Source organism: Mycolicibacterium pallens (assembly GCF_019456675.1).
In the GTDB taxonomy this organism is placed as follows: domain Bacteria; phylum Actinomycetota; class Actinomycetes; order Mycobacteriales; family Mycobacteriaceae; genus Mycobacterium; species Mycobacterium crocinum.
This window is the reverse complement of the sequence record NZ_CP080333.1, coordinates 1,709,958-1,822,191: the sequence shown is the minus strand read 5'-3', so window position 1 is coordinate 1,822,191 and position 112,234 is coordinate 1,709,958. Positions and strand designations below refer to the sequence as shown.

Annotated in this window: 118 protein-coding genes, 1 tRNA gene, 1 other RNA gene and 1 pseudogene (2 of these 121 only partly in view); 66 read left to right on the top strand and 55 right to left on the bottom strand. The window is 65.0% G+C overall.

Going from position 1 to position 112,234, the window contains the following annotated elements:
- Window positions 1–606, top strand: the 3' portion of a protein-coding gene (locus K0O64_RS08965; protein ID WP_096310839.1) for a TetR/AcrR family transcriptional regulator. It extends 18 nt beyond the left edge of the window; the window shows 606 of its 624 coding nt (coding positions 19–624); its start codon lies off the left edge, out of view; its stop codon occupies window positions 604–606.
- Between the two features lie 3 nt (window positions 607–609).
- Here the strand turns inward: K0O64_RS08965 and K0O64_RS08960 are convergent, their stop codons facing one another.
- Genes K0O64_RS08960 through K0O64_RS08945 form a run of 4 tightly spaced genes read right to left on the bottom strand, consistent with a single transcriptional unit; the run spans window position 610 to window position 2,564 of the window.
- On the bottom strand, window positions 610–1,062 hold the full coding sequence (locus K0O64_RS08960) for a nuclear transport factor 2 family protein (protein ID WP_096310837.1): 453 nt from the start codon (window positions 1,060–1,062) through the stop codon (window positions 610–612).
- A gap of 11 nt (window positions 1,063–1,073) precedes the next feature.
- Window positions 1,074–1,823 (bottom strand): M15 family metallopeptidase, encoded by a 750-nt coding sequence (locus tag K0O64_RS08955; protein WP_096310835.1) that lies wholly within the window; start codon window positions 1,821–1,823, stop codon window positions 1,074–1,076.
- The gene (locus K0O64_RS08950; protein WP_071946692.1) at window positions 1,775–2,167 is read right to left on the bottom strand and encodes a DUF4267 domain-containing protein; all 393 of its coding nucleotides are present in this window, start codon (window positions 2,165–2,167) and stop codon (window positions 1,775–1,777) included. The genes K0O64_RS08955 and K0O64_RS08950 overlap by 49 nt, the downstream gene beginning before the upstream one ends.
- Before the next feature lie 7 nt (window positions 2,168–2,174).
- Window positions 2,175–2,564 (bottom strand): hypothetical protein, encoded by a 390-nt coding sequence (locus K0O64_RS08945; RefSeq protein ID WP_096310833.1) that lies wholly within the window; start codon window positions 2,562–2,564, stop codon window positions 2,175–2,177.
- Window positions 2,565–2,663: 99 nt separating this feature from the next.
- On the opposite strand from K0O64_RS08945, the gene K0O64_RS08940 reads away from it, so the two are divergent.
- Complete coding sequence (locus K0O64_RS08940; protein WP_096310831.1) at window positions 2,664–3,026, top strand: DUF732 domain-containing protein; 363 nt, start codon at window positions 2,664–2,666, stop codon at window positions 3,024–3,026.
- A gap of 16 nt (window positions 3,027–3,042) precedes the next feature.
- Window positions 3,043–3,525 (top strand): CAP domain-containing protein, encoded by a 483-nt coding sequence (locus K0O64_RS08935; protein ID WP_164520039.1) that lies wholly within the window; start codon window positions 3,043–3,045, stop codon window positions 3,523–3,525.
- Between the two features lie 6 nt (window positions 3,526–3,531).
- Here the strand turns inward: K0O64_RS08935 and K0O64_RS08930 are convergent, their stop codons facing one another.
- Complete coding sequence (locus K0O64_RS08930) at window positions 3,532–4,179, bottom strand: S1 family peptidase (protein ID WP_096310827.1); 648 nt, start codon at window positions 4,177–4,179, stop codon at window positions 3,532–3,534.
- Window positions 4,180–4,242: 63 nt separating this feature from the next.
- On the opposite strand from K0O64_RS08930, the gene K0O64_RS08925 reads away from it, so the two are divergent.
- On the top strand, window positions 4,243–5,751 hold the full coding sequence (locus K0O64_RS08925) for a flavin-containing monooxygenase (RefSeq protein WP_096310825.1): 1,509 nt from the start codon (window positions 4,243–4,245) through the stop codon (window positions 5,749–5,751).
- A 268-nt stretch (window positions 5,752–6,019) separates the two neighbouring features.
- Here the strand turns inward: K0O64_RS08925 and K0O64_RS08920 are convergent, their stop codons facing one another.
- On the bottom strand, window positions 6,020–7,012 hold the full coding sequence (locus K0O64_RS08920; RefSeq protein ID WP_096310823.1) for a zinc-binding alcohol dehydrogenase family protein: 993 nt from the start codon (window positions 7,010–7,012) through the stop codon (window positions 6,020–6,022).
- 66 nt (window positions 7,013–7,078) lie between these two features.
- On the opposite strand from K0O64_RS08920, the gene K0O64_RS08915 reads away from it, so the two are divergent.
- From K0O64_RS08915 to K0O64_RS08900, 4 genes are read left to right on the top strand one after another with little or no spacing between them, the layout of a single operon-like run.
- On the top strand, window positions 7,079–7,843 hold the full coding sequence (locus K0O64_RS08915) for a FadR/GntR family transcriptional regulator (protein ID WP_096310821.1): 765 nt from the start codon (window positions 7,079–7,081) through the stop codon (window positions 7,841–7,843).
- Window positions 7,844–7,873: 30 nt separating this feature from the next.
- Entirely contained in the window at window positions 7,874–9,469 is a 1,596-nt protein-coding gene (locus K0O64_RS08910; RefSeq protein ID WP_220046286.1) for a class I adenylate-forming enzyme family protein, read from the top strand.
- On the top strand, window positions 9,466–10,239 hold the full coding sequence (locus tag K0O64_RS08905) for a class II aldolase/adducin family protein (RefSeq protein WP_220046285.1): 774 nt from the start codon (window positions 9,466–9,468) through the stop codon (window positions 10,237–10,239). Before K0O64_RS08910 ends, K0O64_RS08905 begins: the two co-directional genes overlap by 4 nt.
- A 14-nt stretch (window positions 10,240–10,253) precedes the next feature.
- On the top strand, window positions 10,254–11,522 hold the full coding sequence (locus K0O64_RS08900; RefSeq protein WP_096310815.1) for an amidohydrolase family protein: 1,269 nt from the start codon (window positions 10,254–10,256) through the stop codon (window positions 11,520–11,522).
- Here K0O64_RS08900 and K0O64_RS08895 read toward each other — a convergent pair whose 3' ends face one another.
- Window positions 11,523–12,470: a D-2-hydroxyacid dehydrogenase family protein gene (locus tag K0O64_RS08895; protein ID WP_096310813.1), complete on the bottom strand. Its 948-nt coding sequence runs from the start codon at window positions 12,468–12,470 to the stop codon at window positions 11,523–11,525.
- A 40-nt stretch (window positions 12,471–12,510) separates the two neighbouring features.
- Between K0O64_RS08895 and K0O64_RS08890 the strand changes: the two genes are divergently transcribed.
- The 3 genes from K0O64_RS08890 to K0O64_RS08880 all read left to right on the top strand — a co-directional run bounded on the left by K0O64_RS08890 (window position 12,511) and on the right by K0O64_RS08880 (window position 15,262).
- Window positions 12,511–13,293, top strand: coding sequence for an LppU/SCO3897 family protein (locus K0O64_RS08890; protein ID WP_096310811.1), 783 nt, complete (start codon window positions 12,511–12,513; stop codon window positions 13,291–13,293).
- Between the two features lie 84 nt (window positions 13,294–13,377).
- Window positions 13,378–13,800, top strand: coding sequence for a nitroreductase family deazaflavin-dependent oxidoreductase (locus K0O64_RS08885; RefSeq protein WP_071946713.1), 423 nt, complete (start codon window positions 13,378–13,380; stop codon window positions 13,798–13,800).
- A 16-nt stretch (window positions 13,801–13,816) separates the two neighbouring features.
- Window positions 13,817–15,262 carry an FAD-binding protein gene (locus tag K0O64_RS08880; protein WP_096310809.1) on the top strand — a complete coding sequence of 482 codons (1,446 nt, stop codon included), beginning with the start codon at window positions 13,817–13,819 and terminating at the stop codon, window positions 15,260–15,262.
- A gap of 1 nt (window position 15,263) precedes the next feature.
- Here the strand turns inward: K0O64_RS08880 and K0O64_RS08875 are convergent, their stop codons facing one another.
- A complete protein-coding gene (locus K0O64_RS08875; RefSeq protein ID WP_096310807.1) occupies window positions 15,264–17,786 on the bottom strand; it encodes a cellulase family glycosylhydrolase in 2,523 nt (840 codons plus the stop codon).
- Between the two features lie 79 nt (window positions 17,787–17,865).
- Complete coding sequence (locus K0O64_RS30160; protein ID WP_256385477.1) at window positions 17,866–17,991, bottom strand: hypothetical protein; 126 nt, start codon at window positions 17,989–17,991, stop codon at window positions 17,866–17,868.
- Window positions 17,992–18,210: 219 nt separating this feature from the next.
- Between K0O64_RS30160 and K0O64_RS08870 the strand changes: the two genes are divergently transcribed.
- Both K0O64_RS08870 and ctaD read left to right on the top strand, forming a co-directional pair.
- Window positions 18,211–18,609: a VOC family protein gene (locus K0O64_RS08870; protein ID WP_096310805.1), complete on the top strand. Its 399-nt coding sequence runs from the start codon at window positions 18,211–18,213 to the stop codon at window positions 18,607–18,609.
- A gap of 157 nt (window positions 18,610–18,766) precedes the next feature.
- Window positions 18,767–20,512 carry an aa3-type cytochrome oxidase subunit I gene (gene ctaD / locus K0O64_RS08865; protein ID WP_096310803.1) on the top strand — a complete coding sequence of 582 codons (1,746 nt, stop codon included), beginning with the start codon at window positions 18,767–18,769 and terminating at the stop codon, window positions 20,510–20,512.
- A gap of 21 nt (window positions 20,513–20,533) precedes the next feature.
- Here the strand turns inward: ctaD and K0O64_RS08860 are convergent, their stop codons facing one another.
- From K0O64_RS08860 to K0O64_RS08845, 4 genes are read right to left on the bottom strand one after another with little or no spacing between them, the layout of a single operon-like run.
- A complete protein-coding gene (locus K0O64_RS08860; RefSeq protein WP_096310801.1) occupies window positions 20,534–21,043 on the bottom strand; it encodes a pyridoxamine 5'-phosphate oxidase family protein in 510 nt (169 codons plus the stop codon).
- A 26-nt stretch (window positions 21,044–21,069) separates the two neighbouring features.
- The gene (locus tag K0O64_RS08855) at window positions 21,070–21,336 is read right to left on the bottom strand and encodes an SHOCT domain-containing protein (protein ID WP_096310799.1); all 267 of its coding nucleotides are present in this window, start codon (window positions 21,334–21,336) and stop codon (window positions 21,070–21,072) included.
- 50 nt (window positions 21,337–21,386) lie between these two features.
- On the bottom strand, window positions 21,387–22,904 hold the full coding sequence (locus K0O64_RS08850) for a multicopper oxidase family protein (RefSeq protein ID WP_096310797.1): 1,518 nt from the start codon (window positions 22,902–22,904) through the stop codon (window positions 21,387–21,389).
- Window positions 22,905–22,911: 7 nt separating this feature from the next.
- Window positions 22,912–23,697 carry a DUF305 domain-containing protein gene (locus tag K0O64_RS08845; RefSeq protein ID WP_096310795.1) on the bottom strand — a complete coding sequence of 262 codons (786 nt, stop codon included), beginning with the start codon at window positions 23,695–23,697 and terminating at the stop codon, window positions 22,912–22,914.
- A 236-nt stretch (window positions 23,698–23,933) separates the two neighbouring features.
- On the opposite strand from K0O64_RS08845, the gene K0O64_RS30295 reads away from it, so the two are divergent.
- The gene (locus K0O64_RS30295; protein WP_096310793.1) at window positions 23,934–24,200 is read left to right on the top strand and encodes a heavy-metal-associated domain-containing protein; all 267 of its coding nucleotides are present in this window, start codon (window positions 23,934–23,936) and stop codon (window positions 24,198–24,200) included.
- Between the two features lie 21 nt (window positions 24,201–24,221).
- On the opposite strand, the gene ripB is transcribed toward K0O64_RS30295, so the two are convergent.
- From ripB to K0O64_RS08815, 5 genes are all read right to left on the bottom strand, one after another.
- Window positions 24,222–24,917, bottom strand: coding sequence for an NlpC/P60 family peptidoglycan endopeptidase RipB (gene ripB, locus K0O64_RS08835; RefSeq protein ID WP_096310791.1), 696 nt, complete (start codon window positions 24,915–24,917; stop codon window positions 24,222–24,224).
- A gap of 254 nt (window positions 24,918–25,171) precedes the next feature.
- On the bottom strand, window positions 25,172–25,561 hold the full coding sequence (locus tag K0O64_RS08830) for a BlaI/MecI/CopY family transcriptional regulator (RefSeq protein ID WP_096310789.1): 390 nt from the start codon (window positions 25,559–25,561) through the stop codon (window positions 25,172–25,174).
- Window positions 25,562–25,595: 34 nt separating this feature from the next.
- Entirely contained in the window at window positions 25,596–26,267 is a 672-nt protein-coding gene (locus K0O64_RS08825) for a M56 family metallopeptidase (RefSeq protein ID WP_225933731.1), read from the bottom strand.
- Between the two features lie 486 nt (window positions 26,268–26,753).
- The gene (locus K0O64_RS08820) at window positions 26,754–27,620 is read right to left on the bottom strand and encodes a polysaccharide deacetylase family protein (protein ID WP_096310785.1); all 867 of its coding nucleotides are present in this window, start codon (window positions 27,618–27,620) and stop codon (window positions 26,754–26,756) included.
- 194 nt (window positions 27,621–27,814) lie between these two features.
- The gene (locus tag K0O64_RS08815; protein ID WP_096310783.1) at window positions 27,815–30,175 is read right to left on the bottom strand and encodes a heavy metal translocating P-type ATPase; all 2,361 of its coding nucleotides are present in this window, start codon (window positions 30,173–30,175) and stop codon (window positions 27,815–27,817) included.
- Window positions 30,176–30,466: 291 nt separating this feature from the next.
- Here K0O64_RS08815 and K0O64_RS08810 point away from each other — a divergent pair, with 291 nt between their 5' ends.
- Entirely contained in the window at window positions 30,467–30,880 is a 414-nt protein-coding gene (locus K0O64_RS08810) for a hypothetical protein (RefSeq protein ID WP_225933667.1), read from the top strand.
- Window positions 30,881–30,910: 30 nt separating this feature from the next.
- Here K0O64_RS08810 and K0O64_RS08805 read toward each other — a convergent pair whose 3' ends face one another.
- Window positions 30,911–31,630, bottom strand: a complete 720-nt coding sequence (locus K0O64_RS08805; RefSeq protein ID WP_096310779.1) for a hypothetical protein — start codon at window positions 31,628–31,630, stop codon at window positions 30,911–30,913.
- A 227-nt stretch (window positions 31,631–31,857) separates the two neighbouring features.
- Here K0O64_RS08805 and K0O64_RS08800 point away from each other — a divergent pair, with 227 nt between their 5' ends.
- Entirely contained in the window at window positions 31,858–32,250 is a 393-nt protein-coding gene (locus K0O64_RS08800; RefSeq protein ID WP_225933666.1) for an ArsR/SmtB family transcription factor, read from the top strand.
- Window positions 32,247–32,675, top strand: a complete 429-nt coding sequence (locus K0O64_RS08795) for an arsenate reductase ArsC (protein WP_096310775.1) — start codon at window positions 32,247–32,249, stop codon at window positions 32,673–32,675. The genes K0O64_RS08800 and K0O64_RS08795 overlap by 4 nt, the downstream gene beginning before the upstream one ends.
- Here K0O64_RS08795 and K0O64_RS08790 read toward each other — a convergent pair.
- Entirely contained in the window at window positions 32,672–33,031 is a 360-nt protein-coding gene (locus tag K0O64_RS08790; RefSeq protein WP_096312758.1) for an Rv2640c family ArsR-like transcriptional regulator, read from the bottom strand. The two genes, K0O64_RS08795 and K0O64_RS08790, sit on opposite strands and share 4 nt — an antisense overlap.
- Window positions 33,032–33,133: 102 nt before the next feature.
- Here K0O64_RS08790 and K0O64_RS08785 point away from each other — a divergent pair, with 102 nt between their 5' ends.
- Complete coding sequence (locus K0O64_RS08785; RefSeq protein ID WP_096310773.1) at window positions 33,134–33,568, top strand: ArsI/CadI family heavy metal resistance metalloenzyme; 435 nt, start codon at window positions 33,134–33,136, stop codon at window positions 33,566–33,568.
- Between the two features lie 139 nt (window positions 33,569–33,707).
- The gene (gene arsB, locus K0O64_RS08780) at window positions 33,708–34,796 is read left to right on the top strand and encodes an ACR3 family arsenite efflux transporter (RefSeq protein ID WP_096312757.1); all 1,089 of its coding nucleotides are present in this window, start codon (window positions 33,708–33,710) and stop codon (window positions 34,794–34,796) included.
- Window positions 34,797–34,946: 150 nt separating this feature from the next.
- Here the strand turns inward: arsB and K0O64_RS08775 are convergent, their stop codons facing one another.
- Window positions 34,947–35,204, bottom strand: a complete 258-nt coding sequence (locus K0O64_RS08775; RefSeq protein ID WP_096310771.1) for a DUF3297 family protein — start codon at window positions 35,202–35,204, stop codon at window positions 34,947–34,949.
- A 662-nt stretch (window positions 35,205–35,866) separates the two neighbouring features.
- On the opposite strand from K0O64_RS08775, the gene K0O64_RS08770 reads away from it, so the two are divergent.
- The 6 genes from K0O64_RS08770 (at window position 35,867) to K0O64_RS08745 (ending at window position 42,532) form a co-directional block, all read left to right on the top strand.
- Window positions 35,867–36,178 carry a hypothetical protein gene (locus tag K0O64_RS08770; RefSeq protein ID WP_225509169.1) on the top strand — a complete coding sequence of 104 codons (312 nt, stop codon included), beginning with the start codon at window positions 35,867–35,869 and terminating at the stop codon, window positions 36,176–36,178.
- Between the two features lie 319 nt (window positions 36,179–36,497).
- A complete protein-coding gene (locus K0O64_RS08765) occupies window positions 36,498–37,121 on the top strand; it encodes a TetR/AcrR family transcriptional regulator (protein ID WP_225509170.1) in 624 nt (207 codons plus the stop codon).
- A 58-nt stretch (window positions 37,122–37,179) separates the two neighbouring features.
- Window positions 37,180–37,623, top strand: a complete 444-nt coding sequence (locus K0O64_RS08760; protein WP_036345885.1) for a PaaI family thioesterase — start codon at window positions 37,180–37,182, stop codon at window positions 37,621–37,623.
- Window positions 37,623–38,537, top strand: a complete 915-nt coding sequence (locus K0O64_RS08755) for an alpha/beta fold hydrolase (protein WP_047329672.1) — start codon at window positions 37,623–37,625, stop codon at window positions 38,535–38,537. Before K0O64_RS08760 ends, K0O64_RS08755 begins: the two co-directional genes overlap by 1 nt.
- Before the next feature lie 355 nt (window positions 38,538–38,892).
- Window positions 38,893–39,315, top strand: coding sequence for a DUF6188 family protein (locus tag K0O64_RS08750; RefSeq protein ID WP_036339711.1), 423 nt, complete (start codon window positions 38,893–38,895; stop codon window positions 39,313–39,315).
- 121 nt (window positions 39,316–39,436) lie between these two features.
- Window positions 39,437–42,532 carry an MMPL/RND family transporter gene (locus K0O64_RS08745; protein ID WP_225509172.1) on the top strand — a complete coding sequence of 1,032 codons (3,096 nt, stop codon included), beginning with the start codon at window positions 39,437–39,439 and terminating at the stop codon, window positions 42,530–42,532.
- A 20-nt stretch (window positions 42,533–42,552) separates the two neighbouring features.
- Here the strand turns inward: K0O64_RS08745 and K0O64_RS08740 are convergent, their stop codons facing one another.
- The gene (locus K0O64_RS08740) at window positions 42,553–43,578 is read right to left on the bottom strand and encodes an AraC family transcriptional regulator (RefSeq protein ID WP_158423529.1); all 1,026 of its coding nucleotides are present in this window, start codon (window positions 43,576–43,578) and stop codon (window positions 42,553–42,555) included.
- A gap of 93 nt (window positions 43,579–43,671) precedes the next feature.
- Here K0O64_RS08740 and K0O64_RS08735 point away from each other — a divergent pair, with 93 nt between their 5' ends.
- Complete coding sequence (locus K0O64_RS08735; protein WP_047329670.1) at window positions 43,672–44,994, top strand: cytochrome P450; 1,323 nt, start codon at window positions 43,672–43,674, stop codon at window positions 44,992–44,994.
- A 127-nt stretch (window positions 44,995–45,121) separates the two neighbouring features.
- Here K0O64_RS08735 and K0O64_RS08730 read toward each other — a convergent pair whose 3' ends face one another.
- Complete coding sequence (locus tag K0O64_RS08730) at window positions 45,122–46,279, bottom strand: MCE family protein (protein ID WP_230986017.1); 1,158 nt, start codon at window positions 46,277–46,279, stop codon at window positions 45,122–45,124.
- 326 nt (window positions 46,280–46,605) lie between these two features.
- Window positions 46,606–47,253, bottom strand: a complete 648-nt coding sequence (locus tag K0O64_RS08725) for a TetR/AcrR family transcriptional regulator (protein WP_036339721.1) — start codon at window positions 47,251–47,253, stop codon at window positions 46,606–46,608.
- Window positions 47,254–47,507: 254 nt separating this feature from the next.
- Here K0O64_RS08725 and K0O64_RS08720 point away from each other — a divergent pair, with 254 nt between their 5' ends.
- From K0O64_RS08720 to K0O64_RS08710, 4 genes are all read left to right on the top strand, one after another.
- Window positions 47,508–48,029, top strand: coding sequence for a PaaI family thioesterase (locus K0O64_RS08720; RefSeq protein ID WP_047333248.1), 522 nt, complete (start codon window positions 47,508–47,510; stop codon window positions 48,027–48,029).
- A gap of 16 nt (window positions 48,030–48,045) precedes the next feature.
- On the top strand, window positions 48,046–48,453 hold the full coding sequence (locus K0O64_RS29855) for a TetR/AcrR family transcriptional regulator (RefSeq protein ID WP_225933665.1): 408 nt from the start codon (window positions 48,046–48,048) through the stop codon (window positions 48,451–48,453).
- On the top strand, window positions 48,389–48,673 hold the full coding sequence (locus tag K0O64_RS29850; protein WP_225509175.1) for a hypothetical protein: 285 nt from the start codon (window positions 48,389–48,391) through the stop codon (window positions 48,671–48,673). Before K0O64_RS29855 ends, K0O64_RS29850 begins: the two co-directional genes overlap by 65 nt.
- A 165-nt stretch (window positions 48,674–48,838) precedes the next feature.
- Window positions 48,839–49,381, top strand: coding sequence for an HD domain-containing protein (locus K0O64_RS08710; protein ID WP_036339723.1), 543 nt, complete (start codon window positions 48,839–48,841; stop codon window positions 49,379–49,381).
- 16 nt (window positions 49,382–49,397) lie between these two features.
- On the opposite strand, the gene K0O64_RS08705 is transcribed toward K0O64_RS08710, so the two are convergent.
- On the bottom strand, window positions 49,398–49,868 hold the full coding sequence (locus K0O64_RS08705) for an NUDIX hydrolase (protein ID WP_036339726.1): 471 nt from the start codon (window positions 49,866–49,868) through the stop codon (window positions 49,398–49,400).
- 20 nt (window positions 49,869–49,888) lie between these two features.
- Window positions 49,889–50,608, bottom strand: a complete 720-nt coding sequence (locus tag K0O64_RS08700; RefSeq protein ID WP_047329669.1) for a helix-turn-helix domain-containing protein — start codon at window positions 50,606–50,608, stop codon at window positions 49,889–49,891.
- A gap of 243 nt (window positions 50,609–50,851) precedes the next feature.
- Here K0O64_RS08700 and K0O64_RS08695 point away from each other — a divergent pair, with 243 nt between their 5' ends.
- From K0O64_RS08695 to K0O64_RS08675, 5 genes are all read left to right on the top strand, one after another.
- The gene (locus tag K0O64_RS08695) at window positions 50,852–51,235 is read left to right on the top strand and encodes a hypothetical protein (RefSeq protein WP_036339731.1); all 384 of its coding nucleotides are present in this window, start codon (window positions 50,852–50,854) and stop codon (window positions 51,233–51,235) included.
- 12 nt (window positions 51,236–51,247) lie between these two features.
- On the top strand, window positions 51,248–52,774 hold the full coding sequence (locus tag K0O64_RS08690) for an FtsK/SpoIIIE domain-containing protein (protein WP_225933664.1): 1,527 nt from the start codon (window positions 51,248–51,250) through the stop codon (window positions 52,772–52,774).
- Between the two features lie 80 nt (window positions 52,775–52,854).
- Complete coding sequence (locus K0O64_RS08685) at window positions 52,855–54,252, top strand: replication initiator (RefSeq protein ID WP_168214926.1); 1,398 nt, start codon at window positions 52,855–52,857, stop codon at window positions 54,250–54,252.
- Window positions 54,253–54,334: 82 nt separating this feature from the next.
- On the top strand, window positions 54,335–54,595 hold the full coding sequence (locus K0O64_RS30290) for an excisionase family DNA-binding protein (protein WP_081844992.1): 261 nt from the start codon (window positions 54,335–54,337) through the stop codon (window positions 54,593–54,595).
- The gene (locus K0O64_RS08675; protein ID WP_036345900.1) at window positions 54,595–55,860 is read left to right on the top strand and encodes a tyrosine-type recombinase/integrase; all 1,266 of its coding nucleotides are present in this window, start codon (window positions 54,595–54,597) and stop codon (window positions 55,858–55,860) included. Before K0O64_RS30290 ends, K0O64_RS08675 begins: the two co-directional genes overlap by 1 nt.
- Window positions 55,861–55,988: 128 nt before the next feature.
- On the opposite strand, the gene K0O64_RS08670 is transcribed toward K0O64_RS08675, so the two are convergent.
- The 7 genes from K0O64_RS08670 to pgm all read right to left on the bottom strand — a co-directional run bounded on the left by K0O64_RS08670 (window position 55,989) and on the right by pgm (window position 62,083).
- On the bottom strand, window positions 55,989–56,459 hold the full coding sequence (locus K0O64_RS08670) for a hypothetical protein (protein ID WP_125477408.1): 471 nt from the start codon (window positions 56,457–56,459) through the stop codon (window positions 55,989–55,991).
- A complete protein-coding gene (locus tag K0O64_RS30285) occupies window positions 56,363–56,749 on the bottom strand; it encodes an ATP-binding protein (protein ID WP_036339737.1) in 387 nt (128 codons plus the stop codon). Before K0O64_RS30285 ends, K0O64_RS08670 begins: the two co-directional genes overlap by 97 nt.
- A complete protein-coding gene (locus K0O64_RS08660) occupies window positions 56,733–57,284 on the bottom strand; it encodes an ABC-three component system middle component 2 (RefSeq protein ID WP_051659897.1) in 552 nt (183 codons plus the stop codon). Before K0O64_RS08660 ends, K0O64_RS30285 begins: the two co-directional genes overlap by 17 nt.
- The gene (locus K0O64_RS08655; protein ID WP_051659898.1) at window positions 57,277–58,275 is read right to left on the bottom strand and encodes an ABC-three component system protein; all 999 of its coding nucleotides are present in this window, start codon (window positions 58,273–58,275) and stop codon (window positions 57,277–57,279) included. Before K0O64_RS08655 ends, K0O64_RS08660 begins: the two co-directional genes overlap by 8 nt.
- 497 nt (window positions 58,276–58,772) lie before the next feature.
- A tRNA-Ala gene (locus tag K0O64_RS08650) sits at window positions 58,773–58,848 on the bottom strand.
- A gap of 52 nt (window positions 58,849–58,900) precedes the next feature.
- Window positions 58,901–60,163 carry an MFS transporter gene (locus tag K0O64_RS08645; protein ID WP_071946745.1) on the bottom strand — a complete coding sequence of 421 codons (1,263 nt, stop codon included), beginning with the start codon at window positions 60,161–60,163 and terminating at the stop codon, window positions 58,901–58,903.
- A 285-nt stretch (window positions 60,164–60,448) separates the two neighbouring features.
- The gene (gene pgm / locus K0O64_RS08640) at window positions 60,449–62,083 is read right to left on the bottom strand and encodes a phosphoglucomutase (alpha-D-glucose-1,6-bisphosphate-dependent) (protein WP_071946747.1); all 1,635 of its coding nucleotides are present in this window, start codon (window positions 62,081–62,083) and stop codon (window positions 60,449–60,451) included.
- Window positions 62,084–62,151: 68 nt separating this feature from the next.
- On the opposite strand from pgm, the gene crcB (K0O64_RS08635) reads away from it, so the two are divergent.
- The 3 genes from crcB (K0O64_RS08635) to K0O64_RS08625 are packed head-to-tail and all read left to right on the top strand — an operon-like array spanning window position 62,152 to window position 63,970.
- Complete coding sequence (gene crcB, locus K0O64_RS08635; protein ID WP_096310765.1) at window positions 62,152–62,550, top strand: fluoride efflux transporter CrcB; 399 nt, start codon at window positions 62,152–62,154, stop codon at window positions 62,548–62,550.
- Complete coding sequence (gene crcB, locus K0O64_RS08630) at window positions 62,547–62,912, top strand: fluoride efflux transporter CrcB (protein WP_071946751.1); 366 nt, start codon at window positions 62,547–62,549, stop codon at window positions 62,910–62,912. The genes crcB (K0O64_RS08635) and crcB (K0O64_RS08630) overlap by 4 nt, the downstream gene beginning before the upstream one ends.
- Window positions 62,909–63,970: a putative PII-like signaling protein gene (locus K0O64_RS08625; protein ID WP_083542686.1), complete on the top strand. Its 1,062-nt coding sequence runs from the start codon at window positions 62,909–62,911 to the stop codon at window positions 63,968–63,970. The genes crcB (K0O64_RS08630) and K0O64_RS08625 overlap by 4 nt, the downstream gene beginning before the upstream one ends.
- Window positions 63,971–63,974: 4 nt before the next feature.
- On the opposite strand, the gene K0O64_RS08620 is transcribed toward K0O64_RS08625, so the two are convergent.
- The 3 genes from K0O64_RS08620 to K0O64_RS08610 are packed head-to-tail and all read right to left on the bottom strand — an operon-like array spanning window position 63,975 to window position 65,617.
- A complete protein-coding gene (locus tag K0O64_RS08620) occupies window positions 63,975–64,307 on the bottom strand; it encodes a cupin domain-containing protein (RefSeq protein WP_071949998.1) in 333 nt (110 codons plus the stop codon).
- Between the two features lie 11 nt (window positions 64,308–64,318).
- Window positions 64,319–64,750 (bottom strand): hypothetical protein, encoded by a 432-nt coding sequence (locus K0O64_RS08615; protein ID WP_071946754.1) that lies wholly within the window; start codon window positions 64,748–64,750, stop codon window positions 64,319–64,321.
- 9 nt (window positions 64,751–64,759) lie between these two features.
- Complete coding sequence (locus tag K0O64_RS08610) at window positions 64,760–65,617, bottom strand: LLM class F420-dependent oxidoreductase (RefSeq protein WP_096312756.1); 858 nt, start codon at window positions 65,615–65,617, stop codon at window positions 64,760–64,762.
- Window positions 65,618–65,651: 34 nt separating this feature from the next.
- Between K0O64_RS08610 and K0O64_RS08605 the strand changes: the two genes are divergently transcribed.
- Window positions 65,652–65,843: a hypothetical protein gene (locus K0O64_RS08605; protein ID WP_071946756.1), complete on the top strand. Its 192-nt coding sequence runs from the start codon at window positions 65,652–65,654 to the stop codon at window positions 65,841–65,843.
- A 7-nt stretch (window positions 65,844–65,850) separates the two neighbouring features.
- On the opposite strand, the gene K0O64_RS08600 is transcribed toward K0O64_RS08605, so the two are convergent.
- Window positions 65,851–66,198, bottom strand: coding sequence for a hypothetical protein (locus tag K0O64_RS08600; RefSeq protein ID WP_071946758.1), 348 nt, complete (start codon window positions 66,196–66,198; stop codon window positions 65,851–65,853).
- A gap of 48 nt (window positions 66,199–66,246) precedes the next feature.
- On the opposite strand from K0O64_RS08600, the pseudogene K0O64_RS08595 reads away from it, so the two are divergent.
- The 12 genes and pseudogenes from K0O64_RS08595 to K0O64_RS08540 all read left to right on the top strand — a co-directional run bounded on the left by K0O64_RS08595 (window position 66,247) and on the right by K0O64_RS08540 (window position 79,538).
- A pseudogene (locus tag K0O64_RS08595) lies at window positions 66,247–66,758 on the top strand (hypothetical protein).
- Between the two features lie 120 nt (window positions 66,759–66,878).
- Window positions 66,879–68,090 (top strand): PP2C family protein-serine/threonine phosphatase, encoded by a 1,212-nt coding sequence (locus K0O64_RS08590; RefSeq protein WP_071946764.1) that lies wholly within the window; start codon window positions 66,879–66,881, stop codon window positions 68,088–68,090.
- On the top strand, window positions 68,087–69,676 hold the full coding sequence (locus tag K0O64_RS08585; protein ID WP_071946766.1) for a sensor histidine kinase: 1,590 nt from the start codon (window positions 68,087–68,089) through the stop codon (window positions 69,674–69,676). The genes K0O64_RS08590 and K0O64_RS08585 overlap by 4 nt, the downstream gene beginning before the upstream one ends.
- Window positions 69,673–70,125 carry a response regulator gene (locus K0O64_RS08580; RefSeq protein WP_071946768.1) on the top strand — a complete coding sequence of 151 codons (453 nt, stop codon included), beginning with the start codon at window positions 69,673–69,675 and terminating at the stop codon, window positions 70,123–70,125. The genes K0O64_RS08585 and K0O64_RS08580 overlap by 4 nt, the downstream gene beginning before the upstream one ends.
- Before the next feature lie 174 nt (window positions 70,126–70,299).
- On the top strand, window positions 70,300–71,094 hold the full coding sequence (locus tag K0O64_RS08575) for an MlaE family ABC transporter permease (RefSeq protein WP_071946770.1): 795 nt from the start codon (window positions 70,300–70,302) through the stop codon (window positions 71,092–71,094).
- Window positions 71,095–71,104: 10 nt separating this feature from the next.
- Window positions 71,105–71,959, top strand: coding sequence for an ABC transporter permease (locus K0O64_RS08570; protein ID WP_071946772.1), 855 nt, complete (start codon window positions 71,105–71,107; stop codon window positions 71,957–71,959).
- Between the two features lies 1 nt (window position 71,960).
- Window positions 71,961–73,349, top strand: a complete 1,389-nt coding sequence (locus K0O64_RS08565; protein WP_071946774.1) for an MCE family protein — start codon at window positions 71,961–71,963, stop codon at window positions 73,347–73,349.
- On the top strand, window positions 73,346–74,374 hold the full coding sequence (locus K0O64_RS08560; RefSeq protein WP_071946776.1) for an MCE family protein: 1,029 nt from the start codon (window positions 73,346–73,348) through the stop codon (window positions 74,372–74,374). Before K0O64_RS08565 ends, K0O64_RS08560 begins: the two co-directional genes overlap by 4 nt.
- On the top strand, window positions 74,371–75,669 hold the full coding sequence (locus K0O64_RS08555; protein ID WP_071949999.1) for an MCE family protein: 1,299 nt from the start codon (window positions 74,371–74,373) through the stop codon (window positions 75,667–75,669). Before K0O64_RS08560 ends, K0O64_RS08555 begins: the two co-directional genes overlap by 4 nt.
- A complete protein-coding gene (locus K0O64_RS08550) occupies window positions 75,666–76,949 on the top strand; it encodes an MCE family protein (RefSeq protein ID WP_071946778.1) in 1,284 nt (427 codons plus the stop codon). Before K0O64_RS08555 ends, K0O64_RS08550 begins: the two co-directional genes overlap by 4 nt.
- Complete coding sequence (locus K0O64_RS08545) at window positions 76,946–78,085, top strand: virulence factor Mce family protein (RefSeq protein ID WP_071946780.1); 1,140 nt, start codon at window positions 76,946–76,948, stop codon at window positions 78,083–78,085. Before K0O64_RS08550 ends, K0O64_RS08545 begins: the two co-directional genes overlap by 4 nt.
- Before the next feature lies 1 nt (window position 78,086).
- Window positions 78,087–79,538 carry an MCE family protein gene (locus tag K0O64_RS08540; RefSeq protein ID WP_071946782.1) on the top strand — a complete coding sequence of 484 codons (1,452 nt, stop codon included), beginning with the start codon at window positions 78,087–78,089 and terminating at the stop codon, window positions 79,536–79,538.
- An 11-nt stretch (window positions 79,539–79,549) separates the two neighbouring features.
- Here the strand turns inward: K0O64_RS08540 and K0O64_RS08535 are convergent, their stop codons facing one another.
- Window positions 79,550–80,362 (bottom strand): CE1 family esterase, encoded by an 813-nt coding sequence (locus K0O64_RS08535; protein ID WP_071946784.1) that lies wholly within the window; start codon window positions 80,360–80,362, stop codon window positions 79,550–79,552.
- A 78-nt stretch (window positions 80,363–80,440) separates the two neighbouring features.
- Entirely contained in the window at window positions 80,441–80,917 is a 477-nt protein-coding gene (locus K0O64_RS08530) for a hypothetical protein (protein WP_071946786.1), read from the bottom strand.
- A gap of 67 nt (window positions 80,918–80,984) precedes the next feature.
- On the opposite strand from K0O64_RS08530, the gene K0O64_RS08525 reads away from it, so the two are divergent.
- Entirely contained in the window at window positions 80,985–82,481 is a 1,497-nt protein-coding gene (locus tag K0O64_RS08525) for a glycoside hydrolase family 183 protein (RefSeq protein WP_225933662.1), read from the top strand.
- Window positions 82,482–82,528: 47 nt separating this feature from the next.
- Window positions 82,529–83,347 carry an ANTAR domain-containing response regulator gene (locus K0O64_RS08520; RefSeq protein ID WP_071946790.1) on the top strand — a complete coding sequence of 273 codons (819 nt, stop codon included), beginning with the start codon at window positions 82,529–82,531 and terminating at the stop codon, window positions 83,345–83,347.
- Here the strand turns inward: K0O64_RS08520 and K0O64_RS08515 are convergent.
- The gene (locus K0O64_RS08515) at window positions 83,344–84,954 is read right to left on the bottom strand and encodes a B12-binding domain-containing radical SAM protein (RefSeq protein WP_225933661.1); all 1,611 of its coding nucleotides are present in this window, start codon (window positions 84,952–84,954) and stop codon (window positions 83,344–83,346) included. The two genes, K0O64_RS08520 and K0O64_RS08515, sit on opposite strands and share 4 nt — an antisense overlap.
- Before the next feature lie 155 nt (window positions 84,955–85,109).
- Here K0O64_RS08515 and K0O64_RS08510 point away from each other — a divergent pair, with 155 nt between their 5' ends.
- Entirely contained in the window at window positions 85,110–85,379 is a 270-nt protein-coding gene (locus K0O64_RS08510) for a hypothetical protein (protein ID WP_071946794.1), read from the top strand.
- A 5-nt stretch (window positions 85,380–85,384) separates the two neighbouring features.
- Here the strand turns inward: K0O64_RS08510 and K0O64_RS08505 are convergent, their stop codons facing one another.
- A complete protein-coding gene (locus K0O64_RS08505; protein ID WP_071950000.1) occupies window positions 85,385–86,230 on the bottom strand; it encodes a cutinase family protein in 846 nt (281 codons plus the stop codon).
- 210 nt (window positions 86,231–86,440) lie between these two features.
- Window positions 86,441–87,052, bottom strand: a complete 612-nt coding sequence (locus K0O64_RS08500) for a TetR/AcrR family transcriptional regulator (protein ID WP_071946796.1) — start codon at window positions 87,050–87,052, stop codon at window positions 86,441–86,443.
- Between the two features lie 93 nt (window positions 87,053–87,145).
- On the opposite strand from K0O64_RS08500, the gene K0O64_RS08495 reads away from it, so the two are divergent.
- The gene (locus tag K0O64_RS08495) at window positions 87,146–87,844 is read left to right on the top strand and encodes a hypothetical protein (protein ID WP_071946798.1); all 699 of its coding nucleotides are present in this window, start codon (window positions 87,146–87,148) and stop codon (window positions 87,842–87,844) included.
- A gap of 4 nt (window positions 87,845–87,848) precedes the next feature.
- Window positions 87,849–89,795 (top strand): YhgE/Pip domain-containing protein, encoded by a 1,947-nt coding sequence (locus K0O64_RS08490; RefSeq protein ID WP_071946800.1) that lies wholly within the window; start codon window positions 87,849–87,851, stop codon window positions 89,793–89,795.
- A gap of 42 nt (window positions 89,796–89,837) precedes the next feature.
- On the opposite strand, the gene ssrA is transcribed toward K0O64_RS08490, so the two are convergent.
- Window positions 89,838–90,205, bottom strand: a transfer-messenger RNA (tmRNA) gene (ssrA, locus tag K0O64_RS08485).
- A gap of 194 nt (window positions 90,206–90,399) precedes the next feature.
- On the opposite strand from ssrA, the gene K0O64_RS08480 reads away from it, so the two are divergent.
- From K0O64_RS08480 to K0O64_RS08465, 4 genes are all read left to right on the top strand, one after another.
- Window positions 90,400–90,990 (top strand): TetR family transcriptional regulator, encoded by a 591-nt coding sequence (locus K0O64_RS08480; protein ID WP_071946802.1) that lies wholly within the window; start codon window positions 90,400–90,402, stop codon window positions 90,988–90,990.
- A gap of 7 nt (window positions 90,991–90,997) precedes the next feature.
- A complete protein-coding gene (locus tag K0O64_RS08475; protein WP_220046284.1) occupies window positions 90,998–92,080 on the top strand; it encodes a DUF1214 domain-containing protein in 1,083 nt (360 codons plus the stop codon).
- Window positions 92,077–93,258: a sulfotransferase family protein gene (locus tag K0O64_RS08470; protein WP_071946806.1), complete on the top strand. Its 1,182-nt coding sequence runs from the start codon at window positions 92,077–92,079 to the stop codon at window positions 93,256–93,258. The genes K0O64_RS08475 and K0O64_RS08470 overlap by 4 nt, the downstream gene beginning before the upstream one ends.
- Window positions 93,259–93,440: 182 nt before the next feature.
- Window positions 93,441–94,637, top strand: a complete 1,197-nt coding sequence (locus K0O64_RS08465; protein WP_083542689.1) for a PE-PPE domain-containing protein — start codon at window positions 93,441–93,443, stop codon at window positions 94,635–94,637.
- Here K0O64_RS08465 and K0O64_RS08460 read toward each other — a convergent pair.
- Genes K0O64_RS08460 through prfB form a run of 7 tightly spaced genes read right to left on the bottom strand, consistent with a single transcriptional unit; the run spans window position 94,634 to window position 100,119 of the window.
- Window positions 94,634–95,479: an EamA family transporter gene (locus K0O64_RS08460; RefSeq protein ID WP_425574830.1), complete on the bottom strand. Its 846-nt coding sequence runs from the start codon at window positions 95,477–95,479 to the stop codon at window positions 94,634–94,636. The two genes, K0O64_RS08465 and K0O64_RS08460, sit on opposite strands and share 4 nt — an antisense overlap.
- Complete coding sequence (gene smpB / locus K0O64_RS08455; protein WP_071946812.1) at window positions 95,476–95,964, bottom strand: SsrA-binding protein SmpB; 489 nt, start codon at window positions 95,962–95,964, stop codon at window positions 95,476–95,478. Before smpB ends, K0O64_RS08460 begins: the two co-directional genes overlap by 4 nt.
- Window positions 95,965–95,966: 2 nt before the next feature.
- Window positions 95,967–96,860 carry a permease-like cell division protein FtsX gene (gene ftsX / locus K0O64_RS08450; RefSeq protein ID WP_047329636.1) on the bottom strand — a complete coding sequence of 298 codons (894 nt, stop codon included), beginning with the start codon at window positions 96,858–96,860 and terminating at the stop codon, window positions 95,967–95,969.
- A complete protein-coding gene (ftsE, locus tag K0O64_RS08445) occupies window positions 96,861–97,550 on the bottom strand; it encodes a cell division ATP-binding protein FtsE (protein WP_071946816.1) in 690 nt (229 codons plus the stop codon).
- A gap of 40 nt (window positions 97,551–97,590) precedes the next feature.
- The gene (locus K0O64_RS08440) at window positions 97,591–98,055 is read right to left on the bottom strand and encodes an Rv3103c family proline-rich protein (RefSeq protein ID WP_220046283.1); all 465 of its coding nucleotides are present in this window, start codon (window positions 98,053–98,055) and stop codon (window positions 97,591–97,593) included.
- On the bottom strand, window positions 98,052–99,023 hold the full coding sequence (locus K0O64_RS08435) for a mechanosensitive ion channel family protein (protein ID WP_071946822.1): 972 nt from the start codon (window positions 99,021–99,023) through the stop codon (window positions 98,052–98,054). The genes K0O64_RS08440 and K0O64_RS08435 overlap by 4 nt, the downstream gene beginning before the upstream one ends.
- A complete protein-coding gene (gene prfB / locus K0O64_RS08430) occupies window positions 99,010–100,119 on the bottom strand; it encodes a peptide chain release factor 2 (protein WP_071946824.1) in 1,110 nt (369 codons plus the stop codon). Before prfB ends, K0O64_RS08435 begins: the two co-directional genes overlap by 14 nt.
- 197 nt (window positions 100,120–100,316) lie before the next feature.
- Here prfB and K0O64_RS08425 point away from each other — a divergent pair, with 197 nt between their 5' ends.
- Window positions 100,317–101,690, top strand: coding sequence for an FAD-dependent oxidoreductase (locus tag K0O64_RS08425; RefSeq protein ID WP_096310743.1), 1,374 nt, complete (start codon window positions 100,317–100,319; stop codon window positions 101,688–101,690).
- On the opposite strand, the gene K0O64_RS08420 is transcribed toward K0O64_RS08425, so the two are convergent.
- Window positions 101,687–102,871 carry an MFS transporter gene (locus K0O64_RS08420; protein WP_096310741.1) on the bottom strand — a complete coding sequence of 395 codons (1,185 nt, stop codon included), beginning with the start codon at window positions 102,869–102,871 and terminating at the stop codon, window positions 101,687–101,689. The two genes, K0O64_RS08425 and K0O64_RS08420, sit on opposite strands and share 4 nt — an antisense overlap.
- A 91-nt stretch (window positions 102,872–102,962) precedes the next feature.
- On the opposite strand from K0O64_RS08420, the gene K0O64_RS08415 reads away from it, so the two are divergent.
- Window positions 102,963–103,511 (top strand): TetR/AcrR family transcriptional regulator, encoded by a 549-nt coding sequence (locus K0O64_RS08415; protein WP_071946830.1) that lies wholly within the window; start codon window positions 102,963–102,965, stop codon window positions 103,509–103,511.
- On the opposite strand, the gene K0O64_RS08410 is transcribed toward K0O64_RS08415, so the two are convergent.
- Window positions 103,508–103,831, bottom strand: coding sequence for a hypothetical protein (locus K0O64_RS08410; RefSeq protein ID WP_071950001.1), 324 nt, complete (start codon window positions 103,829–103,831; stop codon window positions 103,508–103,510). The genes K0O64_RS08415 and K0O64_RS08410 overlap by 4 nt on opposite strands.
- A 23-nt stretch (window positions 103,832–103,854) precedes the next feature.
- Between K0O64_RS08410 and hisN the strand changes: the two genes are divergently transcribed.
- Window positions 103,855–104,649 carry a histidinol-phosphatase gene (gene hisN / locus K0O64_RS08405; RefSeq protein ID WP_096310737.1) on the top strand — a complete coding sequence of 265 codons (795 nt, stop codon included), beginning with the start codon at window positions 103,855–103,857 and terminating at the stop codon, window positions 104,647–104,649.
- Here the strand turns inward: hisN and K0O64_RS08400 are convergent.
- Window positions 104,646–105,884 (bottom strand): cytochrome P450, encoded by a 1,239-nt coding sequence (locus K0O64_RS08400; protein ID WP_096310735.1) that lies wholly within the window; start codon window positions 105,882–105,884, stop codon window positions 104,646–104,648. The genes hisN and K0O64_RS08400 overlap by 4 nt on opposite strands.
- A 215-nt stretch (window positions 105,885–106,099) precedes the next feature.
- Between K0O64_RS08400 and K0O64_RS08395 the strand changes: the two genes are divergently transcribed.
- Both K0O64_RS08395 and K0O64_RS08390 read left to right on the top strand, forming a co-directional pair.
- Window positions 106,100–107,482: an acyl-CoA dehydrogenase family protein gene (locus tag K0O64_RS08395; protein ID WP_071946836.1), complete on the top strand. Its 1,383-nt coding sequence runs from the start codon at window positions 106,100–106,102 to the stop codon at window positions 107,480–107,482.
- Window positions 107,483–107,514: 32 nt separating this feature from the next.
- The gene (locus K0O64_RS08390; RefSeq protein WP_071946838.1) at window positions 107,515–108,729 is read left to right on the top strand and encodes an acyl-CoA dehydrogenase family protein; all 1,215 of its coding nucleotides are present in this window, start codon (window positions 107,515–107,517) and stop codon (window positions 108,727–108,729) included.
- On the opposite strand, the gene K0O64_RS08385 is transcribed toward K0O64_RS08390, so the two are convergent.
- Window positions 108,730–109,581, bottom strand: coding sequence for an oxidoreductase (locus K0O64_RS08385; protein ID WP_096310733.1), 852 nt, complete (start codon window positions 109,579–109,581; stop codon window positions 108,730–108,732).
- A gap of 214 nt (window positions 109,582–109,795) precedes the next feature.
- Between K0O64_RS08385 and K0O64_RS08380 the strand changes: the two genes are divergently transcribed.
- Window positions 109,796–110,128, top strand: coding sequence for a MarR family winged helix-turn-helix transcriptional regulator (locus tag K0O64_RS08380; protein ID WP_225933660.1), 333 nt, complete (start codon window positions 109,796–109,798; stop codon window positions 110,126–110,128).
- Window positions 110,129–110,134: 6 nt separating this feature from the next.
- On the opposite strand, the gene K0O64_RS08375 is transcribed toward K0O64_RS08380, so the two are convergent.
- Window positions 110,135–112,234: the 3' portion of a molybdopterin-dependent oxidoreductase gene (locus K0O64_RS08375; RefSeq protein ID WP_225933659.1), read on the bottom strand. 183 nt of this gene lie beyond the right edge of the window; the window shows 2,100 of its 2,283 coding nt (coding positions 184–2,283); its start codon lies beyond the right edge, outside the window — the gene reads right to left on this strand; its stop codon occupies window positions 110,135–110,137.

Below are 112,234 nucleotides of genomic sequence, written 5' to 3'. Positions count from 1 at the left end.
CCGCGGCGGGCGCCTGTTCAGGCCCGCAGCCGGCAGACCGTTGCCCGAATCCTGGACGCCGCCGCGGCCATCGCCGACGAGCAGGGCGTTGACGCCGTCACCACCCGCGCGATCGCCGACCGCGCCGGAGTGTCGTATCCCTCGCTGTACCGGTTCTTCGCCGACCGCGACGCCATTCTCGACGAGCTGATGGAGCGGCACTGCTCCGAGATCGACGCCCGATGTGTGGCCGCCGAGCAGACCTGGGAGATCACCTCAATCGCCGAGCTCCTCAACAACGAGCTCGATCTGCACGTCGACTACTACCGCAAGCACCCCGGGGCAGCCGGGCTATGGATGGGTGGGCGAGGCTCCCTCACCGTCATCAAGCACGTGCATGCCCGGATGCAGACCCTCGCCGACCGGCAGCACAACATCTTGGTGACCGCGGGCCTACTGCCCGCTGACACCGACCCACGGGCCATGCTGGTGGCCGTCGAGATGGCTGACCGCATGCTGGAACTGTCCTACCGGGACAACGACGATTTCGACGAAGCGATCCTGGATATCGGCCGGGCGGCGCTGCTCGCATTCGGCGAATCGCTAGCAGCCGGTCTGCACGCCTGAGGCCTAGGACACGGACGACGGCGGTGCCATCGTCGAATTCGGTGCGCCCCAGTCGGTCGAGACGAATCGGTGGGCGATCAACCACGACTCGTCGACCGGGGTGAAGACATCGCGGTAGCGGCCGTAGTGATCCAGCCCGATCTCGGTGAAGACCGTGAAGTACGACGACACCTGTGCGCGTTGCGGAGTCACCTCGGTGAACCGGATGTTGGTCAGGGTGTGCCGGACGATCCGCTTGACCCGAGGGTGCGCTTCAGCAGGCGGTGCCGCGACTCCGCCGAGGAAGTCAGCGATGTCGCCGCGGCCGGTCACCGTCGCGGTCCCGCGTACCTCGAGGGTGCCTTCGGGACAAAAAGATTGGGTGAGGTCCTCGATACGCCCCGCGTCGCCGGACCAGTTGTACAGGGCGAGGGTGTCCCGAATACGTTCGCGAGCAACGAGTTCCCATATCTGCACGGCGTTTCCTCTCAGCGGCGTTCGAAATGCTGGTAGTCGGTCGGGTTATGCCAGTTGCCACCCCAGGTCCACCCGCGGTCGGTGAAGGTCCGCACCGCCACGTCGCCGGTGTGCAACATCCCCGGGTCGGTGCGACGGCGATCCAGATACTGTGCCGCGGTTGTCGGCTCGAGATCGCCGGAGCGATCTATGTACGGATTGAGTAGTGGGTTGACGTCGATCGCGCGCCCGTACGCGTGCAGCGACCAGTCGGTACTGCCGGGCAACGGGCGGCAGTTGAAGGCGGAGGTGTTGTTGTCCTCCATCGACAATTCGTCGGCGGCCCCGGGGTAGTGGTCGACAGTTTGCATCTTCGCGATCGGATAGGCGTGCCGGCGTAGGTCGGCGAAGATCGCGACGACGTCGGCCACGAGTTGCTCGTGGACGACGAGCGCCCCGCGATGGGTCTGCCCGTCGAGTCCGAGGTAGTCCACCTCGACCCGGCGCAGCTGTTCTGGAGCGACCGGACACCCGGGATGCCAGCTGGCGCCGAGATCGGTTGCGGTCACCGGTGCGACGATCGCCGCCGGCTGGATGGTGGTGGTCACCGACGACGACGTGACAGGCGACCGCTCAGGCGCGGGACTGCATTGCACGAGAACCGCGGCGGCAACCGCGACCAAGACGACTCGCCGGTTTGTCTCCCCGGGTCGCTTCGCTCCTGCCCGCCGGATTAGGCCGCGACCTCCGGTGCCGGCTTGCGACGCCGGGTGGCTCCCCATAACCCGACGCCGATGCCCACGACCGCGCCGCCGAGTCCGATGATCTGCTGTCCACGGGTCAGCTCGCTGTGCACGCTGCTTCCGCCGAGGAGATCGGCGGCATCGGCGCCACCCGACGCCAGGAACCAGCCCCGGGTGTTGCGGCCGCGCAAGCCCGCCGACAGCAGAAGTCCACCGATCAGCGCGTCGCGGTAGCCCATCGACCGCAGCAACAACCGCGCGGACGGGCCCGGGTCATTGGGCTCACCCCACAGCTTGTTGGCGCCCATCGGGTCAGCCAGAAAGTGCACGCCGGAAGCCAGCCGGATACTGCCCGCGACGACCGCGGCCTTGTCGATCGACATGGGGTTCCTAAAGGGTCGCGTTGCTCGGGCCGAGGAGCTGGCAGTCCGGCGCCACGTTCTGCCCGAGCCAGACCGGGCAACCGCGGCCGGTCGCGATATAGGTGACGCCGGGCTGGTACGGCACCGTGATCGTGGCGGGATCCGCCCCGCTTCCCTGCGCACAATGCGTGACCCCGTCGGCACCCAGCAGACACGCGACCGCCTTGTACGGCCCCCCTGCCGGACCACATCCCGCCAACTCAGCGGTGGCGCTGACCCCACCGGGACCGACCACGGGCGGCGAAAGGGTGTATGTGCACGGCGGCAGCGGTCCGGCATTCGCGATCGGAGCGGCGACCGCCATGCCGCCAAGGGCCACTGCGAACGCTGTCATGACCACGTACGTCGGCCGAATCATGGCCGAATCCTAGATCATCTAGGCGATTCGTCGACGCGGATTGCCAGGATCGTGAGCGGTTCCGACCTGCGTCGATCAACTATGGTACACACTATGCCCATGCCTACCGCCGCACCCCGCCTGTTGATCACCGCCGGCCTGGCCGCCGTGGGCGCTGTCGGCATCCTGGGCGGCGCCCAGCCTGCCCACGCCGACACCATCGGCTACCTGATCAACGTCACCGTCCGGCCCGGCTACAACTTCCCCAATGCCGATGCCGCCCTGGCCTACGGCAACGGCGTCTGCGACCAGATCAACTCCGGCGTCAGCTACGGCCAACTAGTCCGCACCATCAAAGCCGACTTCAACACCGACGACGAATTCCAAGCGTCGTATCTGATCAGCCAGTCCGCCCAGGAACTGTGCCCGGCCGCCATCTGGCAGCTGCGCCAATCCGCCGCCGGCTACGTCCCGTCCGCCTAGCCAAGGAACGACGTTGATGCACAGAGCTATTCACGCCACCATGGCCGTGGGCGCGGCAACCGTCGTGGCCATCGCCGTCGCACCGGCCGCCCACGCCGACAACACCCGCCTCAACAACGGCGTCGTCGCCAACGTCTACACCGTGCAACACCAAGCCGGCTGCACCACCGACATCAAAAAGAACCCCGCACTCACCCAGGCCGCCGAATGGCACGCCAACGACGTCCTCAACAACCGAGCCCTCGACGGCGACCTCGGATCCGACGGATCCACGCCCCAGACCCGCGCTGCCGCAGCCGGTTTCACGGGCACTGTCGCCCAGACCGTCGCCATCAACCCCGCACTGGCCATCAACAACCTCGACGTCATCAACCAGTGGTACTACGACCCCACCGCGTTCGCGATCATGTCCAACTGCGCCAACACCGCCATCGGTGTCTGGTCAGTCAACAGCCTCGACCGCTCCGTCCTCGTCGCCGTATATGGCCAACCCGCCTGACCTGAATCAGGGCAGGATCCGCAACCCCCACTGCGCCAGCAAGGGCTGCACGAGGGTGAAGTACGTCGTGTAGTCGTCGCCGTCGGGTGAGGACATCAAGATGCCGACCGCGCTGACGGTGCCGTCGGGGTTCTTGACGAAACCCGGACTGCCGCTGTCCCCTTCGAGGCTGTAGACGCTGGCCTCGACGACGTCACCCTCGACGCCCTTGATCTCGCCGCACGTCTCCCCCGTGACGGCGCCAACTTTGCAGAACGGCATCCCGGCGTGAAGTTGGCTGGCGCCCAGCACATCCCGCACCTGATAGCGGCCGCCCACGTCACTGTTGGGTGTGCCGGCATCGGGGTCAAGCCGGATGATGGCGGCGTCTCGTTTGTCGCCGTTCACCTCGCTGGCGCTGATCGTCCCGAGGAGCGTGTCGTCGCTGCCGTATGTCCAATCCGACCCGTCGTGCGCATCACAGTGTCCGCTGGTGAGCATGTAGTAATTGCCGTCGTTGCCCTGTGCGGCGAAACCGGCTGTGCATCGGCCGCTTTCGTCGTCGACCTCCATGCCTGGCGTCGGCGGCGCCTCGGCGACGGCGGGGCTTGCCAGTCCGACCGCGGCGACGAGAGCCGCACTCGCCAGGCGCGAAACCCACCAGCCACGCCCCATGTCAGCCTCCCGTCGGGGTGAATCGAGGCGATCGTACGACAGGACCGTGGAAGACTTCGCCCAATGACGGCGAACGTCGCGGTGATCGGCGCCGGCCCGGCAGGGCTGGTGGTGTCGCGATGGCTGCTGTCGCAGGGATTCGAACCGTCGATCTTCGAGCAGGGCCCGACGCTGGGCGGTCAGTGGACCGCGCAGCCCGGGCGAAGTGGTGTGTGGCCGGGCATGCACACCAACACCAGCCGCATCCTGACGGCGTTCAGTGACCTGCCCATCGACGGCGATCTCGTGTTCCCCTCGGGCGCCGCCATTCTCGACTATCTACACCGCTACGCCCGCCTGTTCGCGTTGGACTCCCGCATCCGATTCGGGGTGCGCGTCGACGCAGTTGCGCGCGACGGGTACCGCTGGGCGGTCAGCCACGGCGGCGAGGTCGAGCACTTCGAGAAGGTCGTCGTCGCCACCGGCCGGTTCCATTCCCCGTTCATTCCAACGGTGCCGGGTCTCGACACGTTCGCCGGTTCGGCGGGCGCAATCTCGTCGTATCACTACCCCGGCCCGTCGGCCTACCGCGGCAAACGAGTTCTGGTCGCGGGGTGCGCGGTGAGCGCCCTCGAGATCGCGGCCGACCTTGCCGCCCACGGCGCACAACACGTCGTGGTCACACAGCGCCGGCAGCGATACGTGCTGCCGAAGTTCGCGGCGGGCGTGCCGTCGGATCACCGGATGTTCACCCGGTACGGGGCGTTGGCCGACGAGGTACTGCCCGTCGCGGAGATCGACCGGCAGCTCAAAGAGATCGTCGTCGAGTCCGCCGGCAGCCCCGAGCAGTACGGCGCCCCGCGTCCGGCCGACTCGCTCTTTGCCGCGGGCGTGACGCTCAACCAGAACTACCTGCCCGCCGTCGCGGAAGGATCGGTCACCGTCCGACCCTGGCTGCAGTCGGTCGACGGGACGGCAGTGACATTCGGTGACGGGCACACCGAGGCCTTCGATGGCATCGTGTTCGGGACGGGTTTCACGTTGAGCCTGCCGTTCCTCGACGACCACCTCAGGGCGACTTTGAACCTCGACGCCGGCGGCTTCGACACCGACCGGCACACCTTCCACCCCGACCTTTCGGGGTTGGCCTTCATGGGGATGTGGGACCAGTCGGGCGGCTACTTCGTGCCCCTGGAATTGCAGGCCCGCTGGATCGCCTACACGTGGGGTGGCGTCATCGCGGCACCCAGCGACGCCGAGCAGCGCGCGGCCGTCGCGGCATGTCACGAACGAGGGCCACGCAAGACGCGAATGAACTTGGCAGCCATCACTTTTGCCCGCGCCGCGGGGGTGGAGCCACAACGGGAGAACTGGCCGGATTTGCGGCGCGCGTTGCTGTTCGGTCCGCTTGCGCCGAGCTGCTTTCGACTGGACGGCCCCGACGCGCTGCCGAACGCGGCCGCGCGGTTCGCCCGGGAGGCGGCGGCCTTCGGCGCGATCACCGATAACGATCTGACGGACCGAGAGCGCAGCTACTGGTCGAGCGTCGAGCAAGCACGCGCCAGCCACCACAGCGCGGTTTCCGGGAAGTAACGGTCAAGCAGCGTTATCGCTAACGGACGCCTCAGCACCCTGCGGCCAGAGCCGCTGGCCAGGGAGAAAATAAAGGCGTTCTGGCAAATATTCTTAGCGACGTATTACCGCTAGGAGCTTGCCACCTTATTTTTCGCCCTTACGTTGAATCTCATGTTGATCGACGTTCGCTGGCTTCAGTTCCTGCTGAAGCGCCCCGCGCACAAGTAAGTCCGCCACCGGCGGCGAGAGCCGACCTGCCCATGGGTATGGTCGGCCGCCCCGGACGTCATCGGCGGACGACGACCTTGCCGACCATGCGGCCAGATTCGACCGCTTTGTGAGCCTCTCGCAGACCGTCGGCGCTGAAGTTATCGATCGTGTTCGTGACGGTGCTACGGATGATTCCGTCGTCGACGAGCTTCGCGGTCGCCGCGAGCAGCTCCTGCTGGCCCGGCAGCCCGAACAGTGGCTTGGTGAACATGAACTCCCAATGCCAGGCGATGCTCTTGGTCTTCAGCGGCATCAAATCCAGGTCCTTCGGGTCGTCGATCGCGGCGACGTGGCCGAACGGCTTGAGGATCTCGGCGAAGTCCTCGACGTTGCCCGCCGAGTGTGGCGAGAACACCCAGTCGACGCCGTCGGGGGCGGCCGCCAAGGCCTCGGTGCGCAGATTGTGGTGGTTGATCACCACGTCCGCGCCCAGATCGGTGGCCCACTGCGCAGACTCTGCCCGGCTCGCCGTGCCGATCACCCGCACGCCGGTCAGCGCCTTCGCGAGCTGGATCATCACCGACCCGACGCCGCCGGCCGCGCCCATGATCAGCAGGTCGCCTTTCGATTCCCGAGTCAGTTCGAAGCGGTCGAATAACGACTCCCAGGCGGTGATCGTCGTCAACGGCAGAGCCGCCGCGTCAGCGAAGGACAAGGACCGAGGCTTGCGGGACACGATCCGTTCATCGACGGCATGGAATTGGGCGTTGGTCCCGGGCCGGGAGATGTCGCCGGCGTACCAGACCTCGTCACCCACGGACAGCGTGCTGACGTCGGGCCCGACGGCCGTGACAACGCCCGCCGCGTCGAATCCGAGGATCACCGGCGTGGTCGTCGGTTCGAGAGTCGCGCGACGTTTGATGTCGACCGGGTTGACCGAGACCGCCGCGACCTCGACGAGCACATCGCGCGGACGCAGTTCGGGGATCTCGATCTGGACGTCCTGCAGTGCCTGCGGATCGTCGATCGGCAGTCCCGCAAAGGATCCGACCGCTGCCATCGTCGCCATCGCTGCTCTCCTCATCTAAGGCCGCATCCCTTGTACGATGCACACACTTCCCAGCAGAGAAAACAAGTGTCAGAACCCACGATTCAATTCCGCCGCCTCGCCGAGCAGGTTGCCGATCAACTGCGCCGGCGAATTCTGTTGGGCGAACTGGCCGACGGCAGCATCCTTCCGAAAGAGGACGAGCTGCTGCAGGAGTTCCCGGTGAGCAAGCCGTCGCTGCGTGAAGCCATGCGCATCCTGGAGGCCGAAGGGCTGCTGCGGGTGCGCCGCGGCAAGCTCGGCGGCGCGGTGGTGCGCCGGCCCAACGCCGCGAACGTCGCCTACACGATCGGCTTGGTCCTGGGGTCGCAGGACGTGAGCTTGGCCGACGTGGGCGGCGCCTTGAGGCAGATGGAGCCGGCGTGCGCGGCCCTGTGCGCCGAGCGGGCCGATCGGAATGACGCCGTCGTTCCTGCCCTGCGCGAACTGCATGCCGAGGCCGTCGACGCCGCCGACGACTTCCAGCGGGCGATCTCGGCGAGCCGGCGCTACCACGAAGCGCTGGTCGCGTTGTGCGGCAACCAGACCATGATCATGCTCGCCGGGGCGTTGGAGACACTGTGGTCGGCACACGAACAGAGCTGGTCGACGCGGGTCAGCGACGAGGGCGTCGTCCCCGTCACCGAGCGGCTGGCCGTCCTGGAGGACCACCGTCGGGTGATCGACGCCATCGAGGCCGGCGATGCGCGCCTGGCCCACGACCTCGCCGCCGCGCACCTGATCACCGCACAGCACTACCCCGGTTCGGCCGGAAACGTCGACCCCACCATGGTCCGGCAGCGAGATCATTGACGCCGGTCCTCATTTTCATATGATTTGGTGATGGCTGTCGACGCTGCCGTCACGACCAGCGCCGAAGCGGCGCACTACCGGGCTGCCGGCTGGTGGACCGACACGACTCTGTCCGACTGCGTCGGCCGCAACGCCTCCGCCACGCCAGACAAAACCGCCTACGTCGACTTCCACCTGGACCCACCCGACCGGGCACTCACCTGGTCGGAGTTCGACAACGCCGCCACCAACCTGGCGGTGCGGCTGCAACTATTGGGCGTACGCCCGGGCGACCGGGTGGCTGTCTGGCACGGCGACAGCATTGCCATTCACGTCTTGCTGGTGGCGATCGAGCGCTGTGGTGCGGTGAGCGTCGGGCTCGGAGCGCGCGCCGGTGTGCGGGAGGCCGCACAGATCCTGCGGACCGCCCAACCCTCGCTTCTGGTCAGCGACGAGGATCGCTCCCCTCAGGCCGCTCAAGCGGCAGCCGAGGCTGCGGTGCCGGCAGTGGTCCTCGGCGCCGGCGATCTCGCCATCGACACAGCGCCGGGCTCGATGTCCGGACTGTCACCGGTGGGCCCCGACGACCCGTTTTTGATCAACTCGACATCGGGAACCACGGGCCTGCCGAAATGCGTTGTGCATACCCAGAATCGATGGCATTACTTTCACCAGAAGGCCGTCGCCAACGGTGAACTGACCGCCGACGACGTCTTCCTGCCGGTGATCCCCACCCCGTTCGGCTTCGGGATCTGGACCTCGCACACCACCCCGATCTACCTCGGGGCGACGACCGTACGCATCGAACGGTTCGACGCCGCCGCGACATGCGCCGCCATCGAACGCCACCGCGCGACGGTGTTGTGCTGCGTGAGTACGCAATTGATGATGATCCTGGCCAACGACGCCTCGCACGAGCGCGACCTGTCCAGCTTGCGCGTGGTGTTCACCGGCGGCGAGCCGCTGCCGTACACGCAGGCCGCGCGGTTCGAGGAGCTGACCGGGGTCACGATCCTGCAGTTCTACGGGTCCAACGAGACCGGCATGCTCAGCGCCACCACGGTCAAAGACTCGCTGCACCACCGGCTGCGGACCGCCGGGCGCATCGTTCCCGAGATGCAGGTCCGGCTGTTCGACGGCGACGACGACGTCACGGAATCCGGTCGCGGACAGCCGGTTTGCCGCGGACCGGCGCTCAGCCTGGGGTATCTCGGCGGCACCGATCACGACAAGCTGTACACCAAGGACGGCTGGATGCGGATGGGTGACATCTGCGACCTGGACGACGAAGGCTATCTGGTGCTGGCGGGACGAACCTCGGACTTCATCCTGCGCGGCGGCAAGAACATCAGCGCCGTCGCGGTCGAGGAGGTCGTGGCAAGTCACCCCGCCATCGCTGTCGCCGCCGCGGTGGCCATGCCCGATCCCCTGTTCGGTGAGCGGGTGTGCGTGTTCGCCGAACTCAAGAATCCCGGCGACACCCTGGAACTGCCCGACCTGGTCGAGCACCTTCTGCGGCAGGGGGTCTCCAAGGAGCTGCTGCCCGAACGGCTCGAGGTGCTCGACGAGCTGCCGCGGTCCTCTGGGGGCAAGATCGCCAAAGGCCAACTCCGGGAAACCATCCACTCGATACTGGAGCGATCATGAGCACATCGGAAGTGCGCCGGGGCGGCCTGGGAGTATGGGCCCCGTCGAAGACGCCGCCCATCGGCGTCGACCTCACCGACGAGCAGAAGATGGCGATCGCGTTCCGCCACCTCGCCGAGATCGGTTTCGCCGAAAACATGGCCGGCCACATCACGTGGCAGCCCGAGGGGCAGACCGACATGTACGTCAACCCGTGGGGTCTGTGGTGGCAGGAGCTGACCGCCTCGGACATCTGCGTGGTCGACGAAGACGCGCATGTGGTTCGCGGCCGCTGGGATGTCACGCCGGCCATCCACATCCACACCGAAATACACCGGCACCGCCCCGATGCCAGAGTGGTGATCCACAACCATCGCTACTACGTCAGCCTCATCGCGGCGCTGGGAATGCTCCCCGAGCTCGTCCACCAGACCGGGGCGTTGTTCCTCGACGACATGTATCTGGTCGAGAAATACGATGGCGAGATCGACACTCCCTGGCGCGCAGCCGAATTGGCCGGCCAGATCGGCTCGGCCAATCTGGTGATCCTGGCCAACCACGGCGTCATCGCGACCGGACACGATTTGGCTGCCGCGGTGTACCGGGCGGTGTCCATCGAGCGGGTGTGCCGGCTGGCCTACGACGTGCTGGTCAGCGGGCGCACGCCGTCGAAGATGAACCACGGCGACCTGGTCGGCATGCAGGCCTCGTTGATCGAACGCGCCGCCGACGTGTACTGGGCGGGCGCGGCGCGCATGACCATCAAGGCCGACCGCGGCGTACTGGACTGAAAGGGGCTCCTGCCATGGCTTCCATCGACGAGCTGCAGTCGAACCTGAACTTCACCACCGCCAAGACCGGCGCCGACCGAACCGTGACGTTCCTGCCGGAACCCGAACGCGCCGAACGCTTTTACACGGTCATCTCGGTCGACGATCACATCGTCGAGCCGCCGGACACCTTCGAGGGGCGGGTGCCGAGCAAGTTCGCCGACCGCGCACCGCGGGTGGTCGACACCGCGGACGGTGGGCAGACCTGGATGTACGACGGGCAGTCGCTGCCCAACGTCGGGTTCAACGCCGTCGTCGGGCGGCCGGTGTCGGAGTACGGCTTTGAGCCGGCCCGGTTCGACGAAATGCGCCGTGGCGCCTGGGATATCCACGCCCGGGTCAAGGACATGGACGTCAACGGCGTCTACGCGTCGCTGAACTTCCCGTCGTTCCTGCCCGGATTCGCTGGTCAGCGGCTGCAGCAGGTGACCCCCGACCGGGACCTGGCGATGGCGTCGGTGCGGGCCTGGAACGACTGGCACATCGAGGCGTGGGCCGGGGCGTATCCCGACCGGATCATCCCCTGCCAACTTCCCTGGCTGCTCGATCCCGAGGTCGGGGCGAGGATGATCTACGAGAACGCCGAACGCGGATTTCACGCGGTCACCTTCAGCGAGAACCCCGCGCTGCTGGGCTTGCCCACCATCCACTCCGGCTACTGGGAACCGATGATGGCGGCCTGCGCGGACACCGGCACCGTGGTCAATCTGCACATCGGTTCATCGGGGACCTCGCCGTCGACGACCGATGACGCCCCGCCCGACGTCGCCGGTGTGCTGTTCTTCGCCTACGCGATCAGCGCGGCCGTCGACTGGCTGTACTCCGGCGTGTGCACCCGTTACCCGGATCTGCGAATCTGCTTGTCCGAGGGCGGAATCGGCTGGGTGGCGGGGCTGCTGGACCGCCTCGACCACATGTTGAGCTACCACGAGATGTACGGCACATGGAAAGCGCTCGGCGAGACGCTGACACCGGCCGAGGTGTTCACCCGCAACTTCCGGTTCTGCGCGGTCGAAGACCAGTCGTCGTTCATCCAGTACGACCGGATCGGCGCGGACAACATACTGCTCGAGGCCGACTACCCGCACTGCGACTCGACGTGGCCGCACACGCAGCGCACCATCCGCGAGCAGATCAGCGGACTCCCCGACGACATCATCCGCAAGGTCACGTGGGAGAACGCCTCACGGCTCTACCAGCATCCGGTACCGGCGGCGGTCCAGCAGGATCCGAACGCCTTCTGATCAGCGGCGGTCGAGCCACTCTGCGATAGCGGCGACCGCATCGCGGAAGAAGATGCGGTACGGACGGTCGGCGACGTAGCCGATGTGCGGGGTGGCGATCACGTTGTCGAGGGTGCGCAGCGGGTGCGCCGGCGGCAGCGGTTCGGTGTCGAACACGTCGAGCGCGGCCTTGATCGTCGTGGACTGCAGGGCCTGAACCAATGCCGCCTCGTCGACGATCGGACCGCGAGAGGTGTTGACCAGCAACGCTGTTGGCTTCATCAGCGCCAACTCGGCCGCGCCGACCAGACCGGTGGAACGCTCACTGAGCTTCATGTGAATGGTCAGCACGTCGGATCGGCTGAACAGCTCGTCTTTGCCGACGTACGCTGCGCCGGCCTCGGCCGCCGCCTCCGGTGTCAGGTTTTGACTCCAGGCGATCACCTCCATGCCGAATGCCTCGCCGATGCGCGCCACCCGGGCACCGATGCGGCCCAGCCCAAGCACGCCGAGCACCCGACCGGACAGTTCTCGGCCCACCGACGTCTGCCAGCCGCCGTCGCGCACCGAACGTGCCTCAGCGACGAGATTGCGGGCGCCGGCGAGGATCAGGGCCCACGTCAGTTCGACCGTCGACGCCACCGTTCCCCCGGTGGTCCCTACGTGGATGCCGTGCTCCTCGGCGGCGGCCATGTCGATGGAGGCGTTGAACGGCCCGGTGGAGGCGATCATCTTCAGATTCGGCAGACGCTCGATGATGCTGCGCGGCAACGGGGTTCGCTCCCGCATCACGAACACGACATCGAAGGGCGTCAGGCGGGCGACGAGTTCGTCGGGGTCGGACACATGGTCGTTGAAAACAGTGACGGCGGCGCGGCCGGACACCGCCGACCAGTCGGCCATCTCCAACGCCACATTCTGGTAGTCGTCGAGGATCGCCACCTTGGTGCGGCCGGTGTCACTGGTCATGCCCGCAGGCTAATCGGATCGGCGCTAGAGTCAACGATCAGTGACCCTGTTCAGCTACTCGGCCTCCACTGCGTTGCTTGCCGACGGCAGGCCATTTCTGCTTATCGGCGAGGTGATGGGAGCGCTGCTGTTTCCCGCGGTCGGGGTGCTGCTGCTGGTCCTCGGTCTACGGGACCGGGCGAAGGCCCGCCGCGCGCAACCGCCTTACCCCGTCGGCTACCCACCACCGGGCTACCCGCCTTACCCACCGGTGCCGCCGGCGCCGCGGCCGACCGCAGGGCGCGGCTTGATCACGGCGGGCACGATCCTCATCGCCATCGGTCTCGTCGGCGCAGTCGTGCGGGTGGCAGACTCGGCCGGGGAGCGTAAAGCAGCCGAATCATTCTCTCCCCCAGTGAAAATCGGGCAATGCATCACCGGTGAGGCCCTGGGCTCGGGAGCGATCGGCACCAATGACATCACCAGTTGCACCGACCCGCAGGGCGTTTTCGAAGTCGTCAGCGCCGGCGTTCAGGATGCGAAGTGCCCGGACGGTAAGCGGGAGGACACCAGTTTCGCGCGCTGGACCAACGACGCGTACGCCGTCTGCTTCGTGCCCAACCTCTTGAGCGGCCACTGCTACGCGGCAATCCACGGCACGCCGACGCCCGGCCACCCCAACCAGGGCAACACCCTCGAACCCGTCGACTGCACCGACGCCTCCGCCAACTTCACGGTGGTCAAGCGCGTCGAGACTGCCGACTTCGGCCTGTGCCCTCCTGGCACGAAACAACTGATGTGGACAATGCCGCCGCGCACCTATTGCACCGGCCCACCGTCGTGATCCGGCGCGATTTCCGGGACAGCGCCCCGGTTAGCGCGCCGAAGTCGCGGGAATAGTCCAAACACGAGAGGAGTTGAGCGGTCCATGACTGAGCATGCGGAACTGAGCCCCACCGATTGGGTGCGTGAGCAGACCGAGCAGATTTTGAAGCAAGGCACCACCGACGGCGTCCACATCATGGACCGCCCGGTCGTGCTGTTCACCACCACCGGCGCCAAGTCCGGCAAGAAGCGCTACGTGCCGCTGATGCGCGTCGAGGAGAACGGTAAGTACGCGATGGTCGCCTCCAAGGGCGGCGACCCAGCGCACCCGTCGTGGTACTTCAACGTCAAGGCCAATCCCACGGTGACCGCGCAGGATGGCGAGAAGGTGGTCACCCTGACGGCTCGCGAGGTTTCCGGCGAGGAGCGCGAGCACTGGTGGAAGCTGGCTGTCGAGGCCTACCCGCCGTACGCGGAATACCAGACCAAGACCGACCGGTTGATCCCGGTTTTCGTGCTCGAGTAGCACTACCATCCTGCCCATGTCGGGGCAGATATCCCGTCAGGTGTTCGTTCGCCGAGCACTGGGCGGGCTGGCGGGTGCGGTGCTGCTGAGTTCGTGCCGTCAGGCGACGCCCCATGCGGTGTCCAGTCCGGGGCCGCCCGACTGGACTGCGCTGGGCGGCCGGCTCGACGGTGCCCTGATCCTGCCGTCCGACGCGCAGTATGGTCCGTCCAAGGGCATCTTCAATGCGCGCTTCAACGGCAGCACACCCGCCGCCGTCTTGTCCGCGGCGTCGGTGACCGATGTGCAGAAGGCACTGGCGTTCGCCTCGGAGAACCACATCGGCGTCAGCGTGCGCAGCGGCGGGCACTCCTACATCGGCGCGTCGTCACTCGACGCCACGTTGGTGATCGATCTGCGCCGGCTTCCCGGCGGCGTCGACGTCGGCAACGACCAGGTGACGCTGTCCCCCGCGACCGACCTGGACTCCATTCAGACCCAGCTGGCTTCCCGCGGGCGGTCGATTCCCTCGGGCAGCTGCCCGACGGTCGGTGTTGCGGGGCTGGCGCTGGGTGGCGGGCTGGGCTCGGACGCGCGGCTACACGGACTGACCTGTGATGCGCTGGTGTCGGCCGCGCTGGTGTTGCCCACCGGTGAGATGGTGACGGCCTCCGCCGACGACCATCCCGACGTGTTCTGGGCTCTGCGCGGTGGCGGCGGTGGAAACCTCGGCGTGGTGACGTCGTTGACGTTTCGCACCTTTCCGGTCAGCGACCGCGATGTGGTGACCCTGACGTTCCCGATGGAGATGGCCGCCGCGGTGATCGCCGGGTGGCAGGATTGGCAGAGCGCAGCCGACCGGAACGTCTGGGGCATGGTGAATCTCACGGTCGGCGACGGGCCCGGACGCTGCACGGTCATCCTGGCGACTCCGTCGGGCAGCGGCCCCGCCGTCGCCGGTGACATGCTCTCCACAGCAGGGCTATCGGCATTATCGACCCGAACCCGCACGCTGAACCGGATCGACTTCGTGCACTACTTCGAAGGTGGGGACGACGCCCGGGCGCCGCGGGCGTTTGTCGCAGGCTCGGACATTGTCGGCGAAATGACCTCGGCTGCAGCCGAATCCATTGTCACCGCGATGTCGGCCTGGCCGGCGGGCGCCGGGTCGGCGACGGCGGTGATCGAGTCCCTGTCCGGCGCGGTCAGTGATGTCGATCCGGCAGACAGCGCCTTCCCGTGGCGACGGCAAGCGGCGTCCGTTCAGTGGTACACCGAGTCCACCGCCGATGCGGCAGCCGGTTGGCTCACCGCGGCGCACCACGCGCTGGGGCCGGCGTCGGTGGGCGGCTACATCAACTACCCTGAAGCCGGCCAGCCTCTTGCGCGGTACCTCGGGCCGAACCTGCAGCAGTTCAACGCCATCCGCCAGAAGTACGATCCGGCGACGGTGATGCGATCCGGCATCGGCACCGGCGGTTAGATCACGGGACGGGAGTAACCACGACGGTGATGGCGGTCGCATTCGAGTCGGAGGCGATGACCAGTTGGGCGGCGTTGGCGGCCGAAACAACGTGGCCGCCGGTCACAGTCACCGCGTAGCCGTTCGGGAACTCCACCTGCGGAACGGAAATCGTGGTCAGCGCGCCGTCGGCGAAGGTTCCCGAGCCATCGACCTTCGCGGTGGAGTAACCGAAGGTAAAGATCCCGTTGGTGAACGACCACTTCTTCGGCGTGCCCGAGACCAGCTGCGGGTAGGGCGAGGCCAACGTCAGCAGGTTGCCGATGTTGACGTTGTCGCCCGTGGGGTCCTTCGCCGGGTCCCAGACCAGAGCCTCGACATCGGGCGAACCGGTGATGTCACCGACTCCGGTGTACGCCCAGTCGGCCCAACTCATGAAGTACCGGTCGCCGGACTGCATCTCCTTGGTGAGCGTATCGATGTCATTGGTGGCACCGAACTCGTTCATCATCGCCGGGACATTGTGCCGCTTCGAGTAGTTCGCCGCTTGAACCGCGAGCGTGTTGGCGATCTTGGTGCACAGCGCACCACCGATCGGGCCGCAGTAATTGTGGAATGCCAGAACGTAGTTCGGGTCGGTGACCTTCCCGAGCAACGCTATCGGGATACCGAGCAGGGTGGGCACTTCGGTGACTGCGGGGTTGGGCGGTTCCAGGTAGAGCGGCGTGGTCCCGTCGACCGATCGGATGGCGGCGGCGACCTGGTTGTACATCGGGGTCAGCTGTTGGGTCGCGAAGAACGAGCCGCCGAATAACGCGACCGGGTAGTTAGAGCCGGGAAACGGTTCGTTCATGATGTCATAGCCGATGACCGCGGAATTGCCGCTGAAGTAGCTTGCGACGTTTTGCCACGTCAGCGCGTAATTGTCCAGCAGGCCAAGACCATTCGGCGCATCGGCGTTGCCCCAGAACGCATCCCACGCATGTGCCAGAGCGCCGTTGACGTAATAATTTCCCGGGAAGCCAGAGTTCTTGTTCGGCCGGCCGCCACCATCGGAGGCCCACGCGGGTGCGCCCTCACCGTAGAAGGTGCCGCTGTAGAGGTCCTGGTGCATGTCGATGACGGTGTAGATGCCGTGGTCGGCCAACATCTGCACGGTGGCCTTGATCGAGTCGAGGTAGGCGGTGCGGATCACGCCCGGTTGCGGCTCCACCGCCGCCCAGATCACGCCCAGCCGCACCACATTGAAGCCATTGTCCTGGAGGAATTGCGCGTCCGCTTCGTCGAAACCAGTCGCGGACGGCTCATACGGCGCAAGCTTGTACACCTCGTTGACGCCGTGCAGGATGACGGTCTGCCCGGCGCTGTTGGTGATCCAGGTGCCGATCTGCGACAGCGGCGGCACCGATCCGCTGGGAGTCTGTGCCGCGACGGTTGCGCCGGAATTGCCAACGGCGCCATGGCTTCCGAGCCAGCCGGCAGTCCCGCCGGCACCGCCGAGTGCCGGCAGTTGCGTCGACGTGCCGCCGACACCGCTCTTGCCGGCATTGCCACCGTCACCGCCGCTGCCCAAGAACGCCGCGCCGTTGCCGCCCCGACCACCGCGGCCGCCGTCGATTCCCTCGCCGCCGTTGCCGCCCCGACCACCGACGCCGAAGATCAGGCCGGTTCCGTCCCCGCCCGCACCACCGACTCCCCCGGCCGCGCCGACGACAGCGACACCGGCGTTGCCACCGTCACCGCCGATACCCATGAGCCGCCCGCCGGCTCCGCCCGCACCACCGTCGGCGCCGGCACCCCCGCTGCCGCCGGCTCCACCGTTGCCCAACGCTCCGGCTCGACCGCCCGCGCCACCGTCAACGCCGTCATCGGTGCTGTTCCACCCGGCACCGCCGTCGCCGAGGAGCCACCCGGCTGCGCCACCGTTGTGGTTGGCTGCGGTGCCGTCAGCGCCGTTGCCGATCACATACGACCCGGCCGCCGTATTGATGAAGTCGTCGACCTGACGGCCGAGTTCGCTTGCGATCCAGGCCTGAACGACGACGTGAAGCGGGGTGTACACCAGCTGCTGGAATACCGCGGTCAGGTTCGGTGGCGCAGCGATCTGCGCCACGGCAGACGAAGTACTCGTCGTGACGGAGGCGGCCGGTGCCGGGGCGCCGAGCCGAGCGGTGGAGGCGGTTGCGGACCTGCTTCCGACATAGGACGTTTCCAACGCGCCGACCACGGTCGACAGCGCCAACTCGGTCACGCTGACCGGTCCGCTGGGGGCAGCGGCCGCACGGGCGGTCGGCTTGGCCGACACCACTGAAGCCACTTTCTGCGCCGACGTCGTCCGCTTGGGTGGCGGATTGGTGGTTGCCCTGGTTGCTCGCGCCGCAGTCGGGCCCGCAGCGTGGCCGCGCGCAGAGGAGGCCGACGGGTGCCCGCCGCCGGAGTCGTCTGAATCTGCCCATGCCACCGCATTCGCCGAGGCCAGAGCCGCACCGATACCCAGCGCGATAGCCAGGCCACCGACCCGACCGATATGAGCGGACGCGTTCATGCATCTGTGTATACGGGACCCGGGTAAGCGCTGAAGTCAATTTGCCGCACATCGGCGCGCCGTGCCGCGGGCGTGCGCTTCAGTCGGCTGCGGCCAGCAGCCGTCGGGCGAAATCGGGCGGGTCGATGAACGGTGACATATGCGCCCAGTCATCGACGATCTGTAGCCCGGAGCCCGGCAGGTCGGCCGCCAGCATCGACATCACCCCGGCGCACCTCCCGGACCGCCCGGCCGTCGTCCGCGATCTCCGTTGCGGTGAACCACCGCGCGATGGTGGCTTCGACGTCGAGCTCCGCACCCGAGCGCAAAGGGTCTGCGGCAGAGCGGAATTCAGGAACCGGAGTGTCACGCGTGCACACCAGGCGCGCCGACATCGTGCCACAATCACCGTTGCCCCACAGCCGGATCCGATGGACGATGACTCATGCTCGGACACCTGGGAATCAACGTTGCCGACTTGGCGGCGGCGAAGATCTACTACGACGCGCTGATGCCGCTCGTGGGCTTCGAGCCCTTCCTCGATGATCATGACCAGTTCGCGTTCCGCCCCGCGGGCGGCAAGCGCGGCACATACCTCTTCTTCTACCCGGCAGGTGATCCCACCCCGTACTCGCGCGAAGGCGCCGGACTTCAGCACCTGGCCTTTATGGTCACGTCACGCTCGGCTGTCCACGACGTCCACCGCCTGGTGCAACAACTCGGCGGAGAGGTAGTGCACGAACCACAGATTTTTCCGCAGTATCCGCCGCCCTACTTCGCGACGTTCTGGCTCGACCCGTTCGGCGTGATGCTGGAAGCGGTCTGTCACTACGACCGTGACTGAGCCTGCGAACTCGGTCAGGAAGGGACGACGGCGTCGGATCGCGGGTGGGTCGTCCATGTAATCGGTGACTTTGGTCCCTGGTCGGTCGTCGAATCACAGCGCAAGGTCAGACAGTGGCGGGAAACGACAGGAACACCGACAGCGATTGGAGACCTGCGTGACAGCTGAAGCGCCAGCACGGGGACATTTGAAGGCCAGCCGTCCGTTCCCGGCCCGCACGGGTCCCAAGGGCAATCTGATCTACAAGCTCGTCACGACCACCGATCACAAGCTGATCGGCATCATGTACTGCGTCGCCTGCTTCATCTTCTTCTTCATGGGCGGCCTGATGGCGTTGTTCATCCGCGCCGAGCTGGCTTTTCCTGGTTTGCAGTTCCTGTCGAACGAGCAGTACAACCAGCTGTTCACCATGCACGGCACCGCGATGCTGCTGTTCTATGCGACGCCGATCGTGTTCGGGTTCGCCAACCTGGTGCTGCCGCTGCAGATCGGCGCCCCCGACGTGGCCTTCCCCCGGCTGAACGCCCTGTCGTTCTGGCTCTTCGTGTTCGGAGCCCTGATCGCCCTCAGCGGCTTCATCACCCCAGGGGGTGCGGCCGACTTCGGTTGGACCGCCTACACCCCGCTCTCGGACGCCATGCACACCCCGGGCGCCGGTGGTGACCTGTGGATCCTCGGCCTGGCTGTCGGTGGTCTGGGCACCATCCTCGGCGCGGTCAACATGATCACCACCGTGGTCTGCATGCGTGCCCCCGGCATGACGATGTTCCGGATGCCCATCTTCACCTGGAACATCTTCGTCACGTCGATCCTGGTGCTGCTCATCTTCCCGCTGCTGACCGCCGCATTGTTCGGCCTGGCGGCCGACCGCCGTCTGGGCGCGCACATCTATGACCCCGCCAACGGTGGCCTCACCTTGTTTCAGCATCTGTTCTGGTACTTCGGTCACCCCGAGGTGTATGTCATCGCGCTGCCGTTCTTCGGCATCGTCTCGGAGATCTTCCCGGTGTTCTCCCGTAAACCGATCTTCGGCTACACCACGCTGATCTACGCCACCATGGCGATCGCCGCCCTGTCGATGTCGGTGTGGGCCCATCACATGTTCGTGACCGGAGCCGTTCTGTTGCCGTTCTTCAGCTTCATGACCTTCTTGATCGCGGTGCCCACCGGCATCAAGTTCTTCAACTGGATCGGCACCATGTGGAAGGGCCGGATGACCTTCGAGACGCCGATGCTGTTCTCGTTGGGCTTCCTGGTGACGTTCCTGCTCGGTGGTTTGTCCGGTGTGCTGCTGGCCAGCCCGCCGCTGGACTTCCACGTCAGCGATACGTATTTCGTGGTGGCGCACTTCCACTACGTGCTGTTCGGCACGATCGTGTTTGCCACCTACGCCGGCATCTACTTCTGGTTCCCCAAGATGACCGGACGATTGCTCGACGAGAAGCTGGGCAAGCTGCATTTCTGGCTGACGTTCATCGGCTTCCACTCCACCTTCCTGGTGCAGCACTGGCTCGGTAACGCAGGCATGCCGCGCCGCTACGCCGACTACCTGCCCACCGACGGGTTCACCACTTTGAACATCATCTCCACGTTGGGTTCGTTCATCCTCGGTGTCTCGGTGCTGCCGTTTGTGTGGAACGTCTTCAAGTCCTGGCGCTACGGCGAGGTCGTCACGGTCGACGATCCGTGGGGCTACGGCAACTCGCTGGAGTGGGCCACCTCGTGCCCGCCGCCGCGGCACAACTTCACCGAGCTGCCCCGGATCCGTTCGGAGCGACCGGCATTCGAGCTGCACTACCCGCATATGGTCGAGCGGATGCGGGCCGAGTCCCACGTCGGTCGTGCGCACGGCCCCGCCGACGGGGACGTGACGCGCCTGGACAACGAGATCGTCCGCACCTGAGCGGACCCCTGGTCGTTAACGTCATTGTCCCCTGATGACGGTTGATGCACCGGCTCCCATGTTGTTGCGCACCCGCCACGCCGACGTACCGATCATGTAAGTGTGGATCACCGGGTCGAGCTCAATTCTCAGGAACGCTATTCGACTGTCTCCGCGAGCATGGAGACTGCGATAGCTGTTCACAATGTGCCGGCCCAGCCAAAATTGAGAGAAGACGCGAGTCGCGTCGTGATCCGTCCAGTCGATCACTTCAGCGCGGCCGGTCAGCTGAATGGTGCCAGGAGGGACCCACCACAGCAACCGCCGAGGTGTGGGTATGACGAGCGAGACTCGTGGATTTGCAACGATATTGCGCGCCTTCTGCAGATGGCGGCGGGTCATCACATAAATCGCGCTGCCGGAGCCTGATACACCGTAGGTGATGCCGGCGGACGCTGGCCGGCCGGCGGGGTCACTGGTGGCGAGTACTGCGAAGTGCTGTCGTCGCATCGCGCGCAACACTGTTGCGTAGGTCAGGTGTGTCTTCGGCACGGGCGAAATCCCATCCCCGGCCGCCGTCAGCGAGAGCCGCCACGTAGGACGGCCAGGCGTTGTTGGTACTCGGCTTCGTCGATGTCACCACGGGCGAAGCGGGTCGCCAACAGCTGCTCGGGTGACTCGGTATAGCGCGGGGGCTGAAGGACGGAACTCGCCTGAGCATTACCCGTATTGGAGCGTACTAGCGCGATGATCGCGACGATGACGAGGATCCAAAACAGCACCATTCCGATTGCCATGCCCGTGTATCCCCATCCGCTCATGTCGTGGTCGGACCAGAACATCATGGGACCTTCTCCTTTCCTCTCGTTGTGCTAGCCGGTGCGGCTGAGCGGGGTCAGCCCGTGTAGTCGAGGGTGGTCATCATGCCGGCTTCCATGTGGTAACCGTTGTGGCAGTGCAGCATCCAGGTTCCTGGATTGTCGGCGACCAACCTGACCGCCACCGCCTGCTGCGGTTTGACGATGAGGGTGTCCTTGCGAGCGCCGAGGCTGCCGTCGGGCCGGACGACCTGAAACGTATGGCCGTGCAGGTGCATCGGATGCCACATCGTGGTTGCGTTGGTGAAGGTCAAGGTGGCGTGCTGACCCTGACGGATGGTCAGCGGGACGGTGTGGTCGTAGGGGTGGCCGTTGATCATCCAGTCGTACTGCATCATCGTGCCCGACAGGCGAGCCTGGAGGTCGAGGTCGCTGTCGGTTGGGAGCTGCACTTGCGGTGTGGCGGTGAAGGTGTCCACGGTTCCGATCCGGCCGCTGAGCTCAGGAGGCCGGAAGGCGGCGTCAGGCGCGCTGCCGGCTCCCGTGGTGAGCAGCGCGCGGGCGACGGCGTTCTTGCCTTCCGCAGCGGCGACGAGAGGGAACACACCGGCCGCGGCGGTCACGACGATGTCGTAGCGCTCCCCCATGCCCAGCAGAAGGGCATCGACATCGGTGGGCACCACCGGGAACCCGTCGGTGTGGGTCACGGTCATGCGGTGCCCGGCCAAAGCGACCCGGAATGCGGTGTCGGCGGCGGCGTTGATGAGACGAATTCTGATGCGCTGTCCGGGCTTTGCGTCGAAGCTTGTCGGTGCAGATGGGATGCGGCCGTTGATGATGTAGTACGGATAGCTGACGTCGCCGCTGTCGCCGCCGAGCAGGTCACTCGGCCCCGCCCCGCCCACGCCGGGAATCGCGGGCATCTGGCCCATGCCGGGCATCCCGGGCATGGACCCACCGCCGGTACTCATCGAGCGCAGTCCCCTGTAGATCTCGTCGGGGCTGGTTCCCACTCCGGAGGTCCAGTCGTCGAGCATCACGATCCACTCGGCGTCATAGCGGCCGGGGTCGGCTGGGTCATCGATGATGACCGGCACATACAAGCCGTAGTCGGTGTCCATGCCGGCATGCGGGTGGGCCCAGTACGTTCCCGGATATGGTGAGCTGAACCGGTATTCGAAGCTGGAACCATGCGCGATGTCGCGACTGGCCGGCGCGGCACCGTCCATGTCGTTGCGCAAGGCGATGCCGTGCCAGTGCACCGACGTCGGGTGGCCGAGTCCGTTGTCGACGGTGACCGCTATCTCGTCCCCGACATTGGCCCGAATCAGCGGCCCGGGAATCTGGCTGTTGTAGGCCAAAGTTCGCGCCTTGGTCCCGCCGAGGTCAATGTCGGCGGGACCGGGCGCCAAGCGGGCCGAGACCGTTTTGCCGGTGTGCGGACGGGCCGCCTCGGCCGCGGCGATCGCGTCAGCCGCAGTCGTACCGCCCGGTGCACGAGGCGCGGTGGAACGGCCACACGCCACCAATGCCGCACCACCGAGGAGACCGGCCGCGAGAAAACCGCGCCGCGTCAGGGGTGCGGAGTGCGTCATGGCCTTCCTAGAGGGTGCTCAGGATCTGGTTCATGGTGTCGATCTCCTTCTGCTGGCTGGTCGCGATCGACTTGGCCAGGGCAACGGCGTCGGCGAACTGACCGTTCTTGATCTCGTTCTGCGCCATGGTGATTGCGCCCTGGTGATGCTTGATCATCTGAGTGAGGTACAACTTGCTGGCCTCCACACCCTGGGCGCTTTGCAGAGCCTGCATATCGGCCGGCGACATCATTCCGTCCATACCGGGCATATCACCCATTCCGGGCATACCTGGCATCATCGAACCGCTGGGCATCGGCATGGTCGCGGTGGTGGTGGGTGATGCCGTAGCAGTGTCGGAGCCGTGCATGCCGCCATGATCGGACGGCGCGTTGCCGGGTGTGCCATTCATGCCGGGCATATCGTCCATATCCGGCATGCCGCTCATTCCCGGCATGCCGTTCATCCCCGGCATGCCCCACTGCTTCAACCAACCTTGCATCTGGTCGATCTCCGGGCCCTGTGCGGCCTTGATCTGCTTGGCGAGGTCGACCACCCGGGGGTCGATGCCCTGCTTGGCAAAGATCATGTCGCTCATCTGAATAGCCTGCTGATGATGAGGGATCATCATCCGGGCGAACATCATGTCGGCCTGGTTATGCGCGGCTGCCGGAGCCGCCGATGTGCTCTGAGCCGGAGACGCCGCCGTCGACGACGACGATGCATCCTTGGTCGCCGAGTTACTACACGCACCGATGGCGGCCACCGCGGCGAACGCGGCCACGCCGGTCACCACAATCCTCGTCTTACTCACAACACATCCCTTTCATCGATCCAGCATTTCGATCCGCTTCCGAGCCTTCCGGGGTTCGGTAGGGGTGACCTAGTGGTTCTGTGAAGATTCGATAAAGAAGTTCTGCTTCGCGGCGGTGCTGCACAAGCCGTCCCCGGGTCTTCGATTCGGCGCATCGTCGAGTCGGCTGATCAGGCCGACGACCACGCACCTTTACTAATACCCCCAGGGGGTATATATTTGGCGCAGGAGGAATCATGAGTGTTGTCATTCGAGTGGGCGGAATGTCGTGCGGCCACTGCGCCAATGCCATTCGCCAGGCGGTCACGCCGCTGGCCGGAGTAGAGCGAGTCGATGTCGACGTGGCGTCCGGCATCGTGACAGCGCACGGCGACTGCGACGCCGCCAGTATTTCCGCGGCTATTACGCGCGCCGGGTACACCCCCGAGGGTGAAGTCGAACCCGCCCCTCGACCGTCGTTGCCGATGGCGGACTCGCCAAAAGGCCATTGCTGCTGCGGGTGAGCTGTTCCGACTCGGCGCGAATCACCCTTCGATGACCCGGGTCACGTACGGCGTCATCCCAGCCGTTCGGACCGGTGACACTTTGACCGGCACCCCTGTCTGCTGAGCTTCGAGCATCTGGCCGCCACCCAGGTAGATCGCCTCGTGCTGACTGCCCCCGGGCCCCCAGAACAGCAGGTCTCCCCGTTTCGCCTGCGAAGGCGGCACTTTGCGCCCCGCGTTGTACTGATCGCCCGACCATCGTGGCAGCAGTACGCCAACACCGGCGTAGGCATATCTGGTAAGGCCGGAACAATCGAAACCAACTGTGCCCGAGCCGGAATCGATTCCATTGCTCGGGCCGGTGAGGCTCCCGCCGCCCCACGAGTAGGGAACACCAATTTGACTGCCGGCACGGCGGATGACGTACTCAATTGCCTGACTGCCAGAGACGCGGTTCAGTCCGTCACGAGTCACCTCAGCCCCAGTGCCTCCCAACCCCAAGCTATGAAGAAACGAACGGCCGAGGTCCATTGTTGTCTGGGCGGCCTGGGCGGTGGCCCGCAGGGACGCGTTCGCGATAGCCAGGGGGTCGCCCGGCGCTCCGGCACTGGTGACTCTGGGAAGCGACGGGTCCCAGGCGTCGCTTCCGGGATCCGCCGCTGCCGGCGAGGTGACCTGCAGAATGATCGCCGCCAAGAGCAGACATGCCAGGCCGCCCAGCCGCCGAGAGAACATCACGGATCACCGTCCTTGCCGTCCTGCCCGCGTCAACGCATCGGCGTTGTTGATGTCGGCCGGGCTTCGCGAAAAACGTGCTGCCAAAATTGCGTTCCTACGTAGTACGTACTTACTACGTAGGAATGAACCGTAACAGCGACCGCCAGTCGTTCACACTTGTCCGCCGTATCACTTGGATAACGATCGGCAAGCACGGCGCGTCGACCCAGCCATTGCGGGGCGTGCCGAACGTGACGAATCTCGGCGGCCAGCTACGCCTTTTTCGCGCTACCGGTCCGTCGTGCCAGGCGCCGCAACACGGCCCGCAGTCCTTCGGATTCGTCGGGATCCATCTGCTCGACGAAATGGGCGAGCACCAGTTCCGGTCGCCCACCACCATCAAGTGCCTCACGCATCAGACTCGCGGTGTGTTCTTCGCGGGTCATCACGGCCCAGTAGCGATATGCCCGGCCGTCTTTCTCACGCTCAAGCCACCCCTTGGTGTGCAGGTTGTCCATCGTGGACATCACTGTCGTGTAAGCGATCCGGCGTTCCCCGGCGAGCTCGTCAAAGATCTCACGCACCGTGACGGTGTATGGGTCGTGATCCCAAATCTTCGCCATGACAGCGGCTTCCAGCTCACCGAATCCTCGAACCTTCATGCATATCCTTCACTTATTGATCGGAGGTGCGTACTCACGGTGCGCACGAAGCCAGGCCTGCACCGAGCGCCAATGCCACCGATACGATCACCGTCGCTGCGAGCAAAGCAGTGCCAGGCACCACCGATCGGGATCCATGCGACGTTCCGGAGAAAGATGTCGCCGACAGCCGCTCCAGCCGCAATTGTGCGCTTCCCGACGCGATTCCAAGCGAAACTGCGGGTGCGGGGGCGTATCGGAGAGTCTGGATCGCACGCCGGAGCGGACGATGACCGTGGATCCGCGCAGCGTGAGCGTCGGCGTCCAGTTCGATGAGCATGCGCACCAGGGCCGGCGACTGCCGCGTCAGAGGCAGCCAAGCAATACCTGCCGACAACGCCTGTGCCACAGCAATAAACCAATGATGACGCCGTTGCAGGTGGGCATCCTCGTGTGACCTGATGGCCCTCACAGCAGCCTGGTCGAGGCAGTCGCGAAGGCCGCGACTCATCACCACCAACGGTGGGCTGCCGGTCAAGCTATAGGCGTGGGGCTCAGAAGTCGGAAGCCACAGAACCCTGCCTGCTTGCGGTGCGGTCCCCGTCAAGAGCCAGGCCAACTCGGTGTGGCGGGCGTGTACCCGGCGACGATGTCGTGTCACGCCGGCAATCTGCCAACCGCCTCCGATTATGGCGATAACGACGGCGGCACCACTGAGCAGTCCCATGAGGACGCCGACCCACCACGGCATTTCGACACCCAAGGCTAGCCAACAACCATGTATCAGCCCTGAGACTGCAGGAAGTGCGATCGCGATGACTGTCAGAGACACCAAATTTGCCCAGGTAATCAGCAAAACTCCGGCGTCGACACCCCGACGCATTCCGAGGCGTAACAGGGGCGGAGACAAGAGCCCGATGAGGAGACCACCGGCAGTCCACACGACGACGCTTGTCACGGCACTCACCGTGCGGTCATTCCCAGGGTGCGGGCCGTGGTGGCACCGCAGCGATGCGGTTCTCGCATTGACACCCGCCAATGGTACCCGGGAAGCCATGGCCGCCCATGGAAGTCACCGTGTCGCGAAGTGTGTCACCTACTGAGCTTCACCGTAGCCAACTCGATTCGAGCCGAGCTGAGAACGACATTCGTCTCTGCTCTCGATGACCCACGAGCGCATCCCGACTCCGGCGGCTAACGGAACTGAGGTGGGCTACTGCGCTGGCGGACCACCGGCGCTCTGATTCGGAATGTCCGTGATGGGCAGGTTAGGTGCCGGCCTCGGCGACGGAGTGCCCGGTAGCGAGGGGATCCGACTAGCGGGAATGTCAACCAACGCGTTGACCGGTGGACCGTTGACGCGGCCCCCATAACTACTGCCCGGCGGCCGTGGACCAAGCAGGTGGCTCACAGTCACCAAGTGGTAGCCGTTGGCGAGCAGCACCGGAATGAACTGGTACACCACGTCGACGGTGCTGGAGTACGTGTCGTGGAGAAGCACCACCGAGCCAGGTTTGATCTGGGTCTTGAGCATGTAGACCGTGGCCGCGGTGTTCGAATCGTTGATCCAGTCGAACGGAATGACGTCCCAGAGAATCTCAGCCAGGCCCTGCCGGGCGGCGGCCGAGCGCACGGCCTCAGACGACAGCCCACCCGCGGGCCGGTACAGCTGCGGTGCGTGTCCGGTCGCGGCAGCAATCGCCTCGCTGCCCTTGCTGAGCTGGGAGGCGATGTCCATCAACGGAATCGTGCTCATGTTCGGGTGTTCCCAGGTGTGATTGCCGATCTCCATCCCGGCATCGGCAATCCGCCGGGCGGCGGCGGGGTCGGCGGCCACCTTGTTGCCGATCAAGAAGAAGGTCGCTTTGGCGTTGTAGGACGTCAACACCCGAAGTAGCCGATCAGTGAAGGGGGTAGGGCCATCATCGAATGTCAGCGCCACGCACTTGACCCGCTCACAGTCAACATGATCAGGGTCGGTGGCCTGCCGATGACGGGCAGCGAAGACCATAGTGGTGGCGACGATGACCACCACAGCCGCCAGAGCGGCCGCCTGCCACCACAGCCGCATCGCCCCCATACGCATGGGCACAACACCTCCAGTCCGTGTCGGCCGAAGCCGAGCCTGCGCTGCTCGGCCCCGACGGTATCGCCCATTGCTACGCGCCCTCCACCGCTGCCGCCAACACTACTGCTCAACTACGTACGTACAGCTGACGTATACAAATGCCGAAGGTCGACAGGGTAAGCACACCCAGCCGTCAACCCGCAGGATTAGACCGGCTTCTCCGACGGTGCGGGCAGCTTGAGGCGTTTGAGCATCAACGCGTTGACCGCGACGATGAAACTCGACCCTGACATCGACAAGGCCGCGATCTCCGGGCGCAGCACAAAACCGAACGCTGGTTCGAAGACACCCGCGGCGATCGGCAACGCAATTACGTTGTATCCCACCGCCCATCCGAGATTTTGGCGCATCTTACGCAGGGTGGCCCGACCGATCCGCAATGCGATCGGGACGTCAAGGGGGTCGGAGCGCATCAACACCAAGTCGGCCGTCTCGATCGCGACGTCGGTACCCGCTCCGATTGCCACACCGAGGTCAGCTTGCGCCAAAGCGGGAGCATCGTTGACACCGTCGCCGACCATGGCGGTTTTCCTGCCCTGGCCCTGTAGGTCAGCGATCTTGCCGGCCTTGTCCCCCGGCAGGACTTCGGCGATCACCGTGTCGATACCGATCTGCTCGGCGATCCTGGCAGCGGTGGCCACGTTGTCTCCGCTGAGCATGACCACCTGGACTCCCAAGTCATGCAGTTCCCGGACTGCCTCCGCTGAAGTTTCCCGGGCGGCATCAGCAAGCGTAATCACGCCGGCACCACGTCCGTCCACGGCCACCAGCACCGCGGTGCGCCCGGTGGAGGCGAGCTCGTCACGGCGAGCCATCAGATCTGACGGAAAGTCGACTCCCTCCTCGACCATCAGCTTGCGGTTGCCGACAGCAACGCGACGGCCGGCCACCGTGGCAATGGCTCCGTGACCGGGGACGTTGCGGAATTCAGTCAGCGATGCCGCAGCGACTCCGCGATCGCGGGCGTAGCGAACGATCGCGGCGGCCAGGGGATGTTCGGACTGTGTCTCGACTGCAGAGACCAATCCCAGCAACTCGTTCTCGCTGACATCGGCGGCGGCGACGAAGTCGGTGACCTCGGGCTCCCCTTTGGTCAGTGTTCCGGTCTTGTCCATCACGACGGTTTGGATGCGCGCCGAGGTCTCAAGGGCAGTGGCATTCTTGAAAAGCACTCCCCGCTGTGCGCCGAGTCCGGTTCCCACCATGATCGCGGTGGGAGTGGCCAGACCAAGCGCGTCCGGGCAGGTGATGACCACCACGGTGATGGCGAATAGCAGTGCTGTTTGAACACCGGCGCCCACCGCCCACCACACCAAGAACGTAAGGGTGCCACCAATGAGCGCAACGAGCACCAACCAGAACGCGGCCCGGTCAGCAAGGCGTTGGCCGGGCGCCTTCGAATTCTGAGCTTCCTGCACCATGGCCACGATCTGGGCCAACACCGTGTCCGAGCCCACCTTGGTGGCCCGCACACGCAGGGTTCCGGTGGTGTTGATCGAGGCACCAATCACGTTGTCGCCGGGCACTTTCGAGACAGGCAGACTCTCACCGGTGACCATCGACTCGTCAACCTCCGATCTGCCCTCTTCCACCGTGCCATCGACGGGGATCTTGGCACCGGGCCGGATCAGGAGCAGGTCACCGGCCGCAACCTCGGCGGTGGGCACCTCAACCAGCTCGCCGTTTCGGACCACGACGGCCATCGGCGGCGCTAGCTCCATAAGCGCGCGGATCGCCTCGTTGGCGCCGCCGCGTGCGCGCATCTCGAACCAATGCCCTAGGAGCACAAAGGTTGTCAACATCGCAGCGGCTTCGTAGAACACCTCCCCGCCACCGGTGAGGGTCACCGCGACGCTGTAGAGCCAGCCCGCGCCCACAGCGACCGCGACCAAAACCATCATGTCCAGCGTTCGCGCGCGCAACGCTCGCCACGCCCCGTCAAAGAAGATCCATGCCGAATAGAACACCACCGGCAGACTCAGCAGGAGGGTGAAGACGTCGTCGCGCATTCCGAACGGCGCGGGCACCATGAAGCCGAACATGTCGCGGCCCATCGGGGACCACAGCATGATGGGGACCGACAACGCCAGGGCGACCAGAAATCGGTTGCGCATGTCACGCACCATGGCCTCCATCGACATGCCGGCGTGGCCACAGTGACCCATCACGTCGTGTGGGGCGCGTTGCATAGCGGAGCCATGGGTGTGACCATCCTGAGCATCGCGGGCTGTGTGCGCTGAGCTCCCCGCGCTGGGTTCTGCCATCGGCTCGCAGATGTGGTCGGGCACCGAGCGACCAGCACAGTGAAAGCCGCAGTCGCGGATCCACTTCGATAGCTCAGCGACCGACGTGCTGTCTGGGTCAAAGACCACGGTCGCCGTTTGGTTGACGGCGTTGGCTTGCACCGCCGACACCCCCGGTCGACGCAACAATGTCGATTCAACAATCGATGTCGAAGTGGCCCAATGCAGCCCGTGGACATCGAGAACCGTTGTGGTGGTGGTCATCGGATCCCTCTCCGCTACGCCGCCTCGGCGCCAGCGCTGGTTGCCCATGCGGTCACCTCCGGCCGCTCCCAGCCGCACAGTTTCATCCACACCGCACCCTGAATTTTCCTCGTGCCGGTATGGCCCGGGTATGCCTTCGATAAAGATCTGACGAAGAAGAGACGATGCTGAACCACCCGAGGGGCAGGGCAGCTCAGCGCGTATCGTCCCCACAGAGCGAACGGAACGGCGGGCGGGAAGACCATGCGACGTATCGACGGTGATCACAGTGGGCACCGGAGGCGACTCGTCGTGACGGCCGTCCTCGTTCTGGTGGGCGCGGCGATCGTCGCCATCGCCATTTCCTCAGGCGCACTGCGGCTATGGAGATCGAGCGAGACCCGCCCCACTGCCGAGCAGTCAGCCCAGGATCGCTGTCAAACCGACGTCCTCAAGCGATTGGTGTCCGCCTCCACCGCGCACCTTTCCGACGTACGCACCGAAGCGAGCAGCCTTGACGTCGACGGTCGAGACCAGTTCCCCCTGACCCTCGACGAGCCTCTCAAAGGCATTGACACAGCACGTATCACCGTGTTGAACGTCTCCGGTGTGGTGAATGCGCCCACGGAAGTCGGCTCTACACTGCAGGACCACTTCGACTGCCGGGCCTACTTCGTCGATGGCTCACTAGTGCACACGCTGGTGCTCTTCGAGCACGAGCACTGACCGTCGCCGCTCTCCTAGCTTGGTGCGAACTCAGTCGTCGTGATGATGTTGGTGGCCATCGGCATTCGGCTGATCACCGCCGGTCTTGAGGTTCATGTCCGTCACCGGGCGTCCCGACTCGACCGGCACCGGTGCTGTCGAGGGTTGTGTCGCGGCCGGAACCACAGGGTCCGCGTGGTGAGAATGCCCGTCCATCTGCGTGCTGTGAATCGGCTCCTGTTCCGCTTCGGTCGCGGAGCCATGGTGATGGTGGTGGCCCTGGAGCCCGGACGCCAGGCCCACCGTAACCGCGCCGACCATCACGGTGTTGGCGCCCAGCAACACCAAAGCCCGCCCATACCCTGGGACCTCGTCCGTTCGGTAGCGTCGAGTCAACGCCCACCCTGCACCCATGACTACGTAGCACTGAAGCAACAGCACGCAAATGCCGGCCGCTTCCACGGCCTCGGGCTGACCGGCGTTGGGGCCAAACGGTGCGCCCGCGGTTCGCGACAACACCCACAGAGCGGCCGAACCGGCGTTGCCGAGGATGCCGGCGACGAGCACCACCATCGTCGGCCGTGACCATGCGATGAATCCCCAAACCAACTGGAACACAGCGATGGATGCGAAGAACAACCCCGACGGCAGCCAGTCCTTCCAGTGCATCGGCGTTACCGCGAAGTGGATGACCGCTGCACCGATCGACGCCGTCGCGGCGCACCGGGCGGCTAGCCGGCTATCGGTCTTGACTGCGTACTGGGCTGGCACACATCGACACTGACATCGAACGCCTGCCCGGACGAGCAGTAATTCATAACGTTCGAGTGCCAGCTCGGCCACAGAGCTGATATCCGTCCGACTCGATCTTGGCGCGACAATCTGCGCACGCCCCACAAATAGGTGTTGCAGCGCAGGGCCAACTCGATACAGCTTTCGCGGCAACGTGAACCTCATCGCCGTTTGACGGCTGTTTTGATAACCATCAATATAGACGGGTGTCCGCCGCGCCGTCACCCCCAGTAGAACCCTGCTGCCCTCCGCTGGCCCGTCAACCGCTGGACTCCGACTGGGCAGGCGAATTGGCGCCGATGTTCAAGGCACTGGGGGATCCGGTGCGCCTGCGCATGCTGAGCCTGATTGCCAGCCACGAGGGTGGCCAGTGCTGCGTGTGCGAGATCTCCCCGTTCTTCGAGCTGTCCCAGCCGACCATCTCTCATCACCTCAAGACGCTGCGCGAAGCGGGATTGCTCGACTGCGAGCGACGCGGCACCTGGGTGTACTACTGGGCGATACCAGCAGCCATCGCAAGGCTGTCGGCGGTCCTGACGCTCGACCTCCCCCATTCCCCCATCACAGCCGATACCGCGCTGGAGAGGACCTGTCGATGACCACCAAACCGTCCGTGTTGTTCGTCTGCGTGCACAACGCCGGACGCTCCCAGATGGCCGCGGGGTTTTTGTCCGCCCTGGCGGGCGACTCCATCGAAGTCCGCTCGGCCGGCAGCGCCCCCGGTAGCGCGGTCAATCCCGCCGCCGTCGAGGCCATGGCCGAAGTCGGGATCGACATCTCGCATCAGACCCCGAAAATCCTGACCACCGACGCGGTCGAAGCCTCCGATGTGGTGATCACCATGGGATGCGGGGATACCTGTCCCTTTTTCCCGGGGAAGAGTTATCGGGATTGGGTCCTCGAAGATCCCGCAGGCAAGGGCGTGGACGCCGTGCGACCGATCCGCGACCAGATCAGGACACGAATCGAAGAACTCATTGCCGAGTTGCTGCCGCGCACCGCAGATACCGAAACTCGGCTCTAAGAACAACAATTCGGATCGAGAACGGCGACCAAAGCCGCCACCGCATCGCGGTGCGCACGGTGATAGACGTTCATGCCGCGACGTGTCGACTCCACCAACCCGGCATTGCGCAGCTGCGTGAGATGGTGGCTGACGGTCGACTCCCCGATCCCGATCGCCGCGGCCAGGTCCCGACTGTTCTCCTCTCCATCGGCCGAGCCGAACAGCAGGGACATGATCTTGACCCGCGCCGGATCGGCCAGCGCCTTGAGTCGCAACGCCACATGCAACGCGTCGTCGTCACTCATCACCCCAGCCACCACCGGCGCACAACACACCGGCGCAGACATATCGATCGACGGCAACGCCTTGGGCACAAATCCATGATGCCACATTGCTTGACATATATCGAAAAGGTGGCATGCTGGCCCGTGTCCCATAAGTTCGACATATGTCGCATAGGTTTCGGGAGGCGCCCCATGTCCCGTATTCAACTGGCCCTCAACGTCGATGACATCGACGCGGCCATCACCTTCTACTCCAAGCTGTTCAACACCGAACCGGCCAAGGTCAAGCCGGGCTACGCAAACTTCGCGATCGCCGAACCGCCGCTAAAGCTGGTCCTGCTGGAAAATCCGGGCCAGGGCGGCAGCCTCAACCACCTCGGCGTCGAGGTCGAATCCAGCGACCGTGTCCACGCCGAGATCTCACGCCTAACCAACGAAGGCATGTTCACCGAGGAAGAGATCGGCACCACCTGCTGCTTCGCCACCCAAGACAAGGTGTGGGTGACGGGCCCCGGCGGCGAGCGCTGGGAGGTCTACACCAAGCTCGCCGACTCGGACACGTTCTTCGGTTCCGCACCTGAGGCCGAGGAGAACCGCTGCTGCGGCGCCGACGTGTCAGCACCGTGAGATTCGCGCTCGACGCACAGACCGGCGGCTTGCCCCTTGATTCGATGACTGTCAATATCGACAGGCGTCGAAGCGCACCACTGACGGGAGTCTCAGCGTGACCGAAGCGACCACATCGTCTGGCGCCGAGACGCCTGTGATGACGAAGCTGTCCACCCTCAACCGGCTGCTCCCGGTGTGGATCGGCGCAGCCATGGTCTTGGGACTGATCCTGGGGCGACTCGTTCCCGGCCTGGGAAGCGCAATCAGCGCGGTGCAGATCGATGGGATCTCGCTCCCCATCGCCATCGGACTGCTGGTCATGATGTACCCGGTGCTGGCCAAGGTGCGCTACGACCGACTGGGCACCGTCACCCATGACCGCAGAATGCTGCTCGCTGCGCTATTCCTGGTGTGGGTAGTCGGCCCGGCGCTGATGTTCACCCTGGCCTGGGTGTTCCTGCCAGATTTGCCCGAGTACCGGACCGGCATCATCATCGTCGGCCTGGCTCCGTGCATCGCCATGGTGATCATTTGGAACGATCTCGCGTTCGGTGACCGAGAGGCCGCCGCTGTCCTGGTCGCGATCAACTCGGTGATCCAGGTGCTGATCTTCGCCGGGCTGGGCTGGTTCTATCTGTCGGTCCTGCCGGGTTGGTTGGGCATGAACCAGACCTCGCTGAACATCTCCGTGTGGCAGATCGCCAAGTCGGTGCTGATCTTTCTCGGCATCCCCTTGGTGGCCGGCTACGCGACCCGCCGCTACGGCGAAAAAGCAAGGGGCCGTGAGTGGTACGAATCCACGTTCCTGCCGCGCGTCGGCCCCTGGGCCTTGTACGGGCTGCTGTTCACCATCGTGATCCTCTTCGCACTCCAGGGCGACCAGATCACATCTCGCCCACTGGACGTGGTGCGTATCGCGCTGCCACTGCTCGCGTATTTCGCCGTCATGTGGACCGGCGGCTACCTCGTCGGGTTCGCGTTGAAGCTGGGATACCCGCGCACCACCACCCTGGCGTTCACCTCCGCGGGCAACAACTTCGAACTCGCCATCGCCGTGGCGATCGCGACCTTCGGCGCGACATCCGGCCAGGCGCTGGCCGGCGTAGTGGGCCCGCTCATCGAGGTTCCCGTTCTCGTCGGCCTGGTCTACGTATCGCTTGCGCTGTATCGCCGCTTCCCCGAGCAGCGCACCAGGACGGCACACAGCGGAGTTCCTACGGAGACGAACACCGATCCGCTCCCTTAGTGTTCGCGTGCGCGCTGATCCGATGATCGTGAATATCGCGCAGTCTCAAGGCGCCTCGCGTGGCGGGTCTGCTCGACAGTGAGCGACGCGGCTCTGGGGCTTCTACCGAGTGCGCCGAACAGTTCGTCCGGCAACCCCAAGGGGTGTCCCCTAGTCCGCTGAGCGGAAATACGGTTCGACCGTGCCGCTGAGCTTGACGACCATCGGATTTCCGCGGCGATCCTTCGCGGTCGGGACTTCGACACGCACCCAACCCTCAGCCACGTTGTATTCGTGGACATTGGTCTTCTCGGCGCCGTTGAAGCGGATACCCACGTCGCGCAGGAGCACCTCTTCGTTGTAGAACGGGCTCCGCGGATCGATGGAGAGCTGATTCGGTGGAACGTCTGTGGTCTCGTCCTCGGACATGATGGCTTTCGTTAGGAGGCTTGCGCTGGACTCGTGGGATCGATTCTCAAGAAATCTACGCGCCGCCCACGCGTAGATCGTGGCGGGCCCCACACAGCAAAAACCCGAGACCGTGTGGTCTCGGGTTTTCCGCTGTGGAGCTAAGGGGACTCGAACCCCTGACCCCCACACTGCCAGGAGCGGGCAGAGTCCGTGACCAGGCACGATAGGTCGCAAGTTGTCGTGTAGGGGACGTCGTTGAGGCAGCAACTGTCGTCAGCGTTGTCGTCAAAACTGTCGTCACTCGCCTCGTAAAAGCGGTGCCACTAACGGGCCGCTCCCCATGCGGCCGTCCTGTCGCTGCGATCGGTTGTGTCAAGGGTGGCGAAGCCACGACGAAGTCGCGCCGAAGGCGCTCTTTACTCGGCCGATCAGCGGGCCAGACACTTCGGAAATGGAGGGTGGCAGCCGACCAGCTGCGCGTCGCGACCGCCGCCGGGGTCTCGTGACAACAGGCGTCTCGGCGTCGGTGGGCAAAGGTCGGCTTACGGGGCGATTGCCGCTTCAGACCGCTGCTTATGGGCCCAGAAAAACGCTGGGTGAGCTCTTAGGCTCGATTGATGGCTTCCTCACCGCTTCCTTCCGGTGCTCGTAGCGGCCGTCCAGCCCGGTGGCGACGTTGGATGCTCGAGGGGCTGTACAGTTTCGACCGCCGCGCAATCGCAGACTGGACAAGCCTGATGTCCAGCAACCTCCAGCGCCCTCAAGGCGCGGCGCCGACCGCGACCACCCGCTACATCGTGGACCTCATTCATTACACGACCGATCTCCGATATGCAGCACGGGTGCTGGCGGCACACGGTCATCCAGCCGGCCGCGCCTCGCTGGCCGATGCCGCGCTTGACTTCAATTCAGCATTAGATGGGCTTTGCGCCGCCCGCGACAAACTGCTGAAAGTTGTTTCCGCTGAACAGGTTACCGACACCGACGGCTAGGCGAGGTCGCATCTAAGCGGCCCGTGTTACGTAGGACCACGCGACCCCCGGGAAGCGGCGGTGGCACGTTTTCGCAGTTCAGCAGCAGTTGTAATGGTTTCAGGGCAGCTCGTGACATTGACGGACGCGCACGCCGTTCGGCATCGCGCAAGCCGTTTGGCCCCAAAGTGGTCCCAGCAGAGAACGGTGCCGCGAACAACCACGCTCGTGGTCAGGCGGGGCCCCTCTCAGGGGCCCAGGAGTGCCTTTATCTGAGACAGATTAGAAACTCTGTTGCATAGTTGATCGCGTAGTGCTGAGTCGTGTGCATACTGATCACGTGGCGACAAAGTCATTGCGCTGGGGCGCGTCCGCTGCGGCGGATGGGAGATCAGGGCGCGACCGATTGCTCGACGCCGCTGAGCGCTGCCTTGAGGTGCAGGGTCTCGCAGGCACCACTATGGAGGACATCGCCAGAAATGCCGGTGTGTCACGGGCGACGGTTTACCGGTACTTCGCGAGTCGCGAGGCCGTGATCTCTGGGGTCATCATTCGCGCCACCGAAGAATACCTACGCCGGATGGAACCGCGGTTGTCCGGCCATAGTGACTTAGGTTCTGCGATCGTTGATTTCATCGATCACACTGTGATTGCGGCCCGCCGAAGGCCCATCATCGGCGTCCTATTCGGCAGCGATCGTGAACTCGCGGGTGTGGGCCTTGCCGAGGGAACATCGACCATGCTTTTCGAACTCGTCACCGAGTTTCTTCGGCCTCTCTTCGCGACGCACTGGAACCAGTTGGCGCCCGGGGTCTCCGTTGATGACGCCGCGGAATGGATACTTCGCACCGTGCTGAGTCTGCTCACCGTTCGTGGCCCAAGGGATCGAAGCAGAGACGGACTGCGCACCTATCTGCAACGTCTTCTTCTACCCGCAATCGTCTCTGGCCAAGACGCAACGTGATGTAACAAGTCAGGCGTAGTGTCTCAAACACCAGCCCCCACACCGAGGAGAGGTGAACATGTCCGCGAACTTCGCCGCATTCGACGCGCAGGTCGCCAACCAGTTAAAAGGGGCGGCGTTGACGGCCGGCGGCCTGGCTGGCTACTTAGGATTTCGTCATACCGATTTCTTAGCGGGACGCCTCGTCGTCGAGATGGACGCCCGGGACGACTTAAAGACGCCCTTCGGCTCGTTGCACGGTGGCTGTCTGTCGGCGCTCGTTGACCACTGTCTCGGCGTCGTGTTCTATCCCGTCATTCCTGCCGGATCCTGGGTTGCGACCACCGAATTCAAGCTGAACCTACTCCGACCGGTGTCCAGCGGCACGTGCGTCGCGGTAGCCGAGATCATCTCGCTCGGGAAGAGCAGCGGTGTCGCGAGAATCGATATTACCAACGACGGGCGGGCTGTGTGCGCTGCCCAGGGCACTGTGACTGTTGTGGGCCAGAAGGCGGCCTCGTGATGTCCCCCGGGCTCGGCAGGCGGCGCAGGGTAAGACCTGTCCTCCAGCGAGTGCCCACCACCGACGGAGTCTCCTTGGCGGTCGACCTGTATCCGTGCGCGAAGCCGCGGGCAGCCGTATTGCTGCTACACGGAGGAGGCCAAAGCCGTCATGCGTGGGATGCGACAGCGCAGCGCTTACACGCACGCGGCTACCTCGCGGCGGCCTACGATGCGCGCGGACACGGGGATAGTGACTGGGACCCGGATGGCCGCTATGACCTTGATCGACTCGGCGGCGACCTGCTCGCGGTGCGTTCGCACGCGGCAGGTGGGCACCCTGTTGTGGCCATTGGAGCTTCCCTCGGCGGTCTGACGATCCTGGGCACTCACCTACTCGCATCACCTGACCTGTGGGACGCCGTGGTGCTGGTGGACATCACTCCACGCATGGAGATGCAGGGCGCACGGCGCGTCGTCGCATTCATGGCGGCGCACCCCGACGGTTTCGCCGATCTTGAGTCTGCCGCCGAGGTTATCGCCGCGTACAACCCACACAGATCGAAGCCAAGCAGCCTCGACGGACTACGGAAGGTCTTGCAGCAGCGCGCCGACGACCGTTGGGTATGGCGGTGGGATCCGGCCTTTGTGGCGTCGAATTTTGGCTTCCTGCAAGGTAATCCAGATGAGGGCGCAGCGGAGTTCGACCGGATGAGCATGGTGTTGATCGACGGCGCACGGCAGGTATCTGCTCCTACGCTTCTTGTGCGGGGGCTGTTGTCGGACGTGGTGTCGGAGGAGACAGTGAACGACTTCGTCGACCTCGTGCCGCACGCGCGCACGGTGGACGTGACCGACGCTGGTCACATGATCGCTGGAGACGACAACGACGCGTTCTCCGAAGCCGTCATCGATTTCCTCGACGAGGTTGTCTAAATCGAGCTAGAGGGAGAGCTTGTCCCGGGCACGTTCAAGCTCGGCCGGGTCGTGGCATGCAGTCACCAGGACACGCGACGCCCAGGGGCGCGTGCTGATGTAAGCGACGGTCGGCCAGGTCACGAGAATGCCGAACGCCAATAGCGCGGTCGCTGCGGGATCCGACAAGGAACGCACCCCTTGACGAATGGTCCCCAACGACTCGTTTGCTCGAAGTTGCCCGCCGTGCCCGTCGCAGCAAAATGCACAGCACCACCGCCGCACCCACGAGCTGCAAAATAGGACCTTCTGGTATCGCTCCGATACTAGCAGTACCATAAATACAACACATCGGAGTGTTGAACAGGAGACCGACATGCATACGCAGTGGATCGAACAGCGCACCGTCCAGCGAGTTTCGTTGCGAGAAGGCCTGGTTCTGAGTCTCGACGACTACAACGAACTCGTCATCGCGCGGCCCATGAGGCTGACCTTGCCGGCGATCGGGTCGCATCCGTCCGAAGAAGTGCTTATCGATCCCGCCCGGGTGTCGGCTCAGGAGCGTCCACTACTCGATTTGGCCGGCGCAGTGTGCACACGGGCCTGGTGCGATGACGAGGGGGCGCTGCATTTGGGCTTCTCCCGCGGGCATTGCATCGATGTCGATCCCGACAGCCACGAGACGGCGTGGGAGCTGTACGGCAAACGGCATGGCTACATGGCTTGCCTCCCGCATGGACGTGTGCGCGTCGTTCGCCATGACCTGGTCGATGACGAAACTGACGGTGCTGCAAATTGATTCGATGATTCGGAGCCGGGTTGCCGAGATAGCCGCCGTTTGCCCGGGGGTCGCGCGGGCAAATAGGAAACCGTTAGTATCGGTGCTATACCGATAGTTCCACTCTTGAGGGGGCGTGACGGTGGCTGATGATGTCCACGGTGTCGGGACCGTTTCTCGACGCGTCCGTCTTGCCGACCCCGCAGCGTCGCCGGAATACAGTGCGCGGCTGGCCAGGCTTGCCGCCTTCACGGTTCACCACAAGGCGCTCGTGATCGGTGGGTGGCTCGCCATTGCAGTGGTGCTAGCGCTGTTGTTCCCACAGCTCGAAACCGTTGTGCGGCGACAGTCGGTCGACCTCATTCCCCGGGACGTGCCGTCATTTCAGACTGTTGACCGCATGAGCGCTGCGTTCGGCGAGCAAGGGTCGAAGACGATGCTGTTCGTCGCCATGGAAAGCCCCGCTGGGCTGACGCAGCAGGCGCGGGATCGATACTCGAGGCTCGTCGAGCGCCTTCGAGCCGATCACGCCCACGTGCTGCTGGTGCAGGACTTGCTGGCCGATCCCGTGATGAAGGCACAAGCCGTCAGCGCAGACGGCAAAGCGTGGTTCCTACCGGTGGGGGTGGCCGGGACTCTGGGTGATCCCACTGCAGCGGAATCGGTGCAGGCAGTCCGCGCCACCGCCCAACGCGCCTTCGACGGGTCGGACATCACCGTCCGCGTGACCGGTCCCCCGGCAACCTTCAGTGACCAAATCGCTTCTGCCGAACACGATTTGCTGTTCATCTCGATCGCAACGGCCGGGTTGATCGCGTTGATCCTGCTGATGGTCTACCGGTCGTTGTTTACCGCGTTATTGCCCTTGCTAGTCATCGGGCTGAGTCTGGCCGTCGGCCGTGGTGTCTTGTCCGCATTCGGGCAGCTGGGCATGCCGGTTTCGCAGTTCACCGTGGCATTCATGACCGCGATCCTTCTCGGCGCAGGAACCGATTACACAGTCTTTTTGATCAGCCGGTACCACGAACAGCGGCGCGCCGGTACCCCTGCCGATCTCGCTGTCATTCACGCGACGGCCAGCATCGGACGAGTGATCTTCGCGTCGGCAGCTACTGTCGCCCTGGCTTTTCTGGCCATGGTCTTCGCCACGCTGAGCGTGTTCGCCGGATTGGGACCAGCGTGCGCGGTTGCCGTACTTGTGGGCTTCCTGGCTACGGTGACACTGTTGCCGCCAGTGTTGGCGTTGGCGGCCCGACGCGGTATCGGTGAACCCAAGCCCGACCGCACCCGCCGGTACTGGAACAGCGTCGCTGTGGCGGTCGTGCGTCACCCTCGGCCGTTGCTCGTTGCTAGCTTGATGATCCTCCTGGCTCTTTCCGGTGCAGCTGCCACGATGAAGATCAGCTACGACGACCGAAAAGGACAACCTCCCACCACGGCTAGCAATGAGGGCTACCAGCTCCTCGACCGACACTTTCGCAAAGACGTCGTCATCACCGAGTTCCTAGTGGTCGAAAACCCCGTCGACATGCGCACCGGGAAAGGGCTGGCCGACCTCGACGAAATGGCATCGCGCATCTCCCAGATCCCCGGCGTGGTCAAGATATCCGGAGTCACCCGTCCGGCAGGCACCCGCCTTGACCAAGCGCAATTATCGTGGCAGAACAGGCAAATCGGCGACAAGATGGCCGGTGCCGTCGCCGATGGCAATTCCCGCCGCGATGACCTCGCCAAGCTCACCGATGGAGCCAACCAACTGGCCAACGGACTCGCGCAGCTCGACACATCTGTACGGACCGCACTGAAACCATTAGGCCCAGTGCTCACCCAAGCACAGTCCGCCGGCCAGGACTTCCAACGGTTTGCCCCACTTCTGCACCAACTCTCAGCGACCAGCCCCAGTATCGACAACGCAATACAAGCCGGCCCAGGCATCCGCCCGCTGGCCGAACGCACACAAGGCGCCATCGACACCCTGAACCCGCTCGTCGACCTGCTCAATGGGTCACCCTGGTGCGTCACAACTCCCCAATGCGCTCAAATCCGCGACCAGGTCCAGATCCTGGTTGCTCTGAGAAACAACGGATTCTTCTCCCAGGTCGCCGCGCTGGGTGACCGCTACGACCCCGCCACCAACGCCACCGTAACCGGCACCATCGCCGACGTTCAGACTGCCGTCAATGCCATGAACAAGGCATTCGGCGCGCTGGGAAAGCCCGCCGATCTCGCGGCCAACATCACCCGGCTACAAGACGGCATCAGCCAGCTCGCCTCCGGTTCCCGCGCGCTGGCCGATGGGGTAAAGACGCTGGCGGACAGCAATATTGAGATGCTATCCGGTATGAGCCAAATCGCCACCCAGCTTCAGAACTCGTCTCGCGCGTCCGCGGGTTCGGATGCCGCGTCCGGCTTCTACCTGCCCGCAGACGCCTTTGCGAACCGCCAATTCGCCGACGTCGCAAAGCAGTTCCTGTCACCCGATGGGAAAACGGCGCGATTCGCAGTGGAGACCAGCAACGATCCCTACAGCGTCGAAGCGATGGACCTTGCCCGCCAGATGACCCAAGTCGCCGATGGAGCCAGGCCGAACACCTCGCTGGCGAACGCCACGATCTCTGTCGCCGGCTTCCCCGCGGTCAATTCTGATATCCAGCGTCTGCTCTCGTCCGACTTCATCCAACTTGCCATCGCCACCCTGGTCATCGTTGGACTCATCCTGGTGGTGCTACTGCGCGCGCTCGTGGCACCGCTGTATCTCCTTGGCACCGTGGTGCTGAACTACCTCGCCTCACTCGGCATCGGAGTCATCGTTTTCCAATGGATACTCGGTCATGAAATCGCCTGGCCTGTACCGCTATTAGCCTTCATCATTCTGGTGGCAGTCGGTGCCGACTACAACATGTTACTGGTATCGCGACTGCGGGAGGAGAGCGGCAGCAATCTGCGTATCGGCGTTCTACGGACGGTCGCCACCACAGGCTCGGTCATCACCTCCGCCGGCCTGATCTTCGCCGCGAGCATGTTCGGCTTGATGATCGGCTCGGTCGCGATCATGATCGAGACCGGCCTCATCATTGGCTGCGGACTGCTGTTGGATACTTTCCTGGTCCGGACGCTGACCGTACCCGCCATCGCTACTTTGCTGCGCGAACGGAGCTGGTGGCCACAACGTCTCGCCACTAGACCAAGGACTGCGGCACCGTCGCGATACCGCCCGACAGTCGACGTCGGCGCGTGAGCATGCAGCTTGCCCTCACATCACGTTTGAGCCGTTGACCGCCCACGGCGCTTGGACTCACTGGGTGGGCGCCCATTCCACCGAATATGGGCTCGAGTGAATGCGGCCGTCTCCGAATAGCCAAGTCGGCGTGCAGTTTCCTCGACAGTGAGTCCCGAACTCAACAGCTCGGCGGCCAGCGCTGCGCGAACCTCGTCTGCGAGTGCGCGGTAGCTGGTTCCCTCTCCCGCCAAGTGACGGTGCAACGTGCGATCGGTGATGCAGAGTTCCCTCGCGATGGTCGCCATGGATGGGATCTGGGTCGAATCTTGGATCATCCGCATCCGCACCCAGGCTGATATGCCACGACGGGTTCGTCGACGGTTCAATAACTCCTCGCACTGGCGGATACAGATCGCCGCAGTCTGGGGATCTGGCGCGGGCATCGGTTGGCTCACCAGATCAGCGGGGACAATCAGGGCGTTGCGCACCGCGTTCTCCACAGTGACCGTCACGTTGTCGATCTCCACCAGACTTGCCGGCAGCTGCAGATCCGCCACCTCCAGTCGCATCGCGATCGGCGCGTCAACGCCACGCATGAGCGGCGGCAAGATCTGCAGGAACATTGCAAAATCGCGTTCGAGCAGAAACCTCCGCACATCGGGAGGAACCTGGGCGTTATCAAGACCGATGACCGCTTCGGTGTTGTTGAGTTCTGGTGCGGCCAGACTCAGGTAGACGGTACTGAGTGCGGCGTACCGGCAGGCGACGTCTATCGCGTCCCCAACGGTTGGACTCGAAATCAGTGCATAACCCAGAATGCCCATGTCGGCGAAGGTGTAGCGCGCACCGGTTTCCGTACCCAGTCCCGGTTGATCGCCGAGTCGGCCGATCAGGTTGCGAATCATCGTCAGTTCCTGACTCGCATGCATCTCGCTGGTCGGGTCCCTCAACCCCTGCGACGTGAGTCCTGTTCCAGACAAACAGATTTCAGGATTGAGGCCGTGGTGTACCGCGGTCTCCAAGATGTGTCGACCCGGCGCCGAGGAGCGCGCCACGTCCCACACCGGGGCCATCGGACTAGGCATGTGTCTGAAAATATCAAATGTCTGTCTGATTCTGTCATTATCGAGCCATTGCGACCGGCCTAACGTCATGTTATGTCGACGGATCTTCTACGGCCCCCACCACGCGCGGTGCTTTCTGCAACTCGCAGCTCCGTCACTGATCTGTGGCGTCCGGTTGCGACAGGGGCTTACCGCGATCTACGGCGCCCACGCACTGCATCGGCGCCGAAGTCGGTGCCACGAACCACATTCGATCCGACGCTCGCCGAGAACATCGCCGACCCCTATCCCGAGCTGCTGCGCATTCGTGAGCATCCGGTGGTCGTCAACGAGCGGCTCGGCGTCTGGATGATGGGGCGCTACGAGGACGTGCACAAGGCCGTTCGCAACAATGAGGTGTTCTCGTCGAGGGACGGCATCATGCTGCGGTCGTTTGTCACCAGTGCTGTACTCACCACAGACCCACCCGATCACACCCGCCTGCGGCATCTGACCGCGCCCATGTTCAGCAAGCGTTCGGTACAGACTCTGGCCACAGATATTCGCGCGTTGTCCGATGAGGCGATCAGGCCACTGCGAGACGGCGACGTCATTGACATGGTCGCGGCGCTGACGATCCCCATGCCCATCAACGTCATTGCCACAATCTTGGGTATTCCCCATCCTCAGTGGCCGGCCTTTCGCACCGTATCCAACAAGTTCGCGAGACTATTCGGACCGCGGTCGGTGCACGAGGTCATGCGATACGTCGGTTCGCTACTTCAGTCCTACGTGCAGATGCGCAGCTTCATAGACGTCGAGATGGGCCGGCGGTCCAGCACGTCGGCAGACGATCTCTTGGGTTGGTTGCAGGCAGCCAAAGAATCCGGCGAGCTCAGCGATCAGGAAGCTTTCTTCTACGCGCTCATCCTTCTGGTCGCCGGCAACGAGACCACTACAAACCTGTTGGGCATGCTGCTCGTCAGGCTCGCCGAGGACCGCGAGTTCTTCCTGACGTTGAAAGCCGACCGCAGCCTGCTTCGCCCGGCGGTCGAGGAGACCGCGCGTTGGGGCTCGCCGGTGCAGTGGGTCACCAGAACCGCTACCGCGCCCTATCGGATCGGCGACACGGTAATCCCTAAGGGCGCAAAGGCGTTGCTCTTCTATGCCTCGGCGAACCGAGACCCGGCGAAGTTCAGCGACCCCGATCGGTTCGACCCTCATCGCGACACGACCGGGCACCTGGCATTCGGCCATGGACTTCACTTTTGTCTGGGCGCTCATCTCGCACGACTCGAAGTGATCACAGCGGTGGACCATCTGCTGGACGAACTCGACGGCCTGGAGCTTGCTGGACCCGTGCGCTGGGGTACCAATCCTTCACTGCGAGGACCTGTTTCGATTCCCTTACGCGTCCGGCGAGGAAGCGCTTCCTGAGCGACTGCATGCCGCCCCAATGTCGCTGTCTCCCAGTTCCATCGGAATATGACGATTCTATTTATCGAGGCCGCTGAGCGCCGCTTCGACGTAGTCGTGGACCGGTGGGTCCGCAGGCCTGCTCGTCCTAGGGATTGATGGTGTTTTCACCGACCTGGCGTCCCCACACATATTCGGTAAGCAATGGCTGCCCGAGTTCGAGGTGGTTGTAGGGAGCCAGTGATGCGCCGGTGTCGGCTACCAGGTAAGGGGCGGGCCAGAAATCCTTGGTGACTGTCTGCCAACATCCAGGGGCGCCGCCCGGGCCGCCTCGCGCATTGGAACGGGGCAGGTTATCCGGATAGACGTACGGATTCGGCGCACCGGTGAGCCCGATACGGAAGTCGATCGAGTAGCCGTTGCCGCCTGCGGATTCAACAGTCTGCGGCAGGATCGCAGCATAATTTCTTATGCTGCACAGGAATTCGGGACTGTAGGTGTTCAAGGTGCCGGTGGTCGTCACCAGGTCAGCCAGACCTCGCACCAGGTAGGGACTTCCCCGCCCCACGATGTCAGCGCCAGCGTTGCCGAAGCCCGCGGCAGCCAGCAGCGCCGCATCGAGATCGGCTCGCTGCTCATTGACGGTGCCTGCCGTGGTCGCTGCATTGTTGAGGAATTTCCAGAAATCGGGTGAGGATTGGGCATAGACGTCGGCGAGGTCGGTAAGGCGTTTGATGTCTTCGCGGATCTGCGGCATTTCAGGGTTGATGTCGTCGAGGACAGCATTGCCCGCGATGATTGATCGGCCGAAGTCGAGGCCGTGCCCGTCCAGTGCCTCGGCGGTGGCCGCAAGAGTCAGGTTGAGTTTGACGGGATCGACTTTCTGCGCGATCGACATCAAGGTTTCGAACAGGGTGTTGAATTCGGTCGTCACGTGCGAGACGTCGATCACCTGCGAGCTCGACACGCGCGCAGATGCCGGTCTCGACGGGCTACGGAAGGCTACATACTTGTTGCCGAATACCGTGCTGGCCTTGATCTCGGCGGTCACGTTGGCCGGGATCAGCTCGATGTACTTTGGAGCGACGTCCAGGGACAGTTTCGCCTTGGTGGTGTCATCTTGCTGGATCGCGCGCACCGCGGCGACCCGGCCGATTTCGACGCCGTTGTAGGTCACTTTTGCCCCGGGCTCCATGACCAGCCCAGCGCGATCCGACACCAGGGTCAAGTGCATGGCCGGAGTGAACTCACCGTGAAATTGCAGGTAGACCGTCGATACCACTACTACGACCAGGGCCAGCGCCACGGTCCCGGCCGTTCGTAACGGTGGATGGTGCCGCCAGTGATTCAGCGTGCGACCAACAGCGGCGCGATTCGACGAACGACTCACGCGGACAGGGGTTTTCATATGACGGGCTCACTGGATCGTGGTCGACTGAACCTCATAAGTGTACCTATAGTAGCACAACGCTACATAGCGTTTTGAAACTGTTAGTAGCGTTTTCTCAGCGCGGCTGGCGGATGGCGATGACGCAGGGTCACCAGGAAGTTTCAGCCAGGCCCAGTGCGAGCCGCCCGGTCCCAGCGACGACAAGCCGCAGGCGAACCGCCGGCGCACCTACCAATTCGCCGTCACGCCTCGGTTCGGGTGCGTGAGTGTGCGGCCAGAAAGTCGTCGACGATGCGGACGCACTGGTCACGGCTGATGGTGCAGAGTCCGGTCATGCGTGCGAAGACCAGCGGACCGACGAGCTGGCACTCAGCCAATTCGAGGTCGAATTCGTCAAGTTCTTCGCGAGCCTGGTCGCTCGACAGGATTTCGTCGAACGGTTTGCGGTATTGCTCGACGACCCTAGAACGCAGGCTGCCAGCCGGGCTGTCCTCATCTGCGGTGCCGTCAGCAGCAGGATCGGTGGGCCCAAGGGCGACCCAAGCCAGCGTGGTGACCTGGATCGGGGCATCGGCAAAGAGTGCGGCCTGCCGGCTGAGGATTTCAATCAGCCTCTGCCGCAGCGACCCCTCGTCGGGTGTCGGTGTAGTGACGTGCGGCAGCAGGCGCTCGAATGTGGCCGCCAGCAACTGTGATGAGCTTGCGAAATGCCGATAGAGGGTGGTGCGAGCCACCTTGGAGGCTTTGGTCACCGCGTCGATCGTGACGGCTTCGATTCCCCCGGTGGTGAGGAGTGCCGCCGCCGCGTCGAGCAGTCGGTTACGCGACCTGATCCGGCGGGGGTCGATGTCATCATCGTCGTCTGCGTATGCCGCCGGTTGAGTGCTCACTGCGTTGTCCCTTCGGAAAATGGGACCTGCGGGCGGCGTTTCCAGCAGGCGTCAAGGTATGGTACCAAGAGTAGCGTAGCGAAACTGTTCGTAGGTTTGTCCGCGGTTACGGAGAACACCCTGGTCGGTAGGCATGGCCGTCGTGTCTACGCGGGAGGGTCTTGGTGCGTCCAGAAGCTGCCAAACGAAGGCTCGTTGCAGTTGCGGTGCGGGCCCGACGATATCGCGAATCAGTGCGAAACAAGGGGATGACGATGGGTGACACAGCACATCCGGGGCCATATCTACTGCCTCCGCATACCTCGACGTGTACCGGGTGCGGGCCCGCGAATTCGCATGGATTGCAGCTGGTTGTCTATCGCGACGGTGACGAGGTCTACAGCGATGTGACGTTCGATGAGCGCCATATCGGCGCCCCAGGACTGGCGCACGGCGGCGCAGTAGCGACAGCCTGTGACGACGTACTGGGCTTCACGTTGTGGGTGGCCGGCACGCCCGCGGTGACACGCAGTCTGACAGTGGAGTATCTGCGACCTGTCCCGTTGCACGAACCGCACAGGATTACTGCCCAGATCACCGGCCGCCAAGGACGTGCTCTTCACGTCAGCGGAACGGGAGTCAGTCACGATGGCATCACCCGGTTCACCGCCAGCGCAGTCTTCGTGACGGTGGGTGTCGATCATTTCGCTGCGCACGGCGACGTGAGCGGATTCGAGGACCTGTTTGATCGGCTAGCCGGCGCGCTTCACCAACCAATTGGTGATCACAGCGTCTGAGCGTGGCGTTGGCAGCATGGCTTCGAAGTTGAGGCAGCATCGCCCCGATAGGGCGGCCGACCTTGGCGGTGTCGACACGTACCGCCGTAACAGTGCAGTAGATGCCGCGATGATGCTGGCAGTTAGCGGCGGTTACGAGGCTGTGCACGTTCGCGCGGTGGCCGCGCAGGTCGGAATCGGCGTCAGCACGCTGTACCGGTACTTCCCCTCCAAGATCCACCTCTTGGTGTCGGCGTTGACCCGCGAGTTCCAAGAGTTTGGAAACAGCCGCGATTGGACCGTCACCGCGTCGACACCGCGCGAACGCCTTCGCTTGCTCGTCGACTGCCTGCACACCGAATGGCAACCAAGACCCGCGCTTGACCGAGGCGGTGACGCGCGCCTTCGTCCTCGCCGACCACACCGCCGCCGCAGCCACCGATGAAGCGATCGACGTCATTGAAGGTCTGCTGGCAAGGACTTTGAGCGGCGGCGAGCCCACGGTCAGAGACCAGCGACTAGCGGGGCTGATCGCTGATGTGTGGCTTGCCAATTTGGCGGCGTTCAGCAGTGGGCGAATATCGGGTGAAGTCGCTCGGGATCGAATCGATAGGGCCATCGACCGCTTTGTGGACGCCACTCATGGCGATCCCGAAGTGGGCTGAGAACCTGTTCTTGATAACAGTAGAGAAAGTTCTCACAGCCTCGATCCGATAGGCATTTTTCGGTCCGTGGTGGCGGACGGGAGCGCCAGCGGACGGGAGCCGCCGCGGCGTGGATCTTTCGCCCAAATCGCGTCGGTGCTGTGTCGGGCACATTCGTAGACTTGCATCGTGGTGACGGACGCGGCACGTGCACGGGCGATCGCCGAGGAGCGACTGGCCGATCTGCCGCATCGGTGGGCCCATGTCTGCGGAGTCGCGGCGACGGCGGAGCGATTGGTCGTCGGCTTGGGCGCCATGGATGCCGACGCGGTGGTGGCTGCCGCGTGGCTTCACGATGTTGGCTATGCGCCGTCAGTTCGATCGACTGGTTTCCACCCCGTCGACGGCGCAGTGTTCGTCCGCGACGAGGGCTTTCCCGCAGTGGTGGTCTCGCTGGTGGCCTATCACACGGGCGCGGTGTTCGAGGCGCGGGAGCGCGGCCTCTTAGACGCGCTGGCCGAGTTCACGGCACCTCCGTCGTTGTTACTAGACGTGCTGACGTGCGCGGACTTGACCACTGGCCCGCAGGGCTCGCCTGTGCGAGCTGAAGATCGAGTCACGGAGATCCTGTCGCGTTACCCCGATGGGGATCCTGTGCATCGTGCGATCGAGCGGGCGGCGCCGAGCCTGTTGGCGGCGGCAGCACGAGTTAGTGCCTCCGCCGGCTAGAGACGACCTTGCCGGGCTACCCGAGGTATGGGCTGTCGCGGCGTTGAAGGTAGTGCTGAATGCGCAGCCGCATCGAGGGGTGGACGTCCAAAGATGCAAGTTCGCCTGGTGACGTCCAGGCGATGTCGGTGCTTTCCGAGTCGACTCGCAACTGTCCACCGAGCAGCCGGGTGGTGAAGCACAGCGAGAACTGTTGACGGACTTCACCGTCGGCGTAGGCCATAACGTGGCGAGGATTGGTGTAGACGCCGATGAGTCCGCTGATCTCGACGTCGAGACCGGTTTCCTCTTTCACTTCACGAACCGCCGCGTCGACGATGGATTCGCCCAATTCCATTGCGCCACCCGGCAATGCCCAAAGGTTATTGTCGCGGCGGCGAATTAGCACGATGCGATCATGTGAATCGGTGACGACGGCGGTGGTGGAGGGCACCACACTGTTTGCGGCTGGCGCGTGGGGATCGTTGTAGTAGTCGGTCCGGGCCATACGGTTCTCCAATCGGCAGGTCAGGCGTGCGTGGGTAATGGTTGGGCGGTGTTCCACACCCGTTCGAAAGAGAGTTGGTGATCGCGCCACAGCTCGGGCGCGTCGTCACGTCGAATAAAGAGGACGGGATTGTCGCTGGCGGGAGCACCGTATAGGTGCGGGTTGGCAATCAGGGTGTTGTCCGCGCGGAACATCGACGTGTACAGCGGTGTGGCGTGTGTGCGCACCTCCAAGCCTGGGGCGTCGGCGAGTGAAGCCAATCGTGCGAGTGTGATCTGGCAGCGAGCTGCTAGAACTGAGCCAATCGTCTCCTCTTCCCCGCGTTGGCTTACCGCAGCGCAATCGGGATCACCCACGATGAAGCGAATGGCGACTCCGCGTTCGGCCGCGACTGCGAGCGTTGAGCAGAACCTGGGAATGCCGTCGAAGAGGAAGGTGCCCCCGTAGACCAGGATGTCGATCTGCTCGGCGGCGCCGCCGAACAGTTGGGTCCACACGGCGACAGGGACGTCCGCGCGGCTTCGGTACACACTGACCGCGACCGTGCCGGTACCAGGTGGGCGCAGGGTGGGAAAGATGTCTGGCCACAGCGTCTGCGGATCACAGCCCAGTGCGTCGGCGGTGGCGCGCGCGTTGACCGCCTGGGGCAGTGATTCACCCCTGACCCAGCGGCCCACCGTCTTGACGTCGACACCGGCGGCTGTTGCGAGTCTGGCTTCGCTGAAACCCTTTTCACTCATTCGCGTCGTCAGTGCGTGGTTAGGAACAGGTAGCTTCTCGATCTGCTCATGCTAGGAGCGCGGTGCCAGCGTTAGCGACGCCCAAAGCACAAAAGTTGGCGCGCGATTGTCGTCCGAGTGTCCGCGTTGTCCAGGCGTCTGTCCGCTTTGTCTAACTGATGCCCTGGGAATGTCCGAGTTGTCCGCCTGAACTGGTGGTCGCGGCCGAGCGGTCGCGAGAAAACAGCAGGAAGGACAGTTGGAATGAAACTACGTATTAACACCGGCGGTGTGTCATTTGTGTGCACGCGGGCACCCGAACAGCGGATCGCGTTTGACACCGGCCAGCCGAAGCTGGATCGCGAGACGGGTCTGCCGCTGTGGCAGGTCCAGGTGATGGCGCTGGACTCCACGGGCGGCGACGTCATCACCGTGACGGTTGCCGGCGACCCGAATGTGACGGTCGGGCAGCCGATCCACATCGAGGGCTTGGTTGCCCTGCCGTGGAGCCAGGACAGTCGCAGCGGAGTCGCGTTCCGCGCTGAAGCGATCCGCGCTTCAGGTGCACCACTGGCGGGAGTCGTTGCCGCACCTCGGAATGCGTCACCGAGCGGCGTACCCGGCGGCACGAGCAAGCCGGCCGCCTGACCCTTTCGTCGAGTGGGCGCAGCACCGCAACACCAAGAGACGGTGGTGCTGCGCCCGCTCGGCCGAAGCCTCTCCTTACCCCGATCCCGCAAGCCTGCCGGAAGGTCTGCCATGCCTGGCCACCCACGAGCTCACCGCTCCAACCGCTCTCTTCCGAACCACTCGGACTCCGATGACATTGCCCTCCGTGCAGCCACGGCGCTTGGCAAAGCGACTGCTGCGCTGGTATGGGCGTCGGTGTTGTTTCCGATGATCAGCATTCCGGCCATCACAAGCGTCTGGATGGCCGTCACTTGCGGTCCCTTGGTCGGCCTCTTGGCGGCGATCTGGTCGGCTCTCGCATTGTTCAGCTGGTTTCTGTTATCCCCCCAAACGTTCCGTCAGTGGGTGACGGTACGTCTGCGGGTCCAGTGGCGCACATGGGGTATCTATCGAGGCCGATGGGCCACGGTCTGCACGCTGTGTGGCCTGACCGCCGGTCTCGACGGTCACGTCATGGTGCCGATTCTGCGTTCGGTGACGATCGGTGTCACGAGCGACGTTCTCGAGGTACGCATCCTCACGGGCCAGTCGTTGGCCGACTGGCAATCCCGAGGTGACGCGTTAGCCGAAGCGCTGAGCGCCCAGCGGGTGACCATTCGCTCGACCCGACCGGGCTCGATCCGCATCACCGCCCATCACGGCGATCCGCTGACGACACCCATCCAACTTCCTCGTCCGGCCAGGGGCACCACACCGGACCTGTCCCGCCTGTGGGTGGGGCTCACCGAGGCCGGTGAGCGTTGGCGCCTACCGCTACTGGGACAGCACATCTTGGTCGCAGGCGCGACCGGCTCGGGCAAGGGCTCGGTGCTTTGGTCAATCATTGCCGCCGTCGGCCCCGCCGTGCGGGCGGGCTGCGCACGCCTCGTCGTCGTAGATCCCAAGGGAGGGATGGAGTTCGGGCGCGGACAAGTGTTGTTCACCTCGCTCGCCCATGACAACGGTGAACAGACACTCGCTGCGCTGCGGGCGGTTGTCGCGGTGATGCAGAAACGTGCGCAACGGCTGCGGGGGAAGACTCGGCTTCACACTCCGAGTGTCTCCGCACCACTGATTGTATTGATTATCGACGAAATCGCCTCGCTGACTGCCTATCTCGGGGACCGCAGAACACGCGCCGAGGTTGAGCAGCTGCTGGGGCTGCTGCTGTCCCAGGGCCGCGCAGTCGGTATCTCGGTGGTCGCCGCGGTACAGGACCCGTCTAAAGATGTTTTGCCCATCCGGCAGCTCTTCTCCATCCGGGTCGGGCTGCGCATGAGTGAAGCCACCCAGACCGCGATGGTGCTCGGAGCCGCCGCCCGAGAAGCCGGCGCCTTGTGTGATGGAATCTCCACCGGTACTCCCGGTGTCGGTTACGTCTGCACTGACGGCAACGCTGAACCGTTGCGAGTTCGGGCCTTCCACGTCACCGATTCCGCCATTGATGATCTCGTCGCTCGCTTTGCCCCCACAAGAGCGCATCCTCGGACCGCCGAGACTGAAGGTCGCCAGTCGTGACCACTGCTGCGCTGGGCATTGCGGTTTCGACACTGCCAGGCCTTCCGGCCGGTACCGACACCATCGGCGTGGTGGCGCAGATGGTGCGTCGCGCCGCCTCCCGCGACTTCGAGACCTGGTGGAATAAAGCGGAGAATGCTGGGTTCTGTGCGAATCCGATCCGTCTGACAGGAACCGACAGCTTCGGTCGCGAGCTTCGGGTGTGGACCCGATGCAACAACCGACGCGCTGTCGCCTGCCCGTCCTGCTCTGATCTCTATGCCCGCGATACCTGGCAACTCGTACACGCCGGCGTGCACGGTGGCCATCACGATCTGCCGCCCACAGTCGCCGAACACCCTCAGGTGTTCGTCACGCTGACCGCGCCCAGTTTCGGGGCCGTGCACACCACACGCGATGACGGCCAGCGAGGCCAGGCTCGGCGGTGCCACGACCGGGGCCGGAATGCCCACCAACGTTGCCAGCACGGGAGACCCCTGTGGTGCAGCTCCATCCACCACGAGGGCGATGCTCATGTCGGTCAGCCGCTCTGCGAGGACTGTTACGACTACATGGGGCATGTCCTGTTCGCCTGGCATGCCCCTGAACTGTGGCGGCGCTTCACCATCGCCCTGCGCCGGCTGTTGCGTAGACGCTTACGCGCGCTCGGCGAATCCCCCACCGCTGCCCGAATCAATTTCGTGAAGGTGACCGAGATGCAACGTCGGGCGATCCCGCACTTCCACGCCGTAATCCGCCTCGACGAGCCGCCACAGCCGGGCCAAGCCCCAACACCACCCAAGTCCTCAATCACAGCCACCGACCTGGCCCTCCTAATCCATCAGGCCGCAAGCGGCGTCGCACTCACTGTCGCCGCCCCAGCACACGGCGCTGAAATCAGTAGCCGTGTAATACAGTTCGGCACTCAGACGGATGCGCGGCCATTGCGGTCGGACAGTAGTGACTGCGGCGGGGCAACACCTCGCCAGTCGCGTCGGTCGGTCCCGGCCTACCTGGCCAAGTACGTGACCAAATCCGTCGCCGACTTCGGCGTTGGGGTCCGACGGATGTCACCGCTCGCCGTTCCCGATTTAGACGTCCCCACACATATCCGGGCGATTCTGACCACAATTCTCGATCTAGCCGATCATGGCGCCTACTCGGAGATAGACCGCTGGCTGCACACTCTCGGCTTTCGTGGGCATATCACCACCAAATCCCGGCTGTTCTCCACCACGATGAGTGCGCTGCGCGAGCATCGAGCTGAGTGGACTCGGGAGCAACGCCACCGCTCAGACCTCGCGACCGACGAACATGATCGGGCGCTTCACGGTGCCGAAGAAGAAGTGGAATGGACATTCGATCGAGCCGGGCTGGGCAATCTCGGTGAACGCACTTTGGTCGTGTCTGCGGCGCACCGAATGATCGAACATCGCCACATCGTCCGTGCGAATCGCTGGACGCACGATCAATCCTCGCCACCAGACTGGTCGACATGACTACGCCCGTATTCGATCGCGAGAAGACCGGTCCCGGGACCCTGCGAATAGCTGAAATTGCCTCGCCCGCAGCACAACCCGTATGTGTTACTTCACCCCCACAAGCCGTACGCCGGCATTCCGAATTACTTCCACACGGAGAGGAAAACGGATGCATACTGAATTCAGTGCTGAGCTGATCACCGTGCAGGCCGCGGCGGATCGTCTCGCAGTCAGTCGATGGATGGTGTACCGGCTGATCTGGGACGGACGTGTCAGATCGGTACAGATCGGTAGGTGCCGGCGGATCGTGCGGCAGTCTTTCGACGACTACCTATCCGGCTTGATTGAAGGAGCCGCGTGATGGCTGCAGGTGGGAAAGCACGTCGCAACGCGAACGGCCAGGGCGGCGTGTACCGACGAGGTGATGGGCGCTGGGAGGCGAAAGTCTTCGTCGACACGCCGGACGGACGACGGAAGCGCATCAGCGTCTACGGCGATAGTGAGCGTGCCGCCTTGGACGAACTCGGCAAGGTTCTCGATCAACAGCGACGCGGCATACCCACTGCAACAACGACGTTGACGGTCGCTGAGTACATGACCTACTGGCTAGAGCACATTGCGGAGCCTAGCGTTCGGCGCACGACGTATGCGACCTATGAGGGCGACGTGCGCCTGCACATCATCCCGGGAATTGGCAATCGGAAGCTGAAGTCACTGCAGGCCTCGCATATTCGCGCATGGCTGACCGGATTGCAGACCCGATGCCAATGCTGCGCCCAAGGGAAGGACGCAGCGCGAGGGCGCAAGTCGCAGGCACGGTGCTGCGCTCTCGTGCCTGCCAAGTGCTGCAACGACGCGTTGTCTGCCAGCTCGATTCGCCACATTCTGCGCGTTTTGCGGGCTGCTCTGCAGGATGCGGTCGACGAAGAGATGTTAAGCCGCAACGTCGCCCGACTCGTTCAGTTGCGCGTGACCGATGACCGGAAGGTGCGCTCTTTCACGCGGGCTGAGGCGATGCGCTTTCTCAAGACCGCTGAGACGACGCGACTTTATGCACTGTGGGCAGTCGCGCTGTCGATGGGACTCCGTCGTGGTGAGGCGCTCGGGCTGCAATGGTCCGACGTCGATCTAGACGCTGAGCGGATTACAATCAGGCGAGCGTTGCACCGCGTGGACGGCCAGCTGAAGCTTGAGAACGTCAAAACTGAAGGATCCGTCGCAGTTCTGCCAGTACCTCGGACGCTTGTGCCGATTCTGACTAACCACCGCCGGCGCCAGCTGGAGGAGCGCCTGGCCGCCGGATCAACGTGGCGCGACACGGGACTGGTTTTCACGACCCCTAAGGGCGGCGCGTTGGAGCCGCGCAACGTCAACCGAATGTTCCACAGCCTGTGCGCGAAGGCGGAGGTGCCGCAACTTCGCGTCCACGACCTCCGACACTCGTGCGCCACCCTGCTCTTCACAATGGGAGTTCAGCCGGCGACGGTTCAGAAGATTCTGCGCCACAGCTCAATCACGGTGACGACGGGAACCTATGTCGAGGTCATCGAAGCCGTTCAACGGGATGCTTTGGACTCGATGGGCTCACTGTTCGCCTCCAACAGCCTTGGCGACGAAACCGGGTAGCGTTCGCCTGATGGAATTCAGCGGATACGTTCAGCTTCGAGTCCGTACAAGTCGACCGCAACGACGCGCGATCGAGTGCCGCAAGCCGACGATGACGTTGCCGTTGTCGAAATATCAAAGGTCTCTGGTTACGACGGCAACGGCTGAGACGGAAAAAAGCCGAATCGGCCTTCCCCCGCAACGCCTGTGAAAAATACGTCGGTTGACTCCTTCCGGAGTCCAGATGGTGGATCCATGTTCTCCATGATGATGACCTGCCCACCAACCGACTGCTGAATGTCGTCGTAGAACCGCGCAGCAATGCCGATGTCGAGAACCTCACGATCGACGGCTTCGCCAGGCTTCGGTGGGCGATAGGTCACCAATGGTGAATCCAGAACGACAAATCCAGGGTGTGGAAGATCATTTTCAAAGCAATACTGAGCAAGGCCAATGGTGAAGGCGGAGTGGAGGATTGCGCGAACGCCTTTACCGTGAGCAGAGCGTAATTGATCGCCCGCTATCAGATCCTGCTCATCCCGGTCATAACGGACCTCATCACCATCAGGGACCTGCCACGCGGAAAGCCTCTCACCGATCGCTTTAGAGAAGCGCCGCACAGTACTCCCTCCAGCAAGCCAAAACTGCCGCCCTCGACCCCCCTGGTGAGCGTGACGTCTTCACCAGTCGGCGTCCGAATTCCCAATAGGACTGTGCTGTAGCCCGCGCGCTGCGGAATCTCCCGAAGAGTGGAACCACGAAGCATGAAGTCAATGGCGTCGACAATGAACGACTTCCCTGTGTCAGAGGGACCATGGATGACAGTCGTTCGTGGCCCGAAATCAACCGTCGCTGGAGCCTTGCCGGGCCCCACGAAAGTCAGATGCGTCAGGCTAATGCGGTTTGCCATTGTTCCCGTCCGTATCGGGCCAGTGAAATTCTTCGGACCAGGAATCGAATATCGCCTTTGTCTGCCGTCGCAGATTCGCTTCGTCCAGATCGGGAAAACTTCCCAACACCCATCCGACACGATCGCGCAAGCGATGTGAGTACGACGAGCCCAAGACTCCCACGAAGTGCAGGGCGCCGTCGCCGGCAAGAAACCGCACCCCGTTCATTCCAACCGCAATCTCGGCGAGATGCAGCCTCAGCAGAAGACCAATTCCTGCCTCGATAGATTCACGCTTGGCCGCAATCTCGCCTGCACGGATCGGCAGAGCCGGATGCAGACTTTCAGGGCCACCGACGTCCCTGCTGTGGAGCACGAAGTGATCAAGCAGGACAAGCTGATTCAGGTCGAGTTCAGCTGGGAAGGCCTGGGTCAAGATCATCAACACGCGGATGCCGACCTCCAAAGGGCCGTTCAGCGGCGATTCATTGATGCTTTGCGGCCTCCGACGGTCGCCCGCTGGACCGTTCGGTGCCCGATTGTCGTAGTCATTCATTGCGCGACATCCATTGAATCCGATCGACGTTCGCCAGCTGGTGGCACATGCCCTGTCGATCATCGATCTCGACCACCGAAATCAGACGATGCCGACTCAGATCCAGCTGTCCAACTAGCGAAAGCACACTCGTCAAACGTCTCAGGCCCGTGGCGTGGTGGTCCTCGACTACATCGATAACACCCGAATGAATGTCATCCTGCAATCGCTCAAAAGTCCCCGGCGGCACTGAATCCCGCGCGTACACTCGTAGCGCCTCCGCCTTGTAGAAGTTCTCGCGGTGGCGGCGAAAGCGTTCGCCCACTCTGGGATTTGATGCCACTGATTCGGGTTGGAGGCTTTCCTCGGGGTGTGCTTCGGCGTAAACATCAACCAGTTGTTGTACGTATCTCCGTTCGTGTGTCGCCAAGTCACCGGGAGCTGGCACATGAGCGGGTCGCGGCTGAAGCGCTGTGGCGAATCGGTCGCTGTACCAACAAGTTGTCTTATGCAGTTCAAGCACATCAGTCAGCTCGACGGATCGGAACATCGAGAAATCCGTGACCGACGCCAGTTCCTGAACCGAAGAGACGAGGTCCGACTCAAGGCCCCTCGCGAGGGTGCTGTCGTCGTCGGCCAAGTGGTCGAGGAACTTTTTCCTCAACTTCTGCGGGCTGCTGAGCATCCGACCGCAGTTTGTACTGCAACCGCGGGGAGCCAAGATCTGGTAGCTGTCCGGCAGAACGCACTCTCCGACAACAGTTGCCACGAAGATCTTCAGAATCTCGGGAAGTATGTCTCCTAGGGCGAGAGGTTCTGCATAGTGCTTGCACTGGAAACAGTCCCAAGCACCTTCTAGGCCGTTTGCAGTCTTGAACGCCGCAATGTCCGCGCCCCTGTCACCGGCTCCACCGAACCGCTTGACCTGAACGTAGCCGGATCTCAGGGCATGCACCCATTCAAGGATGAATAGTTCCCATTGGACGTCGTCGTACAGGGAAATGCGTGCCATGGGCGATATTGGTGGCCCGGACAGCGCGACACCAGTCTCTCCATGTAGGGGTTCTGGTATGTCGCGAAGACCACTAGAGGGACCCCCAGGAGCCTGGCTATCTCCGCTCTGAGCTGCGTTCAACCGACTCTTGCCTCCCGGCGGTCAGGATACGACAAGTCGTAGGATCGCCAGCCGAGACACGACATGCCCCGGCCGGGAGGCTCACGGTTCGCGAGCAGGCATCATGCTGCAGCGTGACGGAAATTCGACGATCGGAGCGGGGACGCTGACCGCCGCTGGTTGGTTGGGACCAATGGCATGGCCATCACCCCGCCACACCGCAGGGGCCGTCACGCCGCAGGGGCGGACTGTGTTGACCGACAGCGCCGTGGCGGCCATCCGGGAGCTGATGAGAAGGGGGCGATGCGCTCCTGCTCACGGCTGAGATGAACCGAACTGTCGTCAGAACTGTCGTCAAACGACCTTCTGAGCACTCAATCGAGTGCTGTTTTGCCTGGTGGAGCTAAGGGGATTCGAACCCCTGACCCCCACACTGCCAGTGTGGTGCGCTACCAGCTGCGCCATAGCCCCAGGTGTGCCCACCGAAGTTACACCACCGGTAGGCGCGCTTCAAAATCGCTGGTCAGGGCAGCTCGCCAGCGGCCTCCGGCCCCAGTGGCCGGGGCGGCGTGTGCTCCAACGGCTCACTATCTCGGGTTTCCGGCGCCAGCAGCCACCCGACCGACGCCGCCACCAGGATCAGACCGCTGATCGCGAATGCCCACTCGAACGACAGATGCTGGGCGATCTCGCCCACCCCCAACGAGCCGGCGATCGAGCCGAGATCCGACATCATCTGGAACGTCGCCACCGCCGTCCCCCCGCGCGCCTTACCGATGATGTCGGCCACCGCGGCCTGCTGCGGCGCGGTGAACACCCCGGTGGCCGCCCCGGCGATGAACGCACCGACCAGGAACACCGGCAACGACGTCGCAGCCCCGACCACCGCCGTCGTCAACCCCGACAATCCCAATCCACTGATCAGCAGCGGTCGCCGCCCGGTCCGGTCGGACAGGCGCCCCGACGGGATCACCGCCGCGACATTGCCGGCCGCAAAGGTGGCCAGCGCCGCACCCGCGACCCCGGGCCCGCGGTGCAACGCCTCGGTGATGAACAGCGGCACCAGCGCGACCCGCAACCCGAACGCCGACCAACCGGTCGCGAAGTTCGACAACAGCGCCGCCCGGTACGCCCGATGCCGCAGCGCGACGCGCAGGGTCACCGTCAACTCGTCGGCGGGCGCCGGCGCAGCGAGGTGCGAGTGCCGCAGGTTGATGAACACCACCGCCGCCGCGATCAACAGCGCCGCCCCGTAGATGAGGAAGGGCGCGGCCAGGCCCAGCCCGGCGGTCAGGCTGCCCAACAGCGGACCGGCCACCGACCCGACCAAGAACGCGCTGGAGAACATCCCCGCCACCCGGCCCCGGGCGTTGTGCGGGCTGATCCGGATCATCAGGCCGAGCGCGGAGACGAAGAACATCGTCGATCCGATACCGCCCAGCGCCCGGAACACCAACAGCTGCCAATAGGTATGGGCGAACGCGCAGGCGCCTGTCGACAACGCCACGATCAGCAGGCCGCTGACATAGATGCGCCGCTCCCCCAGTCGCTGCACCAACATTCCGGAGGCCGGCGCGAAGCACAGCCGCATCAACGCGAACGCGGTGATCACGAAAGTCGCGGCGCTGATGCTGACGCCGAAGTTGCGGGCGAACTGCGGCAGCACTGGTGCCACGACGCCATAGCCCAGGGCGATCACCGCGTTGGCGGCAATCAGAACCCAGACTTCCCGCGGAAGCTTGGCTTCGGCTTCCGAGGGACAGTCACCCTCCGCGACAGAACTCACCAGATGACTGTATTAGGACGGCCGCATTGCTCTTCAGCCGCGCAGCCAAGGCGACCCATCGGTGCCGAACGCAAAGCGCCCGTCCTGGGCCACAAGGGGGGTCAAGCAGCCCAGGGCGGGCACCCGGCAGCCGAGAGATGGGGGGTTGCCCTCGAATGCCGTGATCATGATCTAACGTGCCGAATCCCCGTTGTGCCAGTACCTGTCGAAGAATGAGGTGAATACTCATTTATTAGCTATCCACTCATGCGTCAATACGCCGCGAAGATCAGCGGTCGGCCCGGCTCACGAGATGACGGCATTCACCACTTCACGGGCGGCTTCCTGCATCTCCGCCAGGTGCTCTGGGCCTTTGAACGACTCGGCGTAGATCTTGTAGACGTCCTCGGTGCCCGACGGCCGCGCGGCGAACCAGCCGTCGGCGGTGGTCACTTTCAGCCCACCCAGCGAAGCGCCGTTGCCGGGGGCGGTAGTGAGCTTGGCGGTGATCGGCTCGCCGGCCAGCTCGGTGGCGGTGACCTGTTCCGGCGACAGTTTGGCCAGCCGAGCCTTCTGCTCCCGGTTCGCCGGGGCGTCGACGCGGGCATAGACCGGCGCCCCGTACTTGGCGGCCAGTTCGTCGTAGCGCTGCGATGGCGACGACCCGGTGACCGCCTGGATCTCCGATGCCAGCAGCGCCAGGATGATGCCGTCCTTGTCGGTGGTCCACACCGAGCCGTCGCGCCGCAGGAATGATGCGCCTGCCGATTCCTCGCCTCCGAAACCGATTGTGCCGCTGATCAATCCGTCGACGAACCACTTGAAGCCCACCGGTACCTCGATGAGCTTGCGGCCCAGGCCGGCCACCACCCGGTCGATGATCGACGAGCTGACCGCGGTCTTGCCGACCGCCACGCTGGCCGGCCAGTCCGGCCGGTGCGAGTACAGATAGTCGATCGCCACAGCCAGATAGTGGTTGGGGTTCATCAGCCCTGTGTCGGGGGTGACGATGCCGTGCCGATCGGAGTCGGCGTCATTGCCGGTGGCGATCTGATACGACTCGCGGTTGGCGATTAGCGATGCCATGGCGTTGGGCGAGCTGCAGTCCATCCGGATCTTGCCGTCGGTGTCCAGCGTCATGAACCGCCACGTGGCGTCGACCAACGGGTTGACCACGGTCAGGTCGAGGTTGTGCCGCTCGGCGATGGCCGCCCAGTAGTCGACACTGGCCCCGCCCAACGGGTCGGCGCCGATGCGAATCTTCTCGGCGCGGATCGCGTGGATGTCGACAACGTTGGGCAGATCGGTGACGTAGGCGTCCATGTAGTCGTGGCGCTGGGCATGTGAAAGCGCTCGGGCCAGCGGCACCCGCTTCACGTCTTTCAGGCCGCCGCGAAGAATCTCGTTGGCGCGCTTGGCAATCGCGCCGGTGGCATCGGTGTCGGCCGGTCCGCCGTTGGGCGGGTTGTACTTGAATCCGCCGTCGCGCGGCGGGTTGTGCGACGGGGTCACGACGATGCCGTCGGCCAAACCAGAGCTCAGCCCGCGGTTGAACGTCAGGATGGCATGGCTGACCGCGGGAGTCGGGGTGTAGCGGTCGGCCGAATCAATCATCGCGACAACGTCATTGGCGGCCAGCACCTCCAACGCCGACACCCAGGCCGGCTCGGACAGCCCATGGGTGTCGCGGCCGATGAACAACGGCCCGGTGGTGCCCTGCGCGGCCCGGTACTCCACGATCGCCTGGGTGGTGGCCAGGATGTGCGCCTCGTTGAACGCCCCGTCCAAACTGGAGCCACGGTGCCCAGAGGTGCCGAACACCACCTGTTGGTCGATGTTGTCGGGATCGGGGTTCACCGAGTAGTACGCGGTGACCAGATGGGGCAGATCGACGAGGTCTTCGGGAAGCGCCGGCTTGCCGGCGCGGGGGTTAGCCGCCATGGCCCCAATTCTGCCTTTCCTCGGGTGATACTTGCTCGCGGATTTATCGACGGTTAAGGGAGTTGCCCGTGTTCGGTCATGACAACCGAGAACTGGCGGCCGTGTTCGTCGGCGGCGCGGTGGGAACCCTGGCGCGCGCAGTTCTTGCGACCGTCTTCGCCGACGACCCCGCGCGCTGGCCGTGGGCGACGTTCGGGGTCAACATCGTCGGCGCATTCCTGCTGGGCTATTTCACCACCCGCCTGCTCGAGCGCCTGCCGCTGTCGAGCTACCGCCGCCCCTTGCTGGGTACCGGCCTGTGCGGCGGGCTCACGACGTTTTCCACCATGCAGGTCGAGACGCTGAAGATGATCGAGCATCACCATTACGGGTTGGCAGCCGCGTACACCGTGGTCAGCATCGCCGCGGGCCTGTTGGCTGTCTACATCGCGACGGCTCTGGTCCGTCGGGTCAGGATCCGCGCATGACGGTCGCGATCTGGGCCGGGGTGATGGTGATCGGCGGACTGGGTTCGGTGGCCCGGTTCATGGTCGACCGGGCGGTCGCCCGCCGGGCAGCGCGGTCGTTCCCGTTCGGCACCCTGGCGGTCAACATCACCGGTGCCGTGCTGCTCGGTTTCGTCACCGGGCTCACCTTGAGTCACCACGCCGCGCTGCTGGCCGGCACCGCTTTCGTCGGGGCGTACACCACCTTCTCCACCTGGATGCTGGAGACCCAGCGATTGACCGAGGAACGCCAGATCTGGCCTGCCCTGGCCAATCTCGTCGTCAGCGTCGTGCTGGGGGTCGCCGCCGCGCTGCTCGGCCAATGGATTGCGAGCCTGCTGTGAGCGACACCTATCTCAAGCTGACCGCCTTCTTCGGCGAACGTCAGCGCGACGGATCCCGCTTCCTGGCCGAGTCGATGCTCGACCTGTACGCGCAGCGCGAAGTGGCCGACAGTGTGATGCTGCGCGGCATCGCCAGCTTCGGTCCGCGGCACGTCATCCGCAGCGACGAGTCGCTGACGCTGTCCGAGGATCCACCGGTCGCGATCGCCGCCGTCGATACCGCGGAGACGATCGGTGGGCTGATCAACGATGTCGTCACCATGACGCCCCGCGGCCTGATCACCCTGGAGCGGGCCCGGCTCTACACCGGTGAACTACCCGAGGGCGACAACGGGGTCAAGCTCACCATCTATGTCGGGCGCCGGCACCGGATCAACGGTGCGGCCGCGTTCTACGCGGTCTGCGATCTGCTGCACCGCCACCACTTCGCCGGGGCAACCGTGTACCTCGGCGTGGACGGCACCGCCAACGGTCGACGGCGCCGCGCCCGCTTCTTCAGCGGGAACACCGACGTGCCGATCACGATCATCGCCGTCGGGTCGGCCGCGCAGGCACGAAACGCCCTGCCCGAACTCGAGGCGTTGATGGACCAACCGCTGGTGACGCTCGAACGCGTCCAGGTGTGCAAACGCGACGGTGAACTGCTGGCGCGGCCGCCGGCCCTGCCCGCCGTCGATGCGCACGGCCGCGACCTGCGCCAGAAGTTGACGATTCACACCGACGCGGCCACTCACCACGACGGCGTACCGATCCACCGGGCACTGGTGCGACGGCTGTGGGAATCGAAGACCGTCGGCGGCGCTACCGTGCTGCGCGGTATCTGGGGCTTTCACGGTGACCATAAACCACACGGCGACAAGCTGATTCAGTACGGCCGCCAGGTTCCGGTGACGACCATCGTCGTCGACACCCCAGAGGTCATCGCCCAGTGCTTCGACCTCATCGACGGTGTGACCGGTCGACACGGTCTGGTGACCTCCGAGATGGTGCCGGCGCTGCTGCTGCTCGACGGCGACGTTCGCCAGGGCGCGACCGACCTGGCCGACTACCGGTACTGACCGATCAGCTGTCGGCGAGCACCGTCAGCAGGACCACCGAATCGTCGATCGCCTGCAGGCCGTGCCGGTCGCGTGGCACCACCAGCAGATCACCGGCATGACCCTCCCAGGAGTCGTCTGCGGTGGCCAGCCGCACGTGGCCGCGCAGCACCTGGAGCGTGGTCTCCCCTGGCGAATGGTGTTCGCTGAGTTCGTGGCCGCTGGCCAGAGCGATCAGTGTCTGCCGCAGCTGGTGGTCGTGGCCGCCGTGCACGGTGTGCGCGGCGCGACCGCTGTTCGACGAGCGGGCCGCAGCCAGCTGTTCGTCCGCGAGTTGGGTCAGTGAGGTTGATTCCATGACTTCCTCCATCAAATGTTAAGCAGCAGAACGCCACTGAAAAGCAGCGCCACCACCTTGACCACTTCGAACACGACATAGACGTAATGCGCACGCGACCGTCCGGCCTCGGCCTGGCTGGCGTCGGCCAACACCGCGTCCGAACGCCGCGCCAGCGCCGGCCGCACGCCGATCACTTGAGCCAACAGCGCGGCGATGGCCACCGCTACGGCCACCACCCCCGTGCCCGGGGTACCCGCCACCAACGCGACAACCACGATCGCGGCCAGAATCGCTTCGCAGGTGTTGAGAGCCCGGAAGACGAGCCGGCCGATGCCCAGTCCGAGCGGGATGGTGACACCGGGGGCACGGAACTTCAGCGGCGCCTCCAGGAACGAGATGGCCAGCACCATCCCCAGCCAGATGAACACCGCCGCCACCGCCGCCGCACTCCAGTGGTCCACTGCGCTCCCTCACTGCCAATCCGTGGCCAGGTCAGTCACCCATTGCGCGGCCGCCACCGGATCCTGCGGCGGCGAGGCGACCAGCACCAGCTCGTCGATACCCAACTCTGCCAGACGGCCTGCCTCCGGCGCCCGGGGTTCGCGCAGCGCGACCGACAGTCGCAACTCGGCGGGGTCTCGCCCCACCTGCTCACACAACCCCCGCAGCGTCGCGACCTTGGCTGCGACGTCGTCGACGTCGCGCAGGTTGAAGCCGTACCAGCCGTCACCCCACTGCGCGACGCGCCGCAGTGCGGCATCGCTGTTGCCGCCGCACAGGACCGGAATTCGGCGCTGCTGTGGTTTGGGGTGCACCCGGATGCTCGCGAAGGTGGTGAATTCGCCTGTATAGGAGGCGATGTCGTCGCGCCAGATGGTCCGCATCGCGGCAACGTAGTCGGCGGTACGGGCGGCTCGTCGCTCGAAGGGAATTCCGAGGGCTTCGAATTCTTCACGCGACCAACCGATTCCGATGCCGATCGAGAACCGGCCGCCGCTGAGCTTATCGAGGCTGCCCGCCTGCTTGGCGACGATCACCGGGTTGTGTTCAGGCAGCAGCAGGACGCCGGTGGCCAGTCCGATTCTGGACGTGGCGGATGCGGCGAACGCCAGCCCGATCATCGGGTCGATCCAGTCCGCATCGGCGGGCACCGCGATCGTGCCGTCGTCGGAGTACGGGTACGGCGAGTCGGATTCGTCGACCATCACCACGTGCTCGCCCGCCCACAAGGTGGCGAATCCGCTGCGCTCGGCCGCACCGGCCACCGCCCGGATCACCGCAGGCTCGGCGCCGGTGCCGATACCCAGGGCGTGCAACCCGAGCCGCATACTGCGCATCATCGCACGGGTCATGATGGGGGTCATGAACGATAACCCGGTTGCAGTGCTCCAGCGCTGGGAGGACACCGGCGCGCATTGGGCGGTGATCGACCGTCATGCGCATTCGGTCACGGTCGGTCTGTACCGCTGCGACGGCGGCGAGGAAGTCGACCGGTTCAGCTCGAGCGACCCCGCACTCCTGGAGTTTGTGCGGGGTCGCGAGAGCAGTTTCTGACAGACGGCTACAGCTGGATGAATCCGCCGTTCCACCAGACACCCCACGCCGGCAGGTCCGCGTTCCAGACGACGGGCAGCCACGGCGCCCACGGGGGCGGCGGCGGCGCGGGCGGCGCCCAGACCGGGACGACGTCGTCGTAGTCGGCGCGATGTCCCGGCGGAGGCAGGTAGCCCTGGCCGGGCGGCAGCGGGTTGCCGGGCGCGCCGGCATTGACCCCGGGTCCGCCCGGGACCCAGGGCGGTCCGGGGGGACCGTGCGGGTCGGCTTGAGCCAGGCCTGCGCCCACGCTCAGAGTGGTGGCAGCGGCTGCAGCAGCAAGCGCCACCTTGGCAGTCAACTTGGTGATTGTCATGGTGCGAAGGCATGTACCCGGCCAGTGCGCTGCGGTAAACAGGGGGTGATGCGCAGCACGGCGTGGGGCATGGTGATCGGTGTGGCGATGGTGTCCGCCGCGGGCTGCGGCGGAAGCGCGGACACCACGCCCACGCTGACTCCGACCAGCACGTCGACCTCGACGAACGCCACCACCACGGTGGCCGCCGCGCCGGTCCAGCAGCCCCGCACCTGAAATGGGTCGACCTGAACGCCGGTGACTGCCTGTCCGACCCGCCGCCCTCGGATCCCGCGGTGGTGATGGTCGGGGTGGTCGACTGCGCCCGACCCCATCTGGCCGAGGCCTATCTACGGGTGCCGATTCCGGTCAACGCGGCCCTCGACGACGTCGCGAGGCGGGAATGCGCGACGGGCTTGGCGCACTACACCGGCGCCGATCCAGCCGCGGGCCGCTACACCACTACCTACCTCATCGACTCTGTTCAGGACCGGACGTCGGACAACCCCTACCCCAGCACAGTGATCTGCCTGTTGCAGCCCGCAGATGGGCAACCGCTGACCGGCTCGGCACGCCCCTGACCTGCACTGCGACCCGCCCGGGTTGGGTGTGGACGGCCCAGCCGGTAGGGTCGGTGTGTTCTTTAAACGAATACCTAGGTCAAAGCGCGGCCGATCTGAATTTAAGGATCTGATCCCTTCATGCGCTCGCCCTATGATCCACAGGCTTTGAATCCAGCCGGTTTCGCCGGCGCCAGCAATCGACCGATTTCGCTGCTGCTGATCGAGGACGATCAGGGCGACGCGATCCTGGTCGAAGAGTTGATCTCCGAAGCGGGCGCCGACATCTCCGTGGAATGGGCGGCATCGATCGCGATCGCCCAGGACAAGCTGGCCGTCCACCGGCCCGATTGCGTACTGCTGGACCTCAACCTCCCCGACGCCAACGGCATCTCCGCCGTCGACCGCGTCACCAAAATCGACGCCACCCTGCCGATCGTCGTGCTGACCGGGCTCAACGACGAGCACTTCGGAATGTCGGCTATGGCGTCCGGCGCGCAGGATTACCTGGTCAAAGGCCACGTCGAACCCGAGACGCTGCACCGCTCGGTTCTTTACGCAATCGAGCGCAAGCGCACCGAATTGACCGCCGTCGATCTGCACACCGTTCAGCTGCGGGCCCAGGAGAACGCGCGCCTGGAGCGTGCCCTACTTCCCCTGCCGCTGCTGGACGAGAACCCGGGCGTCGAGATCGTCATGCAGTACCGGCCCAGCCGGGAGAACGCGCTGCTGGGCGGCGACTTCTACGACATGGTGCAGACTCCCGACGGCACCGTGCACGTCATGGTCGGTGACGTGGCCGGGCATGGTCCCGACGAGGCGGCCCTGGGCGCGGCACTGCGAATCGGCTGGCGGGCGCTGACCTTCGCCGGCCTGCGCGGCAACGAGCGGATGCGCCGTCTCGAACAGGTCCTGCGCGCCGAGCGCGCGGGTACCGGAATCTTCGCGACGGTGCTCAGCGTGGCGCTGTGGCCCGACTCGCGGGGGTTCACCGCCGTCCGTGCCGGCCACCCGGGAATGCTCCTGCACGGACCGGGCACCGTCGAATGGCTGGAGCCGCCCGCCGGGCCCGCGCTGGGCCTGGGCGCACAGCAATGGCCGCTGAACGAGATGGAGCTGCCGGACGGCCATGGGCTGGTACTGCTGACCGACGGGCTGTTCGAGGGCCACTCGGGGATCGGCGAGCAGCGACTCGGCGAAGAAGGTCTCCTGGAGCTCGCCCGCTCGATCGCCGACCTGCCCGGGCCGGAGTTCGTCGACGGTCTCATCGAAGGGGCCGAAGCGCTGGCCGCCTCGCACGGCGGCATCACCGACGACATCGCGGTCCTACGCGTGCAGCGGACCAGCCGATGAAGGAGGTCGCGGGCACCCGGCTGTCTGGCATGACGGTGCGGGGCTGGCTCAACGTCGTGCTGTTGGTGGTCGGCGTGGTGGTGTTCGGTGGCGCGCTGCTCGGGGCGGTGCTGTTGAACCGGACCGACGAGATGAACCGCCAGCTGGTCGACGAACTCCAACCCATTCGGGTGGCGGCGTATCAGCTGCAGGCAGCACTGCGCGACCAGGAGACCGCGGTGCGCGGATACGTCATCGCAGCCGATCCGCAATTCCTCACGCCGTACTACGACGGGCAGCGCACCGAACAGACTGCCGCGCAATCGATTCGGGACCACGCCAAGGGCCGCTCCCAGATCCTGGACGACCTCGACGCGATCGAGAAGGCCACCGACGCCTGGCGCACCCAGTATGCCGACCCCATGATCGCCGGCGTGGCTCCTGGTTCCCCGAGTGTGGTGACCAAATCCACGGCCGATGCGGGAAAAGCCCAATTCGACACGCTGAGGTCACTTTTCGACACCCAGAACCAGCATCTGTCGACTGCTCGCAACGATGCGCTCCACCAGCTCGACACCGTCAAGAGCTGGCGTGACCGGGTGCTCGCAGCGATGATCGCCGCATTCTTGATCACCGGGCTTGCGATTGCGATTCTGATTCGCAACGCGGTCACCCGCCCTCTGGAAGCGCTGGCCGCCGCATGCCGGCGAATCACGATCGGCAACTTCGCCGAGCAAATCGTTCCCGAGGGCCCCAGAGACATTCGCTCGATTGCCACCGACGTCGAGGACATGCGACGCCGCATCGTCGACGAGTTGGAGGCCTCCAGCCAGGCTCGCGAACAACTGGATGAACAAGCCGCCGAACTGCGCCGGTCCAACGCCGAGTTGGAACAGTTCGCCTACGTCGCCTCCCACGATCTGCAGGAGCCGCTGCGCAAAGTGGCATCGTTCTGCCAATTGCTGGAGAAGCGGTACGGTGATCAGCTCGACGAACGCGGCCAGCAGTACATCGATTTCGCCGTCGACGGCGCCAAGCGGATGCAGGTTCTGATCAACGACCTGCTGACGTTCTCCCGGGTCGGCCGGCTCAACTCCACCCAGGTCAAGGTGAACCTCGATACGGTGCTGGATGCGGCGATTTCCAACGTGGCCACGGCCATCGAGGAGACCGGCGCCGAGATCACCCGCTCCGGCCCGCTCCCCACAGTCATGGGAGACCCGACGCTGCTGACGATGCTGTGGCAGAACCTGGTGAGTAATGCGGTGAAATTCCGCCGCGAGGACGTGCCGCCCCGCATCGCGATCAGCTGCGAAGCCGGTTCCGACGATGACGACGGACAGTGGTTGTTCACCTTTTCGGACAACGGAATCGGCATCGCTGACGAATTCGTCGAGAAGGTATTCGTGATCTTCCAGCGGCTGCACGGCCGGGATGCCTACGCGGGCACCGGAATCGGGCTCGCACTGGTCAAGAAGATCATCGAGCACCATGGCGGCACCATTGCCATCGACACGTCATACGACGGCGGGACCCGTTTCCGCTTCACCCTCCCCGCCATGACCAAACTCGAGCACGAGCCGCAATTGGAAGGAAGCTCTTCATGACCGACGACAGTCGCGCCATCGATGTCCTGCTCATCGAGGACGACCCGGGCGACGAATTGATCACCCGGGAAGCGTTCGAACACAACAAGCTCAAGAACACGCTGCATGTCGTTCACGACGGCGAAGAGGGCTTGGACTATCTCTACCGGCGCGGCCAGTTCGCCGACGCCTCACGACCCGACCTCATCCTGCTCGATCTGAACCTGCCCAAATACGATGGGCGCCAACTGCTGGAGAAGATCAAGTCCGACGACGACCTGAGCACCATCCCGGTGGTGGTGCTCACCACCTCCTCGGCCGAAGAGGACATTCTGCGCAGTTACAAGCTGCACGCGAACGCCTACGTCACCAAGCCGGTGGACCTCGACCAATTCATGAGCGCCGTACGCCAGATCGACGAGTTCTTCGTCCAGGTGGTCCGCCTGCCGGGGGGCGGCCAGAACCGGTGACAGCCGGCGGTCAGCAAATCCTCGCGGGGTGCGCTGACCGTTTGCGGCCGATGTCGCCGAAGTGAGTTTTTCGCCCTGACGGGGGCGTCGCACCTGCAGCTAACTCTTTGGGGGTAGGAATTAGCCCCCATTGAGGAGCAGCAACTACAGCAACGCTCGCGATAGCGTTCCGCCATGCCGCCGGTCGTCATCGTCGAACCCGGGCCGCCGAACCCACTGACGAAGCCGGTACGGGCCTTTGGCGGATTCATCGCCATGTCCTTGGACACCCTGGTGGTGATGTTCCGCCCGCCGTTCGCCTGGCGTGAATACCTGCTGCAGACCTGGTTTGTCGCCCGCGTATCGGTGCTGCCGGCACTCATGCTCACCCTGCCGTACTCGGTGCTGCTGGTGTTCACCTTCAACATCCTGCTCGGTGAGTTCGGTGCGACCGACTTCTCCGGGACCGGCGCCGCGATCGGCACCGTCAACCAGATCGGGCCCATCGTGACCGTTCTGGTGGTCTCCGGCGCCGGCGCCACCGCAATGTGCGCCGATCTCGGCGCTCGCACCATCCGGGAAGAACTCGACGCCCTTCGAGTCATGGGCATCAATCCGATTCAGGCACTGGTGGTTCCACGGGTGTTGGCCGCTACGACGGTCGCGCTGGCGCTCTCGGCAACCGTGATCCTTGCCGGCCTCACCGGCGCGTACATCTTCTGCGTCTACATTCAGCACGTCTCCCCCGGCGCGTTCGCCGCCGGCATGACGCTCTTGACCGGCATGGGCGACGTCATCGTCTCACTCACCAAGGCAACCCTTTTCGGGCTCTCCGCCGGCCTGATCGCCTGCTACAAGGGCATCTCGGTGGGCGGTGGTCCGGCCGGCGTCGGCAATGCGGTCAACGAGACCGTCGTGTTCACCTTCATGGTGTTGTTCGCGATCAACGTCATCGTGACCGCCGTGGGCATTCAGTTCACGGTGGGATGAGGGCGCCCTGGTGAGTGTCAGTACGCCCAGTGGATTGCACCCGAAGTTGGTCAGCGGTGTGCAGGGCGCGGCCGCGGGCTGGAACCGGATTGGCGCCCAAACCCGGTTCTATGTAACGACTTTGACGGCAATTCCGGAAGCGGTGACGCGTTACCACAAAGAATTGCTGCGGCTCATCGCTCAGATGGGCCTCGGCGCAGGAGCGCTGGCCGTCGTCGGCGGGACGGTCGCGATCGTCGGATTTCTCACCATGACCACCGGTGCTCTGGTCGCCGTGCAGGGCTACAACCAATTGTCCTCAGTCGGTTTCGAAGCACTGACCGGTTTCGCGTCGGCCTTCTTCAACGTCCGCCTCATCGTGCCCGGAACCGTCTCGGTCGCCCTGTCGGCCACCATCGGTGCCGGCGCCACCGCTCAGCTGGGCGCCATGCGGATCAACGAGGAGATCGACGCACTCGAGGTCATCGGTATCCGGTCGGTCACATACCTGGCTTCCACGCGGGTGCTGGCCGGCGTCATCGTGGTCATTCCGCTGTACTGCATCGCCGTCATGATGGCCTTCCTCGCCGCCCGGACCGGAACCGTCGCCATCTACGGGCAGGGTTCGGGCGTGTACGACCACTACTTCAACACGTTCCTCAACCCCACCGACGTGATCTGGTCGTTCATGCAATCGGTCGCCATGACGATCGTGATCATGTTGGTGCACACCTATTACGGCTTCACCGCGAAGGGCGGCCCGGCAGGCGTGGGCGAGGCGGTAGGGCGTGCGGTACGCACGTCGATGGTCGTCGCCGCGGTCGAGATCGTGATGATCTCGCTGGCGGTCTACGGCCAGTCGGGCAACTTCAACTTGGCCGGGTGAGATGGACGCCCGACCCGGAGAGAACCGTCTTCCCGACGGCTGGTGGACCGTCATCTTGGTGGCGGCTATCGCCGTCTTCTTCTTCGTCACCGGAACAGCGTTCGCCGGGACGTTCCGCTCGTACGTGCCGGTGACGGTGACGTCGGACCGCTCCGGACTCGTCATGGAGGCCGGCGCCAAGGTGAAGATGCGCGGCGTGCAGGTAGGCCGCGTCGCCGACATCGCCGGTGGCCAGGGGCCGACAAGTCTGCGGCTGGAGCTCGATCCCGACCAAATCCGTTACATCCCTGCGAATGTCGGTGCGCAAATCAGTTCGACGACGGTGTTTGGCGCCAAGTTCGTCGACCTGGTCTACCCCGCCGATCCGAGCTCACAGCGTCTGGCCGCCGGCGCGGTGCTGCGCTCGGCCAACGTCACCACCGAGGTCAACACTGTCTTCGAGAACGTCGTCAACCTGCTGAACATGGTCGACCCGGCCAAGCTCAACGCGGTACTGACCGCCGTCGCCGACGGAGTACGCGGGCAGGGCCCCCGGATGGGCGAGGCGACCACCGACCTCAACCAGGTGCTCCAGGCGCTCAACGACCGAAGCGACACCATCCGCGCGGACTGGCGATCCTTCAAGAACTTCAACGACACCTACGCCGCGGCCGCCCCCGACATCGTCGCGATCCTGAATTCGGCCAGCACAGTCAGTTCCACCATCGCGAGCCGGTCACAGGCCTTGGACACCTTGCTGCTCAACACAATCGGGTTCGCCCAATCCGGTCAAGATCTGCTGGAGGGCAGCAGCGGCAACCTCGTGCGCGCCGCGAACATCCTGGAGCCCACCACCGCACTGCTGCTCAAATACAACCCCGTCTACACCTGCTGGCTGCAGGGCGCCACCTGGACGTTGAACAACGGCGGCTATGAGGCGTGGGGCGGAAAGGACGGCAAGTCCGCGGTCTTCGACGTCGCGCTGCTGTTGGGCAATGACCCCTATCAATATCCGGACAACCTGCCGATCGTCGGGGCCAAGGGCGGGCCGGGCGGAAAGCCGGGTTGTGGGTCGCTGCCCGACGTGACCAAGAACTTCCCGGTCCGCCAACTCGTCACCAACACCGGTTGGGGCACCGGCCTGGACATCCGGCCCAATCCCGGCCTGGGACATCCTTGTTGGGCGGACTGGTTCCCGGTGACGCGCGGTAACCCACGGCCGCCCAGCATCCGCCAGTGTCTACCCGGCCCGGCGCCCGGACCGGTGGTACCCCCGGGGATGCCGCCGTACGGCGCGGCGTGGTACGGGCCCGGCGGAGTGCCGCTATGGCCCGGTGTACCACCCGCACCGGAGCCCGCCACAGCTCAACCACAACCACTGCCAGGACCGGCGACGGGAGATCAGCCGTGAAAGACAACCTTGCGGGCGCCGTCTGGCGGCTGGGCATCTTTCTCACGGTGTGCTTCCTCGGCGCGTTCGCGCTGCTGGCCATCTTCGCGCAGTTCCGGTTCAACGCCGGCACCGTGTACAACGCAGTGTTCACCAATGTCACCGGCCTGAAGAAGGGTGACTTCGTGCGGGTCGCGGGTGTCGAGGTCGGCAAGATCGAGGACATCCGGATCAACCGCGATGCCACCGTGCGAGTCGAATTCTCGGCAACCGACACGTTGGTGCTGACCGAAGGTACGCGAGCGATCATTCGGTACGACAACGTCATTGGCGGCCGGTTCCTGGCTCTCGACGAAGGTACGGGCGGAGTCAAACGCCTTGAGGCCGGCCAGACCATTCCCGTGGACCGCACTGCTCCGGCATTGGACCTCGATTCGGTGATCGGTGGGTTCAAACCGCTGTTTCGTGCGCTGAGCCCGGATCAGGTCAATGCACTGAGCTCGCAGCTGAACCAGGCTCTGCAAGGGCAGGGGGCGACGATCGGCTCGTTCCTCAATCAGGCTGCGGCACTGACCAACACGCTGGCCGACCGTGATCAGCTGATCGGCGAGGTCATCACCAACCTCGACGCGGTCCTGGGATCCCTCGGAAGCCAGAGCGCCCAACTCGACAAGGCGGTCACCAATCTGACGGGACTTGTGCAGGCCCTCAACGCCCGCAAGACCGACGTCGCCGCCGCGTTCACCGCCACCAGTGCGGCGGCGGCCACTGTCGCCGATCTGCTTGCCGGAGCCCGTGCGCCGTTTCAGAAGGTGGTGCGCGAAACCGACCGCGTCTCGTCGATCGCCGTCGCCGATCACGAATACCTCGAGAAGCTCATCGACACGCTGCCGGACAAATACCGTGCACTGCAGCGCCAGGGGATGTACGGCGACTTCTTCAGCTTCTACCTATGCGACCTGATACTGAAATTGAACGGCAAAGGCGGACAACCGGTTTTCGTCAAGGTGGCCGGGCAGGACACCGGGCGGTGCACGCCGAAGTGAAGTCGTTTTCCGAACGCAACCCGGTAATCCTCGGAGCAGTCGGCGCGGTCGTCATCGCTGGAATCGTGATGGGCGCACTGAATTGGCAGAAGCTGCCGTTCCTCAACCCAGGCCGCAACTACACCGCCTACTTCGCCGAAGCGGGCGGCTTGTTCACAGGCGCCACGGTCGAAGTCTCGGGGCTACCGGTCGGCAAGGTGTCCAGTATCGAGCTCGACGGTCCGCAGGTGTTGGTGACCTTCAGGATCGACGGCGATGTACACCTCGGTGAGCGGACGCTGGCCGCCATCAAGACCAAGGGGCTGCTCGGCACGAAGATGCTTGACGTCACCCCACGTGGCGACGGATCCCTTTCCGGACCGATCCCCCGAGACCGAACTACCTCGCCCTATCAGCTGCCCGACGCCCTCGGTGACCTGACCACGACGATCAGTGGGCTTGACACTGAACAGCTTTCACAATCGTTGTCGACGATGGCCGAGACGTTCGCCCACACGCCACCCGACCTGCATCAGGCTGTGGTCGGGGTGGCCCGGTTCGCCGATACCCTCGACAAGCAGGACGCTGCGCTGCGCAACCTGCTGGCCAACGCGGCCAAGACCACTGCGGTGCTGGCCGAGCGCACCGATCAGATCGTCGACCTCGTGCGCCAGACGAATTCCCTACTGATCGCACTCAATGCGCAAAGCGCGGGCCTTGACCAGTTGTGGCATAACCTTTCCGCGGTCTCCCAGCAACTCAAAGGTTTCATCGCCGAGAATCGAGCCCAGCTGAAACCGGCACTGGAGAAGCTCAACGGCGTGCTGACCATCGTCGACGACCGCAAGGGACGCGTCCAGGAAGCGATCAGGCGGCTCAACAGTTATGCGATGTCGCTGGGCGAGTCGGTGTCGTCCGGACCGTTCTTCAAGGCGTATCTGGCCAACCTCTTTCCCGGACAATTCGTTCAGCCGTTCATCGATGCCGCGTTCTCCGATCTGGGGGTGGACCCCGCCACCCTGGTGCCGTCGCTGCGCACCGACCCGCAGGTCGGTCAACCCGGCACTCCGGCGCTGCCCGTCCCCTACCCGCGGACCGGTCAGGGCGGTGAACCTCACCTGAATCTGCCCGATGCGATCACCGGCAAGCCGGGTGATCCGCGCTACCCGTACCGTGAGCCGCTGCCCGCGCCGCCACCCGGTGGGCCACCGCCGGGGCCGCCCGCTCAGGCCCCGACCGATATCGCCTCCACCCCGGACCCGACGCCCGCACCGGTGTACGTCCCTGCCCCCGGCGAGCCCGGAGCCGCCCAATGAGCGCGGTACGCAAGGGCCGTACCGCGCTCGCGGTTCTCCTGATACTCGTCCTCGTCGGCGGTGTGCTGCTGCGTACCATCGGCCATGGGGACCGCATCGAGGTCGTCGGCTACTTCGACAACAGCACGGCACTGTTCCCGGGCGACGACATCCGCATCCTCGGTGTGCCGGTGGGCCGGGTTACGGCGGTCGAGCCGCATCCCGACGGGGTGAAGATCTCGTTCTGGTTCGACCGGAAATACAAGGTGCCCGCCGACGCGATGGCGGCAATCCTCTCTCCGATGTTGGTCACCGGCCGCGCAATTCAGCTGACACCGGTGTATACCGGCGGCCCGACCATGCATGACGGCGCCGTCATCCCCCGCAACCGCACCGCAGTTCCGGTGGAGTGGGACGAGGTGCGGGTGCAGTTGCAACGCCTGACCGAACTGCTCAAGCCGACGGCCCCGGGCGGTGTCAGCACGCTGGGCTCCTTCATCAACACGACCGCGGGCAACCTGCGTGGGCAGGGTGGCACCATCCGCGAGACGATCATGAAACTGTCACAGGCGATGTCGGTGCTGGGCGACCACAGCGGAGACATCTTCGCGACCTTCAGAAACCTGTCCATTCTCATCACCGCATTGCGTGGCAGCAGCGACGTGCTGGGACAGCTCAACCAGAATCTCGCGGCGGTGACCGGGCTCCTCGCCGACGACCCTGCGAAGATCGGCGCGGCCTTCACCGACATGAATTCGGTCATCGGCGACGTGAAGGACTTCGTCGAGGACACCGGCGACACCATCGGGACCACGACCGAGAAGCTGGCGTCGATCAGCACTGCGCTCACCGAGAGCCTCGACGACATCAAGCAGACCCTGCACATCGCACCGACGACCGTCGCCAACTTCACCAATATCTACGAGGCCTCCAACGGCGCCTTCACCGGCGCGCTGGCGGTCAACAATTTCGCCAACCCGATCTCGTTTCTGTGCGGGGCGATACAGGCCGCATCGCGGCTGGGCGCTGAACAGTCCGCGAAGCTGTGCGTGCAGTATTTGGCGCCCATCATCAAGAACCGCCAGTACAACTTCCTGCCCCTCGGGGAGAACTTCCTCGTGGGACCGCAAGCCAGGCCCAACGAGGTGACCTACAGCGAGGACTGGATGCGTCCGGACTACGTGCGGCCGGCAGCTGCTGCGCCCGCCGCCGTCCTGCTGCCCGCGGAAGCGCCGGCTGTGTCGACCGACCCGACAGCAGGACTGACCGGAATGATGGCGCCGGCTGGGGGCGGGTCATGACGCGCCGCCGCGCAGTGACGCTGGGGGCGCTGCTCACCGTCGTGGCCGTGTCGTCCGGCTGCGGCATCGGCAACTGGCAGGGACTCAACTCGCTGCCGCTGCCCGGGACACAGGGTGGCGGGGCCGGATCGTTTTTGATTCAGGCAGAGATGCCCGACGTCAACAAAATTCAGCCCAACTCGCGGGTCCGTGTCGGTGACGCGACGGTCGGACACATCACCAAGATCGAACTGGAGGGCTGGCATGCCCTGGTCACCATGCGGCTCGATCGCGATGTCAACCTGCCGGCCAACGCCACCGCCACAATCGGTCTCACCAGCATCCTGGGTTCCCAGCACATCGAGTTGAGCGCACCCGGCGACGCACCACCGCAGGGCCGGTTGCACGACGGGTCCCGTATCCCGCTGTCACATTCGGGCTCCTTTCCGACGGTCGAGCAGACCCTGGCCGCGGTCTCCACCGTGCTCAATGGCGGTGGGCTAGCCCAGGTGCAGGACATCACAGAGGCGTTCAGTACCGCGTTCCGGGGCCGCGAGCAGGATCTGCGCAGCCTCATCGGTGAGCTGGACCGGTTCGCAGGCAACGTCAACGACCAGACCGACGACATCATCGCCGCGACCGACAGCCTCAACAGGCTCAGCGGAACTCTGGCCGCGAACCGGCCGGTGCTGGACCAAGCACTCAAAACCGTGCCGGCGGCGCTGGCGGTGCTGAACAGCGAGCGCGACAACCTCGTTGCCGCCGCCGATCAGCTGGGCAGATTCAGCAATCTGGTCGTCAGCTCGGTCGGGCAGAGCAAAGAGAGTTTGATCCAAGAGCTCAAAGACATTGGGCCAGTGCTGGAATCACTGGCGAATGCCGGTCCGAGCATGACCCGCGCGCTGAGCCTGATCCCCACGTTCCCGTTTCCGAACGAGACCATCGAGAAGTGGCAGCGCGGCGATTACGCGAACATGACCGCCGTCGTCGACCTCACGCTGAGCCGTATCGACCAGGGGTTGTTCACCGGGACGCGGTGGGAGGGCAACCTCACCGAGCTCGAGATGCAGTGGGGCCGCACGATCGGACAGTTCCCCAGTCCCTACACGAAGAGCAATCCTCTGGTCGCGCCCTACAACTTCGACCAAGGCCCCTGACATGCATCTGACCCGCAAAATGCTAATCCAGCTTGCGGTCTTCGTAGTCATCGCGGCGACTGCGATCGCGGTGATGGGTCTGCACTTTCTCAAGCTGCCGGCGAAGTGGTTCGGCGTGGGCCGCTACAGCGTGACCATGCAGTTGCCGGAGACCGGCGGCCTGTACAGCACCGGCAACGTCACTTACCGCGGGGTCGAGGTCGGCCGGGTGCAGTCAGTTCGGCTGAGTGACAACGGAGTCGACGCCGTGCTGTCTTTGAAGTCGGGGATCGACATCCCGTCCGACCTTCGGGCGGAAGTGCACAGCCAGTCCGCGATCGGTGAACAGTACGTCGACGTCATCCCCCGCGACGGCACCGCACGGCCGCTCAGGGATGGCGATGTGATTCCGCGGGACGACACCTCCGTGCCACCGGACATCAACACACTGCTCGACGCCGCCAATTCGGGTTTGCAGGCGATACCTCGGGAGAACCTCAAGACCGCGATCGACGAGGCATACACCGCGGTCGCTGGCCTAGGTCCGCAACTGTCCGACATCGTCAGGGGTACAACGGCTTTGGCGATCGACGCGCGCGCCAATCTCGACCCCCTGGTCAACCTGATCGACAATGCCAAACCGGTGATGGACTCCCAGGTGCAGACATCGGCCGCCATCCAAGCCTGGGCGTCGCACATCGCGACGGTCACCGGTGAGCTGAAAGCCCACAACGACGCCGTCGCCGGGGTGATCGACCAGGGCGGCTTGGTTGCGACCAACGAGCAGGCCCGCAACCTCATCGAGCGACTCAAGCCCACGCTGCCGGTCATCGTGGCCAACCTCGCGAGCATCGGCCAGGTCGCCGTCACCTACCAGAACGACATCGAACAACTGCTCGTGCTTCTGCCGCACGCGGTCTCGGAAGGGCAGGCCACGTTCATGGCCAATGCCAACACCAACCAGGCCTACCGCGGGGAATACCTGTCGTTCAACCTCAACATCAATCTCCCGCCGGCCTGCACCACCGGGTTTCTTCCTGCGCAGCAGCAACGCATCCCCAACCTGGTCGACTATCCGGAGCGGCCACCGGGCGACCTGTACTGCCGGACCCCCCAGGACTCTCCGTTCAATGTCCGTGGGGCGCGCAACATTCCGTGCGAGACGGTGCCGGGCAAGCGCGCGCCGACGGTCAAGCTCTGCGAAAGCGACCAGAACTACGTGCCGCTCAACGACGGCAACAACTGGAAGGGCGACCCGAACGCGACGCTGTCGGGACAAGCTGTCCCCGAGCTCCCGCCGGGCACACCGCCGGCTGATGCTGCCCCGCCGGCACTGGTTGCCGTCAGCGAATACGACCCCGCGACAGGCCTCTACGTCGGACCCGACGGGCGGCAATACACCCAATCGGAACTTGCCCAACCCACCAAAGAGGGCAACACGTGGCAATCCATGCTGCTGCCCGGGCAGCCGTGAGCAGCCCGAGCTCAGCCGCCGTGCGCGGCGAAGAACTCCGCACTGGCCCGTGACGCATCGAAGACGGGGCTCGACGGCCAGGTGTGGCCCCATCCGTCGATGGTGACGAACACGACCTCGGTGCCATCGCCACAACCGAAGGCGGCCAAGCGTTTTCCGCCATCGATCGACGTTGTTGTCGCCGGCGGGCAGCGGTCGAACGCCAACCACCGATCCACCATCGTCGGCGCGGACACGACGGTGCTGGCTCCCCCGCGCCCGATCATCCGGCCACCTTTGTAGGGCACGACCTTGTCTGCAGTGCCGTGAATCGCCAGCACCGACACGGGTTTGGACGGATTGCAGTGAACGTTCACCCCGAGCGTGCTCGACACCGGGGCTATCGCGGCCACCAGATCGGGTCGCTCGCATGCCAGCCGGTTGGCCATGAACCCGCCCGCCGACATCCCGGTGACGAAGACCCGTCCAGGCGGGATGCCGTAGTCATGGGTGAGCCGGCCGATCAGCGTTGCCAGGAAGCCGACGTCATCGACCCCCTGCCGGTCCGGGGCCGCTGCGCCGCGCCCGTCGGCCCAACTGAAGTCGATACCGTTGGGATAGGCGACCACCCAGCCGTACTGGTCGGCGATGGCGTCGTAGTTGGTCTCCGCGGATTGCTTGCGACCGGTCTGGCTGCCGCCGTGCAAGTTGAGCACCAGGCCGTTGGGGTGCTCGAGCCGAGCAGGCACATGCACCACGTAGGTCCGCTGCAGCCCGCCGAACATGAGCGCCCCAGGGGGATCGGGAGCGGCCGGAGCCTGCGTGGCGGGAACGGCGAACAGCATGAGAAGGGCGGCGACTAGCGCTGTCAGACGGCGGCGCACGGGGTTCCTTCCGGCGTCAGGACGAGGACTCGGCCCGGCTCAGCGGTCGCCGCGCGCGCAGTTCGGGTTTGCCGGTTTTGCAGGCCACGTGCAAACGTCGATGTAGGTCGTGGTGTTGAACCCGCCGCCGTCGAACACGCCGTAGGCGTTGCCGTTGGTGCCGGTGTACGTGGCGCCACCACCGTGCGAGTCGGTCGACGTGACGACGGTGGTCACCGCCCAGCCTTTGGATTCCAACGCTGCCTTGTAGGCAGCCATCACCTCGGCGGGCGCTCCATTGACTTGGTAGTGCAGATGAATTCCGTTGTCCGCGATGGCATCCGGGCCCTTAGTCGACTGACTGCTGGCAGGCGTCGGCACGAGGGAAGCCGGCTGGGCACCGTTCACCGGGGCCGCGCTCGTCGCCGAAGCCGACGAACTCGTCGCCGCGGTTGTGGAATCGGAGTTATTACAGGCCGTACCGGTCAGACCGACCACCGCGACAAGGGCGGCCACAGCGCACACATCAAGTCTCATCGATCCCCGCTTTCGTCAAGCGCACATTAGCCCAAACAGCACTCGCTTGGTTGCGACACGGTCACGGATGCATACCTATCGATACCGCGCAGGTCGCAATAGGCCCATCGGTCCCTATCGTCACAAGAACCCACAGACGTCACAGCGACGTCCCGCCTCCGAAAGGTGTGCCGTGTCGCCGCGTCCCCGCATCCCCTCGCTGTCGCTGGCCTCGACCCTCGTCGTCGGCCTGTGCGCGGCGACCGGTGTCGCGCCGCCTGCGGCCGCCGACCCGTGCGAGGGTGCGTCCGCCGCGGCGCAACCCGCCGCCAATCAGGCCTTTCAGATTCCGCAACCGTCGGCAATTGCGCCCTTCGACCGCCCGATCGGGCATAAGCCCGTCGGCACCAATGACCAAGCGCCGCTGCCGACATTGGGCAAGATGCTGATCAACGCGTTCATGCCCAACGCCGGCACGGTGCAGAAGCAGGCGGCGGTCGCGCCGACACCGAAACCCGCACCCGCTACGCCCCAACCTGCCCCCGCGGCGGCGCAACCGGCGCCGTCGACCGCACCGCCGGGCACCTCCGTCGTCGGCTGGGTGACCGGACCGGACAGTCCCAATCAGACCATTCAGAAGTTCGCCATCACCGGCACCGACCTCGGAATCATGTGGGACAACGGCGATCCCACGCACCGCCAGGTGCTGCTGGCGTTCGGCGACACCAACGGTTTCTGCATGATCCCCGGCAAGCAGTGGCGCTACAACACACTGATGCGGAGCACCGACGGTTCCCTGGCCAACACCGTCGCGGTGCCCGACGGCGCCGTCGGCAACAAGTACTCCGGGTCGCCGGTGTGGCGACCCGGCATCGCCAAGCAGGTGATCAACAGCATCAACGGCGCGCCGCAGGAAACGGGCATCATCCCGACCTCGGGCGTGGCCGTCGGGCCGAACCAGTTCTTGAACTTCATGTCCATCAAGAGCTGGGACAACTACGGCGCCTGGACCACCAACTACTCGGCGATCGCGACGTCGACCGACAACGGCGAGACGTGGGGTGTCTACCCGGGCACGGTTCGTCAGCCGTCCAACGGCAACGAGAAGTTCCAGATGGGCGCCTTCCTCAAGCCCGGCCCGGGTGATCCGTACATCTACTCGTTCGGGACACCCAACGGTCGCGGCGGATCGGCATACGTGGCGCGGGTATCCCCCGGGTTGATTCCCGACCTGACGAAGTACGAGTACTGGAACTCCGACAGCAACTCCTGGGTTGCCGGCAGCCCGGCCGCGGCCACCCCGGTGATCCCCGGCCCGGTCGGCGAGATGTCGGCCCAATTCAACAATTATCTGAAGCAGTACCTGGTGCTGTACTGCAACGGCAACAACGACGTGGTCATGCGGACCGCGCCCGCGCCGCAGGGCCCGTGGGGCCCTGAGCAGATGCTGGTGTCGTCGATGCAAATCCCGGGCGGCATCTATGCGCCGTTCCTGCATCCGTGGTCGACGGGTCGCGAGCTGTACTACAACCTCTCGCTGTGGTCGGCCTACAACGTGATGTTGATGCACACAGTTCTGCCCTAAGTGAGCCTTACAGCAACACCGAGTCCCGAAGGTGGGACACTCACCCCATGGAGCACAGCGACCCGCGCGTCGAGAACTCCATCCCGGCCGAGCCGCTGGATGGAGTCGACGCTGAGCAGGCGGCCGAAATCGTCATTGAGGCTGCCACCCGCAACGCCATGTCGGCATCGCAATTGGCGAGCCTGCTGGTCGACGCCGGTCGCAGCGTCACCGACGAAGACGACCTGTTGACCCTGCTTCAGGGGGTTGCCTCGATCGCCCAGGAAGCCATCGAGGGGGCTGACTGCACCGGAATCACGATCGACCTCGGCGGCCTGACCTATACCGCCGTACACACCGACGAGCGGACGCTGCGGATCGACAGTGAGCAGTACGACGCCGGTGAAGGTCCTTGCCTGCATGCTTCGCGCACCCGCACCGTCGTCCAACTCGACTCCGAAGAGGCCATGGCCGCCTGGCCTGACTTCGCGTCCGCGGCGCGTGACGAGGGCGTCCACAGCTTCCTGGCCGCGCCCCTGTTCACCGAGGATCTGACGCTCGGCTCATTCAACTTGTACGGCAGGTCATTTCACGCCTTCGACGGCCTCGACGCCGAGATCCTCGAACTGTTGACCAAAGCGGTCTCCCGGGCGATCGGCGATTTCGCCCGCTACAAGTCCGCCCGCGACACCGCGGAGTCGATCCAACGGGTGCTGCAGAGCCGGGCCCCGATCGAACAGGCCAAGGGTGTGCTGATGGCCATGCACGGCATCGACGCCGACGCCGCGTTCGACGTGTTGCGCAAGCAGAGTCAGGCGACGAACGTGCCCGTGCGGGTCCTCGCCGTGGAGTTCTTGGAGCAGGTCGCCGGCAGCAACGGCAACTAGAAGGTGTTGACCAACGTTCGACGCTCGGACATCTCGCGCGACATCGTGTAATGGTGGTAGTGCGTCGCGCACTTCACCACGCTGACGAACAGGACGCCCGGGTCCGGCCGGCTGCGCAGCATCTTCCACATCCGACGGCGATAGACCTGACGTAGATGTGCGTCGGGCACATTCTTCATCAGCAGCAGGAATAGACCGAATGCTCGTGCGCCGTCGAACAACTGGGCCTTCAGGCGGCGCCACGGACGCTCACGCAGGTACGCATTGCGCGCTCGACCGAAGTCGAATTCACGTGTGACGTACAGGCTCTCGAGCCGGTCGAAATAGGAATCGGGGTCATAGAGGTCGCGCATCAGACCGATATACCCGTCGCGCAGCTCATCTCGGCTCATGTTGAGCGGAATCACGTTTGTGCCGAAGGTCTGCTCATCGTCGAGATCAAGCCGCCCCTCGTCCTTCAGGCGGGCGTGCAGCGGCGTCTTGGGGATGGCGGCGAGCATGCCGACCATGGCGTGCATGATGTCGGTCTCGTTGATGAATTCGGCTTGTTCTTTGAAGATTCGGGTGTCGTCGTTGTCGAAACCGACGATCATGCCGCACCAGACCTCCAGGCCGGCGTCTTGCACCTTGCGGACCCGATCGACGATCGTGCCGCCCTTTTTCACGTTCTGGTATTTCTTCGCCTCTTTCAATGAATCCTCGTTCGGGCTTTCGATCCCGATGAAGACCACCGTGACGTTGGCGGCGACCATTAGCGCCATCAGCTCGTCGTCCTCGGCGAGGTTCAACGATGCCTCGGTGAAGAACTGCAGCGGGTATCCCTCCCGCTCCTGCCAGGCATGGACATCCTGCAGTAGCACCTTGACCGCGGCTTTGTTGCCGATCAGGTTGTCGTCGACGATGAAGCCGATGGACAGGCCCGCCGTGCGCATCGCTTCGAGCTCGGCGATCACCTGTGCACTGGTCTTGAGCCTCGGCTTGCGGCCGAAGGTGACGATGATGTCGCAGAACTCGCATTGGAACGGACAGCCGCGGCTGAACTGGACGCTGCCGAAGACGTAGTTCTTGGTCTTCAGCAAGTCGTAGCGCGGTACCGGCACGGTTGTCATATCGGTGCGCTCGGCCTGCTCGTAGCGGTATTGGTGGCGGCCGTGCTGCCAGTCGTCGAGGAACTGCGGCCAGGTGGTCTCGGCTTCGCCGACGAAGATCGCGTCGGTAAGACCGTCGAAGTAGTCCTCCTGCACGCTGATCCACGGACCGCCGACGACGACGAACACGCCGCGGGCTTTGAGTTCGCTGAGGATTTCGCGCATGCGCTGCCGCTGGACGATCATGCCGGTGAGCCCGACGATGTCGGCTTGGGCCAGCTTGTCGAAGTCGATGTCCTCGACGTTCTCGTCGACGAGGGTGACCTGATGCTCGGGCGGCGTCAGCGCGGCCAGCAGCGGCAGGCAGGCGGTGGGGACGTTGCACTTCTTGCCCAGTAGCGGAAGGGCGTGTTCCAAGCCCCAGTACGACACCTCGAACCGCGGGTTGACGAGGACGATATTGGCCATAGTCGTCTGCTCCGAATCGGACTCGTAGAGGTAGACGGCGCTGCTTGCCAAGCGGGAGCCTAGCCAACATGACCGGCCGAACGAGCCATTCGCACATAGTCGGGACGGGACTCGGATCCGAGTTCCTAACCAATTGACGGTAACGCTCGGTATTCGGTTCGGTCACGACCTTCGGTCAGCTCTCCTGGATTGGCCCCGACGGTGGTGTGATCGTTCCCGTGGATCCGGTCGGCTTGATGATCGTGGTGGTCTTGACGACCGCCGCGCTTGCCGCGGTGTGCGGGTACGTGGCCGCGCTGCGGCGTCAGGCGAGCCGTCGAGATCGCGGCTACTTCGTGCTCGGGGTTCTCGCCGGAGTCCTGGGCCGCGCGGTGGTGCTGCGGCGACTTCGCCGACTGCCGCTATTCGACAATCCGCTCACTGGTGCCGCCCTGCATCTGCGGCGGAGTGTGAGCCGCACGGGTATCACCCGCTAGCGGCCCTATACCAACCCGCTCGTCGACGGCGAACTCGGTGCGACCGTCGTCGGGCCCGGCGCGGTCGTCTGGGGAACGTAGCTCGGCGTCTCCGCGGGGTACTGCGGCTGCGTGCCGTGCAGCGACGTGTCTGGTCCGTATCCGGGCGGCGACCCCGACATCGACGAGTCCGGTCCGTAGGGAGATGTCGGGCCGTATCCGGGGAGTGACCCGTAGTCGGGCAGGTGCTGGGTCATCCCGGCCAGCAGCTTGGCCGCGACAAACGCCGCTGCCTGATTGGTGTAGCCCGGGACATAGCCCTCGGTGTGTCCGCTCCATTCATTACCCGGTCCGGCGTGGCAGATCGGGTCGGCGGGATTGCACAGGTCGATGGCTTTGGCGCCGAGCAGCGCGCTTGTCGTCGGCAGCGCTTGGTTGGTGCGGGTAGCCACATTGCCGAAGGTGGCGACCGCCGCGATGTTCTTCGCGTATTCCGGCGGCAAGGAACTGCCCCACGGGATGCCGCCCACCGGCACGCCGGCCACGATGTCGATGACGCTGGCGCCCTGCGAGAAGCCGCCCAGGACGATCTTGGTGTCGGGACACGAGGACACCGTCGACTTGACGTGGGAGATGACGTCGTTGGCACCGTCACCGCCGTGCAGCTGCAGCTTGCTGGCCTTGTAGTTGACCGCGTAGGTGTCGATGTTCATGCCGGGGGCCTGCTTGCGCAGTGCGTCGACGAGGGCATCGCCGACCCGGCCCATCCCCGCCGGCTCGTCGGTGCCGCGCGCGAAGACCACCTCCGCGTCGGGACAGTCGGCGGCCGACGCTGACGGCGGCGCGACGGGACCGACGAGCAGCACGCTCATGACGAACAATGGCGAAGCAACCAGCCCGACCCAGCGACCCGTCGACCGGTCGCTCCCCACCGGGTGCCTACGCTCGCAGCGAATAGGCATGCTTCAATCTAACCCCTTCTTCAGCCGAATGAGCTGGGAGGGTGTCGCAAACGTGCCGGTGTCATTTATTGACAGCAAAGAAAGATTTCCGCAAATTGCTTCCTGACCTGCACACCGTCGTCAGGCAGATAGTCCTTCGACGACGGCCAGCGCGGTGAGATAGCGAACTTCCTCGGTGGCGGCGCGGTCGCTGAGAAACTGACCCGAGGCGCCGGCCTGGGCGGCCATCAACGCGCGGGTGAACGCCTCCGGGGTAACGGTCATCGTCCGGCCGGTCTTGGCGATCAGGGCGACGAATATCCCCTGCAGGCCGTCACGCAACCGTTCGACTTGGGCGTCCAGGGCATGGGCGATCTCAGGCTGATGGGCCGCGCGAGCCACCAACGCGGCGTGCAGGGCGATCCGCGGTTGATCGGCCACACCCGCCTTCAGCAATTGCCGCACCACACTGTCGGTCTGGAGACCGCCGGTGGTTTGCAGCAGGGGTTCGGCCGTACTGCGCAAACGCTCGACGAGGGCATCGTTCTGGTGTTCGTACACCTCGAAAAGTAAGTCCTCCATGGTGTCGTAGCTGGAGTAGAAGGCCCCACGGGTGAAGCCGGCCGCCCGACACACCTCCTCGACGGAGAACCACGTCCGGCCGCTGTCCCGGATGAGTTCGTCGGTGGCCTCGATCAACCGGGCCCGGGTGTTGGTGCGCCGGCGGGTTGTCCGCGCTTCTGTGACCTTCACCGCAAATAGCCCCTCCGACTCGATACATTCCGTATTGAATGCATATCGTATTGAATCATCGATGCATCGAGACGGCAAGCCAGGAGGGACACCATGAGCCGAGGTGCTGCAGTACCCGCACCGCAGGTACAGCCCGGCGATGGCGGCGACGCGATCATCGTGGCGCGCGGGTTGACGTTCAACGGCGAGCACGGCCCGATGTTCAGCGCCGTCGACCTCACCCTGAACCATGGCCTGCACGCAGTGCACATGCCCGGTGGCCACAGCCAGAAGGCACTGCTTCTCACCCTGGCCGGCCGGCTCAAGCCCAGCGCCGGCACCGTCGCCGTGTTCGGCGACACCGCGCCGCGGGCCATCCGAAGGCACTGCGCGATAGCGGCCTTCGCAGACATCGACGATCTGGACGAGGCCGTCACCGTGGGAACGGTCGTGACCGAGCAGCGCCGCTGGCTCGCTCCCCTGTTCCGGCGGTCGAGTGCCCATGCCGACCGAGACGTGCTGGCTTTAGCGTTCGGAGATATCGAACGTCCGGCGCCGACCGACTACATCGGCGACCTGGGCGACCTGGAGATATTCCTGCTGCAGATCGCCCTGGCGCTGTGCTCGGACCGACCGGTCCTGGTGGTCGGTGATCTCGAACAGGTCCGTGACAGCGGACGACGGGCGCAGGCCGCGCAACGCCTTGGCGCCATTGCCGCCGACCGGCTGGTCGTTGTGGGCGTGACGAATTCGCTCGGCGACGAGGCACCCGAGCACGACATACACATCCCGAGCACTGCGGGAAAGGACTGAGGAGATGGTGGGCGGACTTGCCCTGGGGTCGGAGATCAAACGCTTCGCCCGAAATCGGATGACGCGGATCGCCATCGTCGTCTTGATGTTGATGCCGCTGTCCTACGGTGCGCTGTATCTCTGGGCGTACTGGGATCCGTTCGGACATGTGAATAAGCTCCCTGTGGCACTGGTCAATTCGGACCGGGGCACCACAGTGTCCGGCGAGCCGATGAACGTCGGCACCCAGATCGCCGACAGTCTCACCGACGACGCAAGCCTGGACTGGCACCTGGTCGACGATGCCGAGGCACGCGACGGGGTCGCGCACGGCAAGTACTACTTCATGCTGGAGTTGCCACCGGACTTCAGCGCGGCCATCGCTTCGCCCACTACCGGCAATCCCCGCAAGGCACAGCTGATCGCCGAATACAACGACGCCAACAACTACATCTCGTCGAGCATCGGCCGCACCGCGATAGAGCAGGTACTCAACGCCGTATCGACCAGGATCTCCGGGCAGGCGGTCAACCAGGTGCTGTCGGTGATCACGACGTCGGGGACGGGGATCAAACAAGCAGCGGACGGAGCCCGACAACTCTCCGACGGCGCAGCCCAACTCGACACGGGCGCAAGCCAGTTGGTGGCCGGCCTCGATAGCGCGCGTAGCGGATCCGCGGAACTGGCGGCCGGCTCCCGCACCCTGTCCGACGGCATCAACACCGCCACCGATCCCCTGCTCAAGATGACCAACCTGCTGACCCAGATCAGCACTCAAAGCGATCAGGTCAACGGCCAGGTACAGGACAGCTCGTCGGCGCTGACGCAGGCGTCCACCGAACTCGACACCATCACGGGAGCCCAAGACGCTGCCGCCCAGTCGTTGACCTCGATCATCGACAACCTGTCCGCCAACCAGGATCCGGTGTCGGTGATCGCCACCGGAAAGCTGCGTGAGACTCGCGACCAACTGCTGGCCCACCAGCGGACCCCGGACATCCAAGCCAAGCTCGACAAGGCACGTGCGGCGGCCGATGCGGGCGGTCCCGTCGGTTCCACGCTGAGCGATATTTCGGCCAAGGGTAGAGAACTCACCGACAAGCTCAACCAACTGCGCGACGGCGCCCGGCAGGTGGCGTCGGGCAATGCACAGCTCAACGCCGGCATCGTCAAACTCGATGACGGCGCCCGGCAGCTGAAATCCGGCACGGCACAGTTGAGTTCCGGATCGAACGAGCTGGCGACCAAGCTGTCCGATGGCGCGCAGAAGGTCCCAGACTGGACTCCACAGCAGAAGGACGCCATCGCCGAGGCGATCGGGGGTCCGGTTCAGCTGACAAGTTCGCACGAGAACTCGGCGCCGAACTTCGGCACCGGTATGGCACCGTTCTTCCTCACACTCGCGCTGTTCTTCGGCGCCATGCTGTTGTGGATGGCGTTCCGACCGCTGCAAAACCGTGCCATCGCAGCGGAGATCAGCCCGATCCGCGTCACGCTGGCCAGTTACCTGCCAGCGGTCTTGATCGGAATCCCCCAGGCCGTGATCCTGTACGGCGTCGTGCGCTTCGCCCTGCACGTACACGCCGAACATCCGGTGGCGATGCTGGGCTTCATGATCCTGGCTTCCTGCGCCTTTATCGCGGTGGCACAAGCCATCAGCGCCCTGCTCGGCCCGGTGTTGGGCAAGGTGCTGCTGATGACGCTGCTGATGCTGCAACTGGTCAGCGCCGGCGGGCTGTACCCGGTCGAGACCACCACCAAGCCGTTCCAGTCTCTGCACCGGCTCGACCCGATGACCTACGGCGTCAACGGGCTACGGCAGTTGATCCTCGGCGGCATCGACGGTCGGCTGTGGCAGGCGCTGATCTTCATGGTCGCGCTGTGGTTGGGGTCGATGCTGCTGACCTCGCTGGCGGCCCGGCGCAACCAGTTGTGGAACCTCACCCGGCTGGTGCCGACGGTCAAGATGTGATGAGAACGAAGCGGGCCAGGCCTTTCGGCCTGGCCCGCTTATCGGTGGAGCTGCCGGGAATTGAACCCGGGTCCTACGGCATTCCCTCAAGGCTTCTCCGTGCGCAGTCCGCCTCGCCTCTACTCGGATCTCCTGATCATGCGAACGAGTCAGGATGACGATCCCAGTCGCTGTTTGATGTCCCCACGGGTCCCGCGACCGAACCCGTGGGTGGGTCCCTCTAGATGACGCCAGGGTCCGGGCCGAGGGCCCTCCCGGTCTGACGGATTAGCTTCGCTTAGGCAGCGAGAGCGTAATCGCGCTGATTGGAATCGGCGCTTAATTGGTTGCAACGACGCTTACGGTGGTCTCTTGCCTGCACCGGCACGCTTCCCTTGATTCGATGCGCGAAGTCGAAACCGTTCAGCCCCTCGCATCCCGGCCGAGGTTCGGCCGGACATTCAATGGTACGCGAGTTGCAACCGCGAACTGAAGTGGATTAATCCCGCGCCCCCTGACTCGCCGAGCGTCACTCCAGAGTCACGCTGGGCATCGAACGTGACTCTGGGGTGACGTTCGGCGCGAATTCGCGGAGAAAAAATGAGACTCTGTCTACAGTGAGACGATGTCTGAAAGTCTGCGCGTCCGAAAACGGCAGCGAACCCGGGAACGCATCGCCACCGCGGCGGCCCGACTGGTGTCGGCCAACGGACTGAGCGCGACGACCGTCGAGCAGATCGCCGACGAGGCCGACGTGGCCCGCGCGACGTTCTTCCGGTACTTCGAGTCCAAGGAGTACGCGGTCGCCGAGGGCTTCACCTCGACGTGGATCGCCGCCATCACCGACGCCTTGCGGCGCCAACCCGCCGACCTGTCCGTCAACGACGCACTCAGCGCCGCGTTCGCCGAACTGACCCCCGGCTTTAGCGTTGTTGAGAGCAGCATCGCCGAGGTCGAGCGCCAGACCCGCGACTCGCTGAGCCTGCGGGCGTGGACCCTGCTCTGCTACCTGAACTTCGAGACGGCCATCGCCGAGGCCATCGCGCCCCGGTTGACCGATCTGACCGTCGACGACCCGCGCCCGCGCCTCATCGGTGCGCTGGCGATGGCGTCGGTCCGGATCTCCATCGACGACTGGCTCCGCGACGGCGGCTCGTTATCGGACCGAATCTCCCGCGCGGTCAATTCCATGGCCCCGTGCCCGATCAAGGAATGAGGAGCAGATGAGTGGCGAAAAGTCGCTAGAGGCATGGGGATTCGTCCGGAAGGTGCTCGACGACCTGACGATCCAGATCAGCGAGGACGCGCGGGACGAGCGCGAGCTACTCGAGGGCTTGCGAGTGCTCAACCGCGTGATCGCGCTGTGCACGGAGCTGTCGGTGGATATCGACCCGGACCATCCGCGCTTCGTCGACATGTGCACCCCGTTCCGGTTCGTTGGCGGACCCAACCCGCACGGCGCCTACCCGCTGGCCATGATCAGCGGTGACCGGGCCTATCGGGTCACCGGCACCCGCGGCACCTCCACCTACCTGGGCCTTCAGGTCCTGGCCGGCACCGGGATGAACCCACGCCGGATGAGCAACTACCTATCCGACCGCGATCTGGTCCTCGACGACGGCGGCCGCTTCAACGTCGTGTTCGCCGCCACCCGTCCCGCCGACGACGACCTGGCCGGCGCACAGTTCATCGAGATCCCGGACGACGCCACCTCGATCGTGGTGCGCGACTACATCGCCGATCCGGCCACCGAGATCCCTGTCCACCTTGATATCTCGTTACTAGGCGACGCACCCCCGCCGGCGCCGATATCCGACGAAGTGCTGGCCGCCCAACTCACGGCGATGGGCTGGACGATCGTCAAACTCACCACCTTGCACCGCACCGTGCGTCCCGATCTGTTGGAGACTCCCAACATTCTGATCACCTCGGGCGCGGAGAATCTCGGCGGCGAGAACACCACGCCCGACAACCTTTACATGCTCGGCATGTTCTCACTCGAGCCGCATCAGAATCTGCAGCTGACGTTCCGCCCTCCTGAAACGCGTTACTGGTCAGTGACTTTGGAAAGTATTTGGCATGAATGCCTGGAGCCGCTGCTACGCTCCAGCTCGGTGACCAACAAAGGCGTCAACGCCGATCCCGACGGATACGTCCGGCTCACGATCGGCGCCGAAGACTCCGGCGAGGGCCACTGGCTGGACACCGGTGGACGTCGACGCGGTTTCATCGTCGTTCGCTGGCTGGACAACCCCAACGCGCCGGATGTGACAGTTCGCCTGCTGGACAAGGAGGTTCAGAAATGACGAGCGCAGTCGAGGCCCGCCTTGATCCGGCCAAGCTCATCGAGCAGGCCTGCGAGCTGGCCGGCAGTGACGACTTCGGCGCCGACGACGGCTGGCGGGCGAACCTCTCCCGCCTGGTCGACGGTTTGGTCCACGAGGCTGATCTGTCCCCACTCGGCGTAGAGATCGCCGCCGCGGATGTGATTGTGCCGCTGCGTAATCGCCTGCAAATCACCGCGTGGCGCACCGAACATCCCGAGGTCGCCGACGAGCGGATCGAACAGCCGATCTTCATCCTCGGCCAGCCACGCACCGGCACCACAATCCTCTATGACCTGCTCAGCCAGGACCCCGACCTGCGGCCGCCGTTGACGTGGGAGGTCGACCACCCCTTCCCGGTCCCCCAACCCGACACCTACGCGACCGACCCGCGCATCGATGAGACCCAGGCACAACTGGAGATGACCGAGCAGCTGATGCCCGGCTTCATGAAGTTCCATCCGATGAGCGCGCGCGGCGGCCAGGAATGCGTGCGGATGACCGGCGGGACGTTCTGCAGCATGATCTTTCCCACCCAGTACCGCCTGCCGAGCTATCAGCAGTGGCTGATGTACGACGCCGACCATGCCGCCGCCTACCGCTATCACCGCCAGTATCTGCAGCATCTGCAGTCCGGCGTGCCCGGCCAGTGGCTGCTGAAGAGCCCGGCCCACCTGTGGACGTTGGACAAGCTGCTGGCCGAATACCCCGACGCGATCCTGGTCCAGACGCACCGTGACCCGCTGGTGGTGATCTCTTCGATCAGCGCGCTGATCGCGCACCTGCAGAAGCTGGCCAGCGACAACGCGACCGTTCAACGCGCCGCCGGGCAGTGCGCGGCCGAAAACATCCTGGGCCTGAACCGCTTGATGACGTGGGTGGACGACGGCGTGATCGGCCAGGACCGGATCGTCAACGTGCGGTTCGCCGATTTCATGCAGGATCCCTTCGCGACCATTGGGGCGATCTATGACCGCCTCGGTCGCGAACTGACCCCGGTCGCCGAACAGCGCATGCGTGACCATCTTGCGGCCCACCCCGGCGACGGCGGCGGCAACCGCTACACCTGGGCCGATACCGGACTCGACGCCGAGGAATTGCGCGAACAGGTCCGCGCCTACCAGGAGCGCTACGAAGTTCCCAGTGAGCCCTTGCGCTAGCGGGTCACACCTGTCCCAGCTAACCCATTCGCCACTCCTTTAGCGTTTGCCTCCAACGCCGAGCCGTGTAACACAGCGGGCGTTGCAGACGATTTCTTGTATCGGAAGCTCATTTGCCGAAATGAGTGGATTTGACGCAGGGGCAAACGCTCCTGCGTAGGGGCGGCCATAGGGATCTACACATGTCGGGAAAGCACCGCATATCTCGCCGTAAGGCAATCCGGCGCCAGCAGACGCGAGGGCTGACAGTCGTCACCCTCGGCGTCAGCGGCCTCACCACCGTTCTGGTAGCCGGCCAGACCACACACACGGCGGCATCCGTCGACTTGATGGCTCTGATCACTCCGGCCAACTCGACGGCGCAGGTCTTCGCCAGTTCCGACTACTACAACCGCGACTGGAGCGGATACGGTGCGCCCCAAGTAGTTCCGTTCTTCCTCGGACCGCAGGGCATCGCCGACGCGATCGACGCCAACAGCACCGACCCGCGCGGTGTGGCGGTCCTGGCGTCCGGATGGGGCGCAGGCCAGACCGGAACGGCGCTCGGCAAGATGCAGAACAACAGCGACCCGGCCCTGAACAATGTTCGACTGGTGGTGTTGGACAACAACACCAACCGTGCCGGTGGCGGCTTCTGGACGACGTACTGGATGTTCGCGCCACTTCTGGCCACATCGGCCGCACCCACGCTCAACGACCTCAGCGTTCCGGTCGTCGACACCGCGTACGAGTACAACATCAACTCCGATGCGCCGACCTACCCCATCAATGTGCTCGCTGACGCCAATAGCTTGATGGCGTATGCCTACGACTACGGCGGACAGGCGACGGCACCGATGCCGCAGGAAGCGCTCACTCCGGTGCCCGCCGGCGCCCAGCATTACCACTACGTCGTCGACCCGCAGGGCAACGTCGTCGACAAGATCCCGGTCGACGGCAACATCACCTACGTCACGTTCCAGTCCGACGGGCTGCCGCTGGTGCGCCCGCTGCGGATGGTTCCCGGCGGCAACGTCATCGCCGATGCGGTGGAGCCCGCCGCCACAGTCCTCGTCAATGCCGGCTACCGGGACAACCAGCCCGTCCCGGACGACCCGGGCGTGCAGCGTCCGGTCGGGCTGTTGCCGCCGGTGTCCAACACTGAGACAGTCGTCAAACAACTGCCGGTTGCGGTGCAGCAGGGGACGAACAAGGTTCAAAGCGACCTGTCATCGTCGAGCCCTACGCTTCCCAATCTTCGGACCAGCGCCAACAAGGTGTCACCGCAGCCTGTCACCGCAAACCGCCTAGCGCCGGTGAAGAAAGTCACCGATGGAATCGCCAATGGGGTGAAAAGCCTTGTCCCGCATCGTGCATCGGCAACGGCTGACAAGCCCTAGCGGACCGAGATCATCCCGACGGCGACCAACGCCATCACCATGCCCAGCACCTGCCAGCGGGTGACCCGCTCCCGCAGCACCACGATCGCCAGTAGCACCGTAGCCGCCGGATAGAGCGACATCAGCACGCTCGCCAGCGACAGCAGCGAGGCCTGCAGCGCCAGCAGCGTGGCGACATTGGAGACCGTGTCCAACAACGCGGCCAATATCGCCATCTTCAGCGGAAATCCCCATAGCGCATGGAAATTACCGCTGAATGCGGCCACCGCGAGCACGATCGCCGTCGCCGACACCCGCGCGAAGAACAGCGGCCACAGGTGAGCATCGGCCGGAGCTTGGTGCAGCAGAACGAAATTAAGGCCGAACGCCAGACCCGAGCCGACCGTCAGCCATGCCACGGTTGCGGTGAAACTGTGCGGGCGCACGTCCTCATCGGTGGCCTGCCGGCTCACCAGCACGACGGCGATCAGCGCCAGCACGGTGCCCACCCCGGCGATCAGGCCGGGCTGCTCCCCCATCGCCAGTCCCACACTCACGGGTACCGCGGCCACCAACACCGAGGTCAGCGGCGACACCACCGAGATCGGGCCGGCACCCAGCGCGGCGTAGAACCACCACACACCGAAAGCCTGGCTCACCCCGCACAGCAGGCCCCAGACCACCGCCGGCGTCGACACCGTGCCACCGAAGATCAGCGCCAGAATCCCGAGCAGCACCATCGCCAGCGGATAGGACACCAACACCACGCGCAGTGCGGCCACCCGTCGCGCCGCGATACCGCCGACGAAATCGCTGACGCCGTAACCGATTGCTGATGCCAGCGCGAGCAGGATCCCGATCAGAGCTTGCCCTTGGCCCGGCGGCCCAACTCCCGGATCACCTCACGCTGCGCGTCCCGCTTGGCCAGATCCTGCCGCTTGTCGTGCGCCTGCTTACCGCGCGCCAGCGCCAACTCGACCTTCACCTTGCCGTCGGAGAAATACAACGACAACGGCACCAGGGTCAGATTGCCGTCGCGGATCTTGCCCACCAGCGTGTCGATCTGGCTGCGGTGCAGCAGCAGCTTGCGGTTGCGCCGCGGCGCGTGGTTGGTCCAGGTGCCGTGGTGATACTCCGGGATGTGCAGATTGCGCAACCAGATCTCGCCGTCGTCGACGGTGGCGAACGCATCGGCCAGCGAAGCGTGGCCTTCCCGCAGACTCTTCACCTCGGTGCCCTGCAGGACAACTCCGGCCTCGTAGGTGTCGAGGATCGAATAGTTGTGCCGCGCCTTGCGGTTGGAGGCGACGATCTTGCGTTCGGGTTTCTTGTCCGGATTCTTGGCCACCGCTACCGCCGTACGTACAGGCGCAGCGTGACGTAGCCGGTGAGACCGGCCATCAACACGCCGACGCCGAACATGATCGGCGATATGTAGAGGATGTCGGCGTAGTCGATCCGGGCGATCAGATTGGCTTGGTAGAACTGGTTGAGCGCGTTCTCCAGGAACGCCGCCCGCACCACGATCAACCCGACAATGGCGATCACCACACCGATAGTCGCCGCCAGCACCGCCTCCAGAAGGAACGGCAGCTGGGTGTACCACCGCGTGGCACCCACCATGCGCATGATCCCGATCTCCGTGCGTCTGGTGTAGGCCGCGACTTGAACCATGTTGGCGATCAACAGAATCGCACCGATCGCCTGCACCACCGCGACCGCGAACGCCGCCGCCGATAGCCCGTCGAGCACCGCGAAGAGCCGATCGATCAGCTCCTTCTGGTTCAGCACGTTGAGCACACCGGGCTGGCCCACCATCGCCGCATCGAAATCCTTGTGCTGCTCGGGATTGTCCAGCTTGACGATGAACGACGCCGGGAACGAGTCCTTGCTCGCGACGTCCTTGTACTGCGGGAACTTGCGGGTGGCGTCGTTGTAGGCGTCATCGCGGTTCAGGAACCGGACCGAACGCACATCGTTGCGGGCTTCGATCTTGGCCCGCAACGCTTTACAGGGATCGGCGTCACAGGTGGGGTCGTTGGCCGACACGTCGTTGGTCAGGAACACCTGGGTTTCGACGCGGTCGAGGTAGATGTTGCGCGAGTGGTCGGCTAGGCGCACCACCAGCAGGCCACCGCCGAACAAGCCGATCGAGATGGCCGTCGTCAGAATCATGGCCACCGTCATGGTGACGTTGCGGCGAAGTCCGGTGAAGACCTCGTTGACTAGGAAGCCGAAGCGCACTTAACGATCCATTCCGTAGACACCACGCTGCTCATCGCGGACGAGCCTGCCCAGGGACAGCTCCACCACGCGCTGGCGCATGGAGTCGACGATGTGGTGGTCGTGGGTGGCCATCAACACGGTGGTGCCCGTGCGGTTGATCCGCTCGAGCAGATCCATGATGTCCTTACTGGTTTCCGGGTCCAGGTTGCCGGTGGGCTCATCGGCCAGCAGCACCAGGGGGCGGTTGACGAAGGCCCGCGCGATCGCCACGCGCTGCTGCTCACCGCCGGACAGCTCGGCCGGCAGCCGGTTGGCCTTGCCCGACAGACCCACCATCTCCAAGACCTCGGGCACCACGCGGTTGATGGTGTCGGGTTTCTTCCCGATCACCTCCAGGGCGAAAGCGACGTTCTCGAACACCGTCTTCTGCTGCAGCAGCCGGAAGTCCTGGAACACGCAGCCGATCACCTGGCGGAGCTTGGGCACCTGGCGGCCGGAGAGTTTGTTGACGTGGAACTTCGACACCTGCAGATCGCCGGAGGTGGGTGTTTCCTCGGCCAGCAGCAGCCGCATGAACGTGGACTTGCCGGAGCCGGACGGGCCGATGAGGAAGACGAACTCACCCTTGTCGATCTTGACGCTGACATTGTCGAGGGCTGGCCGTGCCGACGACTTGTACTGCTTACTGACATGGTCGAGGGTGATCATCACGGCACGCCAGTGTAGCCGTCCACGGCCCCCGGCCCGGTTACTGCGTCGGCGCCGCGGGCGTCACCATGGGCCCTTGGCCCGGTGCCGGGGTGGGGGCCGGCGCAGGTGACGGGGTCGGAGTGGGCAGCCCAGGGATCTGAAACGGCGCCGGGCTCGGCGACGTCGTGGATGTCGGTGACGTGGACGACGTGGTCGGAGTCGTCGTCTCCGTCGGGGTCGTCGTCTCCGTCGTCGTTGTTGTGGTCGTGGTCCTCGTGGTCGTGGTGCGGTCCCGCACATCGGTGCGGGGCACCCACGTGTACGACGGGTCGGGCACGAAGCCCGGCGGCACGATCTGGGTGTTCGGCGCGACCGCCGGGGCGGGCTCCGGCTGATACGTCGCATACAGCCACCAGACGGCGATGAACGCGGCCAGCAGCGCGGCAGTGGACGTCCGCATCCGGCCCCAGAAGAGATACTGGGGCCAGCCGCGACCTTCCCGGGGTGTCGGCTTCAGCTTCACTTCGGCGTCACCGGCCCCTGGGTCTGCGCCGCGTCATCGGCGGTCGCCGGGTGCACGATGGCCTCGACCATCGGTGAGCCGTCCGCCGGGCTGGCGATGCCGGCGCGCATCAGCGCCGCAATCACCAGCACCCGCAGCTTGCGGCCGACTTCGAACTGTTTACCGGGCAGCGTGCGCGCCACCATGCGCAGGTTGACGGTGTCGAGTTCGATGCTTTCCACTCCCATCAGCTGTGGGGCGTCCAGAAGCAGGTCCTTCAGCCCGGGGTCCTTGATCGCCTTCTCGGATACCCCATGCAGCACATCGTTCACCCGGTTGAGGTCAGACGTCGTCGGCACCGGGATGTCGATGACCGCGCGCGCCCAGTCCTTCGACAGGTTCTGGGTCTTGACGATCTGACCGTTCGGGATGGTGAGCACCTCACCTTCCGGAGAGCGCAACTTGGTGATGCGCAGGGTGACGTCCTCGACGGTTCCCGTCGCCTCCTTCGCGATACCCGCCACGGTCAGCGACACCAGGTCACCGAATCCGTACTGCTTTTCAGTGATGATGAAGAACCCGGACAGCAGGTCCTGCACGATGCGCTGCGCGCCGAAACCGAGCGCGGCACCGAGCACTGCGGCGGGCGCCACCAGCGAGCTGACCGGAACCGCGAGCACATCGGTGACCTCGACGACCACCATCACGGCCAGCAGGGCGATCGCCACATAGGAGATGACCGACGCCACAGCCTGCCGATGTTTGGCGCTCTCCGAGCGGACCAGAGCGTCGCTTTCGCGAAAGCTGGCGTCGATGCGCCGGGAGATCTTCTGCGTGCCCCACTGGATGAACCGCGCCGCAAGCAGACCGCCGATGAGCAGCAACGCGATGCGCAGTCCGCGCGTCAGGATCCACTCGCCGACGGTGCCATGCCAGAAGTCATGCCACCGTGCGGCGAACGGGAACGCCAGGTAGCTATTCGTCGTCATCTCGTCGGTTGCGCCACCGGATTCCCGCTTCCAGGAATCCGTCGATGTCCCCATCCAGTACCGCCGCGGGATTGCCCACCTCGTACTCGGTGCGCAGATCCTTGACCATTTGGTATGGGTGCAGAACGTAGGAGCGCATCTGGTTGCCCCAGGAACTTCCGCCGTCGCCCTTGAGGGCATCGAGCTCGGCGCGCTCCTCTTGCCGCTTGCGTTCCAGGAGCTTGGCCTGCAGAACACGCATTGCTGACACCTTGTTCTGCAGCTGCGACTTTTCGTTCTGGCAGGTGACGACGATGCCGGTGGGGATGTGCGTCAGTCGGACCGCCGAGTCGGTGGTGTTGACCGACTGACCGCCGGGACCGCTGGAACGGTAGACGTCGACGCGCAGATCGCCTTCGGGGATCTCGATGTGGTCGGTGGTCTCCACCACCGGCAGCACCTCGACATCGGCGAACGAGGTCTGGCGCCGGTTCTGGTTGTCGAACGGGCTGATGCGCACCAGCCGGTGGGTGCCCTGCTCGACCGACAGCGTGCCGTAGGCGTAGGGCGCGTGGACGGCGAACGTCGCGCTCTTGATGCCCGCCTCTTCGGCGTAGGAGGTGTCGAACACCTCGACGCCGTAGTTGTGCTGCTCGGCCCAGCGGATGTACATCCGCATCAGCATCTCGGCCCAATCGGCGGCGTCGACGCCACCCGCACCGGAGCGGATGGTGACGACGGCCTCGCGCTCGTCGTACTCGCCGGACAGCAGGGTCCGGACCTCCATCTGTTCGATGTCGGCCTGCAACGATTTGAGTTCGGCGTCGGCCTCGGCGAGCTCGTCGTCGCCACCCTCTTCGGCCGCCAATTCGTAGAGCACCGGCAGATCCTCGAGGCGGCTGCGCAAGCCTTCGACGCGACGCAGTTCACCTTGGGCGTGGGAGAGTTCACTGGTGACGCGCTGGGCGTGGCTCTGGTCGTTCCACAAATTGGGGTCGGCGGCCTCGTGTTCGAGCTTCTCGATCTTCGCGCGCAGCCCATCGATGTCGAGCACTCGCTCCACCGTCGTCAAGGTGGTGTCGAGGGCGGCGATATCTGACTGACGATCGAGGTCCACGGCTCCTCAGGGTACCGGCGCCGCGACACGTTGTGATCCACGGCAGCTCCTGAGACTTCTGGGGTTGCCGCGCCGGTCGCGCGACTAGCATCACATTTGTCAACCAGGATGTGGCGCCGCTCAGCCCATAGCGGTGCTTCTCGACTGCGACGCGACAGCCCCTTGCGCGCAGCCGGGTCCGGAGAGAAAGCGCGAGGATGCGTCCTTACTTTGTCGCGATCGTTGGTGCAGGCCCTTCCGGATACTTCGCGGCGGCATCGCTGCTGAAGTTCGCGGACAGTTCGGTCGCCGCCGGCGGGCCCGATGTGCACGTCGACATGCTCGAGATGCTGCCCACCCCCTTTGGTTTGGTGCGCTCCGGCGTGGCGCCAGACCATCCCAAGATCAAGACCATCAGCGCCCAATTCGAGAAGACCTCGCTCGATGAGCGGTTCCGGTTCTTCGGCAACATCCGCGTCGGCGAGCACGTACAGGCGCAGGAACTGGCACAGAAGTACGACGCCGTCGTGTATGCGATCGGGGCGCAGTCGGACCGCCCGCTCGGCATCCCCGGCGAGGAGCTGGAGGGCAGCGTCGCCGCCGTCGACTTCGTCGGTTGGTACAACGCGCACCCCCACTTCGAAGACATGGCGCCGGACCTGTCGACCGGGCGCGCCATCGTCGTCGGCAACGGCAACGTCGCGCTCGACGTCGCGCGCATCCTCGTCAGCGATCCCCGCGAGCTGGCGAAGTCCGACATCGCCGACCATGCGCTCGACCTGCTGCACGCGAAAGGCGTCGAGGAGGTCGTCGTGATCGGCCGCCGCGGGCCACTGCAGGCCACGTTCACGACGCTGGAGCTGCGTGAACTGGGCGACCTGGAGGCCATGGCCGACGTGGACGTCATCGTCGACCCCGCCGACTTCGAGTCGATCACCGACGAACAGCTGGAGGCGGCGGGTAAGACCGTCAAGCTGAACATCAAGGTGCTGCGCGGGTATGCCGACACCCAACCGCGAGGAGCCAAGCGCCGCATCGTGTTTCGGTTCCAAACCTCGCCCATCGAGATCAAGGGCGACGGCCGGGTCGAGTCGGTGGTGCTGGGCCGCAACGAGCTCGTCGACGAGGGCGGCCGCATCGTCGCCAAGGACACCGGCGTGCGCGAGGAACTGCCCGCCCAGCTGGTCGTACGTGCGGTCGGCTACCGCGGCATCCCGACACCGGGCCTGCCGTTCGACGACCGTTCGGGCACCATCCCGCACACCGACGGACGCGTCGACGGCAGCGCCAACGAGTACGTCGTCGGCTGGATCAAACGCGGCCCGTCCGGGGTCATCGGCAGCAACAAGAAGGACTCCGCCGACACCGTCGCGACGCTGCTGGCCGACCTCGACGGCCGCGAGCTCGGCGCCTTCGGCGACGACCACGGTGAGACGCTCGTCGAGTGGCTGCTGTCACGGCAGCCCAAGCTGATCACCGACGACCACTGGAAGCTGATCGATGCGCACGAGCGGGGCGCGGGCGAGCCGCACGGCCGTCCGCGGGTCAAGCTCACCAGCGTGGCCGAGCTGCTGCGCATCGGCCACGGCTAGACCCCGCAGGTCTCCTTCTCGCGCGACAGCCCACCGACCGGTCCGGCGGTGCGCGCGATCAACGGTGTGCACGCGGCGATCAGGGCCAGCGCGGCGGACACCATGATCACTGCGAACGAGCCGTAGCGGTCGACGACCACGCCGCCGATCGCGGTGCCCATGGCGCCGCCGACGAGAGCTCCGCTGTTGAGCCAGCCGAACGCCTCGGCGGCCGAGTGCTCGGCGATCTCGCGCGACACCATCACGTAGAGGGCGGCCAGGGCGGGTGCGAAGCCGAGCCCGGAAGCGAACAGCGCGGTGAGTTGCAGCGCCCACCCGTCGACCAGACCGAATACCGCCGTGCCCGCGGCAACGACGGTCATGGACGTCGCCAGACCGCGCACGCCGAGGTGGCGATGGCCGAACAGCACGCCGCCGATCAGTGACCCGAGGCTGGCCACGCCCAACGCCACGCCGGCCGACAGGTTGTGGTTGCCGAACAGCGCGAGCACGCCGACTTCCAGCGCCATGAACGATGCGACCAGCGCGAGGCTGGCCACCATCGCCAGAATGACGGCGGGGTTGACCAGCACTCGGCCGAAGGCGACGACGCTGCGATCGATGCGCGGCTTCAATCGGCGCGCGCTCAGCAGGAACCACGCCGTGCCCACCACCGTGACGCCGGCGGAGAACAGCAGCGGGATCGCGGTCGAGATGGCTGACGCGAGGAACGTGGCGGCGACCGGGCCGATCACCCAAATCAGTTCCTGCGCAGTCGTATCCAACGCGAAGAGGGCTCGTAGCCCCTCCCCCGGAACCATCTGGGGGTACAGCGAGCGCACGGCGGGCAGCAGCGGCGGCACCGAGGCGCCGATCAGGAAGCCCAGTCCCATCAGCACGGGGCCGGGGACGTGGAAGAAGGCCAACGCGAGCATGCAGATGCCGTTGACCACGGCGGCGGACACCAGGGTCGCGACCATGCCGATGCGGCCGAGCAGACGCGATGTCATCGGCATGGCGATCGCTTCGCCGATGCTGGTGCACGCCACGACGGCGCCCGCCACCGCGAACGAACCGGTGCGGGCCTGCACATGCAGCAGGATCGCCAGCGACAGCATGCCCAGAGGCAACCGTGCGAAAAGTTGTGAGGCGGTCACGTTGACCACGCCCGGAACTCGAATGAGCTCGGCATAGGCGCGCACGGTTATCTCTCCATCAATTGGTTCCAGTACTCCGATGCCCCTCGACTGTACCGTCCAGACGGTACAGTCCGAAAGTCGATAAACTCAGCCAATGGCGACCTCGCGTGAGCGCATCCTCGATGCCTACGCCGACGCGCTGGCCGTCGACGGCGAGCGCCACGCCACGCTGGACGCGGTGGCCGCCAGGGCGGGGGTGTCCAAGGGCGGTCTCCTGTACCACTTCCCGTCCAAGGACCAGCTCGCCGAAGCCCTGTGTGAGCGACTGATCGCGCTGGCCGCCGACGACGTCGACAAAATGCGCAACGCGGCCGACGGGCCGGCACGGCACTACATCCGCACCTCCCACTACGCGAACACGCCCCTGGATCGCACGCTGGTCGCGGTGGCCCGCCTGCAGCAGGCCGGCGATCCGCGGGCGCGGGCGGCCATCGAGCAGATCTCCGACCAGTGGCTAAGCGTGCTGACCGAGGCACTCGGCGACCGGGACGTCGCACGCACGGTCAAGCTCATCGGGGACGGCCTCTACCACCACGCGCTGTTCAGCGCCCTCGGCGGTCAGCCGCGCACGGAGCTCGACGAGGGACTGCTGGCGGTGATCGACCGCCTCATCGACCAGTGCATGGACGCGCCGCGGACCTAGACCTGCTCGGGCGGCGCGAAATTCCAGTTGTCCGGATTCTTCGGCGAGTACACCACCGGCATGAGTTGGCCCATCGCCGGCCAGCTGTTCACATCCACCGCCATCCGCTGATAGACCACGTGCTCGTTGACCGTCGGGCCGTTGATGACGCCGCTGATCGTGACGAACTGCTCACCGGTGGCGTCCGGGCGTGGGCTCACCCCGGTCACCAGCAGCGTGCCGTGCACCACCTCGCCGCGTGGGCCACGGCGCATGATGCGCGGCGCCAGAACCAGGACCAGCGCGCCGACGATGAGCAGTATCACGAAGAACTCCCACATGCGGCCATGGTAGGACTGCTGGCATGAGCGGCCACGATGTACGGGCAGACCTCTCGGTGGCGTTGCAGCTCGCCGACCGGGCCGACGCGATCACCCTCGACCGGTTCGGGGCGCTGGATCTGCGTGTCGACACCAAACCCGACCTCACGCCGGTCACCGACGCCGACGAGGCGGTCGAGGCGGACCTGCGGGCAGTCCTGTCCCGCGAGCGCCCGGATGATGCGGTGCTCGGTGAGGAGTACGGCGGCACCGCCGAATTCCAGGGCAGGCAGTGGGTGATCGACCCGATCGACGGCACCAAGAATTTCGTCCGTGGCGTGCCGGTGTGGGCCAGCCTGATCGCACTTCTCGACGACGGCATTCCGATCGTCGGCGTTGTCAGCGCCCCGGCACTGAACCGGCGATGGTGGGCGGGCCGCGGCCTGGGCGCGTTCGCGACGACCGGCGACGGGCCGGCGCGCACTCTGTCGGTATCCGGTGTCGCGGACTTGGGCTCAGCCAGCCTCTCGTTCTCCAGCCTGTCCGGGTGGGCCGACCTCGGGCGCCGCGAGCAGTTCCTCGCGTTGACCGACGACGTGTGGCGGGTGCGCGCCTACGGAGACTTCTTCTCCTACTGCCTGGTGGCCGAGGGCGCCGTCGATATCGCCGCCGAGCCGGAGGTCAAGCTGTGGGACCTGGCTCCGCTGGACATCTTGGTTCGCGAAGCCGGCGGCACCTTCACCAATCTCGACGGAGCACCCGGCCCCCACGGCGGCCACGCCGTCGCGACCAACGGCCTGCTGCACGACGCAGTCCTGGCGAGGTTGGCCAACCGCTAGTAGCCGGCCTCGAATGCGACGGGCAGCGTCGCGGGTCCGCTCAAACCGCTCAGCGGCTTCCACGGCGCGGGCCCGGTGCGACGGATGTTCGGCATGCGTCGCGCCATGACCGTCAGCGCCTCGGTCAGCTCGAGACGAGCCAGGTTGGCCCCGAGGCAGTAGTGCACGCCCCCACCGAACGTCTGCATCGGCAGCGCCGCGGTGCGGGTGATGTCCAGCCGGTCGGGATCCTCGCAGACACCCGAATCCCGGTTCGCCGCAGCCGAATTGAGGATGACCAAGGTACCCGCCGGGACGCGGTAGCCCGCGACCTCGACATCCTCGACGACGGTACGCAGCGTGCCGAACACAATTGGGGAGTGGCGCATCGTCTCCTCGACCGCACGCGCGGCGAGGTCGGGTTGCCGGGCCAACAGCGCCCACTGGTCGGGATGCTCGCACAGCACGGACACCGACGCGGCGAGCTGGTTCCTGGTGGTATCGGTGCCGGCCATCAGTAGGCCGGCCACCAGCATCCGCAGTTCCTCGATGGTCAGGCGGTCACCCTCGTCTTCGGCTCGGATCAGATCGGAGACCAGGTCATCGGTGAGTTCGTGCCGTCGTTCGGCGACCATCGCGTCGACATAGTCGTCCAGCTCTTCCCAGGCGGCCAGGATCGACGGTTCGTTTTCGGCGACATTCCAGCTGAAGGCCTTGAAGAACTCGTCGGTCCAGCGTGCGAAGTGCTCCCAGTCCCCGCCTGGTACGCCGAGCAGGGCACAGATGATCGGGATCGGGTAATGCCGCGCGATGTCGGAGACGACGTCGCACCGGCCGTCGGCCGTGCACGTGTCGATCAGTCCGTTGATGACCTCGGTGACGGTGGTGCGCAGACGTTCCGTGGCTCTCGGCGTGAACGCCTTGCACACCAGCCGGCGCAGCCGATGGTGCTCGTCACCGTCCATGTTGATGATCGTGGCAACCACCCGATCCCACAGCGGACCGGACGTGATGCCCTGCGATGCGAGGAACATCCCCTGCGGCACAACGAATCTGCGGTCGCGTGATGCCTCGTGGACGATGTCGTAGGCCAGGAATTCCGGACCGTGCGGACCGAGCGCGATCGGAGCCTGCCGGCGCGCGCGCCGCAGCATTGCCAGCGCCCTGTAGGGATCCGTCTCATTGTCGTAGTCCACGGTGGGCAACCCCGCGTCGAATACATTCGGCATCCGCGGCGCGTCGATTGTGATGGTCATGTCGGCCCCCAGCCGTGCTCGAACAACTCGCACATCGAGTCTCGAACGCCGAAGCCGCGGCGGTGCGAGTAGACCGCTACCCGATATCCGCGGTCATGTGACCTACTCAACAAAACCTGCGGGTCGCCAAGGGTTTCGGCATCTACCTTACTTTGGAGTAAGATAGGTCCGAGCGACATCAGATCAGGACGCCCACCATCGACGAGGCTGCCACTATGACCAACACACTCCCCCCGAAATCCACCAGTACCCGGGCCCGCGACAGCGCGGTCGGGCAGTACAAGCACAAGCGCTCCCTGACCGATATCGGTCTGGCGCTCGTCACCCCGCTGGTCGGCCAGGAATTCCTGGACCGCTACCACCTGCGTGACCCGCTCAACCGCGGCTTGAAGTACGGCGTCAAGCAGGTGTTCTCCACCGCGGGCGCGGCCACCCGGCAGTTCAAGAAGGTGCAGGGGGCGGGCAAGGCGCCGACCCGGCTGCGGCCCAGCGGCGGTGACTATTTCGACCTCACCCCCGACGACGACCAGAAGATGATCGTCGCGACGGTCGACGAGTTCGCCGAGGAGATCCTGCGTCCGGCCGCGCACGACGCCGACGCCGCCGCCACCTATCCCGCCGATTTGATCGCCAAGGCCGCCGAGCTCGGTATCACCGCGATCAACATCCCCGAGGACTTCGACGGCATCGCCGAACAGCGCACCACGGTCACCAACGCTCTGGTGGCCGAGGCATTGGCCTACGGCGATATGGGCCTCGCCCTGCCGATCCTGGCTCCCGGCGGCGTGGCCTCGGCACTGACACATTGGGGCAGCGCCGACCAACAGGCCACGTATCTCAGCGAATTCGCCGGCGAGAACGTGCCGCAGGCCTGCGTGGCGATCGCCGAGCCGCACGCGCTGTTCGACCCGACCGCACTCAAGACCACCGCGGTGCGTACTCCCAGCGGTTACCGCCTCGATGGCGTCAAATCGCTGGTTCCCGCCGCAGCCGATGCCGAATTGTTCATAGTGGCAGCACAACTCGACGGCAAGCCGGCGTTGTTCATCGTCGAGGCGTCCAGCGCCGGGGTGGGGATCAAAGCGGACCCCAGCATGGGCATCCGCGCCGCCGCCCTGGGCAAGGTCGAGCTGAACAAGGTATCGGTTCCGCTGTCCGCGCGCCTGGGTGAAGACGGCGCCACTGATGCCGACTACTCCGAAGCCATTGCGTTGTCGCGCCTGGGCTGGGCCGCTCTGGCAGTCGGGACCTCACACGCGGTGCTCGACTATGTGATCCCCTACGTCAAGGAACGCGAAGCGTTCGGCGAGCCCATCGCGCGCCGGCAGGCCGTCGCCTTCATGTGCGCCAACATCGCCATCGAGCTCGACGGCCTGCGACTGATCACCTGGCGCGGCGCCGCCCGCGCCGAACGCGGTCTGCCGTTCGCACGCGAAGCCGCGCTGGCCAAGAAGCTGGGCACCGACAAGGGCATGCAGATCGGCCTGGACGGTGTGCAGCTGCTCGGCGGCCACGGCTATACCAAGGAACACCCGGTGGAGCGTTGGTACCGCGATCTGCGGGCCATCGGCGTCGCCGAGGGTGTTGTCGTCCTGTAACCGTCACCGGCCAACGAACGGAAAAGACTGACATGGCAATCAATCTCGAAATGCCGCGCAAGCTGGAAGCCGTGATCGAGAAGGCGCACCAGGGTGCCGCGGAGATGCTGCGGCCGATCTCGCGCAAGTACGATGTCGCCGAACACGCCTACCCCGTCGAACTGGACACCCTGGCAACACTGTTCGAGGGAATCTCCGAGGCCAACACGATCTCGTTCGCCGGCACGGAGGCCTTCCGCGACAGTGACGACGGCCCCAAAGGAAACATCAACGGCGGCAACATGTCCGCGCTGCTCAACGCACTGGAGATCTCCTGGGGTGACATCGCCCTGCTGCTGTCGGTCCCCCGCCAGGGCCTGGGTAACGCCGCGATCTCCGGCGTCGCCACCGACGAACAGTTGGAGCGGCTGGGCAAGAACGTCTGGGCCGCCATGGCGATCACCGAACCGTCGTTCGGCTCCGACTCCGCGGCGGTGTCGACCACCGCGGTTCTCGACGGCGACGAGTACGTGATCAACGGCGAGAAGATCTATGTCACCGCCGGCTCACGGGCCACGCACATCGTGGTGTGGGCGACGCTGGACAAGTCCAAGGGTCGCGCGGCGATCAAGTCGTTCATCGTCCCGCGCGAGCACCCCGGAGTCACTGTCGAGCGCCTCGAGCACAAGCTCGGCATCAAGGCCTCCGATACCGCGGCCATCCGCTTCGAGAACGCCCGCATCCCCAAGGAGAACCTGTTGGGGAGCCCGGAAATCGAGGTGGAAAAGGGTTTTGCCGGGGTCATGGAGACCTTCGACAACACCCGCCCGATCGTGGCCGCGATGGCGGTCGGGGTGGCCCGTGCCGCCCTCGAGGAGCTCCGCACGATCCTGACCGAGGCCGGCGTTGAGATCTCCTACGACAAGCCCGCCCATGCCCAGAGCGCCGCCGCCGCGGAATTCCTTCGCATGGAGGCGGATTGGGAGGCCGGCTACCTGCTGACCGTGCGGTCGGCGTGGCAGGCCGACAACGGGATCCCCAACTCCAAAGAAGCCTCGATGGGTAAGGCCAAGGCCGCCCGCGTCGGCAGTGACATCACCCTCAAGGCAGTCGAATTGGCCGGAACCGCAGGCTATTCCGAGCAGACGCTGCTGGAGAAGTGGGCCCGCGACTCGAAGATCCTCGACATCTTCGAAGGTACCCAGCAGATTCAGCAGCTGGTTGTCGCCCGTCGTCTGCTCGGGCTGTCCTCGACCGAACTCAAGTAGCTAGGCGACCGCGGTCAGTTCCCGCCGGGTTTCCTCGTCGAGTTCGATATCAGCGACGGCGAGGTTCTCCTCGAGGTGCCCCAGCGACGAGGTGCCCGGGATCAGTAGGACGTTATCGGCAACGCTCAGCGTCCATGCCAGCGCGACCTGCGCGGGAGTGTGACTGAGCCGTTCGGCCGCCCCGGTGATGAGGTGGTGCGACAGCACGGGATTCACCTCGTGGAACGCCGACCCCAGCGGGAAGAACGGGACGAACGCGATACCGCGCGCGACGCATTCGTCGAGCACCGGCTGTGAAGACCGGTCCACCAGATTGAACGGGTTCTGGACGCAGACGATGTCGGTCAGCTCCAACGCATGCAGCAGCTGCTCGTGGCTGACATTGCTCAGCCCGATGCCGGCGATCAGTCCCTCGTCGCGAGCGGTGATCATCGCGCCGAGCTGGTCGGTGAACAGCGCGTCGGCCTCGTTCTCCATCACCCGCAGGTTCACCGCGGCCAGCTGATCGACACCAAGGGTCTTCAGGTTCTCTTCGATGCCCGCCCGCAGCTGGTCCGGTTCGTTGTAGGGCAGCCACGCACCCTGGTCGTCGCGCCGCGCGCCGACCTTGCTGACCAAGGCCAGGTTCTCGGGATAGGGATGCAACGCCTCGCGGATCAGTTCGTTGGCGACGTTGGGGCCGTAGAACTGCGAGGTATCGATGTGGTCGACGCCGGCGTCGACGGCCCGGCGCAGCACCGCCAGCGCCTGGTCGTGGTCTCGCGGCGGGCCGAACACGCCCGGACCGGGCAGTTGCATGGCGCCGAAGCCGACACGGTGGACGTTGTAGCCGGCCAATGGGAAGCGTGTCATGAAACCATCCGTTCGCATTGAGGTCGAATTGTTTGATGTCAAACTATTCTGCTGGCGCGCTACGCTTCCTGTCAACCCAGGGAGGTGACGCCACATTCCACGCTCAGCACACGACGCCGAATCGCCTCAGCGGGCCGTCGCGCTGGCCGACGCGTTCGGCCGCGCGGGCAAGACCCTCGTCCGCGCGCTCGACGAACGCCTGGGCGACCACGGCGTGTCCACCCCGCGGTCGAAGGTGCTCTTCGAGGTGAATCGCTGTGGCCCGGTGCGCCTGACCGACCTGGCCAGGACCGTGGGCATCACCCAGGGCACCGCCTCCACGCTGATCGACGCACTCGTCCGCGAAGGCTTGATCGAACGCTGCGCCGACGACTCCGATCGCCGGGTGACGCTGCTGCAGACCACCGCGGCCGGTCGCCGCCAGGCCGAAACGTGGGCGAGCGCCTACACGGCGGCGGCCCACGAATTGTTCGGCATCCTGTCGGCCAAGGAGCAAGTGGTGCTCACCGAACTGCTGCAGCGCCTTGCCGACTCGATCAGCGACTGAGACGGCTCAGCCGGTCGGGCGCACCTGGCACGGTACCCCGTTGACCACCTGCGTGTTGCTGGGCATATCGAGCAGGTCGGGCGGGTTCAGCAGGTTGGAGTTCACCCCCGGGTGTTCGTTGGCGACGCCGAGCCGGCTGCCCGGCACACCATGCCCCCAGCCGTGCGGCAACGAGACCACACCGGGCATCATGTCGTCGCTGACCTCAACGGGCACAGCCACTTTCCCTTCCGATGTGCTGACCTCGGCGAGTTCACCGTCGCCGACCCCGATTCGCAGGGCATCCTCGGGATGGATCAGCAGCGTGCAGCGGTCCCGCCCCCGCATCAACGACGGCACATTGTGCAACCACGAGTTGTTCGACCGCAGATGCCGCCGGCTGGTCAGCAGCAGCGACTCCTCGGGGCGGTCCAGTCGTGCCCGCAGCCGGGGTACGTCGTCGACGAACAGATCGTGCACAAGCTCGATCGCGCCGGAGGGCGTGGTGACCGCCGAATCCAGGCGGCCACCGTCGAGTTCGGCGAGTCGCAGGCCGTCGGGATGCTTGCGCACCTCGTCGAGAGTCATCCCGTCCGGGTCGGCGCCCAAGCCGTCGCCCCACGGGCCGAGGCGGATGTAGAGGTCGTAGATGCGCTCGGGCCCTTGGCCTTTGAGCGCGCCCATCACCTCATTCGGGTCCCGTCCCGTCAGCGGCGTACCCGGTTGAGTGCACATGGTCGCGACGAGGCCGCCGGTGTACAGATCGTCCATCGCCGTGACGTCCACGTCGGGGACCGGCGTGCCCAACAAGGCACCCGAAAGGCGAAGGAGCACTTCCCATTCGGTCGGGCGCCCGGGATCGGGCGCGAACAGGGGTTCCGACCACTTCAGGCAGGAGGCGACGGCATAGATCCAGTACAGGTCGTCGGCGTGCGGGCGTTCCAGCGGCGAGAGCCCGGGAAAGATGACATGGGCGTGCCGGGTGGTCTCGTTGAGCCAATTGTCCACGCAAATCACAGCATCCAGTGACGCCAGAGCCGCGTCCAGCCGACCTGCTGCCGGCGCGGAGATCACCGGATTGCCGGCAACGGCGATCAACCCACGGATCCGTCCCTCGCCCGGAGTCGTGATCTCCTCGGCCAGGCAGCTGACCGGGAATTGACCCAGCACCTCCCCGACCCCGCGTACGCGGGATGTGAAGCGGCCGAATTCCCAGCGCCGGCCGGCCTGATCGGGTGGCTTCATGAACATCGGCGAGTAGACCGCCGGCATGGGAAATACCGCTCCCCCGCGCCGGTCGACCGCGCCGAGCGCGGTATTCAGCACGAACACCAACCAGGTGGCCAGGGTGCCGAACTCCTGGGTGCAGGCTCCGATCCGGCTGTACAGCACGGGATTCGATGCCGCGGCGAGGTCGTGCGCAAGCCTGCGGATCGTGGCGGCCGGCACTCCGCTGGGTCCTGCGACAGCTTCCGGGGTGAACGGTTCGGCCAGGGCGATCACCTCGTCGAGCCCCTGGACCCGGCCGTCGAGATGCGGATGTTCGCGCAGCAACCCGTCGGCGGCCAGCGTGCGCAGCACGGCGAACAACACCAGCGCGTCGGTGCCCGGCCGGATCGGCACCCAGTCAGTGGCCCGCCGGGCGGTTTCGGTGCGGCGGGGGTCGACGACCACCACGCGGCCGCCGCGCGTACGGATGCCGGCGAGATGACCCGTGACGTCGGGTGCCGACAGCATCGAGCCCTGCGAGGCTGCCGGGTTGGCGCCGATGATCACGAGATGGTCGGTGCGGGCCAGATCGGGGATCGGTGCGTTCCACATCCCGCCGAACAACAAGGTGCCGACCACGTTGAGCGGCCACTGGTCGACGGTGCCCGGCGAGTAGTACGCGCCCATGCCGGCCGCCGCTCCGATGCCGACCAGGGCGCCGATGTAGGAACTCAGGCCCAGATTGTGTGCCACCGGGTTGCCGACGTACACGGTGACCGCTCGGGCGCCGTCGCTGTCGAGCACCGGCCGCAGTACCCGCTCGGCTTCGGCGAATGCCTCGTCCCAGGAAACGGCGACGTGGGTGCCGTTGGGCTGCTTGATCATCGGCGACCGCAGCCGGTCCGGGTCGTTGTGCAG

Bases quoted from the DNA above. Each gene is read 5' to 3' on its own strand.
- arsB (WP_096312757.1), top strand. From the start codon at position 33,708: ATGACGAAGCTGTCCACCCTCAACCGGCTGCTCCCGGTGTGGATCGGC.
- K0O64_RS08875 (WP_096310807.1), bottom strand. From the start codon at position 17,786: ATGAACGCGTCCGCTCATATCGGTCGGGTCGGTGGCCTGGCTATCGCG.
- K0O64_RS08825 (WP_225933731.1), bottom strand. From the start codon at position 26,267: ATGGGACTGCTCAGTGGTGCCGCCGTCGTTATCGCCATAATCGGAGGC.
- K0O64_RS08705 (WP_036339726.1), bottom strand. From the start codon at position 49,868: ATGGCCCGGACCGACTACTACAACGATCCCCACGCGCCAGCCGCAAAC.
- K0O64_RS08385 (WP_096310733.1), bottom strand. From the start codon at position 109,581: ATGACACGCTTCCCATTGGCCGGCTACAACGTCCACCGTGTCGGCTTC.
- K0O64_RS08815 (WP_096310783.1), bottom strand. From the start codon at position 30,175: ATGACCACCACCACAACGGTTCTCGATGTCCACGGGCTGCATTGGGCC.
- K0O64_RS08855 (WP_096310799.1), bottom strand. From the start codon at position 21,336: ATGATGTTCTGGTCCGACCACGACATGAGCGGATGGGGATACACGGGC.
- K0O64_RS08900 (WP_096310815.1), top strand. From the start codon at position 10,254: ATGGCTTCCATCGACGAGCTGCAGTCGAACCTGAACTTCACCACCGCC.
- K0O64_RS08410 (WP_071950001.1), bottom strand. From the start codon at position 103,831: ATGTGGGAGTTCTTCGTGATACTGCTCATCGTCGGCGCGCTGGTCCTG.
- K0O64_RS08945 (WP_096310833.1), bottom strand. From the start codon at position 2,564: ATGATTCGGCCGACGTACGTGGTCATGACAGCGTTCGCAGTGGCCCTT.
- K0O64_RS08940 (WP_096310831.1), top strand. From the start codon at position 2,664: ATGCCTACCGCCGCACCCCGCCTGTTGATCACCGCCGGCCTGGCCGCC.
- K0O64_RS08880 (WP_096310809.1), top strand. From the start codon at position 13,817: ATGTCGGGGCAGATATCCCGTCAGGTGTTCGTTCGCCGAGCACTGGGC.
- K0O64_RS30285 (WP_036339737.1), bottom strand. From the start codon at position 56,749: ATGGCAAACCGCATTAGCCTGACGCATCTGACTTTCGTGGGGCCCGGC.
- K0O64_RS08685 (WP_168214926.1), top strand. From the start codon at position 52,855: ATGGTGCGTCGCGCCGCCTCCCGCGACTTCGAGACCTGGTGGAATAAA.
- K0O64_RS08895 (WP_096310813.1), bottom strand. From the start codon at position 12,470: ATGACCAGTGACACCGGCCGCACCAAGGTGGCGATCCTCGACGACTAC.
- K0O64_RS08910 (WP_220046286.1), top strand. From the start codon at position 7,874: ATGGCTGTCGACGCTGCCGTCACGACCAGCGCCGAAGCGGCGCACTAC.
- K0O64_RS08720 (WP_047333248.1), top strand. From the start codon at position 47,508: ATGGGTGACACAGCACATCCGGGGCCATATCTACTGCCTCCGCATACC.
- K0O64_RS08770 (WP_225509169.1), top strand. From the start codon at position 35,867: ATGCTCGAGGGGCTGTACAGTTTCGACCGCCGCGCAATCGCAGACTGG.
- K0O64_RS08535 (WP_071946784.1), bottom strand. From the start codon at position 80,362: ATGCTGTTCGCCGTTCCCGCCACGCAGGCTCCGGCCGCTCCCGATCCC.
- K0O64_RS08700 (WP_047329669.1), bottom strand. From the start codon at position 50,608: ATGAGTGAAAAGGGTTTCAGCGAAGCCAGACTCGCAACAGCCGCCGGT.
- ftsE (WP_071946816.1), bottom strand. From the start codon at position 97,550: ATGATCACCCTCGACCATGTCAGTAAGCAGTACAAGTCGTCGGCACGG.
- K0O64_RS08490 (WP_071946800.1), top strand. From the start codon at position 87,849: ATGGTGGGCGGACTTGCCCTGGGGTCGGAGATCAAACGCTTCGCCCGA.
- K0O64_RS08395 (WP_071946836.1), top strand. From the start codon at position 106,100: ATGACCAACACACTCCCCCCGAAATCCACCAGTACCCGGGCCCGCGAC.
- K0O64_RS08580 (WP_071946768.1), top strand. From the start codon at position 69,673: ATGACCGACGACAGTCGCGCCATCGATGTCCTGCTCATCGAGGACGAC.
- K0O64_RS08605 (WP_071946756.1), top strand. From the start codon at position 65,652: ATGAACGATAACCCGGTTGCAGTGCTCCAGCGCTGGGAGGACACCGGC.
- K0O64_RS08435 (WP_071946822.1), bottom strand. From the start codon at position 99,023: ATGACGACGAATAGCTACCTGGCGTTCCCGTTCGCCGCACGGTGGCAT.
- K0O64_RS29855 (WP_225933665.1), top strand. From the start codon at position 48,046: ATGGCTTCGAAGTTGAGGCAGCATCGCCCCGATAGGGCGGCCGACCTT.
- K0O64_RS08470 (WP_071946806.1), top strand. From the start codon at position 92,077: ATGACGAGCGCAGTCGAGGCCCGCCTTGATCCGGCCAAGCTCATCGAG.
- K0O64_RS08585 (WP_071946766.1), top strand. From the start codon at position 68,087: ATGAAGGAGGTCGCGGGCACCCGGCTGTCTGGCATGACGGTGCGGGGC.
- K0O64_RS08935 (WP_164520039.1), top strand. From the start codon at position 3,043: ATGCACAGAGCTATTCACGCCACCATGGCCGTGGGCGCGGCAACCGTC.
- K0O64_RS08950 (WP_071946692.1), bottom strand. From the start codon at position 2,167: ATGTCGATCGACAAGGCCGCGGTCGTCGCGGGCAGTATCCGGCTGGCT.
- K0O64_RS08390 (WP_071946838.1), top strand. From the start codon at position 107,515: ATGGCAATCAATCTCGAAATGCCGCGCAAGCTGGAAGCCGTGATCGAG.
- K0O64_RS08475 (WP_220046284.1), top strand. From the start codon at position 90,998: ATGAGTGGCGAAAAGTCGCTAGAGGCATGGGGATTCGTCCGGAAGGTG.
- K0O64_RS08530 (WP_071946786.1), bottom strand. From the start codon at position 80,917: ATGAGACTTGATGTGTGCGCTGTGGCCGCCCTTGTCGCGGTGGTCGGT.
- K0O64_RS08520 (WP_071946790.1), top strand. From the start codon at position 82,529: ATGGAGCACAGCGACCCGCGCGTCGAGAACTCCATCCCGGCCGAGCCG.
- K0O64_RS08600 (WP_071946758.1), bottom strand. From the start codon at position 66,198: ATGACAATCACCAAGTTGACTGCCAAGGTGGCGCTTGCTGCTGCAGCC.
- K0O64_RS08785 (WP_096310773.1), top strand. From the start codon at position 33,134: ATGTCCCGTATTCAACTGGCCCTCAACGTCGATGACATCGACGCGGCC.
- K0O64_RS08505 (WP_071950000.1), bottom strand. From the start codon at position 86,230: ATGAGCGTGCTGCTCGTCGGTCCCGTCGCGCCGCCGTCAGCGTCGGCC.
- K0O64_RS08675 (WP_036345900.1), top strand. From the start codon at position 54,595: ATGGCTGCAGGTGGGAAAGCACGTCGCAACGCGAACGGCCAGGGCGGC.
- K0O64_RS30290 (WP_081844992.1), top strand. From the start codon at position 54,335: ATGTGTTACTTCACCCCCACAAGCCGTACGCCGGCATTCCGAATTACT.
- K0O64_RS08795 (WP_096310775.1), top strand. From the start codon at position 32,247: ATGACCACCAAACCGTCCGTGTTGTTCGTCTGCGTGCACAACGCCGGA.
- K0O64_RS08830 (WP_096310789.1), bottom strand. From the start codon at position 25,561: ATGAAGGTTCGAGGATTCGGTGAGCTGGAAGCCGCTGTCATGGCGAAG.
- K0O64_RS08565 (WP_071946774.1), top strand. From the start codon at position 71,961: ATGGACGCCCGACCCGGAGAGAACCGTCTTCCCGACGGCTGGTGGACC.
- ripB (WP_096310791.1), bottom strand. From the start codon at position 24,917: ATGTTCTCTCGGCGGCTGGGCGGCCTGGCATGTCTGCTCTTGGCGGCG.
- hisN (WP_096310737.1), top strand. From the start codon at position 103,855: ATGAGCGGCCACGATGTACGGGCAGACCTCTCGGTGGCGTTGCAGCTC.
- K0O64_RS08925 (WP_096310825.1), top strand. From the start codon at position 4,243: ATGACGGCGAACGTCGCGGTGATCGGCGCCGGCCCGGCAGGGCTGGTG.
- K0O64_RS08930 (WP_096310827.1), bottom strand. From the start codon at position 4,179: ATGGGGCGTGGCTGGTGGGTTTCGCGCCTGGCGAGTGCGGCTCTCGTC.
- K0O64_RS08760 (WP_036345885.1), top strand. From the start codon at position 37,180: ATGTCCGCGAACTTCGCCGCATTCGACGCGCAGGTCGCCAACCAGTTA.
- K0O64_RS08610 (WP_096312756.1), bottom strand. From the start codon at position 65,617: ATGCGGCTCGGGTTGCACGCCCTGGGTATCGGCACCGGCGCCGAGCCT.
- K0O64_RS08495 (WP_071946798.1), top strand. From the start codon at position 87,146: ATGAGCCGAGGTGCTGCAGTACCCGCACCGCAGGTACAGCCCGGCGAT.
- crcB (WP_071946751.1), top strand. From the start codon at position 62,547: ATGACGGTCGCGATCTGGGCCGGGGTGATGGTGATCGGCGGACTGGGT.
- K0O64_RS30295 (WP_096310793.1), top strand. From the start codon at position 23,934: ATGAGTGTTGTCATTCGAGTGGGCGGAATGTCGTGCGGCCACTGCGCC.
- K0O64_RS08660 (WP_051659897.1), bottom strand. From the start codon at position 57,284: ATGAATGACTACGACAATCGGGCACCGAACGGTCCAGCGGGCGACCGT.
- K0O64_RS08540 (WP_071946782.1), top strand. From the start codon at position 78,087: ATGCATCTGACCCGCAAAATGCTAATCCAGCTTGCGGTCTTCGTAGTC.
- K0O64_RS08885 (WP_071946713.1), top strand. From the start codon at position 13,378: ATGACTGAGCATGCGGAACTGAGCCCCACCGATTGGGTGCGTGAGCAG.
- K0O64_RS08735 (WP_047329670.1), top strand. From the start codon at position 43,672: ATGTCGACGGATCTTCTACGGCCCCCACCACGCGCGGTGCTTTCTGCA.
- K0O64_RS08425 (WP_096310743.1), top strand. From the start codon at position 100,317: ATGCGTCCTTACTTTGTCGCGATCGTTGGTGCAGGCCCTTCCGGATAC.
- K0O64_RS08575 (WP_071946770.1), top strand. From the start codon at position 70,300: ATGCCGCCGGTCGTCATCGTCGAACCCGGGCCGCCGAACCCACTGACG.
- K0O64_RS08400 (WP_096310735.1), bottom strand. From the start codon at position 105,884: ATGACCATCACAATCGACGCGCCGCGGATGCCGAATGTATTCGACGCG.
- K0O64_RS08695 (WP_036339731.1), top strand. From the start codon at position 50,852: ATGAAACTACGTATTAACACCGGCGGTGTGTCATTTGTGTGCACGCGG.
- K0O64_RS08525 (WP_225933662.1), top strand. From the start codon at position 80,985: ATGCATACCTATCGATACCGCGCAGGTCGCAATAGGCCCATCGGTCCC.
- K0O64_RS08920 (WP_096310823.1), bottom strand. From the start codon at position 7,012: ATGGCGACGATGGCAGCGGTCGGATCCTTTGCGGGACTGCCGATCGAC.
- K0O64_RS08550 (WP_071946778.1), top strand. From the start codon at position 75,666: ATGAGCGCGGTACGCAAGGGCCGTACCGCGCTCGCGGTTCTCCTGATA.
- K0O64_RS08820 (WP_096310785.1), bottom strand. From the start codon at position 27,620: ATGGGGGCGATGCGGCTGTGGTGGCAGGCGGCCGCTCTGGCGGCTGTG.
- K0O64_RS08590 (WP_071946764.1), top strand. From the start codon at position 66,879: ATGCGCTCGCCCTATGATCCACAGGCTTTGAATCCAGCCGGTTTCGCC.
- pgm (WP_071946747.1), bottom strand. From the start codon at position 62,083: ATGGCGGCTAACCCCCGCGCCGGCAAGCCGGCGCTTCCCGAAGACCTC.
- K0O64_RS08655 (WP_051659898.1), bottom strand. From the start codon at position 58,275: ATGGCACGCATTTCCCTGTACGACGACGTCCAATGGGAACTATTCATC.
- K0O64_RS08750 (WP_036339711.1), top strand. From the start codon at position 38,893: ATGCATACGCAGTGGATCGAACAGCGCACCGTCCAGCGAGTTTCGTTG.
- K0O64_RS08955 (WP_096310835.1), bottom strand. From the start codon at position 1,823: ATGGGGAGCCACCCGGCGTCGCAAGCCGGCACCGGAGGTCGCGGCCTA.
- K0O64_RS08850 (WP_096310797.1), bottom strand. From the start codon at position 22,904: ATGACGCACTCCGCACCCCTGACGCGGCGCGGTTTTCTCGCGGCCGGT.
- K0O64_RS08755 (WP_047329672.1), top strand. From the start codon at position 37,623: ATGTCCCCCGGGCTCGGCAGGCGGCGCAGGGTAAGACCTGTCCTCCAG.
- K0O64_RS08415 (WP_071946830.1), top strand. From the start codon at position 102,963: ATGGCGACCTCGCGTGAGCGCATCCTCGATGCCTACGCCGACGCGCTG.
- K0O64_RS08870 (WP_096310805.1), top strand. From the start codon at position 18,211: ATGCTCGGACACCTGGGAATCAACGTTGCCGACTTGGCGGCGGCGAAG.
- K0O64_RS08480 (WP_071946802.1), top strand. From the start codon at position 90,400: ATGTCTGAAAGTCTGCGCGTCCGAAAACGGCAGCGAACCCGGGAACGC.
- K0O64_RS08620 (WP_071949998.1), bottom strand. From the start codon at position 64,307: ATGGAATCAACCTCACTGACCCAACTCGCGGACGAACAGCTGGCTGCG.
- K0O64_RS08465 (WP_083542689.1), top strand. From the start codon at position 93,441: ATGTCGGGAAAGCACCGCATATCTCGCCGTAAGGCAATCCGGCGCCAG.
- K0O64_RS08775 (WP_096310771.1), bottom strand. From the start codon at position 35,204: ATGTCCGAGGACGAGACCACAGACGTTCCACCGAATCAGCTCTCCATC.
- K0O64_RS08905 (WP_220046285.1), top strand. From the start codon at position 9,466: ATGAGCACATCGGAAGTGCGCCGGGGCGGCCTGGGAGTATGGGCCCCG.
- K0O64_RS08545 (WP_071946780.1), top strand. From the start codon at position 76,946: ATGACGCGCCGCCGCGCAGTGACGCTGGGGGCGCTGCTCACCGTCGTG.